This window comes from Sphingopyxis sp. 2PD, assembly GCF_005503695.1.
Classification (GTDB): Bacteria; Pseudomonadota; Alphaproteobacteria; order Sphingomonadales; family Sphingomonadaceae; genus Sphingopyxis.
This window is the reverse complement of record NZ_SCMU01000001.1, coordinates 115,344-226,189: the sequence shown is the minus strand read 5'-3', so window position 1 is coordinate 226,189 and position 110,846 is coordinate 115,344. Positions and strand designations below refer to the sequence as shown.

General features: G+C 64.6%; 116 protein-coding genes. 51 read left to right on the top strand and 65 right to left on the bottom strand.

Translation table 11 applies throughout. The annotated features are described in order from the left end of the window. The first annotated feature begins 199 nt into the window (after positions 1-199). On the top strand, positions 200-1,309 hold the full coding sequence (recF, locus tag FFS18_RS01035; RefSeq protein WP_137869396.1) for a DNA replication/repair protein RecF: 1,110 nt from the start codon (positions 200-202) through the stop codon (positions 1,307-1,309). 166 nt (positions 1,310-1,475) lie between these two features. Next, on the top strand, positions 1,476-1,700 hold the full coding sequence (locus tag FFS18_RS01030) for a hypothetical protein (RefSeq protein ID WP_137869395.1): 225 nt from the start codon (positions 1,476-1,478) through the stop codon (positions 1,698-1,700). Positions 1,701-1,809: 109 nt separating this feature from the next. Here the strand turns inward: FFS18_RS01030 and arsC are convergent, their stop codons facing one another. Genes arsC through FFS18_RS01015 form a run of 3 tightly spaced genes read right to left on the bottom strand, consistent with a single transcriptional unit; the run spans position 1,810 to position 5,096 of the window. Then, complete coding sequence (arsC, locus tag FFS18_RS01025; protein ID WP_137869394.1) at positions 1,810-2,154, bottom strand: arsenate reductase (glutaredoxin); 345 nt, start codon at positions 2,152-2,154, stop codon at positions 1,810-1,812. A 32-nt stretch (positions 2,155-2,186) separates the two neighbouring features. Further along, positions 2,187-2,867: a Fe2+-dependent dioxygenase gene (locus tag FFS18_RS01020; RefSeq protein WP_137869393.1), complete on the bottom strand. Its 681-nt coding sequence runs from the start codon at positions 2,865-2,867 to the stop codon at positions 2,187-2,189. A 51-nt stretch (positions 2,868-2,918) separates the two neighbouring features. Next, positions 2,919-5,096, bottom strand: a complete 2,178-nt coding sequence (locus tag FFS18_RS01015) for a TonB-dependent receptor (RefSeq protein WP_137869392.1) — start codon at positions 5,094-5,096, stop codon at positions 2,919-2,921. Between the two features lie 268 nt (positions 5,097-5,364). On the opposite strand from FFS18_RS01015, the gene FFS18_RS01010 reads away from it, so the two are divergent. Continuing rightward, a complete protein-coding gene (locus FFS18_RS01010; protein WP_137869391.1) occupies positions 5,365-6,096 on the top strand; it encodes a murein L,D-transpeptidase catalytic domain family protein in 732 nt (243 codons plus the stop codon). A 100-nt stretch (positions 6,097-6,196) separates the two neighbouring features. On the opposite strand, the gene FFS18_RS01005 is transcribed toward FFS18_RS01010, so the two are convergent. The 4 genes from FFS18_RS01005 to FFS18_RS00990 form a co-directional block, all read right to left on the bottom strand. Beyond that, positions 6,197-7,555 (bottom strand): L,D-transpeptidase family protein, encoded by a 1,359-nt coding sequence (locus tag FFS18_RS01005; protein ID WP_137869390.1) that lies wholly within the window; start codon positions 7,553-7,555, stop codon positions 6,197-6,199. A 96-nt stretch (positions 7,556-7,651) separates the two neighbouring features. Further along, positions 7,652-7,978: an ATP-dependent Clp protease adapter ClpS gene (gene clpS / locus FFS18_RS01000; RefSeq protein WP_232014914.1), complete on the bottom strand. Its 327-nt coding sequence runs from the start codon at positions 7,976-7,978 to the stop codon at positions 7,652-7,654. 261 nt (positions 7,979-8,239) lie between these two features. Next, positions 8,240-8,995, bottom strand: a complete 756-nt coding sequence (locus FFS18_RS00995) for a phasin family protein (protein WP_137869389.1) — start codon at positions 8,993-8,995, stop codon at positions 8,240-8,242. A gap of 122 nt (positions 8,996-9,117) precedes the next feature. After that, positions 9,118-10,896 (bottom strand): PHA/PHB synthase family protein, encoded by a 1,779-nt coding sequence (locus FFS18_RS00990; RefSeq protein WP_137869388.1) that lies wholly within the window; start codon positions 10,894-10,896, stop codon positions 9,118-9,120. A 111-nt stretch (positions 10,897-11,007) separates the two neighbouring features. Between FFS18_RS00990 and FFS18_RS00985 the strand changes: the two genes are divergently transcribed. Continuing rightward, positions 11,008-12,228: an LL-diaminopimelate aminotransferase gene (locus FFS18_RS00985; RefSeq protein WP_137869387.1), complete on the top strand. Its 1,221-nt coding sequence runs from the start codon at positions 11,008-11,010 to the stop codon at positions 12,226-12,228. Continuing rightward, entirely contained in the window at positions 12,225-12,710 is a 486-nt protein-coding gene (locus tag FFS18_RS00980; protein ID WP_137869386.1) for a DUF2721 domain-containing protein, read from the top strand. The genes FFS18_RS00985 and FFS18_RS00980 overlap by 4 nt, the downstream gene beginning before the upstream one ends. A gap of 121 nt (positions 12,711-12,831) precedes the next feature. Here FFS18_RS00980 and FFS18_RS00975 read toward each other — a convergent pair whose 3' ends face one another. After that, positions 12,832-14,406, bottom strand: coding sequence for an amidase (locus FFS18_RS00975; protein WP_137869385.1), 1,575 nt, complete (start codon positions 14,404-14,406; stop codon positions 12,832-12,834). A 111-nt stretch (positions 14,407-14,517) separates the two neighbouring features. Here FFS18_RS00975 and FFS18_RS00970 point away from each other — a divergent pair, with 111 nt between their 5' ends. Further along, complete coding sequence (locus FFS18_RS00970) at positions 14,518-15,831, top strand: spinster family MFS transporter (protein WP_137869384.1); 1,314 nt, start codon at positions 14,518-14,520, stop codon at positions 15,829-15,831. 83 nt (positions 15,832-15,914) lie between these two features. On the opposite strand, the gene FFS18_RS00965 is transcribed toward FFS18_RS00970, so the two are convergent. After that, the gene (locus FFS18_RS00965; RefSeq protein WP_137869383.1) at positions 15,915-16,505 is read right to left on the bottom strand and encodes an NADPH-dependent FMN reductase; all 591 of its coding nucleotides are present in this window, start codon (positions 16,503-16,505) and stop codon (positions 15,915-15,917) included. A gap of 73 nt (positions 16,506-16,578) precedes the next feature. Here FFS18_RS00965 and FFS18_RS00960 point away from each other — a divergent pair, with 73 nt between their 5' ends. After that, positions 16,579-17,469: a haloalkane dehalogenase gene (locus tag FFS18_RS00960; RefSeq protein ID WP_349304032.1), complete on the top strand. Its 891-nt coding sequence runs from the start codon at positions 16,579-16,581 to the stop codon at positions 17,467-17,469. 3 nt (positions 17,470-17,472) lie between these two features. Here FFS18_RS00960 and FFS18_RS00955 read toward each other — a convergent pair whose 3' ends face one another. Beyond that, positions 17,473-18,762, bottom strand: coding sequence for an adenylosuccinate synthase (locus FFS18_RS00955; RefSeq protein WP_137869381.1), 1,290 nt, complete (start codon positions 18,760-18,762; stop codon positions 17,473-17,475). A gap of 152 nt (positions 18,763-18,914) precedes the next feature. Here FFS18_RS00955 and FFS18_RS00950 point away from each other — a divergent pair, with 152 nt between their 5' ends. Together FFS18_RS00950 and FFS18_RS00945 are read left to right on the top strand one after the other, a co-directional pair. Next, a complete protein-coding gene (locus FFS18_RS00950; RefSeq protein ID WP_137869380.1) occupies positions 18,915-19,847 on the top strand; it encodes an alpha/beta hydrolase in 933 nt (310 codons plus the stop codon). A gap of 105 nt (positions 19,848-19,952) precedes the next feature. Further along, a complete protein-coding gene (locus tag FFS18_RS00945; protein WP_137869379.1) occupies positions 19,953-20,330 on the top strand; it encodes a DOPA 4,5-dioxygenase family protein in 378 nt (125 codons plus the stop codon). 75 nt (positions 20,331-20,405) lie between these two features. Here the strand turns inward: FFS18_RS00945 and FFS18_RS00940 are convergent, their stop codons facing one another. The 3 genes from FFS18_RS00940 to FFS18_RS00930 form a co-directional block, all read right to left on the bottom strand. Continuing rightward, positions 20,406-21,527 (bottom strand): ATP phosphoribosyltransferase regulatory subunit, encoded by a 1,122-nt coding sequence (locus FFS18_RS00940; protein ID WP_137869378.1) that lies wholly within the window; start codon positions 21,525-21,527, stop codon positions 20,406-20,408. A gap of 172 nt (positions 21,528-21,699) precedes the next feature. Beyond that, on the bottom strand, positions 21,700-23,286 hold the full coding sequence (gene serA, locus FFS18_RS00935; protein WP_120215614.1) for a phosphoglycerate dehydrogenase: 1,587 nt from the start codon (positions 23,284-23,286) through the stop codon (positions 21,700-21,702). Between the two features lie 120 nt (positions 23,287-23,406). Beyond that, positions 23,407-24,534, bottom strand: a complete 1,128-nt coding sequence (locus tag FFS18_RS00930) for a phosphoserine transaminase (RefSeq protein ID WP_137869377.1) — start codon at positions 24,532-24,534, stop codon at positions 23,407-23,409. 171 nt (positions 24,535-24,705) lie between these two features. On the opposite strand from FFS18_RS00930, the gene FFS18_RS00925 reads away from it, so the two are divergent. Together FFS18_RS00925 and FFS18_RS00920 are read left to right on the top strand one after the other, a co-directional pair. Then, positions 24,706-25,407 carry an extensin-like domain-containing protein gene (locus FFS18_RS00925; RefSeq protein WP_137869376.1) on the top strand — a complete coding sequence of 234 codons (702 nt, stop codon included), beginning with the start codon at positions 24,706-24,708 and terminating at the stop codon, positions 25,405-25,407. 217 nt (positions 25,408-25,624) lie between these two features. Further along, the gene (locus FFS18_RS00920) at positions 25,625-26,500 is read left to right on the top strand and encodes an LOG family protein (protein WP_137869375.1); all 876 of its coding nucleotides are present in this window, start codon (positions 25,625-25,627) and stop codon (positions 26,498-26,500) included. Positions 26,501-26,685: 185 nt separating this feature from the next. Here the strand turns inward: FFS18_RS00920 and FFS18_RS00915 are convergent, their stop codons facing one another. Both FFS18_RS00915 and FFS18_RS00910 read right to left on the bottom strand, forming a co-directional pair. After that, the gene (locus FFS18_RS00915; RefSeq protein WP_137869374.1) at positions 26,686-27,114 is read right to left on the bottom strand and encodes a c-type cytochrome; all 429 of its coding nucleotides are present in this window, start codon (positions 27,112-27,114) and stop codon (positions 26,686-26,688) included. Further along, positions 27,114-27,764, bottom strand: coding sequence for a c-type cytochrome (locus tag FFS18_RS00910; RefSeq protein WP_137869373.1), 651 nt, complete (start codon positions 27,762-27,764; stop codon positions 27,114-27,116). The genes FFS18_RS00915 and FFS18_RS00910 overlap by 1 nt, the downstream gene beginning before the upstream one ends. 179 nt (positions 27,765-27,943) lie before the next feature. Here FFS18_RS00910 and FFS18_RS00905 point away from each other — a divergent pair, with 179 nt between their 5' ends. Then, the gene (locus FFS18_RS00905; RefSeq protein WP_137869372.1) at positions 27,944-28,837 is read left to right on the top strand and encodes a prephenate dehydratase; all 894 of its coding nucleotides are present in this window, start codon (positions 27,944-27,946) and stop codon (positions 28,835-28,837) included. A 131-nt stretch (positions 28,838-28,968) separates the two neighbouring features. Here FFS18_RS00905 and FFS18_RS00900 read toward each other — a convergent pair whose 3' ends face one another. From FFS18_RS00900 to FFS18_RS00855, 10 genes are all read right to left on the bottom strand, one after another. Then, the gene (locus tag FFS18_RS00900) at positions 28,969-29,643 is read right to left on the bottom strand and encodes a CDP-alcohol phosphatidyltransferase family protein (protein WP_120215620.1); all 675 of its coding nucleotides are present in this window, start codon (positions 29,641-29,643) and stop codon (positions 28,969-28,971) included. A 104-nt stretch (positions 29,644-29,747) separates the two neighbouring features. Continuing rightward, complete coding sequence (locus tag FFS18_RS00895; protein ID WP_137869371.1) at positions 29,748-31,022, bottom strand: hypothetical protein; 1,275 nt, start codon at positions 31,020-31,022, stop codon at positions 29,748-29,750. A 72-nt stretch (positions 31,023-31,094) separates the two neighbouring features. Then, a complete protein-coding gene (locus FFS18_RS00890) occupies positions 31,095-31,580 on the bottom strand; it encodes a hypothetical protein (RefSeq protein ID WP_137869370.1) in 486 nt (161 codons plus the stop codon). Beyond that, positions 31,577-34,390: a DNA polymerase I gene (gene polA / locus FFS18_RS00885; RefSeq protein WP_137869369.1), complete on the bottom strand. Its 2,814-nt coding sequence runs from the start codon at positions 34,388-34,390 to the stop codon at positions 31,577-31,579. Before polA ends, FFS18_RS00890 begins: the two co-directional genes overlap by 4 nt. A 32-nt stretch (positions 34,391-34,422) precedes the next feature. After that, a complete protein-coding gene (locus FFS18_RS00880) occupies positions 34,423-35,436 on the bottom strand; it encodes an alpha/beta hydrolase (protein ID WP_137869368.1) in 1,014 nt (337 codons plus the stop codon). A gap of 21 nt (positions 35,437-35,457) precedes the next feature. Continuing rightward, a complete protein-coding gene (locus tag FFS18_RS00875; RefSeq protein ID WP_137869367.1) occupies positions 35,458-35,919 on the bottom strand; it encodes an AAC(3)-I family aminoglycoside N-acetyltransferase in 462 nt (153 codons plus the stop codon). Beyond that, positions 35,919-36,569 carry a TVP38/TMEM64 family protein gene (locus FFS18_RS00870; protein ID WP_137869366.1) on the bottom strand — a complete coding sequence of 217 codons (651 nt, stop codon included), beginning with the start codon at positions 36,567-36,569 and terminating at the stop codon, positions 35,919-35,921. Before FFS18_RS00870 ends, FFS18_RS00875 begins: the two co-directional genes overlap by 1 nt. A 17-nt stretch (positions 36,570-36,586) precedes the next feature. Further along, on the bottom strand, positions 36,587-37,768 hold the full coding sequence (gene purT, locus FFS18_RS00865) for a formate-dependent phosphoribosylglycinamide formyltransferase (protein WP_137869365.1): 1,182 nt from the start codon (positions 37,766-37,768) through the stop codon (positions 36,587-36,589). Between the two features lie 71 nt (positions 37,769-37,839). Then, positions 37,840-38,322: a GFA family protein gene (locus tag FFS18_RS00860; protein WP_120215627.1), complete on the bottom strand. Its 483-nt coding sequence runs from the start codon at positions 38,320-38,322 to the stop codon at positions 37,840-37,842. A gap of 53 nt (positions 38,323-38,375) precedes the next feature. Next, positions 38,376-39,080: a glutathione S-transferase family protein gene (locus FFS18_RS00855; protein ID WP_137869364.1), complete on the bottom strand. Its 705-nt coding sequence runs from the start codon at positions 39,078-39,080 to the stop codon at positions 38,376-38,378. Positions 39,081-39,184: 104 nt separating this feature from the next. Here FFS18_RS00855 and FFS18_RS00850 point away from each other — a divergent pair, with 104 nt between their 5' ends. Both FFS18_RS00850 and FFS18_RS00845 read left to right on the top strand, forming a co-directional pair. Continuing rightward, entirely contained in the window at positions 39,185-39,532 is a 348-nt protein-coding gene (locus FFS18_RS00850) for a winged helix-turn-helix transcriptional regulator (protein ID WP_137869363.1), read from the top strand. 71 nt (positions 39,533-39,603) lie between these two features. Next, complete coding sequence (locus tag FFS18_RS00845; RefSeq protein WP_137869362.1) at positions 39,604-40,014, top strand: hypothetical protein; 411 nt, start codon at positions 39,604-39,606, stop codon at positions 40,012-40,014. A 12-nt stretch (positions 40,015-40,026) separates the two neighbouring features. Here the strand turns inward: FFS18_RS00845 and guaA are convergent, their stop codons facing one another. Next, positions 40,027-41,628, bottom strand: coding sequence for a glutamine-hydrolyzing GMP synthase (guaA, locus tag FFS18_RS00840; protein WP_137869361.1), 1,602 nt, complete (start codon positions 41,626-41,628; stop codon positions 40,027-40,029). 189 nt (positions 41,629-41,817) lie between these two features. Here guaA and FFS18_RS00835 point away from each other — a divergent pair, with 189 nt between their 5' ends. Further along, entirely contained in the window at positions 41,818-44,214 is a 2,397-nt protein-coding gene (locus FFS18_RS00835; RefSeq protein ID WP_137869360.1) for a TonB-dependent receptor plug domain-containing protein, read from the top strand. Here the strand turns inward: FFS18_RS00835 and FFS18_RS00830 are convergent. The 7 genes from FFS18_RS00830 to FFS18_RS00800 all read right to left on the bottom strand — a co-directional run bounded on the left by FFS18_RS00830 (position 44,211) and on the right by FFS18_RS00800 (position 53,836). After that, positions 44,211-45,263 (bottom strand): glycosyltransferase family 4 protein, encoded by a 1,053-nt coding sequence (locus FFS18_RS00830; protein WP_137869359.1) that lies wholly within the window; start codon positions 45,261-45,263, stop codon positions 44,211-44,213. The genes FFS18_RS00835 and FFS18_RS00830 overlap by 4 nt on opposite strands. After that, positions 45,260-46,141, bottom strand: a complete 882-nt coding sequence (locus FFS18_RS00825) for a UDP-2,3-diacylglucosamine diphosphatase (protein ID WP_137869358.1) — start codon at positions 46,139-46,141, stop codon at positions 45,260-45,262. Before FFS18_RS00825 ends, FFS18_RS00830 begins: the two co-directional genes overlap by 4 nt. A 215-nt stretch (positions 46,142-46,356) precedes the next feature. Beyond that, a complete protein-coding gene (locus tag FFS18_RS00820) occupies positions 46,357-47,790 on the bottom strand; it encodes an aldehyde dehydrogenase family protein (RefSeq protein WP_171005176.1) in 1,434 nt (477 codons plus the stop codon). 111 nt (positions 47,791-47,901) lie between these two features. Beyond that, the gene (locus tag FFS18_RS00815) at positions 47,902-49,548 is read right to left on the bottom strand and encodes an acetolactate synthase large subunit (RefSeq protein WP_137869357.1); all 1,647 of its coding nucleotides are present in this window, start codon (positions 49,546-49,548) and stop codon (positions 47,902-47,904) included. Between the two features lie 374 nt (positions 49,549-49,922). Further along, entirely contained in the window at positions 49,923-51,746 is a 1,824-nt protein-coding gene (gene cobT, locus FFS18_RS00810) for a cobaltochelatase subunit CobT (RefSeq protein WP_137869356.1), read from the bottom strand. Positions 51,747-51,968: 222 nt separating this feature from the next. Next, positions 51,969-52,724 (bottom strand): hypothetical protein, encoded by a 756-nt coding sequence (locus FFS18_RS00805; protein ID WP_171005175.1) that lies wholly within the window; start codon positions 52,722-52,724, stop codon positions 51,969-51,971. A 170-nt stretch (positions 52,725-52,894) separates the two neighbouring features. After that, a complete protein-coding gene (locus FFS18_RS00800; RefSeq protein WP_137869354.1) occupies positions 52,895-53,836 on the bottom strand; it encodes an IS1595 family transposase in 942 nt (313 codons plus the stop codon). Positions 53,837-54,058: 222 nt separating this feature from the next. Between FFS18_RS00800 and FFS18_RS00795 the strand changes: the two genes are divergently transcribed. Together FFS18_RS00795 and FFS18_RS17795 are read left to right on the top strand one after the other, a co-directional pair. Continuing rightward, the gene (locus tag FFS18_RS00795; RefSeq protein ID WP_212743002.1) at positions 54,059-55,255 is read left to right on the top strand and encodes an MFS transporter; all 1,197 of its coding nucleotides are present in this window, start codon (positions 54,059-54,061) and stop codon (positions 55,253-55,255) included. Next, complete coding sequence (locus tag FFS18_RS17795) at positions 55,252-55,383, top strand: hypothetical protein (RefSeq protein WP_283214392.1); 132 nt, start codon at positions 55,252-55,254, stop codon at positions 55,381-55,383. Before FFS18_RS00795 ends, FFS18_RS17795 begins: the two co-directional genes overlap by 4 nt. Here the strand turns inward: FFS18_RS17795 and FFS18_RS00790 are convergent. From FFS18_RS00790 to FFS18_RS00775, 4 genes are all read right to left on the bottom strand, one after another. Next, entirely contained in the window at positions 55,380-56,567 is a 1,188-nt protein-coding gene (locus tag FFS18_RS00790) for an alpha/beta hydrolase (protein ID WP_137869520.1), read from the bottom strand. The genes FFS18_RS17795 and FFS18_RS00790 overlap by 4 nt on opposite strands. 2 nt (positions 56,568-56,569) lie before the next feature. Then, positions 56,570-57,559, bottom strand: a complete 990-nt coding sequence (gene cobS / locus FFS18_RS00785; protein WP_137869352.1) for a cobaltochelatase subunit CobS — start codon at positions 57,557-57,559, stop codon at positions 56,570-56,572. A 98-nt stretch (positions 57,560-57,657) separates the two neighbouring features. After that, entirely contained in the window at positions 57,658-58,095 is a 438-nt protein-coding gene (locus FFS18_RS00780) for an ester cyclase (RefSeq protein ID WP_137869351.1), read from the bottom strand. Between the two features lie 10 nt (positions 58,096-58,105). After that, positions 58,106-58,597, bottom strand: coding sequence for a DnaJ domain-containing protein (locus FFS18_RS00775; protein WP_232014823.1), 492 nt, complete (start codon positions 58,595-58,597; stop codon positions 58,106-58,108). A 177-nt stretch (positions 58,598-58,774) separates the two neighbouring features. Here FFS18_RS00775 and FFS18_RS00770 point away from each other — a divergent pair, with 177 nt between their 5' ends. The 7 genes from FFS18_RS00770 (at position 58,775) to FFS18_RS00740 (ending at position 63,171) form a co-directional block, all read left to right on the top strand. Beyond that, positions 58,775-59,053 carry a BolA family protein gene (locus tag FFS18_RS00770; protein ID WP_249340240.1) on the top strand — a complete coding sequence of 93 codons (279 nt, stop codon included), beginning with the start codon at positions 58,775-58,777 and terminating at the stop codon, positions 59,051-59,053. Between the two features lie 2 nt (positions 59,054-59,055). Continuing rightward, positions 59,056-59,430: a cupin domain-containing protein gene (locus FFS18_RS00765; protein ID WP_249340239.1), complete on the top strand. Its 375-nt coding sequence runs from the start codon at positions 59,056-59,058 to the stop codon at positions 59,428-59,430. Continuing rightward, entirely contained in the window at positions 59,427-59,909 is a 483-nt protein-coding gene (locus FFS18_RS00760; RefSeq protein ID WP_137869348.1) for an Rv1443c family protein, read from the top strand. Before FFS18_RS00765 ends, FFS18_RS00760 begins: the two co-directional genes overlap by 4 nt. Next, positions 59,902-60,798 carry a pirin family protein gene (locus FFS18_RS00755; protein ID WP_137869347.1) on the top strand — a complete coding sequence of 299 codons (897 nt, stop codon included), beginning with the start codon at positions 59,902-59,904 and terminating at the stop codon, positions 60,796-60,798. The genes FFS18_RS00760 and FFS18_RS00755 overlap by 8 nt, the downstream gene beginning before the upstream one ends. 191 nt (positions 60,799-60,989) lie before the next feature. Further along, complete coding sequence (locus tag FFS18_RS00750; RefSeq protein ID WP_137869346.1) at positions 60,990-61,913, top strand: alpha/beta fold hydrolase; 924 nt, start codon at positions 60,990-60,992, stop codon at positions 61,911-61,913. A 226-nt stretch (positions 61,914-62,139) separates the two neighbouring features. After that, on the top strand, positions 62,140-62,922 hold the full coding sequence (locus FFS18_RS00745; RefSeq protein WP_137869345.1) for an AraC family transcriptional regulator: 783 nt from the start codon (positions 62,140-62,142) through the stop codon (positions 62,920-62,922). A gap of 3 nt (positions 62,923-62,925) precedes the next feature. Further along, positions 62,926-63,171, top strand: a complete 246-nt coding sequence (locus FFS18_RS00740) for a hypothetical protein (RefSeq protein WP_137869344.1) — start codon at positions 62,926-62,928, stop codon at positions 63,169-63,171. Here the strand turns inward: FFS18_RS00740 and FFS18_RS00735 are convergent. Next, positions 63,168-63,590: a hypothetical protein gene (locus FFS18_RS00735; protein WP_171005173.1), complete on the bottom strand. Its 423-nt coding sequence runs from the start codon at positions 63,588-63,590 to the stop codon at positions 63,168-63,170. The genes FFS18_RS00740 and FFS18_RS00735 overlap by 4 nt on opposite strands. Positions 63,591-63,597: 7 nt before the next feature. Here FFS18_RS00735 and FFS18_RS00730 point away from each other — a divergent pair, with 7 nt between their 5' ends. Then, complete coding sequence (locus tag FFS18_RS00730; RefSeq protein WP_137869343.1) at positions 63,598-64,755, top strand: serine hydrolase domain-containing protein; 1,158 nt, start codon at positions 63,598-63,600, stop codon at positions 64,753-64,755. Between the two features lie 447 nt (positions 64,756-65,202). Here FFS18_RS00730 and FFS18_RS00725 read toward each other — a convergent pair whose 3' ends face one another. Together FFS18_RS00725 and pdxH are read right to left on the bottom strand one after the other, a co-directional pair. Further along, positions 65,203-66,036 carry a PhzF family phenazine biosynthesis protein gene (locus FFS18_RS00725; RefSeq protein WP_137869342.1) on the bottom strand — a complete coding sequence of 278 codons (834 nt, stop codon included), beginning with the start codon at positions 66,034-66,036 and terminating at the stop codon, positions 65,203-65,205. Next, complete coding sequence (pdxH, locus tag FFS18_RS00720; RefSeq protein WP_249340238.1) at positions 66,033-66,611, bottom strand: pyridoxamine 5'-phosphate oxidase; 579 nt, start codon at positions 66,609-66,611, stop codon at positions 66,033-66,035. The genes FFS18_RS00725 and pdxH overlap by 4 nt, the downstream gene beginning before the upstream one ends. 125 nt (positions 66,612-66,736) lie before the next feature. On the opposite strand from pdxH, the gene FFS18_RS00715 reads away from it, so the two are divergent. The 8 genes from FFS18_RS00715 to FFS18_RS00680 all read left to right on the top strand — a co-directional run bounded on the left by FFS18_RS00715 (position 66,737) and on the right by FFS18_RS00680 (position 75,811). After that, on the top strand, positions 66,737-67,669 hold the full coding sequence (locus tag FFS18_RS00715; protein WP_137869340.1) for a DnaJ C-terminal domain-containing protein: 933 nt from the start codon (positions 66,737-66,739) through the stop codon (positions 67,667-67,669). A 3-nt stretch (positions 67,670-67,672) separates the two neighbouring features. Continuing rightward, positions 67,673-68,749, top strand: a complete 1,077-nt coding sequence (locus tag FFS18_RS00710) for a YihY/virulence factor BrkB family protein (RefSeq protein WP_137869339.1) — start codon at positions 67,673-67,675, stop codon at positions 68,747-68,749. Then, positions 68,746-69,573: an SDR family oxidoreductase gene (locus tag FFS18_RS00705; protein WP_137869338.1), complete on the top strand. Its 828-nt coding sequence runs from the start codon at positions 68,746-68,748 to the stop codon at positions 69,571-69,573. Before FFS18_RS00710 ends, FFS18_RS00705 begins: the two co-directional genes overlap by 4 nt. Then, complete coding sequence (locus FFS18_RS00700) at positions 69,566-70,096, top strand: GNAT family N-acetyltransferase (protein WP_137869337.1); 531 nt, start codon at positions 69,566-69,568, stop codon at positions 70,094-70,096. Before FFS18_RS00705 ends, FFS18_RS00700 begins: the two co-directional genes overlap by 8 nt. A gap of 4 nt (positions 70,097-70,100) precedes the next feature. Continuing rightward, positions 70,101-71,177, top strand: a complete 1,077-nt coding sequence (aroC, locus tag FFS18_RS00695) for a chorismate synthase (RefSeq protein ID WP_137869336.1) — start codon at positions 70,101-70,103, stop codon at positions 71,175-71,177. 10 nt (positions 71,178-71,187) lie between these two features. Then, on the top strand, positions 71,188-72,969 hold the full coding sequence (locus FFS18_RS00690) for an SLC13 family permease (protein WP_137869335.1): 1,782 nt from the start codon (positions 71,188-71,190) through the stop codon (positions 72,967-72,969). Between the two features lie 98 nt (positions 72,970-73,067). Further along, complete coding sequence (locus FFS18_RS00685; RefSeq protein WP_137869334.1) at positions 73,068-74,432, top strand: dicarboxylate/amino acid:cation symporter; 1,365 nt, start codon at positions 73,068-73,070, stop codon at positions 74,430-74,432. 47 nt (positions 74,433-74,479) lie between these two features. Next, on the top strand, positions 74,480-75,811 hold the full coding sequence (locus FFS18_RS00680; RefSeq protein ID WP_137869333.1) for a dicarboxylate/amino acid:cation symporter: 1,332 nt from the start codon (positions 74,480-74,482) through the stop codon (positions 75,809-75,811). Positions 75,812-75,822: 11 nt separating this feature from the next. On the opposite strand, the gene FFS18_RS00675 is transcribed toward FFS18_RS00680, so the two are convergent. Then, positions 75,823-76,689, bottom strand: coding sequence for a hypothetical protein (locus tag FFS18_RS00675; protein ID WP_137869332.1), 867 nt, complete (start codon positions 76,687-76,689; stop codon positions 75,823-75,825). 172 nt (positions 76,690-76,861) lie between these two features. Here FFS18_RS00675 and FFS18_RS00670 point away from each other — a divergent pair, with 172 nt between their 5' ends. Further along, complete coding sequence (locus FFS18_RS00670; protein WP_137869331.1) at positions 76,862-78,253, top strand: cytochrome P450; 1,392 nt, start codon at positions 76,862-76,864, stop codon at positions 78,251-78,253. 37 nt (positions 78,254-78,290) lie between these two features. Beyond that, positions 78,291-79,007 (top strand): extensin-like domain-containing protein, encoded by a 717-nt coding sequence (locus FFS18_RS00665; protein ID WP_249340237.1) that lies wholly within the window; start codon positions 78,291-78,293, stop codon positions 79,005-79,007. Here FFS18_RS00665 and FFS18_RS00660 read toward each other — a convergent pair whose 3' ends face one another. From FFS18_RS00660 to FFS18_RS00610, 11 genes are all read right to left on the bottom strand, one after another. Further along, positions 79,008-79,364 carry a HesB/IscA family protein gene (locus FFS18_RS00660; protein ID WP_120215702.1) on the bottom strand — a complete coding sequence of 119 codons (357 nt, stop codon included), beginning with the start codon at positions 79,362-79,364 and terminating at the stop codon, positions 79,008-79,010. It lies immediately after the preceding gene. After that, entirely contained in the window at positions 79,364-79,834 is a 471-nt protein-coding gene (locus FFS18_RS00655; RefSeq protein ID WP_137869330.1) for an SUF system Fe-S cluster assembly protein, read from the bottom strand. The genes FFS18_RS00660 and FFS18_RS00655 overlap by 1 nt, the downstream gene beginning before the upstream one ends. Next, positions 79,831-81,069, bottom strand: a complete 1,239-nt coding sequence (locus FFS18_RS00650; protein ID WP_502704161.1) for an aminotransferase class V-fold PLP-dependent enzyme — start codon at positions 81,067-81,069, stop codon at positions 79,831-79,833. Before FFS18_RS00650 ends, FFS18_RS00655 begins: the two co-directional genes overlap by 4 nt. Beyond that, positions 81,066-81,797 (bottom strand): SufD family Fe-S cluster assembly protein, encoded by a 732-nt coding sequence (locus FFS18_RS00645; protein WP_137869329.1) that lies wholly within the window; start codon positions 81,795-81,797, stop codon positions 81,066-81,068. The genes FFS18_RS00650 and FFS18_RS00645 overlap by 4 nt, the downstream gene beginning before the upstream one ends. Positions 81,798-81,954: 157 nt before the next feature. After that, a complete protein-coding gene (gene sufC / locus FFS18_RS00640) occupies positions 81,955-82,785 on the bottom strand; it encodes a Fe-S cluster assembly ATPase SufC (RefSeq protein WP_137869328.1) in 831 nt (276 codons plus the stop codon). Positions 82,786-82,889: 104 nt separating this feature from the next. Further along, on the bottom strand, positions 82,890-83,153 hold the full coding sequence (locus FFS18_RS00635; RefSeq protein WP_137869327.1) for a hypothetical protein: 264 nt from the start codon (positions 83,151-83,153) through the stop codon (positions 82,890-82,892). Positions 83,154-83,383: 230 nt separating this feature from the next. After that, on the bottom strand, positions 83,384-83,785 hold the full coding sequence (locus tag FFS18_RS00630; RefSeq protein WP_137869326.1) for a hypothetical protein: 402 nt from the start codon (positions 83,783-83,785) through the stop codon (positions 83,384-83,386). Further along, positions 83,782-85,269: a Fe-S cluster assembly protein SufB gene (gene sufB / locus FFS18_RS00625; RefSeq protein WP_137869325.1), complete on the bottom strand. Its 1,488-nt coding sequence runs from the start codon at positions 85,267-85,269 to the stop codon at positions 83,782-83,784. Before sufB ends, FFS18_RS00630 begins: the two co-directional genes overlap by 4 nt. Positions 85,270-85,271: 2 nt before the next feature. After that, positions 85,272-85,748, bottom strand: a complete 477-nt coding sequence (locus FFS18_RS00620) for an SUF system Fe-S cluster assembly regulator (RefSeq protein WP_137869324.1) — start codon at positions 85,746-85,748, stop codon at positions 85,272-85,274. Between the two features lie 422 nt (positions 85,749-86,170). After that, the gene (locus FFS18_RS00615; protein ID WP_249340236.1) at positions 86,171-87,028 is read right to left on the bottom strand and encodes an AraC family transcriptional regulator; all 858 of its coding nucleotides are present in this window, start codon (positions 87,026-87,028) and stop codon (positions 86,171-86,173) included. Between the two features lie 133 nt (positions 87,029-87,161). Beyond that, on the bottom strand, positions 87,162-88,982 hold the full coding sequence (locus FFS18_RS00610) for a DUF885 domain-containing protein (RefSeq protein ID WP_249340235.1): 1,821 nt from the start codon (positions 88,980-88,982) through the stop codon (positions 87,162-87,164). A gap of 94 nt (positions 88,983-89,076) precedes the next feature. Here FFS18_RS00610 and FFS18_RS00605 point away from each other — a divergent pair, with 94 nt between their 5' ends. The 3 genes from FFS18_RS00605 to FFS18_RS00595 all read left to right on the top strand — a co-directional run bounded on the left by FFS18_RS00605 (position 89,077) and on the right by FFS18_RS00595 (position 93,991). Continuing rightward, on the top strand, positions 89,077-90,147 hold the full coding sequence (locus FFS18_RS00605; protein ID WP_137869321.1) for a quinone-dependent dihydroorotate dehydrogenase: 1,071 nt from the start codon (positions 89,077-89,079) through the stop codon (positions 90,145-90,147). 182 nt (positions 90,148-90,329) lie between these two features. After that, positions 90,330-92,021 (top strand): gamma-glutamyltransferase, encoded by a 1,692-nt coding sequence (ggt, locus tag FFS18_RS00600; protein WP_137869320.1) that lies wholly within the window; start codon positions 90,330-90,332, stop codon positions 92,019-92,021. Between the two features lie 164 nt (positions 92,022-92,185). Continuing rightward, positions 92,186-93,991 carry an AMP-dependent synthetase/ligase gene (locus FFS18_RS00595; protein ID WP_171005172.1) on the top strand — a complete coding sequence of 602 codons (1,806 nt, stop codon included), beginning with the start codon at positions 92,186-92,188 and terminating at the stop codon, positions 93,989-93,991. A gap of 34 nt (positions 93,992-94,025) precedes the next feature. Here FFS18_RS00595 and accC read toward each other — a convergent pair whose 3' ends face one another. From accC to FFS18_RS00570, 5 genes are all read right to left on the bottom strand, one after another. After that, on the bottom strand, positions 94,026-95,387 hold the full coding sequence (gene accC, locus FFS18_RS00590; RefSeq protein ID WP_137869319.1) for an acetyl-CoA carboxylase biotin carboxylase subunit: 1,362 nt from the start codon (positions 95,385-95,387) through the stop codon (positions 94,026-94,028). A 9-nt stretch (positions 95,388-95,396) separates the two neighbouring features. Continuing rightward, positions 95,397-95,885, bottom strand: coding sequence for an acetyl-CoA carboxylase biotin carboxyl carrier protein (accB, locus tag FFS18_RS00585; protein WP_120216759.1), 489 nt, complete (start codon positions 95,883-95,885; stop codon positions 95,397-95,399). Positions 95,886-95,954: 69 nt separating this feature from the next. After that, positions 95,955-96,395, bottom strand: a complete 441-nt coding sequence (locus tag FFS18_RS00580) for a type II 3-dehydroquinate dehydratase (protein ID WP_120216758.1) — start codon at positions 96,393-96,395, stop codon at positions 95,955-95,957. A gap of 35 nt (positions 96,396-96,430) precedes the next feature. Then, a complete protein-coding gene (locus tag FFS18_RS00575; protein ID WP_137869318.1) occupies positions 96,431-96,709 on the bottom strand; it encodes a type II toxin-antitoxin system RelE/ParE family toxin in 279 nt (92 codons plus the stop codon). Then, a complete protein-coding gene (locus FFS18_RS00570) occupies positions 96,706-96,930 on the bottom strand; it encodes a hypothetical protein (protein WP_120216756.1) in 225 nt (74 codons plus the stop codon). Before FFS18_RS00570 ends, FFS18_RS00575 begins: the two co-directional genes overlap by 4 nt. A 71-nt stretch (positions 96,931-97,001) precedes the next feature. Between FFS18_RS00570 and thiS the strand changes: the two genes are divergently transcribed. From thiS to FFS18_RS00555, 3 genes are read left to right on the top strand one after another with little or no spacing between them, the layout of a single operon-like run. After that, on the top strand, positions 97,002-97,208 hold the full coding sequence (gene thiS / locus FFS18_RS17860) for a sulfur carrier protein ThiS (protein WP_120218245.1): 207 nt from the start codon (positions 97,002-97,004) through the stop codon (positions 97,206-97,208). Next, positions 97,205-97,975: a thiazole synthase gene (locus FFS18_RS00560; protein WP_120216755.1), complete on the top strand. Its 771-nt coding sequence runs from the start codon at positions 97,205-97,207 to the stop codon at positions 97,973-97,975. Before thiS ends, FFS18_RS00560 begins: the two co-directional genes overlap by 4 nt. Before the next feature lie 10 nt (positions 97,976-97,985). Further along, positions 97,986-98,837 carry an amidohydrolase family protein gene (locus FFS18_RS00555; RefSeq protein WP_137869316.1) on the top strand — a complete coding sequence of 284 codons (852 nt, stop codon included), beginning with the start codon at positions 97,986-97,988 and terminating at the stop codon, positions 98,835-98,837. Between the two features lie 7 nt (positions 98,838-98,844). Here the strand turns inward: FFS18_RS00555 and FFS18_RS00550 are convergent, their stop codons facing one another. Then, a complete protein-coding gene (locus tag FFS18_RS00550) occupies positions 98,845-99,294 on the bottom strand; it encodes a hypothetical protein (RefSeq protein WP_137869315.1) in 450 nt (149 codons plus the stop codon). Between the two features lie 143 nt (positions 99,295-99,437). Between FFS18_RS00550 and FFS18_RS00545 the strand changes: the two genes are divergently transcribed. After that, complete coding sequence (locus FFS18_RS00545; protein WP_137869314.1) at positions 99,438-99,620, top strand: CsbD family protein; 183 nt, start codon at positions 99,438-99,440, stop codon at positions 99,618-99,620. 152 nt (positions 99,621-99,772) lie between these two features. On the opposite strand, the gene FFS18_RS00540 is transcribed toward FFS18_RS00545, so the two are convergent. The 4 genes from FFS18_RS00540 to FFS18_RS00525 all read right to left on the bottom strand — a co-directional run bounded on the left by FFS18_RS00540 (position 99,773) and on the right by FFS18_RS00525 (position 102,166). Further along, positions 99,773-100,522, bottom strand: coding sequence for a hypothetical protein (locus FFS18_RS00540; RefSeq protein ID WP_120216751.1), 750 nt, complete (start codon positions 100,520-100,522; stop codon positions 99,773-99,775). Positions 100,523-100,608: 86 nt separating this feature from the next. After that, a complete protein-coding gene (locus FFS18_RS00535) occupies positions 100,609-101,049 on the bottom strand; it encodes a DUF1330 domain-containing protein (RefSeq protein ID WP_137869313.1) in 441 nt (146 codons plus the stop codon). Next, a complete protein-coding gene (locus FFS18_RS00530; protein WP_137869312.1) occupies positions 101,046-101,597 on the bottom strand; it encodes a GNAT family N-acetyltransferase in 552 nt (183 codons plus the stop codon). Before FFS18_RS00530 ends, FFS18_RS00535 begins: the two co-directional genes overlap by 4 nt. A gap of 179 nt (positions 101,598-101,776) precedes the next feature. Then, a complete protein-coding gene (locus FFS18_RS00525; RefSeq protein ID WP_120216748.1) occupies positions 101,777-102,166 on the bottom strand; it encodes a glycine zipper 2TM domain-containing protein in 390 nt (129 codons plus the stop codon). Positions 102,167-102,347: 181 nt separating this feature from the next. On the opposite strand from FFS18_RS00525, the gene FFS18_RS00520 reads away from it, so the two are divergent. Both FFS18_RS00520 and rarD read left to right on the top strand, forming a co-directional pair. Then, positions 102,348-102,569, top strand: coding sequence for a hypothetical protein (locus tag FFS18_RS00520; RefSeq protein WP_120216747.1), 222 nt, complete (start codon positions 102,348-102,350; stop codon positions 102,567-102,569). Between the two features lie 29 nt (positions 102,570-102,598). Further along, positions 102,599-103,516 (top strand): EamA family transporter RarD, encoded by a 918-nt coding sequence (gene rarD, locus FFS18_RS00515; protein WP_137869311.1) that lies wholly within the window; start codon positions 102,599-102,601, stop codon positions 103,514-103,516. A 143-nt stretch (positions 103,517-103,659) separates the two neighbouring features. Here the strand turns inward: rarD and pyrC are convergent, their stop codons facing one another. Further along, on the bottom strand, positions 103,660-104,682 hold the full coding sequence (pyrC, locus tag FFS18_RS00510; RefSeq protein WP_137869310.1) for a dihydroorotase: 1,023 nt from the start codon (positions 104,680-104,682) through the stop codon (positions 103,660-103,662). 60 nt (positions 104,683-104,742) lie between these two features. Between pyrC and ygfZ the strand changes: the two genes are divergently transcribed. From ygfZ to FFS18_RS00495, 3 genes are read left to right on the top strand one after another with little or no spacing between them, the layout of a single operon-like run. After that, positions 104,743-105,471, top strand: coding sequence for a CAF17-like 4Fe-4S cluster assembly/insertion protein YgfZ (ygfZ, locus tag FFS18_RS00505; protein ID WP_137869309.1), 729 nt, complete (start codon positions 104,743-104,745; stop codon positions 105,469-105,471). Between the two features lie 31 nt (positions 105,472-105,502). Further along, positions 105,503-106,093, top strand: a complete 591-nt coding sequence (locus FFS18_RS00500) for a hypothetical protein (protein WP_137869308.1) — start codon at positions 105,503-105,505, stop codon at positions 106,091-106,093. Positions 106,094-106,128: 35 nt separating this feature from the next. After that, the gene (locus FFS18_RS00495) at positions 106,129-106,689 is read left to right on the top strand and encodes a retropepsin-like aspartic protease family protein (protein ID WP_137869307.1); all 561 of its coding nucleotides are present in this window, start codon (positions 106,129-106,131) and stop codon (positions 106,687-106,689) included. Positions 106,690-106,698: 9 nt separating this feature from the next. Here FFS18_RS00495 and FFS18_RS00490 read toward each other — a convergent pair whose 3' ends face one another. Beyond that, entirely contained in the window at positions 106,699-107,004 is a 306-nt protein-coding gene (locus FFS18_RS00490; RefSeq protein ID WP_137869306.1) for a YdeI/OmpD-associated family protein, read from the bottom strand. Between the two features lie 84 nt (positions 107,005-107,088). Here FFS18_RS00490 and FFS18_RS00485 point away from each other — a divergent pair, with 84 nt between their 5' ends. Continuing rightward, positions 107,089-107,757 carry an MBL fold metallo-hydrolase gene (locus FFS18_RS00485; RefSeq protein WP_137869305.1) on the top strand — a complete coding sequence of 223 codons (669 nt, stop codon included), beginning with the start codon at positions 107,089-107,091 and terminating at the stop codon, positions 107,755-107,757. A 124-nt stretch (positions 107,758-107,881) separates the two neighbouring features. Here FFS18_RS00485 and FFS18_RS00480 read toward each other — a convergent pair whose 3' ends face one another. Then, on the bottom strand, positions 107,882-108,322 hold the full coding sequence (locus tag FFS18_RS00480; protein WP_137869304.1) for an MAPEG family protein: 441 nt from the start codon (positions 108,320-108,322) through the stop codon (positions 107,882-107,884). Between the two features lie 325 nt (positions 108,323-108,647). Here FFS18_RS00480 and rpmF point away from each other — a divergent pair, with 325 nt between their 5' ends. Genes rpmF through FFS18_RS00465 form a run of 3 tightly spaced genes read left to right on the top strand, consistent with a single transcriptional unit; the run spans position 108,648 to position 110,846 of the window. After that, complete coding sequence (gene rpmF, locus FFS18_RS00475; RefSeq protein ID WP_137752963.1) at positions 108,648-108,827, top strand: 50S ribosomal protein L32; 180 nt, start codon at positions 108,648-108,650, stop codon at positions 108,825-108,827. A 22-nt stretch (positions 108,828-108,849) separates the two neighbouring features. Next, the gene (gene plsX / locus FFS18_RS00470) at positions 108,850-109,884 is read left to right on the top strand and encodes a phosphate acyltransferase PlsX (protein WP_120216738.1); all 1,035 of its coding nucleotides are present in this window, start codon (positions 108,850-108,852) and stop codon (positions 109,882-109,884) included. Then, the gene (locus FFS18_RS00465; RefSeq protein ID WP_137869303.1) at positions 109,881-110,846 is read left to right on the top strand and encodes a beta-ketoacyl-ACP synthase III; all 966 of its coding nucleotides are present in this window, start codon (positions 109,881-109,883) and stop codon (positions 110,844-110,846) included. The genes plsX and FFS18_RS00465 overlap by 4 nt, the downstream gene beginning before the upstream one ends.

The following is a 110,846-nucleotide window of genomic DNA, read 5'->3' as shown; positions in this document are numbered from 1 at the left end:
AATTTACAATGAGATGGCGAAATTTCCCGTTATTGGGAAAAATGTCCGTATGGGTTCCTGATTGGACGATGCGTCGCTGTTTGATGGCGTTTGGGCGCGAGGGCGGGATCCCGGCTTTCCCCGGGAGGACGATAGGGGGTGCGGTGCGGGCGGGTGTGGGCTGGCGCGGTCCGATGAGCTGCGGTAGGCGGCATATAGGATGACGCTGACCCGCCTTTCGCTGACCGATTTTCGCAATCATGCCGCCGCGGAACTCGTCGCCGGGCCGGGGCTGGTTGCGCTGCACGGCGACAATGGCGCGGGCAAGACCAATATATTGGAGGCGATTTCGCTGCTCGCGCCGGGACGCGGGCTACGCCGTGCGGCGCTGGGCGAGATGGTGCGCGACGGCGCGAGCGGCGGCTTTGCGGTTTTTGCCGAAGTGCTCGCCGGTGACGACCTGCCGCCGGTATCGCTGGGCACGGGGATCGAGCCCGCGCATCCGGGACGGCGGATCGTGCGGATCAACAGCAGCGCGGCCGCCGCGGCGTCGCTCGGCGAATGGTTGGGGGTGCTGTGGCTGACTCCGGCAATGGACCGGCTGTTCGTCGAGACGGCGGGCAACCGGCGGCGCTTCCTCGATCGGCTGGTGCTGGCGCTCGACCCACGGCATGCGCAGCATAGCAACCGCTATGAGGCGGCGCTACGCGCGCGCGGCAAGCTGTTGGCTGATCCTGCCAGCGCCGACCCGCAATGGCTTGCGAGCTTGGAGGCACAACTGGCCGAACATGGCGCGGCGCTGGACGCGGCGCGGCAGGCAACGCTGGCGGCGCTGTCTGCCGAACTGGCCGACCAGCCCGATGCGCCCTTTGCCCGCCCGCTGCTGACGTTGGTCGATAGCGACGGGGCGGTGCGTGCCGCCCCGCATGAGGCGGCGGCGTTGCAGGCCTTGTTTGCGGGACGTCGGCGGATCGACGCGGCGGCGGGCCGCGCGACCGCGGGGCCGCACCGCGACGATCTGGTCGCGCTCCACGCCGCGACGGGCCGCGCCGCGGCGCGCTGTTCCACCGGCGAGCAAAAGGCAATGCTGTTGTCGCTGGTCCTGGCGCATAGCGACTGCGTCGCGCGGTCGCGCGGGCAGCGACCCGTGCTGTTGCTGGATGAGGTGGCGGCGCACCTCGACCCGCGGCGCCGCGCGGCGCTCTATGCGCGGCTGGCGGGGCAGGGGGGGCAGGTGTGGCTGACCGGCACCGAGTCGGCACTGTTTGCCGACATGCCCGGACCGGTGATGCGATTCGCCATTAGTGGCGGACGGATCGCCGTGGACTAGTACATCGTGCGCGTGCAATTGCGCCGATCTGGCGGTAATTTCGGGTCGATGTTCTTGATCGCGCATTGCAATATGCATGTAACGCGCTATGAATCCTGATTGTGGAACAATAGCGTAGCGTTAATCGAGGTCGATCCACACAAGCTTTCCATCCAGGGAGTATGAAATGAATCTGTTCAAGAAGGCGGCGGTTAGCCTCGCTGCAACGTCAATGATCGCGGCGCCGGTCGCTGCATCGGCGGCGCAGGGCGTTCGCGCTGCTTCGGCCGTCGAAGGTCAGAGCGAGCTGGAAGGCGAAACCAGCTGGATCGTCATCGCGCTCGCCGCTGTCGGCATTATCGCCGCCATCGTGCTGCTGACCGACGGTGACGACGAACCGACGAGCCCGTAATCGGGTTTGCAATTCGAGTTACAGGAGGGGCCGCGGACATTGTCCGTGGCCCTTTTTGCTGTGCCGATGGCGACTGCCGATCGCGGCGTGCGCGTCGGCACAGGCCGCGTCAGAGAATTTCGCGCACGACGTCCTGCGGGCGGCAAAGTCGGACGCCCTTGTCGGTCCGGACGATAGGGCGCTCGACATAGGCCGGGTTAGCGGCCATCGCGGCGATGATCGCGTCTTCGCTCGCGTCGTTCAGTCCGCGTTCCTCGGCATCGGTGCCGCGCAGGCGCAGCGCATCGCGCGCAGTCAGGCCCGCGGCAGTGAACAGCTCGCGGAGCTGGTCGGCGGCATAGGGCTGTTTCAGATATTCGACGACGGTCAGCTCGATGCCCGGCGTCTCTTGGAGGATCGCCAGCGTCTTGCGCGAGGTACCGCAGGCGGGGTTGTGCCAGATGGTTGCTTTCATCGTCAATCCTTTCAGGAAGGCGTTCGCAACGCCTAAGGTTGCGCCCATTGGCGCAGCAGATTGTGATACGCGCCGGCGAGCGCGATTAACGCCGGATCCTGGTCGCCGACGCGCGGGCGCAGCGACTGGATGCCAAGGTCGATGTCGAACAGGATTGCGCGGCGGGCCGCATCGGCAACCAGGCTCTGGACCCAGAAGAAGCTGGCGAGGCGCGCGCCGCGCGTCACCGGCGTCACGCGGTGCAGCGTCGTGGCCGGGTAGAGCAGCATCGACCCCGCCGCGAGCTTGAAGCGATGCGACGCGCTACCGTCCTCGACCTCCAGCTCGCCGCCATCGTAGCTGGCGGGGTCGGCAAGGAACAAAGTCGCCGACAGGTCGGTGCGGAGCGCGGCGCCACCGGGCGCTTGGCGGATGGCATTGTCGACATGGGTGCCGAAATCATGGCCGCTGGCATAGCGGTTGAACAGCGGCGGAAAGATATGCCGCGGCAACGCCGCCGACTGGAACAACAGGCTGGCGGCGAGACCGCCCTCGACAATCTCTTGCAGCTGCTGCGTCAGCGGGTGGCGTTCGGGCAGCTGTTCATTGCGTTTGACCCCCGCCGACTGATAGCCGGCGGTGGCCCGGCCGTCGGCCCAGGGGGCGTCGGCGAGCAAGGCTTGCGCACGGGCGAGCGCTTCGCCAGTCAGAACATTGTCGATGACCAGATACATGGCGGCGTCATGCCCCGGGGATCGCGGCGCGGCAAGCCCCGGGGGACGGCATCAGAAATCCAGCGCGAGCGTCAACACGCCCGACCGGCCGGGGCCGGGGATCGACTGGCCGCTGCCCAGCGACTGGAAATAATAATTGTCGCCGATGTTATAGACGTTGGCGCGCAGCTTGACGTTGTCGGTCAAGCCATATTCGACAAAGGCATCGACCACCGTGTACGCCGGCGCGGTAATCGTGATGTTGCCGGAGGTCAGGCTGGTCGGAATATCCGAACGGCGCTTGCCATTATATTGGACGCCGCCGCCGATGCGCAGCGCCGGGGTCACCGCGAACGACGTCCACAGCGTCGCGCTGTGCGGCGGTGTGTTGTCGAGCGGCAGGCCGACCTGCACCGGAATGTTCGAATTGCGGACCTCTCCGTCGAGGTGCGTGTAACCGGCAAAGATGTCCCAGCCGGGCAGGATTTCACCCGCCGCCTGCAATTCGATGCCGCGAATCCGCTGACGCCCGTCCAGCACCACCGCGGGGTCACCGGGGTTGACGCCGGGGGTGCGCGCGTTGGTCTTGGTAATTTCGAACAGCGCGGCGCTCAGCAACAGCCCGCCCGGCAGTTCGAGTTTGCCGCCAAGCTCATACGAGCGGCTGCGTTCGGGCTTGACGTTGAAATTGGCCGCGGTGACCGGTGCATTGTTGTTGCCGCCAGCCAACTGGACGACTTCGGCGCGGCCCGACGGTTCGAACGCGGTGCCCCAGCCGAAATAGATGCTGCTGTTCGCGCTCGGCTTGAACACGAGCGCGGCGTTGCCGCTGAACTCGCTGTCGCGCTGCGACAGGTCGGTGGCAAAGCCGGGGGCGGTGAAACCGCTGTCGACAATGCCGCGCACCCGCGTATCGACCCAGTCGTGCCGCAGGCCGCCGACGATGCGGAACCGGTCGCCGATCTCGACCGTGTCGAACAGATACAGGCTTTTGGTATCCATATCGATGCGCGCCGTCGTGCCGTTATAGGCGACGGGCGCCGCAGCGAGGAAGGTGGGGTTGAACAGGTTGAACCGCGGTCCGTCTGCGTCGAGCTGGCGCCGGTTGCTGGTCAATTCGTCGGCATATTCGAATCCGACCACGATATTGTGCCGGAAACTGTCGCCGCCCAGCGTCAGTTCGAGCTGCGTCTGGTTGACGAACAGCTCGTCGCGCTGGTCGCGGAATTTGCGGTTGCCAACCGCCTCCGTCGTCGGCCCCAGCGTCGTCACATTGCCGACAAAGCGCGGCGACGACGCCGACTGGGCATAGTCGGTCTGCGCCCAGCGTAGTTTGTTGCTGATCGCGACCGATTCGTTGAACCGGTGCGACACGATCAGCGAAGCGATATGCGTCTCGACATCGCGATAATCGGTCGAATAACCGTAGTAGTTGCGACGGCGCACCGGCGCGGCGACACCCTCGAATCCCGACCCCGCGAGCGAACGGTTGCGTCCATTGGGAATGCCCATGTCGGGCAGGTCGTCCTGCCGCAGGAAGAAATAACCGATGGTCGCCTGCGTGTCGCCGCCCAGGCCGACGCCGAGCACGGGGTTGACCCCCCAACGCTCGCTCTTCGCCCGGTCGCAACCGGGCTCGTCATTGCGGTGCGCGACGGCATTGATTCGCAGCGCGACGCCATTGGCTTCGTCGAGCACGAAATTGCCGTCGACGGTAGCGCGTAAATATTTGTCGGTGCCCGCCGACAGCTCGGCGCCGTAGCGATTCTCGAGCAGCGGCTGGCGCGAAACGATGTTGAGCGAGCCGCCGATGTTGCCGCGTCCGGCGATCGCCGACGCCGGACCCTTGGTCACTTCGAAACGGTCGGCATTGAACGGATCGCGGAAATAATTGCCCGGATCGCGCAGGCCGTCGACATAGACGTCGTCGCGGCCCGCAAAGCCGCGGATCGAAAAGCTGTCGCCGCCGCCCGGCGGATTGCCTTCGCCCGCTTGGAAACTGATCCCGGTGATATTGCGCAGCGCATCGCGCAGGGTGCGGCGACCCTGTTCGGCGAGCAGCTGGTCGGTCACGACGGTCGCGCTGTTCGGGGTGTCGACGAGGGGCAGCGGGGTGCGCGGGTCGGACAGTCCTTCGGCAACATAGCCGGTGACGACGATATCGTCGCCGCCGGGCGCGTTATCGGCTGTGCCTTCGGCGGCGGCTGCGGGCGCGGCGAGACCGCTGCTGACCGCGGCGATCAGAGCCATGCGAACCGAAACCGACGTCACGATAATTTCCCCTGGGCGAGATGGAATTGGTCGCGCCAGCTAGTGATATTGCAAATGGTTTGCAAGTGCATAGTGCACGGATGACACGGAGCAGCCGATATCGTACGGCTTTAACCCGCCGTTCATGGCAAATATGCCACATCTTCCCGCATGGAGCGGAACCACCTGCTTGCCTTTCCCCGCCGCTTTGCGGCTAAAGGGTCATCGAGGAATCGCCATCAGGCGATCGATGCGGGGCGCGGTTGACGTGAAGAATCTGTTGGATCGACGGACATTGCTTGCCGGAATGGCTGGCGCGGGCGCCGTGGCGACGCTGCCGGCAGGGGCGCAGTTGCCCGACTGGGTGCGGCAACCGGTGGCACCTCCATCGCCGCCGGTCGATTATCTGGCGGTCGCGCGCAAGCAACTGGCGATGCAAAGCCGCCATATTCCCCAGACCGACCGCATCGGCATCGTCGATTTCGGGCTGCCGTCGGCGCGTCCACGCTTCGCGCTGGTCGACATGGTGGCGGGCAAGATCGATATGTTCCCCGTTACCCACGGCCGGGGATCCGACCCGCAGCACGACGGGTGGCTGAAAAGCTTTTCGAACCGCGTGGGCAGTCTGGCAACCTCGCGCGGCGCCTATCGCACCAGCGATTATTACTGGGGTGCCAACGGCTCGTCGATGCGGCTTGCGGGGCTGGAGCCCGACAACAACAACGCCGATGTTCGTGCCATCGTTGTCCATGGCGCCTGGTACGCCGACCCGTCGCTGATCGCGACACAGGGCAAGCTCGGACGCAGCGAAGGCTGCTTCGTATTCGGCGAGGATCTGCTGCCGATGATCCTCTACAAGCTCGGGCCGGGGCGGCTGTTGTTCGCCGACCGGCTGAGCGAAGTGCCGCCAATGCCGGTGCCGTTCCAGCTGCCACCGGTCGCCGACAATATCCGCCGCGCGGGGTCGGTCAACGGGACGTTCCCGACAACGGCGGACTGATGGGCTGACTTCGGTTTCAGGGTGTGGGGCGGACGTACCAAACGCGTCGCCCCCGCCTTCGCGAGGGCGGCGTCCTACTTCGGTCGTAAGCTTACGCCCCTCAGTAAATTCCCGACGTCCCCGGCGTGGTGGCGCGTGCGGTCGTTTCGACCATCGGCACCACCGGCGGTGCAGCGGGGGCGATGATCGTCGCGGTCGGGCGGCCGGGCTTGGCAAAGCTAGCCACCACCGGTGCGTCGCGACCGTAGAGGTCGCCGAGCTTCTTGGTGCCGCCCTTGCCGTCGGGCACGACGGTCCAATAGGCGACATAGACCGGGAAGGGCTTGTCAAAGCCGAAGCGCGTTGTTTCGCCGCTGGCGATCGCCGCGCCAAATTCTTCGGGACTTCGGCCCGCGAACATCACCGCCATCAAGCCGGAGAAATGCAGCGCGCGCTCGGTCCGAATGCACCCATGGCTGAACGCGCGGGCGGCGGCGTTGAACGCGCCCTTTGATGGCGTGTCGTGGAGATAGATCGCGTGATCGTTGAGCATCTCCATCTTCATCACGCCGAGAGCGTTGTTCGGGCCGGGCTTTTGTACCACCGACAGGGTCTTGCCGCTGCCGGTCCAGGTATAGCCCTGCGCGCGCGCGGACGCAGGGTTGCGCGCGATGGTCGCCCCGATGCCTTCGTTGATGATGCTGCGCGGCAGCGTCCAGTTCGGGTTGACGATGATCCCGGTCGCCATCGGATTGAGCTGCGGGGTCGCGGTCGACGGCTTGCCGACGACGGCCTTGTGGGTGGCGATGACCGTCCCGCCATGGACCACGCGGGTCATATATTCAGGGACGTTGCTGACGACATAACGATCGCCCAGCGCGCGCGGCATCCAGCGCCAGCGTTCCATGTTGACACGGATCGCATTGGCGTCGGCGGGTATTTTGGCCTTGGCAAGCGATGCCTTGAGCACGGCAAAGTCAGGGTGGACCGGGTTGAGGCTGGCGAGCGCCTCGGCGATCGTGCCGCCATTCAGCGCATTTCCGAGCAGCGGGAGCAGCGGTTCGGCGTCGGCGTCGCTGTCGACCATGAACCATTGCTTGCGCGCCGCATTGGGGGTGCGTCCGTCGCGCAAATGGGTGGCGAGCAGCAGGAAGGTGTCGGTCGCGATCTTGTCGAGCCGTGCCTGATCGTTCGCCAGGATCGCCGCGGCCAGCGCATCGGGGTTATAGTCCTTGGCGAACAGGCCTTCGGCGCCGATTTTTTCAATCGCGCTCAGCAAGGCGGTGGCGTTTTCCTCCGACCAGCTCGGCAGCGCGACTTGCGCCGCGATCACCGGGGCGTCGTCGGCGACCTTGTCGGGCTGCAGGACGACCGAATCCTCTTTTACCGCGGTCTGGGCAAATGCGGGCGTGGCGAGGAGGCCGAGCGGGAGGAGAAAGATCGCAGCGGGGCGCAGCGAAAAAGGAGAGTTTTTGACCATGGTTAAGGGCCATAGCCAATAATGCCGGGGAGTTAAAGTGAGGTGGCGCACAGCTGGGCGCATAAGCAGCCCCCGGTTTGAGGAGAAGGAGAGGCGTTACGCCTTTTCCAGCGTGCATTGCAGCGGGTGCTGGTTCTGCCGCGCGGCGTCCATCACCTGATTGACCTTGGTCTCGGCGACTTCATAGCTGAACACGCCGCACACGCCGACGCCCTGTTGGTGGACGTGGAGCATCACTTGCGTCGCCTGTTCGATGTCCATGTTAAAAAAGCGCTGGAGCACCATCACGACGAATTCCATCGGCGTGTAATCGTCGTTGAGCAGTAGCACCTTGTACATCGACGGCTTTTTCGCCTTGGCGCGGGTGCGCGTGGCGATGCCGACGCCGGGGCTGCCGGGTGCGCCGTCATCCTTGTCCGCCATCGCGCGGACATGATCTGACGCCGCCATCGCGCGGACCGGCTGGGTGGTCGAAACTGGAAACATCATGGCAGGAATATCGCAAGCCGCAGCCGAAGCGCAAGGGGCGCGCGCGCGGTTTTTAACCTCTTGTTCGCCAGCTCGTCGCCGGCGGCGCCGAAAGCAAGAACCGCCCGCTTCCTTGGGGAAGCGGGCGGCCTTGGGGGTGTCGGCGCAGGCGGGGAGGGAGGGGGGATGCCCGCGCCAACGGAAGGTGAAAGCGGCTTAGGCGGCCTTCATCTTCGAGGTGATGACCGAAACGCGGTTCGAGATCGGCGCAAAGCTGTCGTTGGCCATCTTGACGACCAGTTCGCTGGTCTTCGAGGTCTGGGCAACGGCGGCGTCGAAAGCCTTCTTGCTGTTTTCGGCATAGAGCTTGAAGAATTCGGTCGGCGACTTGACCGAGCTGTAGCCCTTCAGCGCAGCGGTCGTGTCTTCAAAGCTCTTGCGAGCGAAGGTCACGCCTTCCTGGCCCAGAACTTCCATGTTCTTGGCAGCGATCTTGCCGGCTTCGACCAGCGCTTCAATGTTGGCCTTGTTGAATTCGACGGCTTCTTCGGCCAGCTTGCTGGTCTTGCTCATCGCTTCCTTCGCCTTTTCGTTGAAGTCGGCGGTCAGGGCTTCGGTGCGGGTCTTCGCTTCGTCGGCGAACTTCTTCACGGTGTCGTTCATGGTCTTGATTCCTTTGCTGACGGCGGCAACCGGCGTCGGTGCAGCCTTGGGGGCAAGTTTCGGGGCAATTTTCTTCGCGGCTGCCTTCTTGGGGGCAACCTTCTTGGCGGCGGCCTTGGGAGCCGCAGCCTTCTTCACCGTCGGCTTGGCTTTTGCCTTCACCGTCTTGATCTTGGCGGGAGCCGCCACCTTCGCCACTGCGGGGGCAGCGACAACGGCGGGGGCCGCCGGAGCTTCCACCGGCTTGGCGGCGGTTTCCAGCGTCGCGGCTTCGAAAGCCTTCTCGGCACTATCCATCTTGGTAGCCATGGGTAAAACTCCTTTATGTTGCAGTGCACAATATAGGAGTGCTTCGGCGATTTCAAGGATATTTTTGTGCAGCGCACAAAAAACCTGTCACCGCCGCCCATCGGCAGGATAATCGCTAGATATTACCGCTGTTTGACATAGCGGCCGGGCGCGTCCTCGATCGCCTTCCTGGCCCCTTTCCCGGGGATGCGGGCGCCTTTGACAGCGACTTTTTTGTCATCCTGTGCCGCAATCCAGTCGATCCAGTGCGGCCACCAGCTGCCTTTCGTTTCGCTGGCACCGGCGATGAATTTGTCCAGCGTCGCAGCTTTGCTGTCGCCGGTCCAATATTGATATTTGCCCGCGGCGGGCGGATTGACGACCCCCGCGATATGGCCCGACCCGGCAAGCAGGAAGGTCTTGGGCCCCGACAGATGATCCATCAACCGCCACACGCTGGCGAGCGGCGCAATATGATCTTCGCGCCCCGCCTGGATATAGGCCGGGGTCTGGATTTTCCGAAGGTCGATCGGCGTTTCCAGCGCGGCCAGACTGTTCGGGATCACCATGCGATTGTCGCGGTACAGGTCGACCAGATATTGGCGGTGCCAATTCGCGGGCAGGTTGGTGGTGTCGCCGTTCCAGTAAAGGAGGTCGAAGGGCGGATAGTCGTTGCCGAGCAGGTAATTGCTGACGACATAATTCCAGATCAGGTCGCGCCCGCGCAGGCTGTTGAAGGTCGCAGCCATATAGCGGCCATCGAGATACCCCGGCGCCGACAGTTGTTCGAGCAGCGCCAGATAGCTGTCATCGACGAACAGCTTAAGGTCGCCGGCATGCTCGAAATCAACCTGCGCGGTGAAGAAGGTCACTGACTTGACTCGCTCTGCCTCGCCTTTCGCGGCGAGCACCGCCAGCGTCGCGGCGAGCGTCGTTCCGGCGACACAATAGCCGATCGTGTGGACCGCAGGCACGTCCAGCGCCGCGCGCACCGTATCGATCGCATCGATCTGCGCCGCGATATAATCGTCCCACACAATGTCTTTCATCGACGCATCGGCCGACTTCCACGATACCATGAACACCGACAATCCCTGCTCGACCGCCCAGGCGACGAAGCTTTTGGCGGGATTGAGGTCGAGGATATAAAAGCGGTTGATCCACGGCGGGAAGATCAGCAGCGGGACGGCGAAAACCTCTTTGGTCGTCGGCGTATATTGGATCAGCTGGTAAAGGTCGGTTTCGTGGATGACCTTGCCCGGCGTCGTCGCGATATTGACCCCGACCTCGAACGCATCGGGATCGACGTGGCTCAATTGCCCGCGCGACAGGTCGGTGAGCATATGCTTCAAGCCCTTGAGCAGGCTTTCGCCGCGCGTTTCGACCGCGCGCCGGATGACTTCGGGATTGGTCAGCGCCAGATTGGTCGGCGCCATCGCATCGGCGATGCTTTTGGCGGCAAATTCCATCTTGGCGCGCGCCGCGGGGTCGAGCCCGTCGAGCTGGCGCGTCGTCGCGAGCATCTGTTCGGCGAGCAGGCCATAGGTTTGGCGGATCATCGCGAACACCGGGTTCGCCGCCCAGTCGGGATCGGCAAAGCGGCGGTCCTTTGCTGCGGCGGCATCGGGCGCTGCCGGGGTCATCGGGTTGAGCGTCGCGAGCGACGTCCAGAAGGCGACCCCCTGTTCCCACATCCTGGACGATTGCTGTGTCCACGTCTGCGTCGCCGGGTTTTCGAGCCATGTCGCCGGATCGAACATCGAGGCGGCGCTCGTCTTGCCGTCGTTCACTTGCCCCAGCGCATATTCGAGCATCATCTGCTGTGCGCGCCCGATCACGCTGGCCCAATGCTGCATGTCGTCGGGGGTCGGCAGGAAGGGGTTCGGAGCGTCGGTCGTGTCGCTATTGTCTGCGTCGCTCATGTTCGTTCCTGCTGGTCAGTGCGGTTAGAAGCCTATAACAAGCCGCGGTGCGGCTGGCGAGGCGCCGTTCGCGTTATATCCGATAACGAAAAGGAGTTGTTCTAGTTTCCCATGTCCGAAGATGAATTCTATCGCATCAAGCGCCTGCCGCCCTATGTCATCGCCGAAGTCAATGCGATGCGTGCGGCCGCCCGCGCCGCGGGGGAAGACATCATCGACCTAGGGATGGGCAACCCCGATTTGCCGCCGCCCGCGCATGTGATCGAAAAACTGTGCGAAGTCGCGATGAAGCCCGACGCGCACGGCTATTCACAGTCGAAGGGGATTCCGGGGCTGCGCAAGGCGCAGGCCAATTATTATGCGCGCCGCTTCAACGTCGACCTCGATCCCGAAAGCGAGGTCGTGGTGACGATGGGGTCGAAGGAGGGGCTCGCGAGCCTTGCGACCGCGATTACCGGCCCCGGCGACGTCGTGCTGGCGCCTAACCCCAGCTACCCCATTCACACCTTCGGCTTCATCATTGCGGGCGCCACGATCCGCAGCGTGCCGACGACGCCCGACGAGAATTACTGGCGCGCGCTCGACCGCGCGATGGCGTTCACCGTGCCGCGTCCGTCGATCCTGGTCGTCAATTATCCGTCGAACCCGACCGCCGAGGCGGTGGATCTTGCCTTTTATGAGCGGCTGGTTGCGTGGGCCAAGGAGAACAAGGTCTGGGTGCTGTCGGACCTCGCCTATTCCGAACTTTATTACGATGGTAATCCTACGCCCTCGATCCTGCAGGTGCCGGGGGCGAAGGACGTCGCGATCGAGTTCACCTCGATGTCGAAGACCTATTCGATGGCGGGCTGGCGCATGGGTTTTGCGGTGGGCAACAAGCGTCTGATCGCGGCGATGACGCGCGTGAAGTCGTACCTCGACTATGGCGCCTTCACCCCGATCCAGGCCGCGGCCTGCGCGGCGCTCAACGGCCCGCAGGACATCGTCGCGAGGAACCGCGAGCTTTATCAGAAGCGCCGCGACGTGATGGTCGAAAGCTTCGGCCGCGCCGGGTGGGACATCCCGAGCCCAAAGGCGTCGATGTTCGCCTGGGCGCCGCTGCCGCCCGCGCTCAAGGACATGGGCAGCCTCGAATTTTCGAAACAGCTGCTTACCCATGCCAAGGTCGCGGTCGCACCCGGCGTCGGGTACGGCGAGGATGGCGAGGGCTATGTCCGCATCGCGATGGTCGAGAACGAACAGCGTATTCGTCAGGCGGCGCGCAACGTCCGCAAATTCCTGGCCATGCACGGCATCAATACGCCCTCGGTCGCGGCGGGCGGCGAGGGATGAGCATGACCGGCTCGGCGATGATCGCCGAGACGATCCAGCTGTCGGTCACCCCGGTGTTCCTGCTCGTCGCGACGGGCAGCCTGCTCAACGTGCTGACCGGGCGCCTGTCGCGCGTCGTCGACCGCTCGCGCGCGCTGATGGAGCGCTGGGCCGAGACCGAGGGGCAGGAGCATGAGCGGGTGGTCGCCGAACTGCGCGCCGCCGACCGGCGGATGGACGTGATCAACAATGCGATCGCCGCCGCGGTCGCGTGCGGGATTGTCGTGTGCCTGCTCGTGGCGCTGTTGTTCGCGCAGGCGATCGCCGGGTTCAACCTGGGGCTGGCGGCGTCCTGGGCGTTCGCGATCGCGATGCTGTTGTTGCTCGCGTCGCTGGTGCTGTTCCTGATCGAGGTGCGGATGGCGATCCGCAATATCCATGTGCCGATGGAATTGCTCGAGCTGGAGGAAATGGGCTGGAAGCGGCGGCGGGATAAAAGGTGAAGCGATCCTCCCTGTCGCGCAGCGATGGGGAGGTGGCAGCGCGAAGCGCTGACGGAGGAGCCCCTCCACCATTCGCTTCGCGAACGGTCCCCCTCCCCATGGCTTCGCCATAGGGAGGATTTTACGGTGCTACCCCCACCCGATAGGTCGGCGCCACGCGCTTGCGGCTTGCCTGCTCATAAGCATAGCCCGCCGCCAGCACCTCGGCATCGGTCCATTTTCCGCCAATGAACGACACGCCGATTGGCAGCCCCGCGACCGTGCCCATCGGCACCGTCAGGTGCGGATAGCCCGCGACGGCGGGTAGCTGGCTGGCGCTGGGGCCAGTGTAATGATCGCCGTTCACCAGATCGCTCGTCCACGCGGGGCCGTTCGTCACCCCGACGAGCAGGTCGAGCTTGTGCGTCGCGAGCAGCCGGTCGATGCCCTCGGGCCCGGCAAGCCGCGCGGCTTTCGCTTTCGCTTCGAGATAGGCGGGGCTGTCGAGCCCGCCCTTGGTTTCGGCAAGCTCGAACAGCGACTGGTCGAACCATTGCAGCTCGGCAGGGTTCGCCTTGTTGAAGGCGATCAGGTCGGCGAGCGTCTTGGGACCGTCATTGGCCGGAAGACTCGCGAGATAGGTCGCCATGTCCGCCTTGAGCTCGGTCAGCAGTATTTCGAACTCGGCAGCGCCCAATTCTTCCAGCCCTTTGCGGCTGTCGGCGATCTCGACCACCGTCGCGCCGAGTTGTGCCATCTGTTTCAGCGCTGCGTCGAACAGCGTGGCGATGTCGGCGCGGTCGCCGATGCGATCGCGCAGCACGCCGATGCGCTTGCCCTTGAGCGCTGCGACCGAAAGCTCTGCGGCATAGTCGGTCTTGCGCGCGTCGGCCTCGATGGTCGCGGGATCGGCGGGGTCGCAGCCCGCGATGACCGACATCACCAGCGCGGCGTCGCGCACGGTCAGCGCCATCGGGCCGGCGGTGTCCTGGCTATGGCTGATCGGGACGATATGCGTGCGGCTGACCAGCCCGACCGTGGGTTTGAAACCGACGATGCCATTGACGCCGGCGGGGCAGGTGATCGATCCGTCGGTTTCGGTGCCGATCGCGATCGGCGCGAGGCTTGCCGCGGTCGCGGCGCCGCTGCCCGCCGACGATCCGCAGGTGTTGCGATCGAGCGCGTGGGGGTTTTTGGCGAGGCCGCCGACCGCACTCCAGCCGCTGGTAGAATTGTTCGAACGAATATTCGCCCATTCGCTGAGGTTGGTTTTGCCGAGGATGACCGCGCCCGCCTCGCGCAGCCGCGCCACCAGCGGCGCGTCGCGGTTGGTGACATTGTCCTTCAGCGCCAGCGATCCGGCCGTGGTCGCGATCGGCCCCTTTGCCTCGATATTGTCCTTGAGCAGAATCGGGATGCCGTGAAGCGGGCCGCGCACGCGGCCCGCTTGGCGTTCAAGGTCCAGCGTATGCGCTTGGCTCGTCGCGTCGGGAAAGGTCGCGATGACCGCGTTCAGCTGCGGGCCATGGTCGTCGAGGTTGCGGATGCGGTCGAGATAGGTTGCGGTGATGACGTCGCTGTTCACCCGCCGCTCGGTCATTTCCGTCTGCAACGTCGCCGCATCCTTGCCCTCGACCGGCGGCAGCGGCGGCGGCATCGCCATAGCGGGAGTGATCAGGGCGAGGGCGGGGACGGCGAGCAGCGAGATTTTTTTCATGCGCCGCAGGCTGGCAGCCGTAGCGGCAATTGCAAGCGGCGATTTTCGGGGCGCCGCAAGGGCGTTGACACCAGTCCCCCCGGTCTGCTCCCATGGGTGCGGGAGATCAGAATGACCGATAAAGCTGCCTTGTCGCAGGGCGTCACCACACCCGCCGCCGGGGTGTCCGCGCAAACGCGGACGATGCTGTGGATCCTGCTGATCGTCTATATCTTCAATTTCCTCGACCGGCAGATCGTCAACATCCTGGCCGAACCGATCAAGGCCGATCTCGGGCTTTCGGATACCCAACTGGGCTTGCTGGCCGGACCCGCCTTTGCCGTATTCTATGCGCTGCTTGGCATTCCCATCGCCCGTTATGCCGACAAGGACGGCACGAACCGCGTTCGCTTGATCGCGATTTCGCTGGCGATCTGGTCGGCAATGACCGCGGTGTGCGGACTGGCGCAGAATTTTGTCCAATTGCTGCTGGCGCGCGTTGGCGTCGGCGTCGGCGAAGCGGGCTGCACGCCAGCGGCGCATTCGCTGATTTCCGATAGCGTGCCGGTCGAAAAGCGGTCGTCGGCGATCGCCTTTTATGGGCTGGGCGTGCCGATCGGATCGCTGCTCGGCCTGATCATCGGCGGCGTGGTGAACGACATTTATGGCTGGCGGATCGCGTTGATGATGGTCGGCGCGCCCGGCATTCTGCTCGCGCTCGTCGTGCTGTTCGTCATGCGCGAACCGCGCCATAGCCGTTCGGCGGAAGCGGTCGCCACGGCGCGCGCCGTCGTTCCGCTTTCAACCGGTGAGGCGCTGCGCGAGATTTTCAGCTCGCGCGCCTTCATCTATATCCTGATTGCGGCGTCGGTCGTTGCCGTGCTGGGTTACGGCAAGGCGCTCTGGACGATCAGCTTCTTCATTCGCAGTCACGGGCTGTCGACGACCGAAGCGGGGCTGTCGATGGCGGTTGTGCTGGGACTGGCCGGGGCGTTCGGCACCTGGCTCGGCGGCAAGATGGCCGACAAATATGGTCCGCGCGACAAGAAGCACCTGCTTACCTTTCCCGCCTATGGCATGGCGATCGCGGCACCGATCCTGTTCCTCGGCTATTATATGGAGGATTGGCGGATCGCGGTGGCGATGCTGATCATCCCGACCATCCTCAATTCGGCCTATTATGGCCCGGCCTATGGCTGTGTGCAGGGGCTGGTCCAGCCGCGCGCGCGAGCGGTCGCGGCGTCGATCATGCTGTTCGGCCAAAATCTGATCGGGCTTGGGCTTGGGCCGTTCCTGTTCGGGGTGTTGTCCGATGCGCTCCAGCCGCTCGCGGGGCAGGAAAGCGTGCGCTGGGTGCTTTATGGCGCCGCGTGGCTGGGCCTGATCCCGGCGTTCTTTTTCTGGCGGGCGAGCCTGCGGCTGAAGGCGGAACTTAAGTCGGGTTAAAGATAAAGCCGTAGCCCTGGGCCTGTCGAAGGGCGCTTCTCGGTGAAGCGCCCTTCGACAGGCCCAGGGCTAAGGTCATTTCATCAATAGGGCGGATCGACCTTCGCGCGCTGTGCTTTCGCGGCATCGATCCACCAATTGAGATCATCGGCGAAGCGCGGGAAGCTTTTCACAAGCCGTGCGCCATCGTCGCCCGTCGGCGCACCATCGGCATCGAAAGCGCCGCCGATCCGCCCGACGGGCAGGATCGACGAGGTGACCGCCATGCCCATCTCCCCGAGCGTATCGCGCCACCCCATCATCGCGCGCACCCCCGACCATGGCCCCGCCGAGTAACAGGCGATGGCGGCGGGCCGCCAGAACCATTCTTCGAGGAAATGGTCGGTGAGGTTTTTAAGTCCCGGCTGCGGCCCCCAATTATATTCGCCGGTGACGAAGACGAAGCCGTCGGCAGCGCGAATCTTGGCCGCGAGTTCGGCCATTGCAGGCGGCGCCTCGCCCTTCGGATATTCCTTGTACATGCGGTCGAGCATCGGCAGGCCCACGGCCTTGGCGTCGATCAGTTCGGCGCTGTCGCCGCGCGCGACGATCGCGTCGACCAGCCAATGCGCGAGCTTGATGCCCTGCCGGTCGCGGCGGTAGCTGCCGTAGAAAATGAGGATATGTCGAGTCATCGCGCGAGCGTGGCACGGCTTGCGCCGCAACGGAAGTCCCCTAAGCTGATCGCGGCCAAGAGTGGGGGGGAAGATGATGCGCGTTTATCGCACGCCGGACGATCGTTTCGTGGATTTGCCGGACTGGCCCTATGCGCCAAATTACATCGAGATCGTGGGCGGCCTGCGCGTTCATTATGTCGACGAAGGGCCACGCGACGCGCAGCCGGTGCTGATGCTCCACGGCGAGCCGACCTGGGCCTATCTCTATCGCCACATGATCGGCCCCGCGGTCGATGCCGGGTTTCGCGTCGTCGCGCCCGACCTGATCGGCTTCGGTCGCTCGGACAAGCCGCTCGATCGTTCGGCGTACAGTTATGCGGCGCAGGTTGCGTGGATGCGGCAGTGGATCGAGGCGCTTGATCTGAAGGACATCATCCTCGCGTGCCAGGATTGGGGTTCGCTGATCGGCCTGCGCCTCGTCGCCGAAATGCCCGAACGCTTTGCGGGCGTGGCGCTGTCGAACGGCGGGCTTCCCGAAGGCCAGCGCGCGCCGCGCGCTTTCGCGATCTGGCGCGCCTTTTCGCGCTACAGTCCGGTGTTCCCGATCGGGAAGATCGTCAAAGCGGGCGCCAAACGCGAATTGAGCGCGGCGGAAATCGCCGCCTATGACGCGCCATTCCCCACCCGCGCTTCAAAGGTGGCCGCGCGGGTCTATCCGTCCTTCGTGCCCCTCGGCGACAATATTGCGGTCCCCGACCAGAAGCGCGCCTGGGCTGCGCTAGAAGCGTTCGACAAGCCGTTCCTGTGCTGCTTTTCCGACGGTGATCCCATCACGCGCGGCGGCGATGCCCTGTTCACGTCGCGCGTTCCCGGCGCGGCGCGCGTCACGCATCGCACGCTGCACGGCGGCCACTTCATTCAGGAGGACGACCCGGCGGGCTTCGTCGCGGCGATCCGGGACGTCGCTGCGGCTGGGCGCTGATCGTCAGTCGCTGAACGGGTCGCGGATCAGGATTGTGTCTTCGCGTTCGGGACTGGTCGATACCAGCGCGATCGGGGTTTCGATCAGTTCCTGCACGCGCTGGATATATTTGATCGCCTGCGCGGGGAGGTCAGCATAGCTGCGCGCGCCCGCGGTCGATTCGTGCCAGCCGTCCATTTCCTCGTAAATCGGCTCGACCTCAGCCTGATCGGCGGCGTGGGCGGGGAAATAGTCGAGGATCTTGCCGCGCAGGCGGTATCCCGTGCAGATGCGGATCGTATCGAAGCCGTCGAGCACGTCGAGCTTGGTCAGCGCGATGCCGGTCACGCCCGACACCGCGCAGCTCTGACGCACCAGCACCGCGTCGAACCAGCCGCAGCGGCGCTTGCGCCCGGTGACGGTGCCGAATTCATGCCCGCGCTCGCCCAGCTTCTGGCCGATCGCGTCCTCGAGCTCGGTTGGGAAGGGGCCGCTGCCGACGCGCGTCGTGTACGCCTTGGCGATGCCGAGGACGAAGCCGACCGCCGAAGGGCCGAGGCCCGAGCCGCTCGCGGCGGTCCCGCTGACGGTGTTCGAGCTGGTGACGAAGGGGTAGGTGCCGTGGTCGATGTCGAGCAGCACGCCCTGCGCGCCCTCGAACAGGATGCGCGCGCCGGCCTTGCGCACTTTCTTCAGCCGCTTCCACACCGGCTGTGCATATTCGAGCACATAGTCGGCGATTTCCTTGAGGTCGGCGATCAGCCGCTCGCGATCGATCGGCGGTTCGCCGAACCCGGCGCGCAACGCATCGTGGTGCGCGGTGAGGCGGTCGAGCTGCGGTTCCAGCTTGTCGAGGTGCGCGAGGTCGCAGACGCGAATCGCGCGGCGGCCAACCTTGTCCTCATACGCCGGGCCGATGCCGCGCCCGGTGGTGCCGATCTTGCCCGCGCCCGCGGCGGTTTCGCGCAGCGCATCAAGGTCGCGATGGAAGGGCAGGATCAGCGCACAATTGTCGGCGATTGCGAAATTCTCCGCGTTGATCTCGACGCCCTGACCGCGCAGCTTGGTAATCTCGTCGCGCAGCGCCCACGGATCGAGCACAACGCCATTGCCGATGATCGACAGCGTGCCGGTGACGATGCCAGAGGGAAGCAGCGACAGCTTGTACACCTGCTCACCGACGACGAGCGTATGACCGGCGTTATGGCCGCCCTGAAAACGCACCACGGCATCGGCGCGGCTGGCGAGCCAGTCGACGATCTTGCCCTTGCCCTCGTCGCCCCACTGCGACCCGATGACGGTAACATTTGCCATGATGCTGTCCTGCTGAACCGGACCCGAAAACGACCAGCGCGGGTCCGGCGCGGCCTTAGCGGATTTGGCCGCAGAGGCAAGCACGCTGGGATGAATTTGCGACATTTGCGCTGGACAATGGACCGGTGCCGGGGGGCGATGGAGGTGCGGATATGAGCAAGCGATACGGGATCGGCGCGGCAATGATCGCCGCTTTGGTGGCGAGCAGCATGCCCGCCAGCGATGCGCGCGAAAAGCTGCGCGAGCGGCTGCGCGAACGGATGGCCGAACGGATGGGTGCCGAACAGGGACCGAAGGCGCCGGGCAGCGAGACGATCAGCTATGGCAGCGATCCGTTGCAGGCGCTCGACATCTGGCGCGCCAAAAATGCCACGGGGCCGGCGCCGCTGATCGTCTATGTCCATGGCGGCGGGTGGAAACGCGGCAGCAAGGACAATGCCACAGGGCGGTTCAAACCCGTGCATTATCCGGAGCAGGGCTATGCCTTTGCCTCGATCAACTACCGCCTTGTCCCCGCCGCGACGGTCGAGCAGCAGGCGGCCGATGTGGCCAGTGCGGTCAGGACGTTGATCGACCGTGCTGCCGCGCTGGGCATCGACCGGCGGCGCATCGTGCTGATGGGGCATAGCGCGGGCGCGCATCTGGTCGCGCTGGTCGGGACCGACGAGCGCTATCTGAAGGGCGCGGGCCTGTCCTTTGCCGACATTGCAGGAGTGATCCCGAACGACGGCGCGGCCTATGACGTTCCGGCGCAGATGAAGGACGGTCCGCCCATCATGCAGGCGACTTACAAGCAGGCGTTCGGGACCGACCCGGCGCGGCAAAAGGCCTTGTCGCCGACGGCGCACGCGGCGGCGCCCAATGCGCGCGAATTCTTGCTGCTCTATGTCCAGCGCCCCGACGGGGTGCGGCAGGCGAAGGCGTTGGGTGACGCGCTGACCGCGGGGGGCAGCCGGGTTGAGCATGGCAGCTTTCCGGGCGAGGGGCTGAAGGGCCATGCCGAAATCAACCGCAGCCTGGGCGATCCTGCCTATCCGGCGACCGCCACCGTCGATGCATGGTTGAAGCGGGTATTTGCCAAATAGCCACCGTCATTGCGAGCGTAGCGAAGCAATCCAGAGCAGGATAAAGACGCTCTGGATTGCTTCGCTACGCTCGCAATGACGGCTGAAGAGTGAGGATATGCAGCTATGACGAACCCCGACGCGCCCTATCATGCGCATATCTATTACGACCCCGCCGAACGGCCAGTCGCCGCGGCGCTTCGCGACGATTTCGGCAGCGATCCGGCGATCCTGTTCGTCGGCGCGATGACCGATGGCGCCGCGGGGCCGCATCCGATCGCGCAATATGAAGTGCATTTCCTGGCGCGCTCGCGCGATGACGTCGTGGCGGCGATCGAAGCGACGCGGCTGCGCGCGCTGATTCATCCGCTGACCGATGACGATCTGGCCGACCATACGACGCTGGCGCACTGGATCGGCGAGCCGGTCGAACTCGACGTGACCGTGCTCGATCCGCCGGGGGTCAATCAGGGGGTGCCGCGGTTCGGGATTTCGGATTTTTGACGGCTCACCGTAGCCCTGAGCCTGTCGAAGGGCGCTTCTCGGATAGGCGCCCTTCGACACGCTCAGGGCTACGGTTCAGACTTGAACCGCGACCGGCCCATCGGCACCGAGTCGCCATCCGCAGCCCAGCGCCTTTGCATCATCCGCGTCGCACAGGGCTGCCACCGTCTGCCAGTCATCAGCGCGCAGGCTGGCGGCCAGCGCCGGGTCATGGCCGAGCGGCAGGAAGATGCGGCGCTCGGCGTCGTCTTCGGCGCCCAGCCCCGCGTCGATCAGCGGATCGGGATAGAGCGAGAAACCGACCGCTGATTCCTCCTGATCCTCGCCGACGGGGATAGCATAGCCGCCGCCGCGACCGACCGCGTCGCCCTGGCCAGGGACGAAGATTTGAAAACCGAACCAGCTTTGATAGGCGAAGCCATGACGCTCGGTCGGGTCAAGCGTCAGCGTCACGCGGTCGCGGATCGGCGCGGCGATGGCTTCGAGCGCGTCGATGCGCGCGGCGAGGACGCCCGCGGTGTCGAAGACGCGCAGGTCAGCGATCGCCTGATCGAAGGGACCGGTTGCGCGGAGCAGCGGCAGATAGGCGGCAGCGCCGATCCGCGTCAGCGCGCCGGCGTCCTTGGCGTCGAGTTCGTCGCGCAGCTGCTGGCTATCGGTATCGACGGGGAGCGGGCCGTTCGCGAGCAGGTCGACGACGTCGGGCAGGGTGAAGTCGATCGTGACGGGGCCGATGCCCGCCGCTTCGAGCGCGTCGATGGCGACCGTCACGATCTCGCGCGCCGCCGCGACGCTGTCGCTGCCGATCAGTTCGGCGCCGACCTGCAGCATTTCGCGCGCGGGGCGCAGCTGGCTGGCGCGCAGTTTGACGACCTGTCCTGCGTAGCAGAGGCGCAGCGGTCGCGGTGCCTTGGCGAGCAATGACGTCGCGATGCGGCCGACTTGCCGGGTGATGTCGGGGCGCAGCGCGAGCGTCCGCTGCGACACAGGATCGGTGAAGCGGAGCAGGTCGCGCGACGAGCGATCGTCATCACCGCCCAGCGTTTCGCGGAATTCGGCCAGCGGCGGTGCCACGCGGCCATAGCCATGCGCGCGCATCGCGTCGACGAGCGCGCGGGTGACGCGCGACGCGGCCTCCGCCTGTTGGGGTAGGCGGTCGCGGAGGCCTTCGGGCAGCAGGGCGGGGGTGCGAGGCATGGTGGCTCTCCTACGCGGTGCGTGCCGCAAGTGAAAGCCCCTCCCCTTCAGGGGAGGGGTTGGGGTGGGGGCCAGGGGCCTTGCGTAAGGCCGCTGGCCCCCACCCGCTGCAACTAGGCAGCACGCTGCCAAGTTTCGCTTCCCTCCCCTGAAGGGGAGGGCGTTTGGTTGGTCAGAACTTCAGCCCCTTCACCGTCTTCACGCCCGGAAGTTGGCAAAGTTGCCACAGCAAAGGTTCGGGCATCGGCGAGTCGAGGCTGAGCAGCAGCACCGCTTCGCCGCCGGCGGCCCGGCGGCCGAGGTGGAAGGTGCCGATGTTGAGCCCCGCTTCGCCGAGCGCCGTCCCGATACGGCCGATGAAGCCCGGTGCATCTTCGTTGACGATGTAGAGCATATGGCCGTCGAGATCGGCCTCGACCTTGATGCCGAACATCTCGACGAGGCGTGGGTCGCCGTTGCTGAAGAGCGTGCCCGCGACCGAGCGGTCGCCGGACTCGGTGGCGACGGTCACACGCACGAGCGTGTGATAGTCGCCGTCGCGGTCATGCCGCACTTCGCGAACATCGAGCCCGCGTTCGCGCGCGAGGTGCGGGGCGTTGACCATGTTCACGCTGTCCGAATAGCGGCGCATCAGCCCGGTCAGAACAGCGGCGGTGATCGGCTTGAGGTTGAGCTCAGCGGCGGCGCCCTCGACCTCGACCGAGATCGTCGTGAGATTGTCGTGCGCGAGCTGGCCGACGAGGCTGCCGAGCTTTTCGGCGAGGCTCATATAGGGGCGCAGCTTCGGGGCTTCCTCGGCCGACAGGCTCGGGACGTTGAGCGCGTTGGTGATGCCGCCGGTGAGGAGATAGTCCGACAGCTGCTCGGCCACCTGGATGGCGACATTGACCTGTGCCTCGTCGGTCGAGGCGCCGAGGTGCGGGGTGCAGATGAAGTTCGGGGCGCCGAACAGCGGATGGTCGGCGGCCGGCGGCTCGGTCTGGAACACGTCGAGCGCAGCGCCCGCGACATGACCCGATTCGAGCGCCTCCTTCAGCGCCGCCTCGTCGATCAGCCCGCCGCGCGCGCAATTGATGATGCGAACACCCTTCTTGGCCTTGGCGATATTCTCCTTCGACAGGATATTGCGCGTCTGGTCGGTGAGCGGCGTGTGCAGCGTGATAAAATCGGCCTTGGCGAGCAGGGTGTCGAGGTCGGCCTTTTCGACGCCGAGTTCGATCGCGCGCTCAGGCGTCAGGAACGGGTCGAAGGCGACGACCTTCATGCGGAGGCCGATCGCGCGCTCCGCGACGATGCTGCCGATGTTGCCGCAGCCGATCAGGCCGAGCGTCTTCGACGTCAGCTCGACACCCATGAAGTCGTTCTTCGGCCATTTGCCCGCCTGCGTTCCCGCGTTGGCTTCGGGGATCTGGCGCGCAAGCGCGAACATCATCGCGATGGCATGTTCGGCGGTGGTGATGCTGTTGCCGAAGGGCGTGTTCATCACGATGACGCCCTTTTTCGACGCTTCGGGAATGTCGACATTGTCGACGCCGATGCCGGCGCGGCCGACGACTTTCAGGTTCGTCGCGGCCGCGAGGACGTCGGCGGTGACCTTGGTCGCCGAGCGGATCGCGAGGCCGTCATAGGCGTCGATCATCGCGATCAGCTCGTCCTTGGTCTTGCCGGTGATGACGTCGACGTCGATGCCGCGTTCCTTGAAGATCGCGGCGGCCTTGGGGTCCATTTTGTCGCTGATGAGGACTTTGGGTGCGGTCATTGGTATAGCTTTCAAAAACTCCGTTCGTCCTGAGCTTGTCGAAGGACAGTTCTTCTGGTGGACGTCGGAAGAAAATAGCGGCCCTTCGACAAGCTCAGGGCGAACGGAAGAAGGGAAGCGTCAGGCCGAAAGGCTCGCGTAGGCCCAGTCGAGCCACGGGCCGAGCGCCTCTATATCGGCGGTGTCGACGGTCGCGCCGCACCAGATGCGAAGCCCCGGAGGCGCGTCGCGATAGCCCGCGATGTCGTAGGCTGCGCCTTCCTTTTCGAGCAGCGCGGCGAATTTCTTGATGAAATCCGCATCGGCCCCGGCGACCGACAGGCAGACCGAAGTCTTCGAGCGGCTGGCGGGATCGGCGGCGAGGTGGCTCAGCCATTCGCGGTCGGCGACGATCTTGTCGAGCGCCGCCGCATTGGCATCGCTGCGCGCCTTGAGGCCGTCGAGGCCGCCCAGCGACTTCGCCCATTCGAGTGCAAAGATCGCGTCTTCGACGGCGAGCATCGATGGGGTGTTGATCGTTTCGCCCTTGAACACGCCCTCGGCGAGCGCGCCCTTCGACACGAGGCGGAACACCTTCGGCAGCGGCCAGGCGGGGGTGTAATTCTCGAGCCGTTCGACCGCGCGCGGGCCGAGGATCAGCACGCCATGGCCGCCTTCGCCGCCGAGCACTTTCTGCCAGCTGAAGGTCGCGACGTCGATCTTGTCCCACGGCATATCGTACGCGAACACGGCCGAGGTCGAGTCGGCGAAGGACAGCCCTTCGCGATCGGCCGGAATCCAGTCGCCGTCGGGGACGCGCACGCCGCTGGTCGTGCCGTTCCAGGTGAAGAGCACGTCGTTCGACCAGTCGACTTGGCCGAGGTCGGGAAGCTGGCCGTAATCGGCGCGGACGACGGTCGGATCGAGCTTGAGCTGCTTGGCGGCATCGGTGACCCAGCCCTCGCCGAAGCTCTCCCATGCGAGCGTCGTGACGGGGCGGGCGCCGAGCATCGTCCACATCGCCATCTCGAACGCGCCGGTGTCGGAGCCCGGGACGATGCCGATGCGGTGCGTATCGGGCAGCTGCAGCATCTCACGCATCAGGTCGATGCAATATTGCAGGCGCGTCTTGCCGATCTTGGCGCGGTGCGAGCGGCCCAGCGATTCGGTAGCGATTTTGGAGGCGTCCCAGGCCGGCGGCTTCGCGCAGGGACCGGAAGAAAAATAGGGGCGCGTCGGGCGCACCTGTGGCGTCGTCACTTCACTCATTTAGTCTCTCCTTGCAGAGAGCTCGCGCGGCGTTGGGACCGCGTGGCCCGGCGCCGCGTTTAGGGTTCGCCACGCAACTGTCAAACAAATTGCGCGGGCCGCGCGAAATTTCCGGTGAGCCGAAGCAAAACTAAAGAGCTTGTTAACCATCTTGTCGGTATTTTGACGGTCATGCGGATTCCGATCGTCTTGCAGCCCCGAACGCTGATCGCCGTCACCGCGGCGCTGGCATTGTCCGCCTGTTTCGGCAGCCCCGAGGTGATGAAGCGCGGCGATCCGAAACGCTCCACCGCGAGCGCGCCGAAGCGGCCGCAGATTGCGCCGACGCCGTCGTTCACAAGCGCCGAAGCGCAGCAATGCGCGTTTGATCTGAAGCAGGCGGGGGTGCGCTTTACGCCGCTACCCAATCAGGATCATGGCGGCGGATGCAGCTCAATCGATTCGGTGAAGCTTCTCGACATCGGGACCCCGACGACCAATCTTGGCGCGATGACCTGTCCGCTGGCGAAAAATTTCGCCGCGTGGGCGCAGCATGCGGTGAAGCCTGCGGCGCGGAAATATTTCGGGCAGGAGGTGGTGAAGATCGAGACCTTTGGCACCTATAGCTGCCGCAACATCTATGGCGGGCGCTCGGGCCGTTTGTCGCAGCATGCCTATTCGAACGCGATCGATGTGTCGGGCTTTGTGCTGGCCGACGGACGGCGGATCATGCTGGACGGCGGGTGGAAGGGCGACAAGGCGTCGCAGGACTTTCTGCGCGCGCTGCACAAATCGGGCTGTCGCCGCTTTGGCACGGTGCTGGGGCCGGATTATAACGCCGCGCACTATAATCATTTCCATTTCGACATGAGCGGCAACGGTTATTGCCGTTGACCTTTGATCCTCCCTGTCGCGCAGCGATGGGGAGGTGGCAGCGCGAAGCGCTGACGGAGGGGCGTTGGCACCACCGTTGCGGCCCCTCCACCATTCGCTTCGCGAACGGTCCCGCTGGCGCTGCGCGCCGTCTGCGACTCCCCCATGGCTTCGCCACGGGAAGGATCGGGATGGGTTCGTCTTGGCAAAGTCACGCCGAACGGCTAGCCGCTGTTCAATGGCAGAAGATAAACAACCCCATCGTTCGCGTTTCCACAAAGCCAAGGATGACGCGCAGTTCGCCAAGCAGGCGACCACCACCCCGCAGACCGCGAGCGCTGCGTATAAGCTGGCGTTTCAGGACACCGACTTTCTGCTACGCGAAGACTTGCGCCCGGTGCGGTTCCAGCTCGAACTGCTCAAGCCCGAACTGCTGCTCGACGAGGCAAAGATCGAATCGATGCTGGTCATCTATGGCTCGGCGCGCATTCCCGAGCCTGCGGAAGCCGACGCGCTCGAAGCGGCGGCGACCGACGATGTCCAGCGCAACATTGCGCGGCGACTGAAAGCCAAGGCGAAATATTACGAAGAAGCGCGCAAGCTGGCCCGCCTCGCAAGTCAGGTGCCGCCGGATAAAAATGGCTGTCGTCACTTCGTCGTGTGCTCGGGCGGCGGGCCGTCGATCATGGAAGCGGCGAATCGCGGTGCCGACGACGTCGGCAAGGAATCGGTCGGGCTCAATATCGTGCTGCCGCACGAACAGGCACCGAACCGCTATGTCACCCCGTCGCTGAGTTTCCAGTTCCACTATTTCGCGCTGCGCAAGATGCACTTCCTGCTCCGCGCCCGCGCGGTGTGCGTGTTTCCGGGTGGTTTCGGCACCTTTGACGAGATGTTTGAGCTGCTGACTTTGATCCAGACCGGCAAGATCAAGCCGATCCCGATCGTGCTGTTCGGCAAGAAATTCTGGGAACGCGTCGTCAATTTCGAGGCGCTGGTCGAGGAGGGCGTGGTGAGCGCGCGCGACCTGGGGCTGTTCAGATTTGTCGAGACCGCCGACGAGGCGTGGCAAATCGTCCAGGATTTTTACGCGAATATCGAGGAGCAGGGGTGACTATTTCCCTCCCCCTTGATGGGGGAGGCAGCGAGACTTGCCAGCTTGCTGGCTTAGTCGCAGCGGTGGGGGTGCGCTCTCGACCCTTAGATGACGGTCCAAGGACGCGCGATCACCCCCATCCAACTTCGCCTAGCCGCGTCGCGGCAAGGCTGCGTATCCTTCCCCCATCAAGGGGGAAGGGGCTATTTCTGCGCTTCCAGATACAGGATCAGCGCCTTGCGATCCGCAGCGTCGATCACCCCGGCAAACGCCATGCGGGTGCCCGGAACCGCCTTCATCGGCGCTTCGAGATAGGCATCGAGCGCGGCTTCGTCCCAGACGCCGCCCTTCGCCTTCATCGCGCTGGAATAGGAAAAGTCGGGCTTCGCCGCGACCGCTGCGCCGACGACGCCGTGCAAATTGGGGCCGATCCCGTTGCGGCCGCCCTTGTCCACGGTATGACACGCCACGCAGCGTTTGAAGACCTGCTCGCCCATCGCCGCGGTTGGCGCGACGGCAACCGCAGGGGGAGCTGCAGCTTCGTCCGCGGCGACATCGGCGGGGGGATTGTCGGCCTTGCCGCAGCCGGCCAGCGCCAAAGCGCCCGCCAGCAGCACGGGCGCGAACCGCATTATTTCTTGGCTTCGGCCGGAGCGGGGGTTGCCGCGGCGGCATCAGCCGCGGGAGCGGCAGCGGCGCCTTCGGCCGCCGGGGCAGCCGCTTCGCCTTCGGCCGGGACAGCGCCTTCGGCGGGTGCGGCGGCTTCGGGGGCGGGCAGCGGCAGGTTCGAACCCTGGCTGTTCATGTAAACGATCAGGTTGGCGCGATCTTCGGCGCTGCTGAGGCCCGCGAACGACATCTTGGTTCCCGGCGCATATTTGCGCGGGCTGGCGAGCCAGGCGTCCATGCCTTCGAAATCCCAGTTGCCCGGAACCGACTTCAGCGCGTCAGAATAGGCGAAGCCTGCGACGTGGCCGTGCGGCTTGCCGAGGGCGCCCCACAGATTCGGACCGATGCCGTTGGCGCCGCCCGAGGCAATTGTGTGGCACGCGGCGCATTTCGCGAACACCGCTTCGCCCTTCACCGGATCGGCGGCGGCGAGCAGGTTAGCGATCGGCACGGCCGCGGCGCCACCGGCGCCCGCTTCGGCATCCTCGATCGGGAAACCGGGCTTTTCCGGGTTGTGACCGGCGAACAACATGCTCGACCCGATGGTCAGGCCCAGCGCGCAAATGCCGGCGAACAGCACCCAGCCAGCGATAGTGTTGTTGCGATTGTCCATGCTCTTTGAGCCCCGTTTGCTGGCGCCCGCTTGCCGGACGCATATCTGATTTGGACGCTCCCTTACTGGCGCGGCGACGGCGGCGCAAGGGGAGGAATCGGGGTTCGCGACCAGATGCGCCGGTTGCGTGCATGCGGCTTGGCGGCTATGCGCCGCGGCTCCACTCTGGGAAGGCAGTCATGGGCAGTTATTCGGCTTCCGCGCAGCATCTGGTCGACAAAATGCGGGCGGTCGCGCTGGCCGATCCCGCACGCGGGCTGGCGTTTCAGGGCGCGCCGGGGGCCAACAGCGATCTGGCCGCGCGCGAATATGACCCGAACGCGTTGCCGCTGCCCTGCTACGCCTTTCAGGATGCGATCGACGCGGTGCGCGACGGCAGGGTCGATCGCGCGATCATCCCGATTGAAAACAGCCTGCATGGGCGCGTTGCCGACATTCATTTCCTGCTCCCCGAATCCGGACTGTCGATCGTCGGCGAGCATTTCCTGCCGATCCGCTATGGTCTGATGAGCCGCGATCTGGGCCCGGTGACGCGCGCGATGAGCCATGAACAGGCGCTGGGCCAGTGCCGCCACTGGCTGCGCGCCAACAATATCGCGCCGGTTGCGCATAGCGACACCGCGGGCGCCGCGGCGTGGGTCGCCGACAGCGACGAGGTCGGGCTGGCCGCGCTGGCACCGCCGCACGCTGCGGAACTGTACGGGTTGACGCTGCACGGCACCGGGATGGAGGATGCCGACCATAATATGACGCGCTTCGTCGTGCTGGCGCGCGAACCGCTCGCCGATTTTGCGGCGATCGAGGGGCCGGTGATGACCACCTTCATGTTCGAGGTGAAGAATATCCCGGCGGCGCTGTACAAAGCGCTCGGCGGCTTTGCGACCAACGGGGTCAACATGACCAAACTGGAAAGCTATCAGACCGGCGGCAGCTTTGCCGCGACGCAATTTTACGCCGACATCGTTGGGGCGCCGGGGGACGAACGTGTCGATCGTGCGCTCGAGGAACTGGATTTCCAGACCAAGTCGCTGCGCCTGCTCGGTACGTACGCGCAGGCGCGCCTGCGGCCCTAAAATTTGCGAAAGTCGTTGCCGCTTGGAATGAACCGTAGCCCTGAGCCTGTCGAAGGGCGCTTCACCGAGAAGCGCCCTTCGACAGGCTCAGGGCTACGGTGATTGGAGATTTCAGCACCACGCCACAAGCATTATCCGCCGCGGCGGCGGAGCATCCGGGCGGTCGCCGACGTCTGCACGATGAATAGCGTTACCAGGATGCTCGACACGACCAGCGCGAACAGGTCGAACGCCGAGAAGTTGGTGCCGCCGATGTCGGCGCCGCCAACCACCGGCATCAGCGCGGTCATCGCCATCAGCATCAAGCGCAATTCGGTCGGTCCGCCCGCCATATAGGACAGGCGAAACTCGCCGACGACCTTGGCGGCGATGAAGGTATGGATCGACAGCAGGAAATAACCGATCACCGCCATCAGCGCGACGTCGAAACGCATATAGGGGCTCATCCCGATCGCGCTGACCATCAGCAGGGTTGCGAGCGCGTCGACACTATGGTCGACAAAATAGCCATAGTTCGGCCGTTCGATCTGGCGCCAGCGCGCCAGGCTGCCGTCGAGCGAATCGCCGAACCAGTTGACGACATAGCCCGCGAGGCACAGACCCAGCCATTCGTCGTCGATCCAGCTGAGCATATAGCCCGCGGCGACCATGACGGCGCCGAAGAAGCCCAAAACGGTGAGCTTGTCGGGGGTCACCCACTGCGGCAGGCGGGGGCATATCCAGTTGAGCAGGCGTCGTTCGCCGCGCGCGAGGATATTCTGCTGAATACGGACCGGCGCCTGCGCGACGGGCTGGAACTTGCTCATGGAAATCCTTTGAAGCTGGCTGTCATGCAATCGCCAGCCAAATGTCATGGGATCGTCATAGAGCGAAAGTTGCGGGTCGGAAAGGGGTGGGGCGACGCGCCAGCTTACCGGGGCGCCGGTTTGCCGACGGCCTCGAAATGTGTCGCCGCTTCCGCGCCGCGCGTCGTGACAAGATAGTCGAAGCCGAGCAACAGGAAGCGCGAGAAGGCGGGGAGGTCGCGCAATTTCTTGCCCTGCAAATTGTGGCGCAGCGGCGCGGTCGGGATCAGGACGTGACCGTCGGCGGGAATGGTGTCGTGCGCTATTCCGGCCGCATCGAGGATCGGAGCGATCGCCTCGTCGCGATAGGCAGTAACGTCGGTGAAGCGTTCGGGCGACGGCTTCACCTGTCGAACCATGCCCGCAGTCGGGACATAGGCGATATGCAGCGACGTGCGTCCATTGGCCGCGGCCATACCCGGGAGCAGCGATCCGATGTCGTAGATCGAGGTCGGCGTCGTCCCGCGCCCCATATGATAGGCGCCCATCTTGAACAGCACCCGCGGTGCCGGCACCGCAGCTTTGCGGTAGGCGGTGAGGAAATAATCCTGCATCAGAGCCTGTCGTTCTTCATTATTCTGAAGATATTGGCCGCTGTTGTTCAGGCCATAGATGCGCGCACTTTCGGCGAGCGCGTCGATGATCGCCGCCGCTTCGGCATCGCCCGCGAATGCCTTTCGCAGCGCGGCGAAGTCGGCCGGTGCGGCGGTCGACATCATGATGGCGCCGAAGTTTCCGGTGCTGAGCGCGGCGCGGTCCTGTTCCAGCCACGCCGCGAGGCGGGCGCGTACAGCCTCGTCCTTCGTTCGCGCCGCGAGCGTTTCGAGCAGGATCGATGGCGCGCCGATAAATTCCTGATCGATCCCCCACAACCGCCCGGATCGCGCAAAGGGCGCGGCGAGCGCGGCGTCTTCGCGGTTGGAGAGGAACGGCATCGCCCACGGCCGTCCGGCAAAGGCATCGGCCAGCGAATCCACGCCGCCGGTTTCGATCCGGGCGCCGATCCACGCGGCGCTGTGCGGTCCGACCTCGACCGCATGATAAAGCGGCCCGGCGTTCTGCGTTTCGGCGATTGCCGCGGCGTCATGCGCGAGCGCCTCGGCCAGTTTCGGGGCGCCCGCAAGGCCATGGTCTTCACCCAACGCGACGAACTGCGCAGCCGTGAGCGCGTCGCGCAAGCGATCGCCGCCGGGTCCCGAAAGACCGTTAGGGGAAAACCCCACCGGCAGGATTTCGACCTTTTCGCCGACCGGCGGCGGTGCGGTGGTTTGAGCTCCAGCCGGGGTGGCGAGCGCCATGAACGCAAGGGCGATGAAACCGTTCAGCTTCCAGCTTGGCATGATGCACGCTCCTTCTCTATCACTGTATTATATTAACAGTACAGTTGAGCGCAAGGCGTTGTTTGGCGATCGTCAGTCCTGCCAGGGACCGATTTCGCCGACGTCGCCGATCGACCGAAAGCGCACGGCATCGTCAACCCATGCCACTTCCCACATCGGCGCGGGGCGCAGCCATTCGCCGATCACGAACAGCGGCACGCGGTGCGCGGTGACGAACGCCAGATCGCTCGCGCTGGGGCCGGGGACGGGGGTATCGTAACGCTGGCGCAGCCGCACGACCGCGACGACGTTCGGCGGCGGTGCGGGCAGCGACTGGCGCGCCGGAAAGCCGGTGCTGATCGCGATCACCGGAAACCCCTTGTCGTCGCGCGCGATGAGCAGCACCTTGTCGGCGCTGGCGATCGGGCCGCCGACCGGACGCCCGGCAACCTTGCGAGCGGAAATTGCGACGAATTCGCGCACGTCGGTGTCGGCGATTGGCGCGACCGCCGCGGTGGTCGGCGGCGCAGGCGCAGGGTCGGCGGCGAGCGCCGCGGCAAACAGCAGCCATGCGATCAATGCGCTTCGCCCCAGCTCTTGCCGACACCGATTTCGACGTCGAGCGGCACCGACAGCGTCAGCGCCGGTTCGGCGGCGCCCATCATCACCGTTCGGATGACCGCACCCGCGGCCTCCGCCTTGTCCGCGGGCGCTTCGAATACCAGTTCGTCATGGACCTGGAGCAGCATCTTGACGTCGGACAGCCCCGCGTCGGCGAGGGCCGCGGGCATGCGGGCCATCGCGCGCTTGATGAGGTCGGCGCTGGTTCCCTGGATTGGCGCGTTGATCGCGGCGCGTTCGCTGCCCGCGCGCTCGTTCTGGCTCGCCGCCTTGATGCGCGGGAACCAGGTTTTGCGCCCGAACAATGTCTCGGTGTACCCCGTCGCCCGCGCACTTTCGAGCGTGTCGGTGATATAGTCCGAAATCCCGGGAAAGCGTTCGAAATAGCGTGCGATCAGCGCCTGCGCTTCGTCGGGCGTGATCTCGAGCCGCCCCGCCAGTCCCCACCGCGAAATGCCGTAGAGGATCGAGAAGTTGACCGTCTTGGCCTTGCCGCGGGTGTCACGGTTACTTTCGCCGAACAATTCGATCGCGGTCGCGGCGTGGATGTCCTGGCCCTGTGCAAAGGCTTCCTTCAGTTCGGGGACGTCGGCCATATGAGCGGCGAGGCGCAGCTCGATCTGGCTATAGTCGGCGGCGATCAGGACGTGGCCGGGCGCGGCGATGAAGGCGTCGCGGATCTGCCGCCCGGTGTCGGTGCGGATCGGGATGTTCTGCAAATTCGGGTCGGTCGACGAGAGGCGCCCGGTCTGCGCGCCGACGAGGCTGTAGCTGGTGTGGACGCGTCCGGTTGTCGCATTGATCTGTTGTTGCAGCGCGTCGGTATAGGTCGATTTCAGTTTGGACAGCTGGCGCCATTCGAGGATTTTGCGCGCGATCGGCACCCCGTCGCGTTCGAGCCGTTCAAGCTCGTTCTGGTCGGTCGACCAGTCGCCCGACTTGCCTTTGCGCCCGCCTTTCAAGCCGAGCTTGTCGAACAGGATTTCGCCGAGCTGCTTGGGGCTGCCGATCGCAAAGGGCTGGCCCGCGAGTTCATGGATCTCGCCCTCGATCCGCAGCATTTCGGTGGCGAACTCGCCCGACAGCTTCGCCAGATAGTCGCGGTCGACCATGATCCCGGCGCGTTCCATGCCCTCGATCACTGCCGCCAACGGGCGATCGACCATTTCATAAACGCGCGTGCCGCCCTCGATCGGCAGCCGCAGCTTGAGCAGCTTCCACAGGCGCAGCGCCACATCGGCATCCTCGGCGGCATATTCGGTCGCGCGGTCGAGCTGCACCTCGGCAAAGCTGATCTGCGATTTGCCGGTGCCGCATATATCCTTGAATGACAGGCAGGCATGGTCGAGGTGGAGCTTGGCAAGTTCGTCGAGCCCATGCTGATGCTTGCCCGCGTCGAGCGCGAAGCTCATCACCAGCGTGTCGTCATAGGGCGCGATGGTGACGCCGTGCTGCGCGAGCACGCCGATGTCATATTTAAGGTTATGCCCGACTTTCAGCACCGCATCGTCAGCGAACAGGTCGCCGAGCCGCGCGAGTGCGTCACCCATCGCGATCTGCTTGGGCTTTTCGGCGAACATGTCGGTGCCGCCGTGGCCGAGCGGGATGTAGCAGGCGTTGCCCGGCGCGGTCGCGAGGCTGACGCCGACCAGCCGTCCGGTCACGCTGTCGAGACTGGCGGTTTCGGTATCGACCGCGACGACATGCGCGGCGCGCGCAGCGGCGATCCAGCGGTCGAGCGCGTCGAGCGTCGTCACCGTTTCATAGGCTGAGCGGTCGATGGGCGGCATCGCGGGCAGGGTCGGCGTCGACGCCGTGCCGTTCGCAGCAGGCGCAGGCACGGCGGCAGCGCGCGGCAGGGTCGGCGGGCCGCCCGGCGTCGCGCCAAGGTCAAGCTTGGCCGACAGCGAGCGGAAACCATGCTCGTCGAGAAACGCCTTGAGCGGTAGCGGCGGAATGGCGCCGAGCTTGAGGTCGTCCAGCGCATCGGGCAGCGGGCAGTCGCGCTTCAGATCGACCAGCACGCGCGACAATTCGGCCATCGCGCGATGTTCGATCAGATTGTCGCGCAGCTTGCTGGCCTTCATCGTCTCGGCGCCGTCGAGCGCCGCGGTGAGGCTGCCATATTCCTGGATCAGCTTGGTCGCGGTCTTCGGCCCGACGCCCCGCACCCCGGGGACGTTGTCGACGCTGTCGCCCATCAGCGCGAGCACATCGCCGACCAGGTCGGGGGTGACGCCAAACTTCTCGTTCACCGCGTCGAGGCCAAGGCGGACATTCTTCATCGTGTCGAGCATGTCGACGTGCGGCCCGTCAGCAGGCTCGCGGATAAGCTGCATCAGATCCTTGTCCGACGAAACGATGGTGACGTCCCAGCCTTCGCGCACCGCGGCTTCGGCATAGGAGGCGATCAGATCGTCGGCCTCGAAACCCTCCATCTCGATACACGGCAGCGAAAAGGCGCGCGTCGCGTCGCGGATCAGGGGGAATTGCGGGCGCAGATCCTCGGGCGGTTCGGGGCGGTTGGCCTTATACTGGTCGTAAATTTCGTTGCGGAACGACTGGCTGGAGTGGTCGAGAATGACCGCAAGGTGCGTCGGCCCGTCGGCGTCATGCAGGTCCTTGGCCAGTTTCCACAGCATCGTCGTATAGCCATAGACCGCGCCGACCGGCACTCCGTGCGGGTTGGTCAGTGGCGGCAGGCGGTGATAGGCGCGGAAGATGTAGCTGGAGCCATCGACCAGATAGAGATGATTCTTCTCGGACATGGCGGCGGTGTAGCAGCGGCGGGCAGGGCGGCCTAGGGCAAGGTTCCCGCTTTCTTCTCCGTCACGCGGCGAGCAAAGGCCACGGTGCGATCGAGTGCTTGCTTGCCCGCGGCGCTGTCGAGATCGAACTGATATTCATGGCCGAGCGCCGGGACATGATCCTTTGCGAAGAACAAGGTTTCGACCGGCGCGCCCACCCTTTTCAGGCTGTTTGCCAGCCGTTCGGACTGGCCGAGCAGGGGATCGCCATTGCCTGCCGTGATGAAGGCTTGCGGAAAATCGCGCGTTATATGATCGGGCAGCGCCATGAGGCGGAATTGCGGATCGTCCATCGCGTCGCGCTTGCCGCCATAGGCCCAGACGACGGCGCGCAGGAACGGGCCGAGCGTACCGTCGAGGTTCAGCATCGTGACATCGTGCGCCCCGCAAAAGAGGATGGCGCCCTTGATCCGGTCGGGTCCGACCGACGGCGCGATGCCGACCGCCTTTGCATAGGCGGGGTTGGTCGCAATTGTGGCCACTTGCGCCGCAATCTGCGCCCCCGCGCTATCGCCGCCGATCAGGATCCGGTCAGGGTCGATCCCGTAACGGCCTGCGTTGGCGACCAGATGGCCGAGCGCCTTGTTGGTTTGCCGGATCGGAGTCGGATAACGCGCTTCGGGGGCGATCGTATAATCGACGCTGATCGTGACGAAGCCCTGCGCGGCAAGGATCTTCAGATATTCTGCGACGATATGGCGGTTGCCCGATACGAAACCGCCGCCATGCACCCAGACGATGGCGGGGCGTGCATCCGATGCAGCCTTGGGCCGAAAAATGTCGAGCAGTGCGTCGGGATCGGCGGGATCGTAGCGTACCGAGGGGATCGTCTCGACATTGGGCGGCACCTTGGGAAGCAGTTTTGCGCTCGCCGCGTCGGAGCCCGAATCGAACAGCGCGCGGATCGCCCAGATTGCCGGCTGCGGTGTGATGTAGCTGACGGTCAGCCACAGCGCGGCTACGACCGCGACGATGGCCAGTATGATACGAGTGAACCAGCGCAGCATGGCGCGTCCCCTTCGTCGGGTTCAGTCTTTCGTTCGCGGCAAGGGCGGCAGGTCGAAATGCATCACATCCTCGCGCACGCCGAGCTTGGTATATAACGCAACCGCAGGATCGTCGCCATAGTCGGCCTGAACGAACACCGCCCAGGCGCCGGTTTCGGCGGCGATATGCTGGAGTTCGGCGATCAGCGCAGTGGCGATGCCGCGGCGACGGTGCGCCGCATCGACCGCGAGATCGTAGAGATAGATTTCGCTCCGCGCCGCTTCGAGCTTCGGGAGGTCATAAGCGGTGAGGCCGCCGACAATCTGGCCGTCGAGCTCGGCGACCAGCAGGATGAGGCTGTCTCTGCCGAGCTGGCGCGCCAGCCATGCGTCATCGGGCTGATCGATCCGATAGGTGACGGGGTCGTCGAACGCAGCGGCATAGACGGCATTGAGCGCGCGCATCGCGGCGACGTCGGCGGGTCCCAGGCGTCGGATGATCATCATCGTCTCCATCGTTCGATCGCCTGCCAGCCGAGCCATGCGGCAAGCGGCACGCCAATCGCTCCCAGCATCAGCAATTCGGTCGATGTCCGCTCGACCGCCGCGGCGCCGATCGCGGCATAGACGACGCCGACCCCCAGATTGCCGAGCGCCACGGCGAACAGAAAGTGCCCAAATGCCATTCCGGCAATCCCTGCGGCGATCGGGGTCATCTCGCACAGAATGGGGACCGGGCGCGATACGATCAGCGCCACCGGGCCCGCGCGTTCGGCGATCCGGTGCGCGCGCTCCAGATCATCGGCGCCGAGCAGCCGCGCGGCAAGCGGACGCGCGCCCCAGCGACCGAGCGCATAGCCCGCAGTGCTGCCGCCCATCAGCCCCAGCCAGATGACGAAGGTGCCAAGGGCAAAGCCAAAAGCGGCGCCCGCCAGTGTGTTGGTCACCCCGTTCGGTACCGGCAGGAAAACGTCGAGCGTCAGCGCGGCGACGATCAGCGCGGCGGCGGCAAAGGGGCGTTGGTCGGCCGCCGCCAGTACCCGGTCGCTGATCGCGACAAATTCCTCGCGAAAGATCAGCGGCACGCCGACGACGATCGCCAGCAGGCCGATGATCATCAGCCAGCGTCGCAGCAGGGAAGGGCGTTCAGCCATGCCCCCCGTCTAACGCGTCAATCGCGATAGTCGATGGTCAGCCGCGCCGCCGCCGCGACCGCCGCGGCGCGCGCGTCGTCGGTCGTGCCGCCGGCGACGCGCGCGAGCGTGACGCCCATCCGGCGGTAGGGGCGGGTCACCGCCTTGCCGAAAATGCGCAAGTCGAGCGCGGTCGCGGGGTCGGGCGGGATGAGTGCGTCGGCCAGCCCGCTGATCGCGAAATCGCTGGCGTCGCGGTCGGCGAGCAGTACCGCGCTGGCGCTGGCGTCGGGCACGTTGATCGCCGGGATCGGCAGGCCGAGGATCGCGCGGGCGTGGAGGTCGAATTCGGACAGCGACTGCGAGATCAGCGTGACCATGCCGGTGTCGTGCGGCCGCGGGCTGAGTTCCGAGAAGATGACCGTGTCGCCCTTGACGAAAAACTCGACCCCGAAAATGCCGTGGCCGCCGAGGGCATCTACGACCTTGGTCGCCATATCCTGTGCGCTGGCCAGTGCGGCCTTGGACATCGCCGCAGGCTGCCAGCTTTCGCGGTAATCGCCGCGTTCCTGGCGGTGGCCGATCGGCGGGCAAAAGGTCACACCGTCCTTGTGGCGGACGGTGAGCAGGGTGATCTCATAATCGAAGTCGATGAACGCCTCGGCAATTACCCGTAGCCGGTCGCCGCGCATCCCGGCGGCGGCATAGTCCCACGCTGCGTCGATGTCGGCTTCGCTTTTGACCGTGCTTTGGCCCTTGCCCGACGACGACATCACCGGTTTGACGACCAGCGGAAAGCCGATGCGCACCGCGGCCGCATGCAACTGCTCGCGGGTTTCGGCATATTCGAAGGTCGAGGTGGTGAGCGCGAGTTCGCTGGCGGCCAGATCGCGGATCGCGTCGCGGTTCATCGTCAGCTGCGCGGCGCGGGCCGACGGAACGACATGATAACCGTCGGCTTCGACCTCGGCGAGGATTTCGGTGCGGATCGCCTCGACCTCGGGGACGATATGGTCGGGCCGATGCTTTTCGATCGCGCCGCGTAATGCATCGCCGTCGAGCATCGAAAACACTTCAAAGGCGTCGGCGACCTGCATGGCGGGCGCGCCGTCATAGCTGTCGCACGCGATGACGCGGCAGCCGAGGCGTTTCGCGGAAATGACGAATTCGCGGCCCAGCTCGCCCGAACCGAGCAGCAGGATGGTGGCGGTGGGGGTCATGGCAGGCTCCGCTACAGGAATTTCGTCCTGCCTCTAATCGCAGTCGCCAGGATTCGCCAGCGCGCCGGTCGTCATTCCGGCCAGCGCGCCGTGTCGTGGTCGGGATGCTGGTGGTTGCTTGTCCTGATGGCATCGACGTAGGCGGCCATGGTTTCCTCGGTGGTACCCTCGGCGTTGATCGGCAGCTGTTCGAACAGCGGCAGCTGGCCCTCGACCCCGAACTGGACGCGCGGCGGGAATTGCGCCGGGTTGTCGAACGAGCCGGTGGTCAGGTTGATATGCTTGCTGTCGTGATAGTCATAGGTCAGCGGGGTGCCGCAGTCGCTGCAGAAGCCGCGCGAAGCCTTATCCGAACTGGCGAAGGTCGCGGGTTCGCCGCGCGTCCAGCGGATCGCGTCGCGCGGGACGCCGATCAGCGCGATGAAGAAATTGCCCGCTGCCTTCTGGCACATCCGGCAATGACAAATGTGCGAGGTGTCGAGCACTGCGGTGACATGATAGCGCACCGCGCCGCACTGGCAGCCGCCCGAGGCCTGGGTTTCGATCCGGTCCATGCCGCGATGCTATCAAGGGCGGCGCAGCCTCGCAACTGCGCCGCCATCGATCATCAGGTGCCGAAGCGGTCGATCACCTCGGCCAGCGGGATATGGCCGCGGAACGCACCGCTTCCCGTCACGCCGTCGCCGCTTTCCAGCGCGGTGGCAAAGATGACCGCGGTATCGGCCTCCAGCCGCGTGCGCAGGGCGGCGAGCTTTGGCCAGCGCCCCGGATCGGCGACCTCGTGAAACTCCAACCAGCGCGCAATGCCGATGAACAGCGCGTCGGCCAGCGTCGGCCGGTCGCCAACGAAATAGGGGTCGTCGCCGACCATCGCTTCCAGCTTGTCATGGCGTTCGATCACGGCTTCCTTGCCATATTCGCGCAGCGCTGCCTGCAACGCCGGGCGCGGCGGGTCCATTTCGAGCGCGACCCACAGCGGGCTGAAGGCGCCGGTGAAGCCGGTGTTGATGAACGCCATGATCTGCCGCATCCGGTCGGATTGCGCCGACAGCGGATCGGGGCTGATCCGGCGATCATCGTCGCGCGCCGCCAGCCATTCCGCGATCGCCATGGTTTCGGTCAGCGCACGGCCTTGATCGGTGATCAGCGCGGGCGTTTCGTGCCGCGCGTTGATGCGGGCATAGGACGGCTCGCGCATTTCGCCGAGCATGTCGACGCGGCACAGGCGATAGGGTTTGCCCAGCCATTCGAGGGCCGCAACAAGGCCCATGGAACTTCCCAGCGGGAAGCCATAAATAAGGATCGGTTCCATTATATTGCTCCGTCTTCGTGAGGGGGAGCTGCGCAGCAATTTGCGATATAGGGCGTTCGTTTCGTGCGTAAATTACGCACCTTTTTGTAACCATGAGGGTCGTGATGAAGAATTTGGTCTCGCGCTGTCCGATCGAGGAAGTGATGCAGCTGTTGAGCGGCCGCTGGCCAACGCTGCTTATCTATTATCTCAGCGACGGAACGAAGCGATTCAGCGATCTCCAGCGCGACAATCCGACGATTTCGCACAAGATGCTGACGATGGAACTGCGCAACCTGGAAGATGCCGGGATCGTCCGGCGCACCGAGTTCGAGGGCTATCCGCGCCGCGTCGAATATGACCTGACGGCGGACGGCGAAAGGCTGGTGCCGCTGATCGATGCGCTGGGCGACTGGTGGGACGGGGTCAACGCCGCGGCGGAAGCGCCGGCGGCCAAGGTTACGATGATATAGTGTAACAAAATGGTCTGGCCGCGGGTTGGAGCTGCGTATAGCGGCTGCGAGAGAAAGAGGGGGGATCTTGAATGCTGGACAACCTGCCGGAGCAGTTGCTGCGCCATCGCCGCGCGGTGGGCATCGTCGCCATCCTGATCGCGGTGTTGACGTGGACTATCGATTTGACCGGCGTAGTCTATGAATGCCCCTATTGCCGCAGCCAGCGGACGGTGATCGGCCTGCTCGGTCTTTTGTTGATGCTGCCTAATCCGGCGCATTGGTTGGTGCGTTATTTGTCGGCAGTGTTCGCGGTGTTCGGACTGTCGGTAGCGGCGACCCAGCATTTTCGCGGCTGGGCACGCATCATGGGCGGCGAGTTCGAATGGGGCGAGCAATGGTATGTCAACGCGTGGATGCTGTCGGGCTTCGCCTTGTTCATCACCGTCGGCCTGCTGCTGCTGATCTGGAGCTGGCGACCTACAGCGCCAGTCGCTGCCTGACGCGTCTGCCCGTCACTCCCACTCGATCGTCCCCGGCGGTTTCGACGTATAGTCGTACACCACGCGGTTGATGCCCTGCACCTCGTTGATGATGCGCGTCGCGCAGCGGCTGAGGAAGGCGGCGTCGAAGGGGTAGATGTCAGCGGTCATGCCGTCGGTCGAGGTGACGGCGCGCAGCGCGCAGACATGGTCGTAGGTGCGACCGTCGCCCATGACGCCGACGGTCTTGACCGGCAGCAGCACCGCAAATGCCTGCCAGATTGCGTCGTAGAGGCCCGCACTCCGGATTTCGTCGAGATAGACGGCGTCGGCCTTGCGCAGGATGTCGCAGCGTTCCTTGCTGACTTCGCCGGGGATACGGATCGCGAGGCCGGGGCCGGGGAAGGGGTGGCGGCCGACGAAGATGTCGGGAAGGCCAAGTTCCTTGCCGAGCAGGCGCACCTCGTCCTTGAACAGCTCGCGCAAGGGCTCGACGAGCTTCATGTTCATGCGCTCGGGCAGGCCGCCGACATTGTGGTGGCTCTTGATCGTGACGCTGGGTCCGCCGGTGAACGAAACCGATTCGATGACGTCGGGGTACAGTGTGCCCTGCGCCAGGAAATCGGCGCCGCCGATCTTCTTCGCTTCTTCCTCGAACACGTTGATGAATTCGGCGCCAATGAATTTGCGCTTCTTTTCGGGATCGGTGACGCCCGCGAGGCCCGCCATGAAGCGCTCCTCGGCATCCACGACGACCAGCGGGATATTGTAATGGTCGCGGAACAGCCGCTCGACCTGTTCGCGCTCGTTCATGCGCAGCAGGCCGTGGTCGACGAAAACGCAGGTGAGCTGCTCGCCGACCGCTTCGTGGATCAGCACCGCCGCGACCGCGCTGTCGACGCCGCCCGACAGGCCGCACAGCACGCGCTGGTCGCCGACCTGCGCTCGGATTTCGGCGATCTTGGTGGCGCGGAATTCGGCCATCGTCCAGTCGCCGCTGCAACCGCAGACGTGGCGGACGAAATTGGCGATCAGCTTGGCGCCGTCGGGGGTGTGGACGACCTCGGGGTGGAATTGCGTCCCGTAATAGCGACGCTCGTCATCGGCGATCAGCGCAAAGGGGGCGCCGTCGCTGACCGCGACGATGCGGAAGCCAGGGGCAAACTCGGTGACCTTGTCGCCGTGGCTCATCCACACCTGATGCCGTTCGCCGACCTCCCACAAGCCGTCGAACAGCACGCAGGGTTCGGTGACGGTCAGGAAGGCGCGGCCAAATTCGCCGTCGCGCTCGCCATCGATGCCGCCGGGTTCGACGCGGCCGCCGAGCTGCTGGCTCATCACCTGTTGCCCGTAACAGATGCCGAGGATGGGGAGGCCACTGTCGAACACCGATTGCGGTGCACGCGGGCTGCCGTCAGCGGGGACCGAGGCGGGCGAGCCGGAAAGGATGATCCCTTTCGGCTGCATGCGTTCGAGCGCGGCCTCGGCCAAAGTGAAGGGGACAATCTCGCTATAGACCCCCGCTTCACGGACGCGGCGGGCGATGAGCTGGGTCACCTGGCTGCCAAAATCGATGATCAGGATTGATTCACCATGATCGGACTTCGGCGCGGCGGATGTGTCTGGAGTCGGCATGGCTGGCCGATAAGGGCAGCGCGCCATGCTGTCCAGCGGTCGATATGGCCCGTTGGTGGAACGCGGATGGCCTCGACACATTGTTGCGACAATTGCGACATAAATGAACCGGCCACAAAGATGCGCGTCAGCAAGGGTTCAGTCCGGTCGCGCCAAAAGAAGCAAGAAAAAACAGAAGGCTCTCCCCCCATGAAGCATGCCCATCTCTCCCTTTCCGCGCGCGCGCTGTTGCTCACCGCCAGCGCCGCGCTCGCCTGGCCCGCCATGGCCGAAACCGATGCGATGCCTGCCAGCGCCGCGGTGACGGCGATCGCTGACCAGCCATCGGCGCCGGTCGTCAGCGCGTCGAGCGACCCCGAAGATGAATATGAAGAGATCGACGGCGACGAAATCGTCGTGACCGCGCCGCGCCTTGCCGGGCAGCTGGAAACCGACATCAAGGCCGAGGCCGAGCTCGATGAGGCGGCGATTGCCAGTTACGGCGTATCGAACGTGTCGGAGCTGCTCGAGGCGCTGGCGCCGCAGACGCGCTCGGGCCGTGGGCGCGGCGGCGGGCGACCGATCATCCTGATCAACGGACGCCGGATCGGCGGCTTTGGCGAAGTGCGCAACCTGCCCCCTGAGGCGATCGCCAAGGTCGAGATTTTCCCCGAAGAGGTCGCGCTGCAATATGGCTATTCGGCCGACGAGCGCGTTGTCAACATGGTGCTCAAGCCCAATTTCCGGCAGATCGCGGTCGAGGCCGAAGGCGGCGTTCCGACGCAGGGCGGGCGGTTCCAGAGCGAAGTCGAGGGCAGTTTCCTGGCGATCGGCGAAAATGGCCGGGTCAATGTCAACGCGGGCTGGGAGCAGTCGACGATGCTCACCGAAAGCGAGCGCGGACTTGGCCCCGCAACGCGCAGCTTGTTGCCCGAAAGCGATACCTATCTGATCGATGCGACGATCCAGCGCAGCCTGAACAAGGTCACCGATGCGTCGATCAACCTGCGGCTTGACCAGACCGACAGCCTCTCCTTCCTCGGCCCCGTTGTCGCGGGCGGCGACGTGCCGCTCGAACGCGACAGCCGCAGCCGCAATCTGACGACGACCGCCAGTGTCAACGGCATGCTCGGCGATTGGCGCTGGTCGTTGTCGGGCAATTATGGCGACGCCGATCAGCGCACCTTCACCGACCGGGTGACCGGCGCGCGCGACCGCTTCGACAGCAGCCAGCAAAGCTTTGGCGGCAGTGCTAACCTGTCGGGGACGGTGACCGACGGCTGGGCGGGTCCGATCCGCTTGTCGATGACCGGCAGCTATTCGGGACTGCGCTTTGACAGCCAGTCCGAACGCTCGGGTTTGATCACGACGACCAGCTTGGGGCGCGATACGCCCAGCGTGTTCGGCTCGCTGACGCTGCCGCTGCTCGATCCCGAATATGAGGTGGGCAACATCGGCCGGATGTCGCTGACGCTGAGCGGTCAGGTCGCCAATCCCAGCGATTTCGAGGCGCTCAAAAGCTGGGGGGCTAGCCTCAACTGGGGCGTGACCGACAATCTGTCGCTGATCGCCAGCTTCAACAATGACGAGGCGGCACCCGGCATCCAGCAGCTCGGCGCGGCTCCGCTGGTGACGCCCGGGGTCACCTATTATGATTTTGCGACCGGGCAGACGGTGGAGATCACCACGACGACCGGGGGCAATCCCTTCCTGCTTGCCGAACAGCGCCGCGACCTGAAGCTTGGGCTGAACTGGGAAGTGCCGATGGTCGAAGGGCTTCGGCTGTCGGTCAATTACAACCGCAACAAGAGCAACGACACCGCGAACAGCCTGCCGCTGCTGACGCCCGAGATCGAGGCGGCGTTCCCGAGCCGCGTGACGCGCGACGCCAATGGCGTATTGATCGCGCTCGACCAGCGGCCGGTGAACTTCGACCAGGTCGAAAATTCGCAGATTCGCTGGGGCTTGAACTTCGGCAAAAGCTTTGGCCAACCCGAGCAGGCTGGACGCCCCGGTGGCGGCCCGGGCACAGGTGCGGCAGGCCCGCGCGGCGCTGGTGGTCCGCGGATGGGTGGGCGCGGCGGGCGCGGCGGCGGTGGGCCCGGCGCGATGTTTGGCGGCGGTCCGCAGGGTGGTCGCTGGTCGGTGTCGCTATATCACACCTATAAGCTGACCGACACGATCCTGATCCGCCCGGGGGTTCCCGAACTCGATTTGCTCGACGGTTCGGCGACCGGCAGCGGCGGCGGCAGCAACCGCCACCTGCTCGAACTCGACGGCGGGCTGTTCTACAAGGGGCTCGGCTTTCGTCTGAGTGGCAAATATGACAGCGGCAGCACGGTGACCGGCGGCACCGCGGGCGACCTCAACTTCGGCGATCTTGCGACGTTCAACCTGCGCTTTTTCGCCGACCTCAATCAGGTGCCGAAGCTGACCGAGAAGCTGCCGTTCCTGAAGGGATCGCGCCTGCGCCTGTCGATCGACAATCTGTTCGATGCGCAGCGCAAGATCACCGATGCGAACGGGGTGGTGCCGCTCAATTATCAGCCCGGCTATATCGACCCCCTGGGCCGCTACATCGAGCTGGAGTGGCGCAAGACGTTCTAGGCGGGCGCCCGCGCGGCACCGAAGGTGAATTCGGACGCCGCAACGCCGGGTACGAAGGTCAACGCCTGTACGAACTGGGCGGTGCAGCTTGTCCAGCTGTAGCGCGTACCCAGCGCGGCGGCGTCGGCGCGGTCACAGGTCAGTGCGGTATCGATCGCGCGGCCCAAGTCCTCGTCTAGGGCGCCCGCGCCATCGCGGATGATGTCGCCGGGGCCGGGAACGGGAAAGGCGGCAACGGGCGTGCCGCAGCTCAGCGCTTCGATCACCACCAGCCCGAAGGTGTCGGTGCGGCTGGGAAAGACGAACACGTCGGCACCGGCATAGGCCGCCGCGAGCGCTTCGCCGCCGAGTTTGCCGAGGAACAGCGCGCCGGGGTGCTGCGCCTGAAGCGCCGCGAGCGCAGGCCCATCGCCGACGATCACTTTCGTGCCCGGACGATCAATGTCGAGGAATGCGCCAATATTCTTTTCGACCGCGACGCGGCCGACATAAAGCTGGATCGGGCGCGGGAGGCCGGCATAAGCGGGGTGCGCGGCGCGGTCGGGGCGAAACAGGTCGTGGTCGACGCCGCGTTCCCACATCATCGTCTGGCCCAGCCCCTGGTCGGCGAGCTCACGCGCCAGGCTGCGCGTGGCGACCATGATGTGGCGCGCGGGGCGATGGAACCAGCGGATGAATCGCCAGACGAATGCGGGGGAGAGGGGCAGCCGCGCCGCGACATATTCGGGAAAGCGCGTATGATAGGCGGTGGTGAAGGGAAAGCCGTGCTTCAGGCACCAACGCCGCGCCGCCAGTCCCAATGGCCCTTCGGTCGAGATATGGATCGCCTGCGGGGCAAAGGCGCGGATATGTCGGCCGACCTTGCGCCACCCCGCCAGCGCGAGGCGGATTTCGGGGTAGGAGGGGCAGGGGATCGACCGGAACAGGTCGGGCGAGACGACCGCGACCTCATGCCCCGCCTTGCGCAGTTCGGCGATCGTCGCCTGAAGGGTCCGCACGACGCCGTTGACCTGCGGCTCCCATGCGTCGCTGACAATCAGGATCCTCATGCGGCGCGCGCCGGTGCGGGCAGTTCGAGCGTCGCGGGAGCGCTGCGCTTCGCGACTTCCTCGGCCCAGCGCAATATCTCCATTCGCCCGTCATGATGCTCGACCAGCGCGGTGCAGCCTTCGACCCAGTCGCCGTCGTTATAATATTCGGTGCCCTCGATCTCGCGCATCTCGGCGCTGTGGATATGCCCGCACACCACCCCGTCGACCCCGCGCGAGCGGGCGGCGTGGGCGACGACTTCCTCGTAGCGACCGATGAACTGGACCGCGTTCTTGACCTTGTGCTTGGCGACCATCGATAGCGACCAATAGGGCAGGCCGAACTTGCTGCGCACCGCATTGACGACGACGTTGCACTTCATCAGCGCGGTGTAGGCAGCGTCGCCGACGAAGGCGAGCCAACGGTGCGCGAGCATCACCGCGTCGAACTCGTCGCCATGGACGACCAGCAGTTTGCGCCCGTCCGCGGTTTCGTGGATCGCTTCGCGGCGGATTTCGACCCCGCCAAAATCGAAACCGTCGAACGGCTTGACCATCTCGTCATGGTTGCCGGGGACATAGACGACGCGCGTGCCGCGCTTGGCGCGTTTCAGCACACGCCAGACGACGTCATTATGCTCGGGCGGCCAGAAATGCCGCTTTTTGAGCCGCCAGCCGTCGATGATGTCACCGACCAGATACAGGGTTTCGCAATCGACATGGTCGAAGAAGTCGATCAGCATCGCGGCGTTGCAACCGCGCGTGCCGAGGTGGATGTCGCTGACCCAGACGCTGCGATAGTTGCGGCGCTCGCCGATCACGCGTTCGGGAATATGCGGATCGGTGGTGAAGGGATCGGCAAAACGCGCGGGGATCGGCAGGGTCGAGATCGAGGCCATGTCATGCTCCGTGGCAGCCTTAGCTGCTCACGGGCTAGACAGGAGTTTTGTTACATTGTGCGATTCAAACCCGCGTCGGTTCGGCGACGGTTTGGCGGCGTTTTTGTGACGTTAGTCGGTTAACGTCGCCCCCGCGCAGGCGGGGGCCGCTAGCCGCCTATTCCTGCAGGGCCGCGTAAACCGACAGCGGCCCCTGCCTGCGCGGGGGCGACGAATTACGTCCGCCGGATCACCAAATTCCTGATCTCGCTCATATCCTCGATCGCAAAGCGCACGCCTTCGCGACCCAGCCCCGAATCCTTCACCCCGCCATAGGGCATATTGTCGACGCGGTAGCTCGACACGTCGTTGACGACGATACCGCCGACGTCGAGATGATCCCACGCCTCCAGCACCTTCTGGATGTCGCTGGTGAACAGCCCCGCCTGAAGGCCGAACTTGCTGTCATTGACCTCGGCCAGCGCTTCGTCCCATTGGGCGAATTTCGACAGCACGACGACAGGGCCGAAGGCTTCCTCGACGACGACATCCGCATCGCGCGGCACATTCTCCAGCAGCGCCGCCTCCAGCATATTGCCCGCGCACCCGCCGCCCGCGAGCAGCGTCGCGCCCCCGGCGACCGCATCGTCGATCCAGCCCTTAAGCCGCTGCGCTTCCTTGACCGAAATCATCGGCCCGATGAAGGTATCGCGCAGCTTCGGATCGCCCGATTTCAACGTCTTGACCTTCGCGGTGAGCATGTCGCGGAACTTGTCGTAAATGTCGGCGTGGATGATCACGCGCTGGACATGGATGCAGCTTTGTCCCGACTGGTAATAGCCGCCGAAGATGATCCGCGCGAGCGCATGGTCGAGGTCGGCGTCCTTGTCGACGACCACCGCGGCATTGCCGCCGAGTTCGAGTACGACCTTTTTCTTGCCCGCCTTCGCCTTCAAATCCCAGCCCACGCCGGGCGAACCGGTGAACGACAGAAGTTTCAACCGCTCGTCGGTGGTGAACAGGTCGGCGCCGGCGCGGCTCGCGGGCAGGATGCTGAACGCGCCCTCGGGCAAGATGTCGCATTCGGCGAGCACCTCGCCCATGATGATCGCGCCGAGCGGGGTCAGCGACGCGGGTTTCATCACGAACGGACAGCCGATCGCGATCGCCGGGGCGATCTTGTGCGCGGCAAGGTTGAGCGGGAAGTTGAAGGGCGAGATGAAGCTACACGGGCCGATCGGAACGCGTTTCCACATCCCCATATAGCCCTTGGCGCGCGCCGAAATGTCGAGCGGCTGGACTTCGCCATAGTTGCGCGTCGCTTCCTCGGCGGCGATGCGGAAGGTGTCGATCAGGCGCGTGACTTCGCCCTCGCTGTCGGCGATCGGCTTGCCCGCCTCGACACACAGCGCAAAAGCGAGCTCGTCGAACCGTTCCTGAAAGCGCTGAACGCAATGGCTGAGGACGTCGCGCTTCTCATAGCTCGCGAGCCGCGCCATCGGTTCGGCCGCGCGGACGGCGCCGGCGATCGCCTGGTCGATGACATCGGGGGTGGCGAGCGCGGTGCGGAATGCGACCTCACCGGTGAATTTGTCGATCACCTCGAGGTCAGTGTTCGGCTGCACCGCCTTGTTGTTGAGATAGAGCGGATAGACGTCTTTCAACTTCATCTTACAAATCTCCGTTCCCCGGCGAAAGCCGGGGTCCAGGGCTGGAACGCGCAACGGTGGCGCACGGGCGCTCTGGACCCCGGCTTTCGCCGGGGAGCAGCGAGCAAGGAATTACAACTCCTTCGACAATTTCTTGATGTCGATGTTCAAAATCTGGTCGTTCTCCGAATAATCGACCGGGCAATCGATCAGGTGCACCCCCGGCGTATCGCGCGTGTGCGCCAGCAGTTCCTTGAGATGCGCGGCGCTCGTCACGCGGTGGCCGTGCGCGCCATAGCTTTCGGCATATTTGACGAAATCGGGGTTGCCATAGGTCAGCCCCCAATCCTTGAACCCCATATTCGCCTGTTTCCAGCGGATCATGCCATAGCTGTTGTCGTTCAGGACCAGCACGGTGAGGTTCAGGCCGAGCCGCACCGCGGTCTCCATCTCCTGACTGTTCATCATGAAGCCGCCGTCACCGCAGATCGCCATGACCTTGCGGTCGGGATAGACCATCGCCGACATCATTGCCGACGGCAGCCCCGCGCCCATCGTCGCGAGCGCATTGTCGAGCAGCACGGTGTTCGGGCGATAGGCGGTATAGCCGCGCGCGAACCAGATTTTATAAACGCCATTGTCGAGGCAGATGATGCCGTCATCGGGCATCGCGTCGCGGATCGACTGGACCAGATGCGGGGGAAAGATCGGGAAACGCTCGTCCTTCGCCAGCGGCGCGGTATGGTCGACCTCGCCCTGACGATAGGCCAGCATATGGTCGAATTTCCAGCTGCCGCTGGGGACGATATCCTCCTTCATCTGCCAAACGGCGTTGGCGATGTCGCCGATCACCTCGATATGTGGGAAATAGACCGGATCGACCTCGGCGGTCTTGCTCGAGATATGGATCACGGTCGGGCCATCTTCCTTCATGAAGAAGGGCGGCTTTTCGATGACGTCATGGCCGAGGTTAACGATGCAGTCCGACGCCTCGACCGCGCGGTGGACGAAGTCGCCCGCCGACAGCGCGGCGCAGCCAAGGAACTTCGGGTGCCGCTCGTCGATCACGCCCTTGCCGAGCTGCGTCGTCAGGAACGGGATGCCGGTCTTTTCGATGAATTGCAGCAGCATGCGGCTGGTCATCGTGCGATTGGCGCCAGCGCCGATGACCAGAACGGGCGATTTCGCGGCCTCCAGCGCCTTCACCGCTTCGCGGATCGATTTCGTATCGGCGTTGGGACGGCGCGAATGGCTGCGCTTCAGCGGGCGCGAATCGGTGTGTTCGTCGGCAATATCCTCGGGCAATTCGATATGCACCGCGCCGGGCTTTTCTTCCTCGGCCAGGCGAAACGCCTCGCGCACGCGGCTCGGGATATTGTCCGACGACGCCATCTGATGGGTGAATTTGGTGATCGGCGACATCATCGAACAGACGTCGAGGATCTGGAAGCGGCCCTGTTTCGATTTCTTGATCGGCTTTTGCCCGGTGATCATCATCATCGGCATGCCGCCCAATTGCGCATAGGCGGCAGCGGTCACGAAGTTGGTGGCGCCGGGGCCAAGTGTGGCAAGGCAGACGCCGGTCTTGCCGGTGTGACGGCCATAGGTTGCCGCCATAAAGCCCGCGCCCTGTTCGTGTCGGGTCAGGATCAGCTTGATCTTGGTCGACCGCGACAGGCTGTCGAGAAAGTCGAGGTTTTCCTCGCCCGGAACGCCGAAGATATATTCGACGCCTTCTTCCTCCAGGCATTCGATGAACAGGTCGGATGCTTTTTTCATGTGACAGTCGCCCCCTCAGCCGCGCACCGCCATCGGTGCAGCCCCAAGCCATGCTGGCGACCCACAGCATGATTATTCGGTGCAGCGGCGCTCGTCGTCAGGCCGCGAGTCCCTGCTGCTCCGGGGCCAGTTTGTAACGAGGGGGGAGGGGGTTGTCACCCTAGCGTTGGAAGGACCGCGGAGACAATTCCCTCCCACTCGATGGGGGAGGCAGCGAGACTTACGAACTTGTTCGTTAGTCGCAGCGGTGGGGGTGCCGTCTGGGCATGCGATGACGGCTCCATTGACGCGCCCTCACCCCCATCCAACTTCGCCTAATCGCTTCGCGATAAGGCTGCGTATCCTTCCCCCATCAAGGGGGAAGGGCAGCGCAGTCAATCCACGTCGAACAGCCCGGCCAGCTGCTCGACCATCGTGCCGCCCAATTGTTCCGCATCCATGATCGTCACCGCGCGGCTGTAATAGCGGGTGACATCGTGGCCGATACCGATCGCGCACAGTTCGACGGGTGAGCGGTTTTCGATCCAGTCGATCACCTGGCGCAGATGCTGGTCCAGATAGGCGCCGTGGTTCACCGACAGCGTGCTGTCGTCGACCGGCGCGCCGTCGCTGATCACCATCAGGATGCGGCGTTCCTCGGGGCGCCCGATGATGCGCTGGTGCGCCCACATCAGCGCTTCGCCGTCGATATTTTCTTTGAGCAACCCCTCGCGCATCATCAGCCCCAGCGATTTGCGCGCGCGGCGATAGGGTTCGTCGGCGGGCTTGTAGATGATGTGGCGGAGGTCGTTGAGGCGACCCGGATGCGCCGGGCGGCCCGCGGCCAGCCAGTCCTCGCGGCTCTGTCCGCCCTTCCACGTCCGCGTCGTGAAGCCCAGGATTTCGGTCTTCACGCCGCAGCGTTCGAGTGTGCGCGCCAGGATGTCGGCGCTGATCGCGGCGATGCTGATCGGCCGCCCGCGCATCGATCCCGAATTGTCGATCAGCAGCGTGACCACCGTATCGCGGAAGTCGGTGTCGCGTTCGATCTTGTAGCTCAGCGACTGGCCGGGCGAGACGATGACACGCGCCAGCCGCGCGGCGTCGAGCTGGCCCTCTTCCTGGTCGAAATCCCACGCGCGGTTCTGCTGCGCCATCAGGCGCCTCTGCAACCGATTGGCGAGCTTGGTCACCGCGCCCTGCAGATGCTGCATCTGGGTATCGAGATAGGCGCGCAGCCGCGTCAATTCGTCGGCATCGCACAATTCGGTCGCGAGGATGATCTCGTCATGCTTGTCGGTGAAACGCAGGTAATTGAAATCGGGAATGTCGCTCGGCAGGCGATTGGGGCGCACGGGCAACATGCCCTCATCGCCTTCGCCGCCCATTTCGGGTTCGCCGTCGGCTTCCATTTCCTGTGCATCGGGATCGCTGTCGCCGTCGTCGGCCTGATCGCCGGCCATTTCGGCGCGGGCGTCGACCTGGCTTTCCCCGGCGCCGCCGTCTTCGCTTTCCTGCTCGTCCTGGCTTTCCTCGGCTTCACTCTCATCCTCTTCGCCGCCATCCTCGCTGCCCTGTTCCAGCGGGTCGTCGCTGTGGATGAGATCGAGGTGGCGCAGCGCGAGCTTGGCGGTTTCAGCAAATGCCGCCTGATCGTCGAGCAGCATCGACAGCGCGGTCAGATCGCCGCCGGCTTCCTTGTTGATCCATTCGCGTACCAGCGACAGGCCGGTTTCGGTCCCCTGCGGTGCGGCGTCGCCGGTCAGCGCCTCGCGCAGCATCAGTTCGAGCGCGCTCGACATTGGGACATCGTCGCGGCCCTGCGCGCGCGAAATCGGGTCGCTGCGCATCCGCATCGCGAGGCTCGCCGACAGGTTGGCGCGCATCCCGTCCATGTGGCGCGCGCCCAGCGCCTCGATCCGCGCCCGTTCCATCGCATCGAACGCCGCGGCGGCGAGCGGTTCGGCGGGGCGCGCGGCGGCGTGCAATTTCTCGCTGTGATGCTTCATCCGCAGCGCATAGCCATCGGCAAACCCGCGCGCTTCGGCGACCTGATCCGCCGGGAGCGTGCGCGACGGCGTCGGCACCTTGATCGCCTTGCCGATCTGCGCCGGGGCATCGGCGGTAAAGCCGACCTCAACCTCGGCGTCGCGGGTAACGGCGCGCGCAACGCTCGACAGCGCGGCTTTGAAATCTTCGAGGGGCGATTGGGCGGTCATTGAGTCGGCTCTAACCAGCTTTGGCTGTCGAAGGAAATCCCTTTCATCGTCACCCCGGACTTGATCGGCAGTTATGTACTTGACGTACCGGGGTTACAATGGATACGAATGACGAAACAGGCCGGCGCATTACCGAAGATGAATTGGAGGGCGCGCTATACAGCGCGCTTGATACCTCTGAAGAGGGCGGTCATGTCCAGAAAACAGAGAAAGGGCTCGTCATCATAGACGGCTACTTTGATCTGAAGAAGGTTGCGCGCGCGCTTCAGTCAGTCTTTTCATGAGAATTTCGCGCGTGGCTCGTTGGGCGGGCGCGAACATGTTCATTCGCTCAGTGCATACGGAATGCAAAGTAGCGACAGTGGCATCGGAAAGATTGTAACTTACTTGCTTTCCTTCAAAGACCGCGCTGTAGGTTGATTCCACGAGAAGGTCTCGACCTACAATTTTTCCGTCACCACTCTTTATCATGAAATTTGGAAGTCCATAGATTTCGCCTCTTGTGGCGTGTCTATTTACCTTATCAGGGTTGTCGAATATCTCGGCGCCGTGCGCAGCCACATCGCGAACGTCTGCAAAATTTGGGAAAGTGTCGTGAAAGAGACGGGCAGCACGTTTTCGCGCTTCCAGATCCAACATGGCTTCGAGCGTAGGGCACTTCTTTAGCATCGCGTCGATCGCCTGTTCCAGCCGATGAAACTCGTAAATTTTGATTGCTCCGGCCTTGGCGGCCATCATCTTCCAGTCCCGCAACATATCGTTATGTTTGTGCCGCTTTCCACGATCTTCCTCGCTCTCGCCAGCCCCTGGATGCGCAATTCGTTGCCCGGTGGAGAACTGGAAAAGGGCAACGGCTGACGAGACGTGTTCGACAATGCTTGGCAATTCGAATAGATTGGATTGGATAGCCCAAGCCACTTCCCGCTCCGACTCTGGCAGGGCTGGAAGTGAGATATTCGGAAGGTCAAATGTCAACACAGCCTAAATCCCAACAAGACGATCGAGGCGATGCCCGCCGCGACGAACTACTGCGACGCGCGCTGGCGACTCCCCCGATCAGCAACGAGAATATCATGAAGCGATCGAAGGAATCTCACCCAAAATAGCGCTTACGCTTGATCCCGATCTGGCGGGGCGCTACGTGGATTTCAGGAAGCGAGCGGACTAGGTTGCCGGTAAATTAGGCGCTTGCCCTTCGCGCCCATGATCGCAAGCTGTGCGCGCTCCGTGTCGGTAACGCCTAGCGAGGCGCGGTTGCTGTAGCGGAAGTCAAACTCGGCCAAATAGCGGTGCAGATGGCCGCGGCTGACATGGAAATAGCAGCCGTTGATCCCGCGCTTGAGGATCGAGAAGTAGCCCTCAACGGTGTTTGTGTGGATGGTGCCGCGCACGTATTCCTCTGCGCTGTGGTTGACGATTTCATGCCGGAAATCGCGGCCCATGTGGCGATACTGGCCCGCGTCATCGGTGCAAAGCAGTGAGGCGCGATCAACCTGCGAAACGATCATCGGGCGAAGGTTCGCAGCCGTGACGCTCGCCACATGGAACGACCGAACGGAACCGTCCCGCTCGACCAGCGAGAAGACCGTTTCCTTGCCCCAGCTTCCGCCAAGCCGCTTCGTGGCGCGCTTGGACTTATGCCGGTTCTTTTCCTTACCGCCGATGAAGGTTTCGTCGGCTTCAACGGTCTGGCCTTCGCCGCCAAGCGGGCCGGTGATTTCTGTCTTGAGCGCTTCTCGGATGCGGTGCGTCATGAACCAAGCCGATTTGTAGGTGATGCCGAGGGTGCGGTGAAGCTGGTGCGCCGAAAAGCCCTTCTTGCTGCTGGCGAACAGCGCGAACGCCATGAGCCACTTGTTCAGCGGGATTTTGCTGTCTTCCATGACGGTGCCAATCGTAACGGTGAACGGCTTTTCGCACTCTTTGCACTTGTGAACGCCGGGGCGCGTGGACTTGCCAGCCAGCTTCGTGATGCGATCCGCGGCGCAATTGCCGCAATGCGGGCACACAGGGCCGTTCGGCCAGTGCAGGCTTTCCAGATGCTCGCGGGCCTTGTTCGCGTCGCTGTAAACCGGATCGGTGATATTCATGCTGGTTGCCTCTTGTTGCAACCCGTATGCGCCTATCCGTTTAGTACGTCAAGTATATAGTTGCCGACTTGATCCGGGGTCCATCGCTTCATCGGCGTAATGGACCCCGGATCAAGTCGGGGGTGACGAAGGTTGCGTGGGTGAGGGCGTAGCTTTGCTCGCTTGACCCGGCACGGTAAGGGTTGCATTCGGCAACCTATGGCTTCTCCCACGACTTCTCTCATGCGCCGTCCCTGGATCGTCATCCTCTGCGCCGCCTTCATCGTCACGCTGGCGATGGGGGTGCGCCAGTCGTTCGGGCTGTTCCTGCCGCAGATGAGCGCCGATATCGGGATCAGCCGCTCCGATTTCGGGTTGGCGATGGCGCTCCAGAACCTGCTGTTCGGGCTGGTCCAGCCCTTCGTCGGCGCACTGGCCGACAAACATGGCGCGGGGCGCGTCGTGCTGGCGGGGGCGCTGCTCTATGCGTTAGGGCTGATCGGCGCGGCGTTCGCGACCGACGCGATCGGGCTGCACATCAGTTTCGGTATCTTCATCGGCATGGCGCAGTCGGCGACGACCTTTGTCGTGGTGCTGGGTGCGGTCGGGCGCGTCGTCAGCCCGGAAAAGCGCAGCAGTGCGTTCGGTATCGTTACCGCGGGCGGCTCGCTCGGCCAGTTCCTCGTCGTGCCGCTGGCGTCGATCCTGCTCCGCGATATCGGTTATCTCGAGACGCTGTGGATCATGGCGGGGCTGGTCGCGCTCTGCGGACTGCTCGCGATCGGGGTCGCGGGGCGGACCGATGGCGGGCCGGGCGTCGCTGCCGAGGTCGAGCAGACCGCGCGCGAGGCGCTGCGCGAAGCGTCGGTTCACCGCGGTTTCTGGCTGCTCAACGCCGGATTTTTCGTCTGCGGTTTCCACATCGCGTTCATCGCGACGCATCTGCCCGCCTATCTCGACGACAAGGGGCTGGGGATTGAAATCGGGGCGCAGGTGCTGGCGCTGGTCGGGCTGTTCAACATCCTTGGTTCTTACATCTTCGGCCGCGCGGGCGACGTGCTGCGGCAGAAATATGTCCTGTCGGCGCTCTACACCGCGCGCTCGGCGGTGATCGCCTTGTTCCTTTTCATGCCGCTCAGCCATGCAAGCGCGCTGGTGTTTGCCGGGGCGATGGGCTTTCTGTGGCTGGGCACCGTGCCGCTGACCAGCGGCATCGTCGGGCGTATCTTCGGCATCCGCTATCTCTCGATGCTCTATGGCATCGTGTTCCTGAGCCACCAGGTCGGCAGCTTTTTCGGCGCGTGGATGGCGGGGCTGATCTTCGACGCCACCGGCAGTTACGACATCGCCTGGGGTTTCGCTATCGCGCTCGGACTGTTTGCCGGACTGGTCCATCTGCCGATCGCGGACGCCCCGGTCAGGCGGCTGCAACCGGTATGAAATGGGCGCGGCAGGACGCAGCAGCGCTCGCGCTGTTCGCGGTGATTGCGGCGGGTGGGTTGTGGCTGTGGCGTGGCGAAGGCCCAGCCGTCTGGCTCGCCGACTTTGCCATCATGTGCGGCTTTTAGAAGCTGGCAGCCACCGGCACGCGATTGCAGATCGCTTCGTCATCGGGCTTCGGTTCCGCCGGATCGGGGATCAGCCGGAACACATGCGCCAGATGGGTGGCCACCCGGTCGGGTCGCGCGCGCTTGTCGGCTACCACGTCCACGAAGTCGCGGCACGCGACCGCGCTGCGCAGGAAATTGCTATGCCCAGTGGTGGTGCGCGACACATCGGTGGTGTCGACCACGGTCAGGCCTGCAACCGATTTCGGATAGCAGCGCACCGGCAGTCCCTTGGCTTTCAGATCGGCAGCTTCAAAGGGGTTGAAGCAATAGGGCGACCCCAGCCGCGGATAGCCGTGCAGCGCGCGTGACGCGGCGAGTGCCTTGTCGGCGTGCGAGACGTAAACGGTGATCCGCCGGTTGTTGGCGACACGACGCGGGGCCAGCACCTCTTCCTCGATATCGCGTTCGAATGTTTCGCGATCGATGTCGGGCGATGCCAGGATGACGTTCGAGATGTTGCTGCTGTCGGCGCTGCTCGACGTGCGGTCGACAAAGGCGATGGCCGGGATCACCAGCCGCGCGCCCAGCGAGTGCGACACGACGACGATTTCCTTGACCCACGGCCGCTCGGCGAGCGTTTTCAGGAAGTCGCGGAAATTGCGGACGTCGTGATACATGTTGGTTTCGTCGACCGCATAGCTCAGCACTTCGCCCTGCGATGGCCAGCTATATTCGATCACCGGCCCGTCGAAACCGGTCATCCGTGCGATCTGCGCGGCGTCCTTCGACGTCGTCTCGAACGTCTCGCGATAACCATGGACATAGAGCAATACGCGGCCCTGCCGCCGGTCGGTCTCGGCCTGCAACGCGGTCCACCAGTCGGCCGATGCCTGGAATGCCATCGGGGTACGCAGCTTCTTCTTGCCGCCGACCTCGATCTCGCGCGGCACCGCAAAGCGGCCATAGCGGATCTTGTCGCCGCGATGACGGAGCAGGCGGATGTCGCCGGTGCGGCAGTCGGGCAGGCGGCTGGTCGCGAAGAACAGCGGCAAGGCGGCCCCATCGACCGTAGCGCCTGGCTGGGCGGTGCAGCGCGGATCGGCGACATAGTCGGCGTGGCGCACGGGGCCATAATCGACCGCGGCGATGCCGCACCCTGACAGCGCGAGCGCGGTCGTGGCCACCATCAGGCGGCGAAACATCGTCACTTGCCGATCACGCTCTCGGGCAGGTCTTCGCCGAACACGCGCTGGTAATATTCGGCGACGATCATCCGCTCCGCCTCGTCGCATTTGTTGAGGAAGCTCAAGCGGAACGCGAAGCCGAGGTTGTTGAAGATCGCGGCGTTCTGCGCCCAGCTGATCACCGTGCGCGGGCTCATGACGGTCGAAATGTCGCCATTGATAAAGCCCTGGCGCGTCAAATCGGCGACCTTGACCATATTGGCGACGGTCGTGTCGTCGGTGTTCGGTACCTTGGCCAGGATGATCGCGCTTTCGGTCGCGGCGGGCAGATAGTTCAGGGTGACGACGATATTCCAGCGGTCCATCTGGCCCTGGTTGATCTGCTGCGTGCCATGATACAGCCCGCTCGTGTCGCCGAGCCCGACGGTGTTGGCGGTCGAGAACAGGCGGAAGTGCGGGTTCGGGCGGATGACGCGGTTCTGGTCGAGCAGGGTCAGCTTGCCTTCGGTCTCCAGCACGCGCTGGATCACGAACATAACGTCGGGGCGCCCCGCATCATATTCGTCGAACACCAACGCGGTCGGGGTTTGGAGCGCCCAGGGGAGCAGGCCTTCGCGAAACTCGGTGACCTGCTGGCCGTCGCGTAGGACGATCGCGTCGCGACCGACGAGGTCGATGCGGCTGATGTGCGCGTCGAGGTTGACGCGGATGCACGGCCATTTCAGCCGCGCGGCGACCTGTTCGATATGCGTCGATTTGCCGGTGCCGTGATAGCCCTGCACCATCACACGGCGGTTGAACTTGAAGCCGGCCAGGATCGCGAGCGTGGTATCGCCGTCGAAGACATAGGCGGGGTCAAGGTCGGGGACACGCTCGTCGGCCTCGCTGAAGGCGGGGACCATCATGTCGATGTCGACCCCGAACATCTCGCGCGCGCTGACCTCGACATCGGGCGCCGCGAGGAGCGTCGAACCGTGGTGATCGGGGAGGCTGTTCGGAATATCGGTCATGTCAAAAGGTCCAGCGAAGGCGGTCGGGAGAGAGTCGCCGGTCGCGCGGCGCTTCGGCTAGCGCGGTATAGGCGTCGGTTTCAGCTTGCAACGCCTTTTCAGAGGAGGCCGAGCGCCTTCATTACCGCGGACTGGTCGTAATAGGGGCGTTCGCAGATAATCTTGTCGCTTTCCGGGGCAAATTCAAAGCTCGCCGCCATGCGGATGCGGAAGGCCTTTCCGGTCGGCGCAATGGTGCGCGGGCCAAGCTTCAGCGGGCCAAGATGCGTGCCGGTCAGCCAGAATTCGACGAGCACGGTACGCGTCGCGGCGTCCGCGGCGATCGCGATGACTTCGTTCGCCTGATCGGGAAAAGGCTCGCGCGACGCGGCGAAATAGGAGCGGACCGCGGCTTCGCCGTCAAACACCGTGCCGGGGCCGAGCAGTTCGTAGCGCGGATGATCGAAGGTCGCGATGACGCCGTCCCAATCGTGGGTGATCTCGAGCGCCATATGGCGGCGCACCACGTCGATCCGTGCTTGGTCCAGCTCGCTCATCGCGCGTCTCCTATGCGAATGCCTTGGTCTTCCTCAGCAACTGATATGCCGCAACCACCTCGCCGAGTCTCGTCTCGAAACTACGATCGCCGCCATTTCGGTCGGGATGATATTTGCGCACCAACTCGCTGTAGCGGCGGCGGAGCGCGGCGCGGTCGGCGTCGGCGGCGAGGCCGAGCAATTGCATCGCGGCCCGTTCGTCGCGCGAAAGGCCGGGGTTGGCGGCCTCGCGCCGCGCTTCGTCCATTCGCTGGCGAAATCGCGCGCCGAGCGCGTCGATGGGATCCTTGAAATCGGCCCAGCGCGGCGGTAGGTCGGCGCTGCCTGCGGCGCGGAAGGCACGGCTTTCGGTTTCCCAGCCCGCGGTCGGCGACTGCGCGGCCATGATCTGGTCGGCGCTCATGCCTTCGAAGAAATTATAGCCCGCGTTGAATTCGCGGACATGGTCGAGGCACAACCAGCGATATTGCGGCGGCCCGTCGGGCGAGCGGGTCCAGGCCATCGGGGCGCGAAATTCGCCCGCCTCGCGGCATCCGGGCACGGCGCACGGTGCCTCGCGGGGGACGCGGCCATGGAAGCGGTTGGTGCGGGGAGGCGTGGACAAAATGCGCTTTCGAGGTCGGGGGCAAGGAGATGGGGGGTCTTATAATTTGGCGACGGACCGCTTATGGTCAACCCCATGAGCAGCAATGGCCCCGTGCAACAAGAGATGGAAAGGCTGCTCCGCGCGGCTTTTCCCGATGCCAATTTCATCGTCAGCAACGACAGCGCGAAGCATCATGGTCACAGCGGCGACGACGGATCGGGCGAATCGCATTTCAGCCTGACCATCGAGTGGGCGGGGTTCGCAGACATGAACCGCGTCGCGCGCCAGCGTGCGGTGAACAAGGCGCTTGGCGATTTGCCGGGGCAGCGCGTTCACGCACTGGCGATCAAGGCGACGGTGCCGGGGGAATGACGATGGTCGCCAAGGTTAACCTGGCCGAAGCCTTTGCAAAAATTCCCGAAGCGTGGAGCCCGCATGTGGCGGGCGACATCAACAATTTCCAGATCAAGCTGGTCAAGCTGGAGGGCAAGTTCGACTGGCATCATCATGATATCGAGGATGAATTGTTCCTGGTCGTCGCGGGCCGGATGAAGATGGGCCTGCGCAGCGGCGATGTGATCGTCGAACCCGGCGAGTTCATCATCGTGCCGCGCGGCGTCGACCATTGTCCCGAGGCGCTGGACGGCGAATGCCATGTCGTGTTGCTCGAACCGGGATCGACCCTGAACACTGGCAATGTCGAGACCGAAAAGACGCGGCGAACGCTGGCAAGACTGGACGCGCGATGACGGCCGCCCCTGTCGAGCTTCGCTACCGCTCGCGGTTGCGTACGCCCGCCGCCGATGTCTGGGCGGCGGCGATGTCGCTGGCAGGGGTCAACGCCGAGGCGATGCCGATCTTCCGGATGACGGCCCCGCCGGGAATTCGCGGGATGGTCGATGCCGAATTTGTTCCGGGGCAAATGCTGTTTCGCAGCCGCGTGCTGGCGTTCGGGCTGATTCCATATGACTGGACCGAACTGACGCTGGTCGAATTCGAACCGGGCAGGCGTTTCGTCGAGCGGTCGCGGATGGGGTCGATGCACTGCTGGCAGCACATCCGGACCGTCGATCCCGTGGATGGCGGTTGCGTGGTCACCGACGAACTGCGCTTCGAACCGAAATGGCCGCGGCCGATCGCCCGGCTGATGATCGACATCGCCTTTCGCAATCGTCATCGTCAGTTGAAGCGCCGGTTTGGCAAATATGGAGATGCCCCAAATGCCTGACGCCGACTTGCAGATCATCACCCCCTCGACCCACGACCTTGGCGCATTTGAGGTGCGGCGAACGCTGCCGAGCAAGGCGCGCACGATGGTTGGCCCTTTCATCTTCGTCGACCAATTCGGCCCGGCGCATTTCGACATCGGCGCGGGCATGGACGTGCGGCCGCATCCGCACATCAATCTGGCGACGGTCACCTATTTGTTCGAGGGGGCGATCGACCATCGCGACAGCTTGGGCACGCTGGCCACGATCCGCCCCGGTGCGTGCAACCTGATGACCGCGGGCAGCGGCATTGTCCATTCGGAGCGTACCCCGGTGGCCGAACGGGAAGCCGGATCGGCCATTTCGGGGATGCAGACCTGGCTCGCCTTGCCCGACGGTCAGGAAGAGATCGAACCGGCATTCGAACATGTCGCAAAGGGCGACCTGCCGCTGATCGAGGATAGCGGCGTTTCGGCGCGGGTGATCATGGGCAGCCTGTGGGGCGCCACCTCGCCGATCACCCAGCATGCCGCGACGATCTACGCAGACATATTGATGAATGCCGGGGCGAGCATTCCGATCGAGGCCGAGGCCGACGAACGCGCGGTGCTGGTGGCGCTCGGGGATGCCAGTCTCGATGGCGACCGGCTCGATCGCCACAGCCTTTACATATTGAAGCCGGGGCAGGCGATGGCGCTGCGTGCCGACAGCGACGCGCGGGTGATGCTGCTCGGCGGCGAAGCCTTCGCGACGCCGCGCCATGTATGGTGGAATTTCGTCAGTTCGTCGCGCGACCGCATCAACCAGGCCAAGCACGACTGGAAGGATGGCAAATTCCCGCTGGTCCCGGGGGACAGCGAGGAGTTTATCCCGATCCCCGAGGTGCCGAAGACGGTGAGCTATCCGTAGGGGCCGGATTGCGGCCCAAAGCAAGCCGTCGCCCCCGCCTGCGCGGGGGCAACGGTTACCGCCAACGTCCGCTCCCCACCCCAACGCCGACGTTATCCAGCCTTTCAACCCGCCCCGCCATTTGCTGCAGCTTGCCAGCCAAGCGGTTCCTCGCCATCAGGTTTCGAAACGAAACCAAGGGAGCGATGGCGATGATCGGCGATTTTGAGCAGCAGCGCGTGAAACTTTCGACCGGCGTCGAACTCGATGTCGTCGATATTGGCCCGCGCGATGCCCCGGTGCTGATCTTCCTCCACGGCTTTCCCGAATCGCACCGGACATGGCGTTACCAGCTGCCGCATTTCGCCGATCGCTTTCGCTGCATCGCGCCCGACCAGCGAGGCTATCGCGGTTCGTCGAAGCCGCAGGATGTCGACTCCTATACGCCCGACAAGCTGATCGCAGACGTCTTCGCGCTCGCGGATGCGCTGGGCGTCGGTGAATTTACCGTCGTCGGCCATGACTGGGGCGGGGCGATCGCGTGGGGGGTAGCCTTGGGTGGCCAGCCGGACGGGCTGCATCCGGCGTGGTCGGGCCGCGTCACCCGCGCCGTCATCGCCAACGCCCCGCATCCCGCGATCTTTCAACGCCTGCTGCAGACGAACGAACAGCAGCGCGCGGCGAGCCAGTATATCAGCATCTTTCGCGATCCGGCGAGCGATGCGATTATCGAGGCGCATGGTATCGCGGGCATCCTTGCCCACGCCTTCGCGGGCCGGGTGCCGAGCGGCGGGATCCAGCCGCCCGACGAGATCGCGCGATTGCTGAAGGATTGGGAAGATCGCGATACCTGCCGCGCGATGATCAACTGGTATCGCGGTTCACCCGCCATCGTTCCGGCCATGGACGCGCCTTATGCCGAGCCGCCTGCGGTGCCGTTCCCCAGGCTCACCATACCGACGCTCGTCATCTGGGCGCTCGACGATGTGGCACTGCCGCCATGCAACCTCGACGGGATGGCCGACCTGGTTCCCGCCGTCGAGATCGTACACGTCGCCGATTGCGGCCATTTCGTTCCGTGGGAAGCGCCCGATGCAGTCAATGCGGCGATGGATGCGTTTCTGACCAACGGCTGATTTGGGCCACGGTGACGCCCCCAAAAAAGGTGGCGGGCGGCATATTTGCCGCCCGCCTTGGGGGGGGGTCTCGTCAGGCGCGCCAAAGGGCACGCGAAAGGGGCGATGCAACAGCATTTTTTCCCCAATTTCCGCCGTTTCGGAAGAATTTGGAGCTTCGATTTAACCATAGATTTGGCGTAAATGGCAGGCTTTCACATTCTCCCCAACTTGCCATACTTGTGTCATGGAAGTGGGAGGACTCAGGGTCGCCTCGATCGTTGATCGTATCGAAGGTCCGTTGAGCTGGACGGTCGAACGCGACGTCCATCTCCTCTACTTATACGAAGCTGGAAGCTATCATTGGCTGGAAACCTGGCTGGACGATCAGCGGACCTCGCTGGGCGACCCCTTGCCCGGCGAGATGTGGCTGGCGCCCGCCGGACGCCGCTATCATGGCGAAGCAAAGGGCGGCGGGGTCCGCTATATCGAGGTGGAAATACCCGCGGCACGGCTGGTCGTCGCGCCGGACGCACGCGCGCTTGCCGGGCATTATGACATGGCCTTGGCCGCGCTGGTGCGCGCGCTGGCCGCAGGCGACGCCGCCGCGGCCGATCCGCTGGTCACCATCCTTGCCAAAACGATGGAAGCCATGGTGAGGCGCCGCGATTCGTCCGCGGTCACCCAGCGCATCAACGACTTGATGGCCTATATCCAGACCCAGCTCGAATTGTCGCTGACGGTTGAGGAAATGGCGGCCGAGGTGGGGATGTCGGTCAACAGCCTGATCGTCCATTTCGCGCGCGCGACCGGCTATACCCCGGCGCAATATATGCTGCGCCAGCGGCTGCGTCGCGCCTGCTGGTTCCTGATGAACCGTCCGCTGTCGGTCGCCGAGATCGCCTTTGCGACCGGCTTTTCCAGCCACGCGCACCTGTGCGCGATCTTTCGCCGCAAGCTGGGCATGTCGCCGGGCGAGTGGCGGCGGCGCCATGTCTCGGCTATTTTGCCGCCAGTCTGGGAGGACTGACCGATGTCGCACACCGCTATCATGCTGCTTGCCGGACTGGCGCTGCTGATCGTGCTCCGCCTGACGATCCGCGACGCGGCGCGGGCGACGCGGATGTTCCTGGTCCTGTGGCTGGTTATCTCGATCGGCAACCTGCTCGTAGGGGTGATGTACGCCGGTTACGGCTGGGCCGAGGAAGCAGGGATATGGCTGCTGGTGTTCGGCGCTCCGGCGGCGGTTGCGCTCGCGGCGCGGCGGATCGCGCCTTAGTTTTCGGGTCGCAGCAAACAGCCGCTGGCGCCCGCGTAACGCGCGCTACGCGACGCGAGCAGCGGCACGCTGCCGGTCACGGTCTTGGTCGCCGGGTCTTCGCTCAGAGACACCATCTCCATCCCCGGCTCGAAATCGCTCTGGCAGCTCTCCAAGCTGCGCCCCTGGACATAACGGCACGAACAGCCGACCCGCGCGGCATAGGCCGACCCCAGTTCGGCCTGCGCCTTCAACGACGGGAATTTCCAGATCGCAAAGCCGGTCAGCAGCACCGCAAGGACCAGCAGCCACGGCAGGCAGCCGCCCCAGCGGCTCGGCCTTTTGCCGCCGCGCGGTTGGGTTGCGGATTGTGTCTCGGGCGGCGGTGCCGCGGTCGGCGTCTCGCCCGTTGAAGGACCGGTCGGGTTGGTGCTAGTCACTCATCCCATGATCACGAAAAAACGGCTGCTGGCAAGTGCCGCTCTCGCGATGCTCGGCGCCTTGTCGCTGGTACAGGCGGCGGGGCAGGGCAACATGGCGCCCGCATCGCCCGCGCCGAAATTCGGCACCTCGCTCGATGAAGTGGCGGCAACCGACACGCTGCAACCGCTGCCGGTGCTCCCCGCGGCGATCAAGGCGCGCGCCGATGCGCTGTTCGTCAATGCCGACGACGTCGGTGAGACGCGCGGGCTGATCGTGCTGCGCGACGGCGAGCTGATCTATGAACGCTATGCCGCGGGTTTCGGCCCCGAGACCAAGCTGATCAGCTGGTCGATGGCAAAAAGCATCACCGCGGTGCTCATCGGCTTTCTGGTCGCGGACGGGCAGTTGGCGCTCGACGGTCCGGCGCCGGTCGCGGCGTGGCAGCGCAGCGGCGATCCGCGTGGTGCGATTACGCTGAAGCACCTGCTCCATATGTCGGCGGGGCTCGAGCATGTCGAAAACGGCGATCCGATCTGGCAGGGCGATACCGTCAATATGCTGTTCGGCGGCGGCGCAACCGACATGGCGGGATTCGCCGAAGCGAAGCCCGCGGCGGCGCAGCCGGGTGAGATTTTCAACTACAGTTCGGCGACCAGCGTCATCCTGTCGGACATTTTGGCCGACACGCTGACCCCGTCGCAAAGTCCGGCGGCGCGGCGCGACGCGATGCGCGAATTCATCGCGGGCCGCCTCGTCGAACCGCTCGGCATGACCAGCCTGACGCCCGAGTTCGACGCGAACGGCACGATGATCGGCGGGTCGATCATGCACGCGACGGCGCGCGATTATGCGAAGTTTGGCGAATTCCTGCGCAATCATGGTGTGGTGAACGGCCAGCGGCTGCTGCCCGAAAGCTGGATGAATTTCATGCTGAGCCCGTCGCCCAATGATCGCGGCTATGGCGGCCATATCTGGCTCAACCGGGCGCGCCCGGCGGGAGCGCAGCCGGCGTTGTGGCCCGACCGCGGCCCGAACGACCTGTTCGCGTGCATCGGCCATCAGGGGCAATATATCATCGTGTCGCCGTCGCAGCGGGTGACGATCGTCCGGCTCGGGGTGACAAAGGGCGACCAGTTTCCGGCGCTGCGGCGCCATCTCGCGGATCTGACGGCGGCGCTTTGAGCGGTGCAGGGGCGCGCCGTTCGCTCAAAGTTCAGTAAAGTTCAGCTTTATGCGCTGCCGATTTGCACCTTGGGAGGCGCCCGACGCGCGCGGTGCGCCCGATCGTGTGCAAGCCGGGGAGCGACGGCTTGATCCACCGCATCAACGAGCCGGGAAGAAGGCTGGCACAGCCGGATAATGTAGGAAAGCGCCTTTTTTTGCGGCGGATGGCGGCTTGGAGGTGGGGAGCGGTCACAAGCTCCTCTCCCCTTGTGGGAGAGGATAGCGCAGCTTGCTCCGTCAGGAGCTAGCGAAGCTTGGTGAGGGGGCGGACGCCAGCACGCGCAAACCCCCTCTCAACTGCGGCTAGGCAGCAAAGCTGCCAAGCCTTCGTATCTCTCCCACAAGGGGAGAGAAGAAATGACGTACGTCCGCAATCGGTCGAATGCCGACACGCCGCTTTTTTTTTTACAGCAGGAAATCGCCCACCAGCGTCGTGACGCAGCGGCCGGTCAGTTCGACCATGTCGCCGTCGAGGCGGCAGCCCACGTGGCCGCCGCGTGCGCTGGCCTGATAGGCGGCAAAACGGTCGCGGCCCAGGCGCGCGGCCCAATAGGGGGTGAGGACGCTGTGCGCTGAGCCGGTGACCGGATCTTCGTCGATCCCGGCACCGGGGGCGAAGGCGCGGCTGACGACGTCGGCGCCCGACGGGTCGCCGTCGCCGGGCGCGGTTGCGATATAGAGGATGTCGCCGCCTTCCTTCAGCGCGCGGAAGTCGGGGGCCAGCGCACGGACGCTCGCCGCATCGCGATAGGCGATGATCGCATAGCCGCCAGGGTGCCACTGCGTTTCGACCGGATCGCCGCCCAGTGCGCGGACAATGTCGGGCATCGCCTTTGGCGCCGGGGGGTAAGCGGGCAGCGCCATGCGGTAGCCTTCGTCGTCGTCCCCGTCGCCAGCGACGCGAGATACCTGCAAGATGCCCGCCTTGCGGGTACGAAAGCGCATTTCCTGTCGCCATGGCGCCGCCGACAGCAGCACATGGCCGCTGGCAAGCGTCGCATGGCCACACAAGGCGACCTCGACCGTCGGGGTGAACCAGCGCAGCTCATAATCGGCCTCGCCGCTCTCGTCGGGAACGAGGAAGGCGGTTTCGGCAAGATTGTTTTCGGCGGCGATCGCCTGCAGCACGCCGTCGCCCAGCCACTCCTCGAGCGGCATCACGGCGGCAGGATTGCCGGTAAAGGGTCGGCTGGCAAAGGCATCGACCTGGCTGATCGGCAGGCGCCGCGCCGCGCTCATGGATAGAGCATCCCGGTCGACCAGCCGTTGCCGGTACGGGTGTAAACGGTCCGCTCGTGCAGCCGGTGCGCGCGATCCTGCCAGAATTCGATCGCGGCAGGGGTCACCCGCCACCCCGACCAGCGCGGCGGGCGCGGTACATCCCGTCCTTCGAAGCGCGCCTGCACGTCGGCAAAGCGCGCCTCGAACGTGGCGCGATCAGCCAGCGGGCGCGACTGGTCGCTCGCCCAGGCGCCGAGCTGGCTGTCGCGGCTGCGCGTCGCGAAATAGGCATCGGCGGTGGCGTGATCGACCGGCGTCACCGGACCTTCGATCCGAATCTGACGCCGCAGCGATTTCCAGTGAAAGAGCAGGGCGACATGTGGATTGGCGGCCAATTCGCCGCCCTTGCGGCTATCGAGATTGGTATAAAAGATAAACCCATCCGGCCCATGACCTTTGAGCAGCACCATCCGCAGCGACGGGTGCCCGTCGGCGGTCGTCGTCGCGAGCGCCATCGCATTGGCGTCATTGGGCTCGCTCGCTCGCGCTTCGGCGAACCATGTGTCGAACAGGTCAAAGGGATCGTCGGCCATGCGCGCTGTCATAAGGCGGTGCGTGATATCGCGAAAGCCGGAACTTGATCGCTTTGCGACACATTCCCACATCGACGCTCAATCGGGCCTTCCCGGCCAATCACTTATCGGGCTACAGGAACAAAATGGCAGATCCCTATTCCACCCTGGGCGTCGCAAAGGGCGCGAGCGAAGCTGAGGTCAAATCGGCCTATCGCAAGCTCGCCAAGGAATTGCACCCCGACAAGAACAAGGACAATCCGAAGGCTTCGGAGCGATTTTCCGAGGTCACGCGGGCGTATGACATATTGTCCGACAAGACCAAGCGCGCGCAGTTCGACCGCGGCGAGATCGATGGCGACGGCAATCCCGCGATGCCGTTCGGCTATGGCGGCGGCGGCGGTTTCCGCGGCGACCCGCGCGGCGGGCAGGGCGGATTCGGCGGCTTCGGCAATGAGGGCGCCGATTTTGGCGACATATTCGAAGGGCTGTTCGGGCGCGGCGGGGGCGCGGCTGGCGGCGGCTTCGGCGGCTTTAGCGGGCGCAGCGCGCCACAGCAAAAGGGCGCCAATGTCGCCTATCGCCTGTCGGTGTCGTTCGTCGACGCCGCGACGCAGGCGCCGCAGCGCATCACGCTGGCCGACGGCGGTACGATCGACCTGAAACTGCCCGCCGGGGTCGAAACCGGCACCCAGATGCGCCTTGCCGGCAAGGGGCAGGCGGGGCCGGGCGGCACCGGTGACGGCATCGTCACGATCACGGTCAAAGACCATCCGTTTTTCGTCCGCGAGGGCGCCAATATCCGGCTCGACCTGCCGGTGACGCTGAACGAGGCGGTCAAGGGCGCCAAGGTCAAAGTGCCGACGGTCGACGGCCCCGTCATGCTGTCGATCCCGGCGGGGTCGACGTCGGGCAAGGTCATGCGGTTGAAGGGCAAGGGGTTCGGCCAGAAGGGCGGCGACCGCGGCGATCAGCTGGTGCGGTTGATGGTCGATCTGCCCGCCGATCCCGCCCCGCTGTCGGCCTTGCTGGGCGACTGGACCGATCCGCGCGCCGTGCGGGCCGATCTGGGTGTGTGATGCGTGACTGAGGCGACCGACCAGACGGCGGCGGATGCCCTCGCCAAACAGGTCGCCGAAGAGGTCGGCAAGGAATTTCTGGCCGAGGGTCATTCGCCGCATTCGCCCGAAGCGCGCGCCGAGCGTGAGAAGCGGATCAAGCTGCGCGCGCGCGCCCAAGGGATCATCGATCGCGGCCGCGAACGGCTGGGGCCGGGGACGCGGGTGTTTCATATCGTCCGCCGCGTCGTCGTCGGCACCTATACCGACGGCTTCATCCACGCCGGCAATCTTGCCTATCTGGCGCTGATCGCGCTCTTTCCCTTCTTCATCCTGCTCGCCGCCGCCTTTTCGCTGATCGGTGGCAGCGTCGGGGGCGAAGCGGCAATCGAGGCGGTATTCTCGACGATGCCGCCATCGGTCGCCAAGGCGCTGGCGGGGCCGATCCGCGAAGTGATGAGCGCGCGCACCGGCATTTTCCTGTGGCTTGGCGCGCTCGTTGCGCTGTGGACCGTGGGCAGCCTGATCGAAACCGTGCGCGACATATTGCGCCGCGCCTATGGCACCCATTTCAGCAAGGGCTTTTTCCATTATCGCCTGCTGTCGATCGGCATCATCACCGGCGCCGTGGTGCTGATGCTGCTGTCGTTCAGCATGCAGGTGCTGATCGTCGGGGTCGAACAATTCGTCACCCGCGTGCTGCCCGAGCAATATCAGTCGGTCGGCGTCGTCGCGATCTCGCGCACGGTGTCCGGGCTTGGCCTGTTCCTTGCGATCTACATGCTGTTCTACAGCCTGACGCCATCGAAATACCGCACGCGGCAGTTTCCGAAATGGCCGGGGGCGCTGTTCACGACGCTGTGGTGGATCGGCGTGACGCTCGCGCTGCCGCCCCTGCTCGCCAGCCTGCTCAGCTATGACGCGACCTATGGCAGCCTTGCAGGGGTGATGGTCGCACTGTTCTTTTTCTATCTCGTCGGATTGGGTATGGTGATGGGCGCCGAACTCAACGCTGCGCTCGTCGAGGTTGAGGATTTGGGCCATGACGCTATTGGGCGCGTCGACGATGTGATTATTGAAAAGGCCGGAGACACAAAATGACGGGTCTGATGACGGGCAAGCGCGGGTTGATCATGGGGCTTGCGAACGACAAGTCGCTCGCCTGGGGCATTGCCAAGGCGCTGCACGCGCAGGGCGCCGAGCTGGCGATTTCGTATCAGGGCGAGGTGATGCTCAAGCGGGTGAAGCCGCTTGCCGACGAGCTCGGCTGCGATTTCCTGATCGATTGCGACGTGTCAGACATGGACAATCTCGACGCCGCCTTTGGTACGCTGTCGGCGTGCTGGCCGACGATCGACTTCGTCGTCCACGCGATCGGCTATACCAACAAGGAAGCGCTGCGTGGGGCTTATGCCGATGTGACGCTCGACGATTTCCTGATGACGATGAACATCAGCGTGTACAGCTTTACCGCGGTGGCGAAGCGCGCGGCGGCGATGATGACGCCGTTCGACCCCGAGACGGGCAAGGGCGGCGGCTCGCTGCTGACCTTGAGCTATTATGGCGCCGAAAAGGTGATCCCGCATTATAATGTCATGGGCGTGGCCAAATCGGCGCTCGAGACCAGCGTCAAATATCTCGCCAATGATTATGGTCCGCAGGGGGTGCGCGTGAATGCGATTTCGGCGGGTCCGATAAAGACGCTCGCCGCGTCGGGGATCGGCGATTTCCGTCTGATCCTGAAGTGGAACGAGCATAATGCTCCGCTGCGCCGCAACGTCACGATCGACGATGTCGGCGGTTCGGCGCTGTATCTGCTCAGCGATCTGGCGTCGGGGGTCACCGGCGAAACGCACCATGTCGACGCGGGGTATCACACCGTTGGCATGAAACAGGAAGACGCGCCGGACATCGCGCTTGTCTGAAGCCTTCGGCATCCGCGCCGCCGCGGCGGCGGATGCCGACGCCATCGATGCCGTTATCCGCGCCGCCTTTGCCGGGACCGAATTCGGTCATCAGGGCGAGGCAGAGCTGGTGCGGATGATCGACGCCGACGGTGACGCCATGGTGTCGCTCGTCGCCGAGCAGGGCGACGAAATCGTCGGGCATCTGCTGTTCAGCCGCATGGATGTCGAGGCCGACAGCACCGCGATGGCGGGCGCCGGGCTCGCGCCGGTGTCGGTCGCGCCCGACTGCCAAGGGCAGGGCATCGGCGAGGCGCTGATCCGCGCCGGGATCAAATTGCTCGGCGCGCAGGGCTGTGCGATCAGCTTCGTGCTGGGGCATGAGGGCTATTATCCGCGCTTCGGCTATTCGCCCGACCTTGCGGCGCGCTTTAAGTCGCCCTTTGCCGGGCCGCATTTCATGGCGATGATGCTGGACTCGGCGGCGCCTTGGCCGCTAGGCGGTCGGGCGGACTATGCGCCCGCATTCGGCCGGATGGGATAGAGGCATGAGTTTCAACAGCTTCGGACGCGTTCTTCGCTTCACCACTTGGGGGGAGAGCCATGGCCCCGCGCTCGGCGCGGTCGTTGACGGCTGCCCGCCACGGCTGTCGCTGTCCGAAGCCGACATCCAGCCTTTCCTGGACAAGCGTCGTCCGGGCCAGTCGCGCCACACGACGCAGCGGCAGGAGCCCGATCAGGTCCGCATCCTGTCGGGGGTGTTCGAGGGCAAGACGACGGGGACGCCTATCAGCCTGATGATCGAGAATGTCGACCAAAGGTCGAAGGATTATGGCGAGATCGCGCAGGCCTATCGCCCCGGCCATGCCGATTATGCCTATGACGCCAAATATGGCATCCGCGATTATCGCGGCGGCGGCCGGTCGAGCGCGCGCGAGACCGCGGCGCGGGTTGCGGCGGGCGGCGTCGCGCGGCTGGTGATTCCGGAGGTACAGATCCATGCCTGGGTCGCCGAAATCGGCGGCGATGCGATTGATCCCGCGAACTTTGACCTCGAAGAGATTGATCGCAATCCCTTTTTCTGTCCTGATCCCGCTGCGGCGCAGCGCTGGGAAGGGCTGATGGATGCCGCGCGGAAAGCGGGCAGCTCGCTCGGCGCGGTCATTGAATGTGCGGCGAGCGGCGTTCCCGCAGGCTGGGGCGCGCCGGTCTATGCGAAGCTCGACAGCGATCTCGCCGCGGCGATGATGGGGATCAACGCGGTCAAGGGCGTGGAGATCGGCGCGGGGTTCCATGCGGCGCGGCTCCGCGGCGAAGAAAATGCCGACCCGATGCGCCCCGCCACCGACGGCAGCAACCGCCCGGACTTCCTGTCGAACAACGCTGGCGGCATCGCGGGGGGCATTTCGACCGGCCAGCCGGTCGTCGTCCGCGTGGCGTTCAAGCCGACCAGCTCGATCCTGACCCCGGTGCCGACAATCAACAAGGCGGGCGAGGCCGCCGACATCGTCACCAAGGGCCGCCATGACCCCTGCGTCGGCATTCGCGGCGCGCCGGTGGTCGAGGCGATGATGGCGCTGGTGCTGGCCGATCACAAATTGCTCCACCGCGCGCAATGCGGTTGACGCGACGGTAATGGAAGCGATCCGGGCTTTTATCGAAGCGCATCAGGCGGTCATTTCGCTGGTCATTCTGGCCGGCATCTTTGTGGGCTTCATGCTGGAACGCCTGCCCGCCACGGTCATCGCGGTCGTTGGCGCGTGCGTCTATCTGGCGCTGGGCATTCTCGATTCCGACGCGATGTATTCGGTATTTTCGAACTCGGCGCCGATCGTCATCGGCGCGATGTTCGTGCTGTCGGGGGCGCTGATCCGGACCGGGGTCATCCAGCGCGTCGCCGATGCGATCATGAAGCGCGCCGACAAACATCCGCGGCTCGCCATTGTCGAAGTGCTCGTCGGCGCGCTTGTCGCCTCGGCATTCCTCAACAATACCCCGGTCGTCGTCGTGCTGGTCCCTATCATGTTGAAGCTGGCGGAAGTGACAGGGGTCAGCGCCAAAAAACTGCTGATGCCGTTGTCGATCGCGGCAGTGCTTGGCGGCACTCTGACGTTGATCGGGACATCGACGAACCTCGTCGTCGACGGCATCGTGCGCGATGCGGGAATGGAGCGGTTCGGCATCTTCGAGATTACCCCCATCGGCTTGGTGACCGCGGCATCGGGCATGATCGGGCTGGCGCTGATGTGGTGGCTGTTGCCGTCGGACAAGCCGGTCCACGGCCCGGCGGGAACCCATGACGCGCACCAATATCTGACCGAACTGGTGCTGGAAGACGATGATGACCTGGTCGGAATGACGATCGAGGCGTTCCGCGACCTGCCGCGTTCGGGGCGCATCGTCGGGATTCGCCGCGCGTCGGCGGTTGTTCATGGCACCGACCTCGAGAATTGGATTCTGGCGCCCGGCGACCGTCTGATCCTGCGGGTCGATGGCGCTACGCTGATGACATGGCGCGAACAGGGGCGATTTCGGCTCGGGATCGGGAGCGGCGACCCGGCGGAGGGCGATATGGTCGTCGAAACCATGGTTGCATCAAACCATCCCGCGATCGGCCAGCGGCTGATCGACATCCCCTTTCTGCAAAAGATCCGCGCGCGGATCATCGGACTCGACCGCCCGGCGCACCAGCCCGGCCCCGATCTGGCCAGCGTCCGCATCCGCCCTGCGGACCGGCTGTTGGTTGCGGGGGGGCCGGACGAGGTCGAAGCCCTGCGCGATAACCCGCACCTGATCGGCGCCGACCTCGCAAAAGTGCGCGCCTTTCGCCGTGGCAAGGCGTGGATCGCGATCGTGTGCATGCTCGGCGTCGTGACGCTCGCGGCGCTGGATGTGCTGACGATCGGCGTCGCGGCGATCATCGCGATCGGCGTGATCCTGATCACCCGCTGCATCGACAGCGAAGAGGCGTGGGGGACGATCGACGGCGACGTGCTGATCCTGATTTTTGCAATGCTTGCCGTCGGGCTCGCGCTGGAAAACAGCGGCGCGGTGGCGATGATGGTCGGGTGGGTCGAACCCTCGCTGGCCGATGCGCCGCCGTGGGTGCTCGTCTTTGGCATCTATTTCTTTGCGCTGATCCTGTCCGAACTGCTCAGCAACAATGCGGTGGCGGCGTTGATGACGCCGGTCACCCTGGCGATCGCGTCCGAACTGGGTGTCGATCCGCGGCCGCTGGTGATCGCGCTGATGATCGGCGCCTCGGCCTGTTTCGCGACCCCGATCGGCTATCAGACCAATACGATTGTCTATGCCGCGGGCGACTATCGCTTTATCGATTTCGTCAAGATCGGCGTACCGCTCAACATCATCACCGGGGTGTCGACCTGTTTCGCCATTGTCTTTTTCATGACATGACGCGCCCTTGACGCTACGCGCTCTGGCGGCTCAAAGGGTGCGAATAACGGGTCCGCAACGGCGCGCCATTCATTAAGAAAATCGAGGGGGACGGCCGCATGGACCGCAAGCTGACTTGGTATATATTGGCGGGCATGGCGCTCGGCGTGATCGCGGGATATGCGGTTCACGTCGGCTTGCCCGCGGACCATCCGTGGTTCGAATATCTGACTAAGACGTTCAAGCTGTTATCCGACATCTTCCTCAACCTGATCAAACTGCTCGTTGCGCCGCTGGTGCTGTCGACGATCGTCGTCGGCATCGCGAACATGGGTGACAGCAGTGCCCTCGGCCGCATCGGGACGCGCGCGATCATCTGGTTCATCACCGCCAGCTTCATCTCGATCGCGCTCGGCCTGCTCATGGTCAACCTGTTCCAGCCCGGCATCGGCGCGCCGATCCCCGACGCGGCGGAAGCGGCCAAGATGGTGGGTGAGGTGAAGAAACTCGACGCCTGGGAATTCACCCTGTCGATCTTTCCCAAAAACGCGCTGGAGGCGTTGGCGGCGAACAACATCCTCCAGATTCTGGTCTTTTCGATCTTTGCCGGCGTCGCCTTGTCTGCGATCGGCGAAAAGGGCTCTGCTTTGGTGCGCGGCGCTGACGCGCTGGCCGAAATGATGTTGCAGATCACCGGCTATGTGATGCGCTTTGCGCCGTTCGCGGTGTTCGGCGCGATCGCCAATGTCGTCGCCAAAAGCGGACTCGGCATCCTTGCGACCTATTTTGAACTGCTGGTCGAATTCTATATCTCGCTGTTCTTGCTGTGGATCATCCTGCTGACGATCGGCTGGGGGTTCCTGCGCCAGCGCATCTGGATGCTGATCCGCTATATACGCGAGCCTTTGCTGATCGCTTTTTCGACTGCCTCGTCGGAAGCGGCGCTGCCCAAGATGTTCGAACAGCTCGACCGCTTCGGGGTGCCGCGGCGGATTTCGGGGTTCATGCTGCCCTTGGGCTACAGCTTCAACCTCGACGGTTCGATGATGTATATGAGCTTTGCGACGATCTTTATCGCGCAGGCCTATGGCATCGACCTGTCGATCAGCACCCAGGTGCTGATCCTGCTGACTCTGATGATCAGTTCCAAGGGCATCGCCGCGGTGCCGCGCGCCAGCCTGGTCGTGATCACCGGGACGCTGGCGCAGTTCGGTCTGCCGGTCGAAGGCGTGGCGATTATCCTGGCGATCGACCAGTTCCTCGACATGGGCCGCACCGCGACCAATGTCGTCGGCAACGCGGTGGCAACCAGCGTCATCACCAAGTGGGAAGGCATGCTCGAAGTGCCCGAACCGGCCGACGCCGAACGACCGCATGCCCCGGCGCATACACCGCACCATGGAACCCGCGGGCTCGATCTTCGTGATGACATAGGGGGAAGCGAGGGAACCGGCGCGAACAAGCCAGCGGTCGACAAGGCGTAACCCGCAGCTTCGCGCCGTCCCCATGGGGGCGAGCAAGGAGCTGAGCCATGGCCGAGGCCGCCGCGATTGACGAAGCAGACCGGGACGCTTTGCGTGCACGGCGGCTGCGATGGCGCATGCTGCTGGGCTTTCTCGCCGGGCTGATTATCGGGCTGGCGGTCCATTATGGCGCGCCCGACGCCGCCTGGGTTGCGGCGGTGACCACCTATGTCACCGGGCCGCTCGGCCAGATATTCCTGCGCCTGCTGTTCATGCTCGTCATTCCGCTGCTCGTATCGGCGCTGATCGTCGGCGTCGCCGACATGGGTGAGATGCGCGCGCTAAAATCGATCGGCACGCGCACGCTGATCTACACCGTTGTGGTTGCGGCGATTTCGGTCGTGGTCAGCCTGATCGTCGTCAACCTGCTCCAGCCGGGGGCGGGGGTCGATCCGTCGCTGGCGCGCAGCCTGATCGCCGAGGGGGCCGAGGGCGCGAAGGCGATCGCCGATCGCGCCGGGGAAGCGAAGACCGGGATGGACGCTGTGGTTGCGATCGTCCCCGACAATTTCGTCGCCGCGATGGGCGCCAATGACGTCCTTGCCGTGATGTTCTTTGCCCTATTCTTTGGCATCGGGCTGATGCTGGTGCAAACACCCCAGACGGCAGCGCTGAAATCGGTCGTCGAGGGGGTGTTCGCGGTTGCGATGAAACTGATCGGGCTCGTGATCCAGCTCGCGCCGATCGCGATTTTCTGTTTCATGTTCAACCTGGCGTCGCAGTTCGGATGGGATCTGATCATCCGCCTGTCGGCCTTTGTCGGGGTGGTGCTGTTCGCGCTCGCGCTTCAGATGTTCATCGTGTTCCCGATCATTTTGAAGACGCTGGCCAAAAAGTCGCCGATCGCCTTTTTTCGCGAGACGCAGGAGGCCTTTGTCATGGCCTTTGCCACCGCGTCGTCGAACGCCACGCTGCCGACCGCGCTGCGCGTCGCGCACGACCGGCTGCACCTGCCCGACAAGGTGGCGCGTTTTGTCCTGACGATTGGCGCAACCGCGAACCAGAACGGCACCGCGATGTTCGAGGGGGTGACGGTGATCTTCCTCGCACAATTTTTCGGCATCGAGCTGACGCTGACGCAGCAGATTTTCGTGATGCTGATCTGCATATTGGGCGGCATCGGCACGGCCGGCGTGCCCGCCGGGTCGCTGCCGGTGATCGCGTTGATCCTGGCCTCGGTCGGCATCCCGCCCGAAGGCATCGGGCTGATCCTGGGGGTCGATCGCTTCCTCGACATGTGCCGCACGACGCTGAATGTCATCGGCGATCTGGTCGCCGCCACCGTAGTGTCGGCAGGGGTGAACGACGATGAGGCGGTGGCGCAAGACGCCACCGCCTGATGGCTTGAATCCTATTCCGGACGAACGGCGTTTTCGGCGTCGACCCGGCTGACCGTGGCCGGCGGGTTGGCGCGCGGCGCTTGCGCAGCGGCCGGCGGCTGGCGGAATGTCGGCGCCGGACGCTCCGACCGCGGGGGGCGATCGGGCATCGCGGATGACGATGGCCCGCGACGTGGCGGCGAAACCGCTTCGCCGGGCGCGCGTACCGGCCTGTTGCGGACGGGGCGGGGCTGTCCCGTGTTGCCGTCGACTTGCGGAACGGGGCGCGGGCGAGCGGTCCCCCAATCGGGGCGGCCGGGGCGTGCGGGAGTGGTCGTCACGGGCGGCGTGCCGGTTGCACCGTCGCCGCGCCCGCGACCCGGCCGCGTGCCGCGCGGGCCGTCACCGTCGCGATCGCCGCGATTCCAGCCGCCGGGACGGTCCGGTCGACCATCGCCCGGCCGCCCATCGCCGTCACCGCGGTTCCAGCCGCCGGGGCGTCCCGGCTGGCCGTGACCGCGGCTGCCATGATGTTTCCACCACGCGCGGCGGCCGCCCCAATAGTTCAGATAATGGTCGCGCAGCGGATAGCGGTTGCGGTAATTGTCGAACATCCACATCCCATAGCCGGGATAATAATAATCGTCGTACCAGCCGCCGCCGAAGCCAATGTTGACGAAGCCGCTGCCATAATCCGACGCGTCGTAACAATCATAGCCATAGCCGTCGTCATAGGCATAGCCGTCATAATCATAATAGGCGCTGCCATAGCGCGCCGCGCAATCGCCGCCCGACGCATAGCTCGCGCCATAGACGTCGCCATAATAGCAACCGCCGAGCGTCGTCGTGGCGAGGGCGCCGAGCGCGAGGGAGAGGGGGCGTTTGTAGGTCAGGGGCATCGAGCCAATCCTTTGTCGGGTCCGGGCGGACCAGTCATGTTGGTGGCGAAGCTGCATGAGTCGAGTTGAATTTGCGGTGAATAGTGGCGCAGCCGACAAATCGCGTTACTTGCATCGATGTCAGTAGTGCGATACGCTTGGCGAGAATGCAGCACCGCAGAGGATGGACCCGATGAACGCGCCGACCAAGATCACATGGCCCGAAGCCCGATTTGGCCCCGAAACGCAGCATTGGCTGCCGCGCAACCCCGATCGGGCGCTCGATCATATTCCCGGCGAGGATGGTTATCCGGTGATCGGGAACACCCTGGAACAGCTCAGCGACTATCGCAGTTTTACCAAGCGGATGGTCGCCAAATATGGCCGCGTCTATCGCAACAACAGCTTCGGCGGGCGCAGCGTCGCGCTGCATGGACCCGAAGCGAACGAGCTGGTCATGTTCGACCGCGAAAAGATCTTTTCGTCCGAACAGGGCTGGGGACCGGTGCTCAACCTGCTGTTCCCGCGCGGGCTGATGCTGATGGATTTCGAAAAGCATCGGGCCGACCGCAAGATATTGTCGGTTGCGTTCAAGCCCGAGCCGATGCGTCATTATGCCGAATCGCTGAACGAAGGGATCAAGGATCGCGTCGCGTCATGGAGCGGCCAGACGTTCCAATTTTATGCGGCGATCAAGAAACTGACGCTCGACCTGGCCGCGACCAGCTTCCTCGGCATTCCCTTTGGCCCCGAGGCCGACAAGGTGAACAAGGCCTTTGTCGACATGGTGCAGGCGTCGATCGGCGTCGTTCGGGTGCCGATGCCGTTCACGGCGATGGGGCGCGGCGCCAAGGGCCGCGCCTATCTGGTCGAATATTTCGGGCGCATGGTGCCGGAGCGGCGCGAAGGGACGGGCGAGGATATTTTCAGCCAGATCTGCCGCGCCCGCGACGACAATGGCGACTATATGAGCGCTGAGGCGATCGTCGATCATATGAATTTCCTGATGATGGCGGCGCACGACACGATCACCAGTTCGATCACGTCGATGGTGTGGATGCTCGCCAAGCACCCCGAATGGCAGGACAGGCTGCGCGAGGAAATGCTGGCGGTGTCGCCCGCGGGCGAGGGCGTCGGCCACAACAGCCTGGGCGAGCTGGAAATGACCGAATGGGCGTTCAAGGAGGCGCTGCGCCTCGTCCCCCCGGTACCGAGTTTCCCGCGGCGCGCGCTCAAGGATTTCGAATATGGCGGGTATCGCATCCCCGCCGGGACATCGGTCGGGGTCAGCCCCGCCTATACGCATATGATGGAGGAGCATTGGCCCGAGCCCGACAAGTTCGACCCGATGCGCTTTTCGCCCGAGATCGCGCGCGAGCGGCACAAATATGCGTGGGTGCCGTTCGGCGGCGGCGCGCATATGTGCCTGGGGCTGCACTTTGCGTACATGCAGGCGAAGATCTTTTTCCATCATGTCATCACGACGCACCGCATCGTGGTCGAGCCGGGCTATGAGCCGAAATGGCAGGTGCTCCCGATCCCGCGTCCGAAGGATGGTCTGAAGGTGACATTCGTACCGCTCTGAGCTTGCACAGTTCGGCGTCGCACCCCATTGAAATGGGGTGAAAAGCGCGCGTCCCTATCTGATCTGGTTCGGCATCGCTGTCGTGCTCGCGCTCGGCGCGATCCGCGGCATGCAATGGGTGCGCGATCATCCCGAACATATGCCAACCGCGCGCTTCGAGGTCGCGCATCCGCAGGGATGGGCGACGCAGCGCAAGCTGGTCGGGCTCGCGCGCGACGACACGGCCTGCTTTGCGGCGCTCGACCGCGCGGGCGCCGGATATGAACGGCGTCCGGTGATCGGCACCGGCACCTGCCGCGCCAGCCAGCGCCTGGTCCTCACCGGCAATCGCTTTGTTCCGACGATGCGCCCGGCGAATGCCGCGCCCGGCTGCGCGGTGACCGTCGCGATGGCGCTATGGAATCGCGACGTCGTCCAGCCGCTGGCGCAAAAGCACTTCGGGCAAAAGGTCGTCGCGCTCGAAAATCTCGGCAGCTACAACTGCCGGAGCATCCGCGGTGGGCAGACACCGAGCCAGCACTCGACCGCCAACGCGATCGATATTTCGGCGTTTGTGCTGGCCGACGGGACGCGCATCTCGCTGATCAACGACTGGAACGATGCCGACGTCCGCCGCGACTTCCTGCACGCGGTGCGCGACGGATCGTGCGACCTGTTCACAACGGTGCTGTCACCCGATTACAACGCTGCCCATGCCGACCATTTCCATTTCGACATGGCGGTGCGGACGGCGGGGTGGTCGGTTTGCCGCTGATCAGACTGTGAAGCTTTCGCCGCAACCGCAGGCGCCCTTGGCGTTCGGATTCTCGAACACAAAACCCGCGGCGAAATCATCCTCGACCCAGTCCATGACGCTGCCGATCAGATAGAGCACCGACGCGCCGTCGATGTAGAACACCCCGCCGGGGGTTTCGATCTTCTCGTCGAACCGCTCTTCGCTCGTCACATAATCGACCGAGTAAGCGAGACCCGAGCAGCCGCGGCGCGGGGTCGACAGCTTGACGCCGATCGCGTTTGCGGGCGCGGCGGCCATCAACGCTGCGACGCGGGCTTCGGCGTTGGGGGTCAGCGTGACTGCGGCGGGGCGGGTGCGGGTTTTCGTTTCGCTCATTACAACATTCCCAACTCAAGCCGCGCTTCGTCGCTCATGTTCGCGGGCGACCAGGGCGGATCCCAGACCAGATTGACTTCGGCGTCGCCCACGCCCGGCACCGCGCCGACGCGCAATTCGACTTCGGCAGGCATCGATTCCGCGACGGGGCAATGCGGGGTGGTCAGCGTCATGGTGACGACCGCATGGCCCTCGTCGATCTCGACATTATAGATCAGGCCAAGGTCGTAGATGTTCACCGGGATTTCGGGATCGTAAATGTCCTTAAGCGCGTTGACCACGGCCTCGTACAGGTCGCCGCCGACGCCGTGCGGATCGACCGCCGCGGGCTTGGCAGCGAGGAAACCCTCAAGATAGTCACGCTTGCGTTCGAGCTTTTGGGGAGCGGTTTCGACATCCTCGACGCGCGCCTTCGGCGGCGCCTCGACGCTGGTCACTTCCTCTACCTTGATCATCCGGTCCTCACTCATCCGAAAATCCTCTCGACGCGTGACAGGCCATCGATCAGCGCCGCCACATCGTCGTCATTGCTGTACACGCCAAAACTCGCGCGCGCGGTCGCTGCGACGCCCAGATGCTCCATCAGCGGCTGTGCGCAATGGTGCCCGGCGCGGATCGCGACCCCGCTTTCGTCCAAGATAGTGCCGATATCGTGCGGATGAACCCCCGCCATCGAGAAACTTACGATTCCAGCACTGTTTTCAGGGCCATAGAGGGTGATGCTGTTCTTGCGCGCAAGTTGTTCGCGCAAGCTGGTCACCAATGCCACCTCATGCGCATGGATCGCATCGACGCCCAGCGCCGCGACATAATCAACCGCTGCGGCCAGCCCGATCGCCTCGATAATCGCAGGCGTTCCAGCCTCGAACCGTGTGGGGGCGGGGGCATAGGTGGTCTTTTCAAACGTCACACGGTCGATCATCGATCCGCCCCCCTGCCAGGGCGGGAGCGTATCGAGTTTGTCGCTCCACAGCACGCCGATCCCGGTGGGGCCGTAGAGCTTGTGGCCCGAAAAGACGTAATAGTCGCAGCCAAGCGCGGCGACATCGACGGGCAGGCGCGGCACCGCCTGACAGCCGTCGATCAGCAGTTCGGCGCCGACGTGGTGCGCGATATCGGCGGCACGCGCGACGTCGAGCGGGCTGCCGAGCACGTTCGAGACATGCGCGAAGGCGACCATATTATGCTCGGGTGTGAGCAGCTTCTCGGCGGCAGCGAGGTCAATACAGCCATCGGCGGTCAGCGGGCAGACGTCGACCTGCCAGCCCGCGAGCTGCCAAGGCACGATATTGCTGTGATGCTCGAGCACCGACAGCAGCACGCGGCCCTTTTTCGGATGCGAATAGGCGACAAGGTTGATCGCCTCGGTCGCGCCGCGCACGAACGCGATCTGCCCTTCCTTTGCGCCGATAAATGCCGCAATCCGCCGCCGCGCCGCCTCATAGGCGAGCGTCATGTCGGCCGAGCGCGCATAGACCCCGCGATGCACCGTCGCATAGTCGCGGCCCATCGCGTTCACGGTCGCGTCGATCACCGCCTGCGGCTTCTGCGCGGTCGCGGCGGTGTCGAGATAATGCCAGCCGGGGGTGAGGCCCGGAAACTGATCCCTGATTCCGTTCGTGTCGAGCGAGGTCGAGACACGCTGGCGCCGGGTTTCACGTCCCTCGACTTCGCTCGGGACGAACGGGGGAGAGAGATTGCTCACACCAATTCCCCCAGCTTGGCGAGCGCCAGCGCCTGCAACCGCGCCTCATCCTCGGCGCCGTCGAAGACGCCCGCGACGAAGGCCTGCAGCAGGATTTTCTTCGCCTCGGCGGGCGGCAGGCCGCGCGACTGGAGATAATAGAGGCTCATCGCGTCGAGCTCGCCGATCGCGCAGCCGTGCGCGCATTTCACATCGTCGGCGAAGATTTCGAGTTCGGGCTTGGCGTTGGCGGTCGCGCTGCGACCCAGCAGCATCGCCTTCACATCCTGCTCGCTGTCGGTCTGCTGCGCATCGCGCGCGACGGCGACCTTGCCGAGATAGGTTCCGGTCGCGGTGCCGCCGAGCACCGACCGCACGATTTGCCGCGACTTCGCGCCGGGTTCGGCGTGGGTGACGGTGGTGACGATCTCGAGATTTTGATCGCCGCCGCCGATCTGCACCGCGCCGAGCGTGAAGTCGGCACCTTCGTGGAGCGTCACCGCGAGCTCGATGCGGCCATAGGCACCGCCGATGTTGAGGATGTGCAGCGCGGCGGTTGCGCCCTTGCCGATGCTCATCTCGATCTGATGGATCGCGCCTGCATCCTGCACGATCGCGCGGCGAAATTCGCCGCCCGCGGGCACGACGATGCTCTCGGGCGCGGGCAGCGGCCATGCGGCAGTCACCGCGTCGATGTCGGAGTAGCGCCATGCTTCGTCGCGGCGTGAAGGGTGGGTGGTGGCCGTCATCCGATCCTACCTGTGCCCATAGGGCATGGGGAGGGGGACCGCCGCGAAGCGGTGGTGGAGGGGCAGCGACGTCGCGCCATGCCCCCTCCGTCAGCGGCTTCGCCGCTGCCACCTCCCCATCGCTGTGCGACAGGGAGGATAAAGACGGGCAGCGTCATCACGCCGCGATCTCCGCATAGCCTTCGCGTTCGAGTTCGAGTGCGAGCTCGGGTCCGCCCGACTTGACGATTCGCCCGGCGGCGAGGACGTGGACGAAATCCGGCTGCACATAGTCGAGCAGGCGCTGATAGTGGGTGATCAGCAGCACCGCCTTGTCGGGGCGGCGCATGATCGTATTGATCCCGTCGCCGACGACGCGCAGCGCGTCGATGTCCAGCCCCGAGTCCGTCTCGTCGAGGATCGCGAGCTTGGGATCGAGGATACCCATCTGCACCATCTCGTTGCGCTTTTTCTCGCCGCCCGAAAAGCCGACGTTCACCGGGCGCTTGAGCATGTCCATGTCGAGCTTCAAAAGCCCTGCCTTTTCGCGCGCGAGCTTCAGGAAATCGCCGCCCGACAAAGGTTCTTGCCCACGCGCCTTGCGCTGGGCGTTGAGGCTTTCGCGGAGGAACTGGACGTTCGAGACGCCGGGGATTTCGACCGGATATTGGAAGCCCAAGAACAGGCCCGCCGCGGCGCGCTCGTGCGGATCGAGCGCGAGGAGGTCAAGCGTCTCGGTCGTTCCCGTTCCCCGACGAAAATCGGGGCCCAGTTCGAGAGCGCCATCTGAACCCCGGCTTTCGCCGGGGATCACGTTAGGCGCGAACATCACCGACCCCTCGGTGACCTCATAGCCGGGGCGGCCGCCGAGGACGTAGGACAGCGTCGACTTGCCCGCGCCATTGGGGCCCATGATCGCATGGATCTCGCCCGCGTTGATGGCGAGCGACAGGCCTTTCAGGATCGGCTTGTCGGCGACGGTGGCGTGGAGATTTTCAATTTTGAGCATGTGAGGCTTTCAGGCAGAGCGAAGCGCGGCGCGCGCCGAGAGGGCGCACCGAATTGAGGACTGGATGTGGGGCAGGCCCGCGTGGGGCAGCGAGCGGGCCGCGCCTATTCGGCGGCGAAGATTTCCGCCAGTTCCGAATTGGCGACTTCTTCGACGCTGATCACACTGGTGTTCTGCAGATGCTGCAAGCGCCGGATGAGCATGGTCACCGCGTGATGCGGAACGGTGATCACCTCGTCGCGATCGCGTTCCGATTTTTTCTGTTGCCGAATGATCACGCCCTGATGCGTCGGATAGGCGGTCACCGCCTGCACAGGATGGACGACCAGATCGGCGTCCGACCAGTTGAATTCCAAACCGCGTGCCATGGCTGTTTCTCCGGATCGAATCGGACAGAGGGCGAGCATATGACAAAGGCGTGACGTCCCATGTCCCCGGATGCGGACTGGTGATAATTATAGTTAATTCGGGCCGGTTAATGCCGGAGTTGAGGTGGTTTTCACCCCATATTGTCTCAATTCGGGGCATAAACGGGAGCGCCGCGGACATCGCTGTTCCCGTCGATCTGGCTTGGCGCCTGGGCGAGCCGTTAAAATCGTCAATTTTGCGCATCTTGCGCTTTCATCCGGGCCAGAACGCGCCGCTCGGCGGTGCCGATGATCGCATCGGCGGCCTTTTCCGCCGTCTCGCGGCTGGCAAAGGGAATCTGCTCGCCGATGCCATCGGCCAGGATATTCGTCGCGACCTCACGCGCCCCGGCGACCGATGCCACCTCGGCGAAGCTGACCGGCCAGCGGCCGAACTCGGCCTTGTAGGTGGCCGCGGCGTTCAACAGGTCCTGCTCGTAGGAGGTGACCGCGCCGCGGACCTCCGGCGGCAATTTCTCCACGAGCGTCGCGGTGTCGAGCAGGCCACTCTCGCCTGCTGTGCCGGCGTCGCCGCACGCGGCGAGCAGGGCAAGGCCCAGGCAGGCGGGAATGACGAAGCCGCGGCGCATCATCCGACGCTCCCTTCAAGGCTGATCCCCAGCAATTTCTGCGCCTCGACTGCAAATTCCATCGGCAGTTGCTGCAGCACTTCCTTGGCGAAGCCGTTGACGATCAGCGCCACCGCCTCTTCCTGACCCAGCCCGCGCTGCATCGCGTAGAAGAGCTGGTCATCGCTGATCTTGCTCGTCGTCGCTTCATGCTCGACGGTCGCCGTGGGATTGCGGACTTCGATGTAGGGGACGGTGTGCGCGCCGCACGTGCTGCCGAGCAGCAGGCTGTCGCACTGGGTGAAGTTGCGCACGCCCTCGGCATTCGGCGCGACGCGCACGATGCCGCGATAGGTGTTGTTCGACTTGCCCGCGCTGATCCCCTTGCTGACGATGGTCGAGCGCGTGCGCTTGCCGTTGTGGATCATCTTGGTGCCGGTGTCGGCCTGCTGATAATTGTTGGTGACCGCGACCGAATAGAATTCGCCGACGCTGTCGTCGCCGTTGAGCACGCAGCTTGGATATTTCCAGGTGATCGCGCTTCCCGTTTCGACCTGCGTCCACGACACCTTGCTGCGCTTGCCCTGGCACAGCGCGCGCTTGGTCACGAAATTATAGATGCCGCCGAGACCCTCGGCATTGCCCGGATACCAGTTCTGGACGGTCGAATATTTGATCTCGGCATCGTCCAGCGCGACCAGTTCGACCACCGCGGCATGAAGCTGGTTCTCGTCGCGCATCGGCGCGGTGCAGCCTTCGAGGTAGCTGACGTACGCGCCCTTGTCGGCGACGATCAGGGTCCGCTCGAACTGCCCCGTATTCTCGGCATTAATGCGGAAATAGGTGCTGAGCTCCATCGGGCAGCGCACGCCTTCGGGAACGTAAACGAACGTCCCGTCGGAGAAGACCGCGCAATTCAATGTCGCGAAATAATTGTCATGCATCGGCACGACCCTGCCGAGCCACTTCTTCACCAGCTCGGGATATTCGCGGATCGCTTCGGAGATGGAGAGGAAGATCACGCCCGCGCGCTTCAGCTCCTCGCGGAAGGTCGTCGCGACGCTGACGCTGTCGAACACCGCGTCGACCGCGACCTTGCGCGCGCCCTCGACCCCCGCGAGCACCTTCTGCTCCTCGATCGGGATGCCGAGCTTCTTATAGACTTCGAGGATTTCGGGATCGACCTCGTCGAGCGACGACAGCTTCGGCTTCGGCTTGGGGGCCGCGTAATAATAGGCGTCCTGGTAATCGATCGGCGGCACGTTGAGCTTCGCCCAGTCGGGGGTCTCCATCGTCTGCCAGTGGCGGAACGCCTTCAGCCGCCAGTCGAGCATCCATTCGGGCTCGTTCTTCTTGGCCGAGATGAAGCGGACCGTATCCTCGGTCAGCCCCTTGGGCGCGAAGTCGGTCTCGATGGCTGAGGACCAGCCATGTTCGTAGTCGGCGACTTTGGCGGCGGCGTCGTGCGCAGCCTGGTCCTTGATGCGGGTTTCGGTGTTGTCGGTCATATCTATCTCGTCGCCCCCGCGAAGGCGGGGGCCGCTGTCGTTGGTGCACTGGGTCCAGCGGCCCCCGCCTTCGCGGGGGCGACGGACAAGGTGGCCAAGCTGATCTCCGCCAGCGCGCCGCGCACGGCGCCGTTCACGACACCCCAGTGCGGCTGCACCTTGCAGCTGCCCTCCAGCGTACAATCGTGGCGGCCTTCGACAACGCAGCTGGTCAGCGCGATCGGGCCTTCGACCGCTTCGATGATGTCGGCGACGCTGATTGCCGCTGCCGGCCGCGCCAGCCGCACCCCGCCGCCGCTGCCGCGCGAGGCCACGAGCAGGCCAGCGCGCGCGAGCTGGCTCACCAGTTTCTGTGCGGTCGGTCCCGGAATCCCCGTCTGCTCGGCAAGCATGCCGGCGTGAAGCGGCACCGACCCACATTGGCGGGCGGCGGCGCTCATCAGCACCACGGCATAATCGGCAAGGTTGGACAGGCGCATCGTTTCTCCGCTCGCAAATTGCGAACGATTCTTAACTGGAGTAAATTACTCCACTTATATAGGCGCGCCGTTTGGACGGTGCAAGCAAGCGCGTTTGTCGGCGGGTATAGAAATATTGCGCCAAAAAAAAAGGCACCCACCTGGCCGGAGCCAAATGAGTGCCGAGATGAAGGTCTCAGTCCTCGTCAGAGGATGAGCTCTTCTGGGTCGCAGCACCCGATTATGCTCGCGCGGCGATTCGCGATTGTACGGAAACGCCAAAAACGGCCTAGGTCAGATTTTCGTGGTTAATAGGGTCGAGCGACCGCGAACGCCGCCGCCGAACCTTCACCGTAGCCCTGAGCTCATCGAAGGGCGCCTGTCCGAGAAACGCCCTTCGACAAGCTCAGGGCTGCAGTGACGATCACACCGCAAAATCCGCCCTACGTCTCCGACACCAGCGGACTGACCTTGCCGGCAAGCTGCTTGCGGCCCTTGGTCGTCGCCTCGGTGTAGGAAGTCGGCTTGCTGAGCTGACCCGGCGTCGCGCCGGCGAAGCGCTTGATCTCGCGGATCAGATGCGACTGGTCGTAAAAGGCATCGCCGAGCTGTGCGGCATCGAGCCCTTCGCCGCGCGCGAGCGCCGATGCGGCGCGCACGGCGCGATATTTGCGCGCCAGCATTCGCGGCGACAGGCCGTAATAATGTTTGGTCATCCGCTCGACCGAGCGGATCGACATGCCGGTGGCATCGACCAGATCGGCGACCTGCGGCGAGGGCGTCGCGGTGAGCCACTCGTCGACGGTGCGGATGAACCACAAAGGCGGCGCTTCGCCGCGGGTCAGCACTTCGCGCGCAAAATTATTGCCGATCACCAGCTTGGCCTCGACGTCCGCCGCCTGTTCCAGCGTTGTCGCCACGTCTTCGATCCACGGCCCGAACCGGTCAGTGGCATCAAGCGCGCGGTCGGTCAGCTTTTCCGCATCGTCGCCCATCAGCGCCGCCCATCCCGCGGGCAGCAGGCCGAACCCGAACAATTGCGCCGGGCAATTGCTGATCGCGCGCACCCGTCCGCTCGTCGGGCCGATGATGATCGCGCGCGTCACGTTGGCGCGGTGGCCGTCGGCAAAGAAATATTCGCCGTCGGCATTGGTGACGAAACGGAACTGCGGCCGGTCGGCGCGTTCATATTCGTCGAATTTCGGCATATTGAGCCGCGCGAAATAAAAGCTCGACACCAGGTCCGCCAGATCGGGATCGGGCGGGAAATAGTGCAATTCGAACGGCGCGCTGCCGTCCACGCCTGCGCGTGAGGATGAAGCTTCTGACATGACGAACCCAGACCGTGGCCACCTTTCCCCAGGCGGCCTTGTTATCTGAAACAGATCATTTGCGTTTCATCCCTGCGCGTCAAGCGCGAACTTTGTTCGATTATTAGCTTTTTTGGCTTGCGATCCATGCATCGACGCGCCGTTCGAGGATGTCGAGCGGGACCGGTCCCGATTCGAGGACGACGTCGTGAAAGGCGCGATAGTCGAATTTGGCGCCCATCGCCGCCTGGGCCCGCGCGCGCAATTCCATGATTTTGAGCTTGCCGATTGTGTAGGCGGTGGCCTGCCCCGGATAGACGATATAGCGCTCGATCGCCTTTTCGATGTCGCCGTCGGGATTGGGGGTGTTGTCTTTGAGGTATTTGATCGCCTGCTCGCGGCTCCAGCGCTTGTCGTGGATGCCGGTGTCGACGACGAGGCGGCAAGCGCGCCACAACTCCATGCCGAGCCGCCCGAAATCGCTGTAGGGATCGGTGTAAAAGCCCATGTCCTTGGCGAGCTCCTCCGAATAGAGTCCCCAGCCTTCGGTATAAGCGGTGAAACCGCCAAAGCGGCGGAAGGGCGGCAGGCCGGTGAGTTCGGTCTGCACCGCGCGCTGGAGATGATGGCCGGGAACCCCCTCATGATAGGCGAGTGCTTCCAGCTCGGTCTTGGGCATGTCGCGCAGGTCGTAGAGGTTTACATAATAGGTGCCGGGGCGCGACCCGTCTGGCGAAGGCGACTGGTAGAAGGCCTTGCCCGCCGATTTCTCGCGGAACGCCTCGACCGCCTTTACCTGCAACGCGGCCTTGGGCAGCGTGTTGAAAAAGGCCGGGAGCCGCGCTTCCATCGCCTTGGTGCGGGCGTCAACTTCGGCGAGATAGGCCTCGCGCGTCGTGTGATAATATTGCGGGCTGGTGCGCAGATGCTCGAAGAATTGCTGCAGCGTGCCCTTGAAGCCGACCTTGGCCATGATCGCCCGCATCTCGCCGTGGATGCGCGCGACTTCGGCGAGGCCGAGGTCGTGGATCTCGGTCGCGGTCATGTCGGTCGTCGTGTAATTGGCGAGCAGCGCCTCATAATAGGCTTTGCCGTCGGGTAGGCGCCACACCCCGTCCTGCGTGGGCGCGCTCGCCTGCTGGCGCTTCATTTCGGCGAGCAGGCGCCCATAGGCGGGGCCAGCGCTCTCTGCCCATGCGGCCTTCGCCGCGGCGGTCAGTCGCGCCTTTTCGGCGGCATCGATGTCGAGCTTGGCGACTTTTGCGGCGAGATCCTCGACGACGGCGTTGTTCGGTCCTTGCAGGTTGCCGATATCCGAAATCAGATAGGCATAGACCCATTTGGGCGGTTGGACGCCCTTGGCAGCGCGCTTCACCGATTCCGCATTCAGCGCGTCGAGCACCGGGCCCAGCCCGCGGATGCGCGCAACATAGGCTTCGGCCTCGGCAACATTGGCGACGCGGTGGATGTTGATCAGAAAGGCGGGGAGCTGGCTTTGCGGGCCGTTCATCTGGTCAAAGACATAGCCGCGATCGCGGAACGGGAACAGTCGCTCGGCGCGCCCCGCCTGCGCGTTAAACAGCTCGAATGACAGCGCCTCGTCGGTCGACATACTGGCCGGATCAAAGCTGCCGCGCATCGCTTCGGCGGTCGCTTGCTGCAATTTGTGGTTCGCGATCGCCGCCTCGTCGCTGACGTCGTTCCAGCGGCCATAATCGGCGTCGCGGATGCCGCGATACGCCTTGCCCTGCGGGCTCAGCGACAGCTGGGCGGCGTCATAATTGTCGAAAAATTGCGCGAGGTTCGCTCCTGCGGGTACCGCATCCGGCGCGGGCGTCGCTGCCGCGGTGGCGGGCGCGTCCTGCACCGCGGCGGGCGCGCAGCCCGCGACGGCGAGCAGCGCGATGGCGGTGGACAGGCGAGCGATGATCCGAAGCTGCGACACGATTTTCTCCCGGTTTTTCCGATGGCTTTTTGACGATGGCGAATTGGTTGCAGCGGGGCTTGCCATAGCCGCGCGGGGCGCGCAATGGCGGGCCATGTCGCTCTTTGCCTCCGCCGCCGATGCCGCTTATGCGCTGGTCCGCCCGATCGTTCATGCCACCGATGGCGAGGCGGCGCATAATCTGACCCTCAATGCGCTTCAGCCGCTGCCGCGCGCGCGCACCGCATTGTCGAGCCCGGTGCTGGCGACCGAACTTGCGGGGCTCCATTTCCCCAATCCGGTCGGCCTCGCGCCCGGTTTCGACAAGGACGCACGGGTCGCGCATGCAATGCCGCATTTCGGTTTCGGCTTTGTCGAGGTCGGCACGCTGACGCCGCTACCGCAGGACGGCAACCCGCGCCCGCGGCTGTTCCGGCTGGTCGAGGATCGCGCGGTGATCAACCGCATGGGGTTCAACAATGGCGGGCAGGAGAGGGCGGCTGAACGCATCGCGTGCCTCCGCCGCCACGGCCTGCCGGTGCCGCTGGGCATCAACATCGGCGCCAACAAGGACAGCGCCGACCGCATCGGCGATTATGCGCGGGGCACCGCGGCGATGGCGCCGCTCGCCGATTATCTTACCGTCAACATCAGCTCGCCGAACACCCCGGGGCTGCGCGCCTTGCAAGACAAGGGGGCGCTTGAAGCCCTGCTCGACGGCGTCGCCGCAGCGCAGCCGGTGGGCGCGACCAAGCCGGTGTTCCTGAAAGTCGCACCCGACCTGGAGCCTGCCGACATCGACGACATCGTCGCGGTTGCGATCGACAAGGGGCTCGCTGCGGTGATCGTCTCGAACACCACCATCACCCGCCCAGAGCTGGCATCGCGCCACGCCGCGGAGGCGGGCGGCCTGTCGGGGGCGCCGCTAGCCGATCTGGCGCTCCAGCGCGTTCGCGATTTCCGCGTGGCTGGCGGGGGCAGGGTGCCGCTGGTGGCGGCTGGCGGCATCGCCTCGGCAGAGCAAGCGTGGGAGCGCATTCGTGCGGGCGCCAGCCTGGTGCAGATTTACTCGGCGATGGTTTACGAAGGACCGGGGCTCGCCGCGCGGATTGCGCAAGGGCTCGAAAAGCTGGCGGTGCGTGACGGGTTCGCGCGGGTGAGCGACGCGGTGGGGGTAGGCGAATAAATCCTCCCTGCCGCGAAGCGGTGGGGAGGGGGACCGCTCGCGCAGCGAGGGGTGGAGGGGCTTTGCAACGTTGCGTCATGGCCCCTCCGTCAGCGCTTCGCGCTGCCACCTCCCCATCGCTGCGCGACAGGGAGGATCGGTTGGGCTTGCACTCCCTCCGACCGCGCGCCAATGTCGCGCCCATGCTGAAAAGATTCCTCCCGCTCGCCGCCCTGCTTTCCATCACCGTCAGTTCGCCCGTGCTCGCACAGGGGGTCACCTCGTCCGCCGACTCGCGCGCGACCGAGGCGGGGCGGCAGATTCTCCATCAGGGCGGCACGGCCGCCGACGCGGCGGTCGCGATGGTCGCGGTGCTCACCCTGGTCGAACCGCAGTCGAGCGGGATCGGTGGCGGCGGTCTGATGCTGCATCACGATGCCAGGGACGGCAGCATATCGACGATCGACGGTCGCGAAATGGCGCCCGCCTCGGCGAAACCCGACCGCTTCCTCGGCCCCGATGGCAAGCCGCGCAGCTATTCGGATGCGATTCCCGGCGGGCTGTCGGTGGGCGTGCCCGGCAATATGCGCCTGATGGAAATGGCGCACAAGAAATGGGGCAAGCTGGAATGGGCGGCGCTGTTCCAGCCCGCGATCAAGCTGGCCGAAGAGGGTTTCGAAGTCACTCCGGTGCTGCACAACTGGATGACGCGCTTTGAGTCGCTGTGGAAAGATTTTCCCGAGGCGCGCGCGATCTATTATGTCGACGGCAAGCCTGCGCCGGTCGGCACCCGGATCCGCAACCCCGCTTATGCCGCGCTGCTGCGCGACGTCGCGGCGCGCGGTCCCGATGCCTTTTACACCGGCGCCAACGCCAAAGCGATCAGCGACGCGGTTGCCAATGCCCAGCGCAACAAGGCAACGCTGACGGTCAAGGATGTTGCTGCCTACAAGGCCAAGGAGCGCCCCGCGGTCTGCACGACCTATCGCATTTACAAGGTGTGCGGCATGGGTCCGCCCTCGTCGGGCGCGACCACCGTTTTCGGTATCCTCGGGATGATCGAAGGCTGGGACATGAAGGCGATGGGCAAGGACAATCCGATGAGCTGGCACCTGCTCGCCGAGGCGATGCAGCTGTCGTACGCCGATCGCGGAGCCTATCTGGGCGATGCCGATTTTGTCGACGTGCCCGTGGCGGGACTGCTCGACAAGAAATATCTCGCCGAGCGTCGCCAGCTGATCTCGCCCTTTGCCGCCGCCGGACGCTATGAGCCCGGCACGCCGCCGGGCGCAAAGCCCCGCGCCGAAGCGCCGCCGATCCCCGAGCAGGGCACCACCCATTTTGCCGTCGCGGACAAGGCGGGCAATGTCGTGTCGATGACCTCGACGATCGAGAGTATTTTCGGCAGCCACCTGATCGCCAATGGCTATTTCCTCAACAACGAACTCACCGATTTCGACCTCGCCCCGACGATGAACGGCGTGCCGACCGCCAACCGGGTGCAGGCGGGCAAGCGCCCGCTGTCGTCGATGTCGCCGACGATCGTTTACGGCCCCGACGGCAAGGTGGTGTTGGCAGTCGGTTCGGCGGGCGGCAAGCGGATCATCATGCATGTGACGAAGGTGCTGGTCGGCGTGCTCGACTGGGGGCTCGATGCCAAGACCGCGATGGAACTGCCCAATCTCTATTTCGGCGAGCGCGGCGTGCTGATCGAAAATACCGACGCGGGCGAGGCGATGGCGGCGAAGATGAAGCCCTTCGGCTACAGCTTTACGCCCACGGACCTGGGTTCGAAGCTGAACGCGGTCGAGCGCGTTGGCGATGGCTGGCGCGGCGCCGCCGACCCGCGCGGGCCGGGTACATCTTCGGTGGATGGTGCACCGCCGCAGGGGTGAATTGGCTGATCTTGCGATCTCGTCATTGCGAGGGCCGCGGGCCCGTGGCAATCCAGAGCGGCGCAAGACCATATTGGATTGCTTTCCCCAGCATGCGCCGCGGTCGCAATGACGTGTATTTGAAACGATAAGAACAGAAAACAATCTCCCTGGAGAGAGGTAGAATGAAGCTGGACAATCCCCATCTCGACCATTTTCCGAGCCTGGTCGCGATGTTCTTCGACCGCGCCGCGCGCGGCGGCGAAGATCCGTTCCTGTGGCGCAAGGCGGACCGCGTCTGGCATCCGCTGAGCTGGCGGCAGGTCGCCAACCAGGTGGCGGCGCTGGCGCACAACCTGCGCGAAATGGGGCTGAAGGACGGCGACCGCGTCGTGCTGGTCAGCGAGAACCGCCCGGAATGGTGCATTGCCGATCTCGGCATCATGGCCGCCGGTTGCATCACCGTGCCGACCTACACGACCAATACCGAACGCGACCACCAGCACATCCTCGACAACAGCGGTGCCACCGCAGTGATCGTGTCGACCGCGAAACTGGCGCGCACGTTGATGCCCGCGGTCACGCGCTCCGACGCGCATATCGTCATCACCATGGAAAGCCTGCGCGTCGGGCAGCAGGGCGATGTCGCGATCCACGACTGGGAGCCGCTGGTGACCGGTGGCGACGCCTGGCTGGACGGAGCCAAGGCGCGCGCCGCCGCGATGACGCGCGAGGATACTGCGTGCCTGATCTACACCAGCGGCACGGGCGGCGCGCCACGCGGGGTGATGCAGCATCATGGCGCGATCCTGCACAATGCCGCGGGCGCGGCCGAGGTGCTGGTCAATGATTTCGGGATCGGCGACGAAGAGGTGTTTCTGTCGTTCCTGCCATTGAGTCACGCCTATGAACATTCGGGCGGGCAGTTCCTGCCGATCATGGTCGGCGCGCAAATCTATTATAGCGAGGGGCTCGAAAAGCTTGTCTCGAATATCGAGGAGACGCGCCCGACGATCATGGTCGTCGTGCCGCGTTTGTTCGAGGTGATCCGCGCGCGGATGATCAAATCGGTCGAAAAGCAGGGCAAGCTGGCGAACTGGATGCTGAACCAGGCGCTGCGCGTCGGCGAGAAGGATTATGAGCGCCGCATGGGGCTGCTCGACCGCCCGGTCGACCTGCTGCTCGACAAATTGTTCCGGCCCAAGATCGGCCAGCGCTTCGGCGGACGCATGAAAGCATTGGTTTCGGGCGGCGCGCCGCTCAATCCCGAAATCGGCGTGTTTTTTCACTCGATCGGGCTGACCTTGCTCCAGGGCTATGGCCAGACCGAGGCGGGGCCGGTGATCAGCTGCAACCGCCCGAGCGCGGGGATCAAGATGGACACCGTCGGCCCGCCGCTGATGAACACTGAGGTCAAGATCGCCGATGATGGCGAGATATTGGTGCGCGGCGAACTGGTGATGAAAGGCTATTGGCGCAATGACGCCGAGACCGCGCGGGTCGTGGTTGATGGCTGGCTCCACACCGGCGACATCGGCCATATCGACGACAAGGGCCGCATCGTCATCACCGATCGCAAGAAGGATCTGATCGTCAACGACAAGGGCGACAATGTCTCGCCCCAGCGCGTCGAAGGGATGTTAACCCTCCAGCCCGAGATTTTGCAGGCGATGGTCTATGGCGACAAACGCCCGCACCTTGTCGGCTTGCTGGTACCCGATCCCGAATGGATGGCCGAATGGGCGGAGGCCGAAGGGCTACCGAAAGACCTGTGCCGTCTGCGCGAGCATGAAAAATTCCGCGCCGCGCTGCGCGCCGCCGTGGACCGCGTCAACGGCCAGCTGTCGGTGATCGAAAAGGTGCGCAAATTCGACTTCGCCGACGAGCCGTTCACGATTGAAAATGAACAGATGACCCCGTCGATGAAGATCCGCCGCCACGTGCTGCGCGAGGTGTACGCCGACAAGATCGCGGCACTGTACAAAGGTTGAGCATCCTCCCCGGACGGGGAGGATGCCATAGCGTTCAGGCTCCGCCTGCCTCGTCCTGCTGCGCGAGCCACTCTTCGAGCCACTTGATCGTATAGTCGCCGTGGATGACGTCGGGATCGGCAAGCAGCGCCTGGTGCAGCGGGATGTTCGTCTTGACGCCGCCGATTACCATTTCCTCGAGCGCGCGGCGCATCCGCATCATGCAGCTTTCGCGGCTGCGGCCATAGACGATCAGCTTGCCGATCATGCTGTCATAATAGGGCGGGATCGAATAGCCGGCGTAAAGCCCGCTATCGACGCGGACGTGCATGCCGCCCGCGGCGTGATAGTTGGTGACCTTGCCGGGCGAGGGCAGGAAGGTGCGCGGGTCTTCGGCATTGATTCGGCATTCCATCGCGTGACCGCGGAATTCGAGATCCTCCTGTTTGACCGACAGCCCCGCGCCGCCCGCGATGCGGATCTGTTCGCGGACGAGATCGAAGCCGGTGATCATCTCGGTCACCGGATGCTCGACCTGGATGCGCGTGTTCATCTCGATGAAGAAGAATTCGCCATTTTCCCACAGGAACTCGATCGTGCCCGCACCGCGATAGCCCATCTTGGCCATCGCATCGGCGCAAATGCCGCCCATGCGCGCGCGTTCCTCGGCGGAGATGATCGGCGAGGGGGCTTCCTCGAGCACTTTCTGGTGGCGGCGCTGGAGCGAGCAGTCGCGCTCGCCAAGATGGATGGCATTGCCGTTGCCGTCGCCGAACACCTGGAATTCGATGTGGCGCGGGTTGCCGAGATATTTTTCCATGTAAACGGTCGGGTCGCCGAACGCGGCCGCCGCTTCGGATGAGGCCTGCCCCATCAGGCTTTCGAGGCTGTCCTCGTCGGGAACGACCTTCATGCCGCGCCCGCCGCCGCCCGAGGCGGCCTTGATCAGCACCGGATAGCCAATTTCTTTCGCGAGGCGTTTCGTCTCGTCGCCATAGGTGACCGCGCCGGGCGAGCCCGGGACGACGGGCAGGCCGAGCGCGACGGCGGTGCGCTTCGCCTCGACCTTGTCGCCCATCGTGCGGATATGCTCGGGCTTTGGCCCGACGAAGACCATGTCATGCGCTTCGATGATTTCGGCGAAGCGCTCGTTTTCCGAGAGGAATCCATAGCCCGGATGGATCGCGTCGGCGCCGGTGATCTCGGCGGCCGAGATGATCGCCGGGATGTTGAGATAGCTGTCCTTCGCGGCGGGTGGGCCGATGCACACGGCCTCGTCGGCGAGGCGGACGTGCATCGCGTCGGTGTCGGCGGTCGAATGGACCGCGACCGTCTTGATGCCCATTTCGTGGCATGCTCGGTGGATGCGCAGCGCGATCTCGCCGCGGTTGGCGATCAGCAGTTTCTCGATGGCCATGGGCTGACTTTATCCGATGGTGAACAGCGGCTGGTCGAACTCGACCGGCTGGCTGTTCTCGACATGCACGGCCTTCAGCGTCCCCGCGGCGGTCGCGGTGATCGGGTTCATCACCTTCATGGCCTCGATGATCAGGATCGTGTCGCCGGGCTTTACCGCCGAACCGACGGCCGCGAAATTGGGCGCGCCGGGTTCGGGCGCCAGATAGACGGTGCCGACCATCGGCGACTTCACCGCGTCGGCGAAGCTGTCGACGGCGGGCGCGGCGGCTGCCGGAGCCGCGGCGGGTGTGGCCGGGGCAGCGGCGGCGGGCGCCGCGACCGGTGCGGGCGCATAGGCGACAGGTGCGGCGGCAGCAGTCAGCGTGCGCGCGACGCGGACCTTGCGATCGCCGTCCTCGACCTCGATTTCCGAAAGCTGCGTGTCGTCGAGCAGTTCGGCGAGCGCGCGTACGAAAGCCGGATCGATGTTGATGCCATTGTCTTTATGGTCACCCATGAGAATTTTTCCTGTTGTTGCGGCGCCGTCATTTGGGCGCCTGACCCCGTTTTTTGATGCGCCCTATTGTCAGAGACGGGCCGCGGCGTCCAGCGCCAGCGTATAGCTGTTTGCGCCGTGTCCGGCAAAATGCGCGACGGCGGCCATGCCGACATAGCTGATGTGCCGAAACGCTTCGCGCTGCATCGGGTCCGACAGATGGACCTCGATCACCGGCACCTTGATCGACTTGATCGCATCGTGGAGCGCGATCGAGGTGTGCGTATAGCCGCCCGCGTTCAGCAGCACCGCCTTGGCGCCAGCGACATAGGCTTCATGCAGCCAGTCGATCAGAACGCCTTCGTGATTGGTCTGGCGGCATTCGACGCGCAATCCCAGCTCAGCCGCTTGCGCTTCGAGCCGCGCGTGAATGTCGTTGAGCGTATCATGGCCGTAAATCTCTGGCTCACGCGTGCCGAGCAGGTTGAGGTTGGGGCCGGAGAGGACAAAGACGGTCGGCTTGTCGGTCAAGATATTGGCCTTTCAGGCAGGGTCGCGGTGTGTCGTCATATCTCGCGGTCTTGATAGCGAAAGATGCCCAGGATCACGACCTGTTGTTCCTTCACCGCATAAGCGATTTTGAAATGAAATTTTATCGTGACGATCCGCCGGAACGCCCGATCGGGGACTTGCATGCCGGAAAGCGGATAATGTGCGAGTTGATCGATCGAGCGATAGATGTCCGCGAGGATGTTGGAGGTCGTTTCCGGCGCGACCTCGTCATAATAAGCGATGATCGATCGCAGATCGCTTTCCGCTTCTTTGCGGAACAGGATGGCCTTCATGCCGAGAAGGGTTGACCGAACAGCTTTGCGATCTCTGCCTCGCTCGAAAATTCCGGGGCGGGGTTTGCGACGCGCCGGTCGATTTCGGCGAGTTCCCGCGGGGAAAGGTCGAACTGCTCCGACAGCGATTCCATCAATGCGGATAGCGACGCCTCCACGGCTTCCAACTGATCGGCAGGAAGCGCTTGGGCGAAAGACATGAATTTTTCGAGCGACGTCATGCGCGCTTTATATGGCAAAAAACGTGTCGCGGATATGGTGTTTTCCAGCGAAGCCGGTAAGCGAACGGGCCATGGCTATCAAGATCATGCTCAACGGCGAACAACGGCAGGTGCGCGAAGGCAGCGTCGCCGATCTCGTCGCTTCGCTGGGCCTCGACGTCAAAAAGGTTGCGGTCGAGCGCAATCGCGTAATCGTGCCGCGCTCGACGCTGGCTGAGGTGGCGCTCGCCGAGGGCGACGCGCTGGAAATTGTGCATTTTGTGGGAGGCGGTTGTTGACCGACACTTGGAGCGTTGCCGGACGGACATTCACGTCGCGGCTGATTGTCGGAACCGGCAAATATAAGGATTTCGAGCAGAATGCGGCGGCAGTCGCGGCGTCGGGGGCAGAGATCGTCACCGTCGCGGTGCGCCGCGTCAATGTGTCGGATCCGGCCGCGCCGATGCTGACCGACTATATTGATCCCAAGAAGATCACCTACCTGCCCAACACAGCAGGCTGCTTCAACGCTGACGATGCGATCCGCACCTTGCGGCTGGCGCGCGAGGCGGGCGGCTGGGATCTGGTGAAGCTGGAAGTGCTCGGCGAGGCGAAGACGCTCTATCCCAATATGCGCGAGACGCTGGAGGCGACCGAGGTGCTCGCGAAAGAGGGCTTCCTGCCGATGGTCTATTGCGTCGACGATCCGATCGCCGCGAAACAGCTCGAGGATGCGGGCGCGGTCGCGGTGATGCCGCTGGGCGCGCCGATCGGGTCGGGGCTGGGCATCCAGAACCGCGTCACGATCCGCCTGATCGTCGAGGGCGCGTCGGTGCCGGTGCTCGTCGATGCGGGCGTCGGCACGGCAAGCGATGCCGCGGTGGCGATGGAGCTTGGCTGCGACGGCGTGCTGATGAACACCGCGATCGCCGAGGCGAAGGACCCGATCCGCATGGCGCGCGCGATGCGCCAAGCGGTCGAGGCGGGGCGCGACGCCTATCTGGCGGGGCGGATGGGCCTGCGCAAATATGCCGATCCGTCGAGCCCGCTGGCAGGGCTTATCTGAGGAGCATCACATGAAAATCCTGACCCTGCTAGCTGCCGTGCTGTTGGCCCCGCAGGCGGCAATCGCGCAGCCGGTGTTCGACAGCCACGTCCATCTGTGGAACGGAGAGGCCTCGATCGCCGAATATGAGGCACAGGTGAAAGTCGCCGGACTGACGATCACCGGCTTCGGCGGCATGTGGTTCGGCGGGCCGGAGAACCAGGCGCTCACGGGCAATCCGGCCAGCATCCGGGCGCATAATGACGCGTTGCTGGCGCTCGCGAAAAAGCATCCGACGATGGTGCCGATCGCGACCGTCCATCCCTATGACGCGGCGGCGGCGCTCGATGAGCTGCAGCGCGTGGCGGGATTGGGCGTCAAGATGCTCAAGATCCATCCGCACACCCAGCGCTTCGACCCCGCCGACCCCCGGGTGCTGGCGCTGGTTCGGCGCGCCGGCGAACTGGGCGTCGTCGTGGTGATGGACAATGCCAATATCGTGCCGGGCGGCGACAGCGAAAAGCTGTTCAATCTGGCGCTGTCCGCGCCGAAGACCAAATTTGTCTTTGCCCATCTGGGCGGGCTGAATTTCCGTTTCTGGAACATATTGAAAATGGCTCGCACCGCCGAGGGGCTGTTCGGCGACAATATCTATTTCGACATTTCGGCGACGGTGACGCTCGTCGCCGACGCGCCGATCGAGGACGAGTTTATCTGGACGATGCGCAATGTCGGGATCGACCATGTCCTCATCGGATCGGACTATCCGCAGTTTTCGCTCAAACAGACGCTCGACGCGCTCGACAAGCTCGACATCACGCCCGCCGAAAAGGCGAAAATCCGCCACGAAAATGCGCGGGCACTGTTGGGCCTGAAGCCGTAAGGCGAAATCATAAGGGGGCAGGCGAGCGATAGAGCATCGCGATGCGCTCGATCTGACCGTCGATGCCCAGCACCACCTCGACATCCCACAGCAATTTGCCGGGGCCGTCGGGAAGGACGATGATCCGATAGGGCTGCCACAGCTTGTTGTCGGTCGTCTTGCGCTCGACGCTGAACGTCTTGGCGAGTGGAAGGCGGAGGAAGGCGTCGCGCGGCGCGGTGCGCGTCATCGGATAGGATGCGGGCGCGCCGGACAGCAGCTCGAAATACGCCTTTTCGCCATTCTTGAGCCTGGCCTGCGCGTCGGCGATCTTTGCGATCAGCGCCGCAGCCTCTTCGGCGGTTAAGCCGCGCGTTTGGGGCTGCGCCGGGACGTCGGCCGGTGTCGGCTGTGCAAGGGCAGCGGGAGCGAGCAGAAGGGCGGTCGCCGCGAGCAGGAAGCAGCGTGGATTTGTCATGCCGCTATTCAATCCACTTTGGGCCGCAGGTCAAACATCCTTTTTTCTGAACGCTTTGCCGGGTGCGCGGAACATTGGCGACGGTGGCCCGTTGGTGGGGCAAGAGGCAGCGTCGCCTCGGCCATCAGCTAAGGAGAAATTCCATGGGTGAACTCACCGAAAAAGCCAAAGGTCTTGCCAACGAAGCCGTCGGCAACACCAAGCAGGCGATCGGCAAGGCGACCGACAACGAGCGGCTGCGCGCCGAAGGCGCTGCGCAGGAGCGCAAGGGCGAAGCCCAGAATCTGAAGGGCAAGGTCCAGGGCGCGCTGGGCGACAAGGTCTGACGATCCGCGGTCATGCTAAAGGAAAAGGCTCCGGGAGACCGGAGCCTTTTTTGTTGGGTGGTTGATTGGTCGCCTTCCACCGTAGCCCTGAGCCTGTCGAAGGGCACTTATCGCCGATAAGCGCTCTTCGACAGGCTCAGGGCTACGGCCTTTTAGCGCCCGCCCGACGCGACCAGATCGACGTCGGTCATGCCGCCGTCGCGGCGTGCCATGATGACATAGGCGAGGTCGCCCTTGGTGCCGCCCAGCATATGCTCATTGCCGTTGACGCGATGGTCGCTGGTGTAACCGGCGCGGATCGCCATCGTGTGATAATAATCGAACACGCCCTGGATCGACGCCGCGGTCTGGAAATTGACGACGCGGATGTTGCACTTGCCGCCCGCGATGCCAGCGGCTTCCCGCAGCGTCGCGCGCGGATAGACTTTGAACGCGGCGGGCAGGCGATCCGCCCAGGCATTGCCGTAGGTCAGCTTGGCGTCGCAGCCGCCCTTTGACTGGTCGCGCGCGAGCGCGCCGATGGTCACCGGGCGGTCCTTCGCCTCGCAGCCGTCGCAGCCGGCTTCGAGCGGCAAGGCTTTCGGGGCTGCCAGCAACTTGCCGGCCTTGAGCGCAGCGGCGGCTTCGGCGACGGTCGCGGCCTTGCCGCCCGCAACGCCGGGAACGCCGCCATCGACCGGCCGGTTACCCGGACCGACGGCATTCTGGTTCGCCTGACCCGCGAGCTTGGGATCGACCATGATCTTGTCTTCGAGCGCGCCCTTCACCGCCGGATCGGCGTTGGTCAGCCCGTCGTCGAGCGGGGCGAGTTCGGACTTGGCTTCGGGGTTGTCCCGGCAACCGGCAAGCGGTGCCGCCGCCATCAGCAGGCCGGTGACCAGCCATTTTCCGCGCAAGATCATCGCTAACACTCCCTTAATCTTTGACCCGGATTGCCCGATCCTGGTTAAAAAGGCGCAAAGAAAATGCGTTAACGGGTAACGCTTTGTTAGCCGAAAACTGTCTCGGACAGGGACGCTTTCGGGTCGCAGCGGATGAGCCGCGAGGTTGCGACGGCCGCCTGACGGTGGATGACGGCCTGTCGATAGACCGTATCGGTGACCATTTCCATGAAGGCGGCGCTGGTCGGATATTCGGCGATGAACATCGCATCCCAATGTTCGGCATCGGGTCCGATGACCATCGCCTGCATCGTCCCGCGCCACACGATCCGGCCGCCGACGCGCTGGAATATCGGTCCGCTGTCGGCGCCATAATGGGCATAGGCGTCGGCGCCGCTCAGCCCTTTGTCGGCCAGCCCATGGTCGGCGGGGTAGGTCGCGGTGGCCTTGAAGCGAACGAGGTTGAGCATGTGGATCACGCGATCGCGCGGCAGCGCCTTGAACGCATCGAACTGCGCGCGTTCGGGGTCGATGTGCTGGTCGGTCATGGCAGGAACTCCTTGCGCTTGATCCGCCAGGCATCGGCGCTTTGCGTCCAGGCGTCCACCGGTGCATCCTCGAACGGCGCGGGCAGTCGGGTCGGGCCGCTGTTGGTCGCGCCCAGCCGTGCAGCGAGCGCCTGCGACCGCGTGTTGGCGGGGTCGATGCTGTGCATCAGTTCGGGCCATTTCAGAAATTCGACGGCAAAATCGCACGCGGCGACCGATCCTTCGAATGCGTAGCCTTTGCCGGCAAATTTGGCGCGCACGCCATAACCGATCTCGGGCGCGGGCCAGCCGTCGGGCTCCCATGGCCCCAGCCGTCCGACCCATTCGCCGCTGGCGCGTTCGATCACCGAAAACATCGAGAAACCGCGAATATGCCATGCGCCGGCGAGCGTGCACCACTGGCGCCAGGCCGCGGCGCGGGGGCAGGTGCCACCGATGAATTTCATGGTTTCGGGCTCGGCGCACATTTCGGCGAACGCGTCGAAATCCTCGGCGGCGGGCGGTCGCAGGATGAGGCGCTCGGTAACGAGCAGCGGGCCGTTGAGCATGGTAGATCCTCTCCCGTTGATCAGGGAGAGTGCTTGTGGGCCAAGTCGCTCGGCGGGACAAGCGCCGGCTGAAGGCCAGACACGATGTTGAGGGCGCCGACGACCAGGTCGACGCCCTCTCCATCACGTGTGCGGGCGGAGGGGTCTCGGACCCACACCCGTAACGGGGTCTCTATCGCTTAGCGGCAGCGATATTTGTCGCGGTCGATCTCGCGGCCGATCAGCGCGCCGCCCGCGGCGCCAATCACCGTACCGAGCAGCTTGTCGCCGCGACCGGCGATTTCATTACCGGCGAGGCCGCCGACGGCGCCACCGATCAACAGGCCCGTGGTGCCATTGTCGCGCTTGCAGCGATAACGACCATCGTCACCGCGCCAGACGCGGGTGTTCGCATGGACGCGCTGGTCATGGTAATGACGCTTTTTACGCTTGTGAAAGCTGCTCGACTGATCGAGTTCATGAAAGCCTGGCGCCTTTGCGGGGGCCGTCATCCCGGCATAGGCCGGAGCGGTCAGGGCAACGCTGGCAGCGGCGATGGCGCCCATCAGGCCTTTGTTGAAGTTACGCATCTTATAATCCTTTCCTGGCGTCGCGCCTTGTGCCGCTGGACGGCTTTGGGCGCTTCGAGGAGAAAACGACCCACGCCCTAATCGCGTTGCATGAACGCGGGGCAACAAGATGAAGTGAGCGCTATCATCGACGAACCGAAAGGGACTTGCTGGTTGCGCGGCGGCATGCGACAGTCCCGAAATGCTCAATATTGCCTCGCTCGTCATCGGCGCCATCGCTCTGGTTCTGGCTGTTTTCGCCTTCATTCCGCTGTTGGGGTGGGCAAATTGGGTCATCGTTCCTTTTGCCGTTGTCGGGCTCGCGCTCGGCGCCATGTCTAGCAGCACCAGCGGTCGCAATCTGAACATCGTCGTGATCGTCATCGGCGTAGTCCGCCTGATGCTGGGCGGCGGCATAATCTGAATTTCGGCCGAAAGGCAGGTTTTTTGTCCATGGTTCAGCCGACCGTCCCCGCGGCGCGCGAGCAGCGCGGTCTGCCCTATGCGCTGGGCGCCTATGCGATCTGGGGCTTTGTTCCGCTGTTCTTCAAGCTGCTGGAGGCGGTGCCGCCGGTCGAGGTGCTGGCGCAGCGGATCATCTGGTCCTTGCCGCTGTGTTTCGTGATCATGGCGTTTCGTCGCCAGATCGGCGAATATCTGGCGGCGCTGAAAGATTGGCGTGTGCTGCGCCTGCTGCTCGCGAGTTCGCTGCTGATCGCGCTCAACTGGCTCGTTTACATCCATGCGGTGTTTACCGACCATGTGCTCGCGGCCAGCCTTGGCTATTATCTCAACCCGCTGGTCAATGTGCTGCTCGGCATGATCTTCCTGGGTGAGCGATTGTCGCGGCTACAGGCGGTTGCCGTGGTGATCGCGGCGATAGGCGTTGCGATCTTGCTCGCCGGGGCACTCGACACGCTGTGGATCAGCCTGACGCTGGCGCTGAGCTTCGGAACCTATGGGCTGATCCGCAAGGTGGTGCCGGTGGGTTCGCTCCCGGGGCTGGCGATCGAGACGACCTTGTTGCTGCCCGTGTCGCTGGCGGCGGCGGTTTATTATCTCTGGATCGGCGACGGGCTTGGCTTTGGGGCGAGCGCCAAGATCAGCTGGCTGCTCGCGGCGGCGGGCGTCGTCACCGCGATACCCCTGCTGTTGTTCGCGACCGCGGCGCGGCGGATGAGTTATGCGGCGCTAGGGTTCGTCCAATATCTGGCGCCGAGCATCGCCTTTTTGCTTGGGCTGTTCGTGTTCGATGAACCGCTGAAGCCCGCGCAGCTGTTTTGCTTTCTGCTGATCTGGCTCAGTATCGCGGTGTTCAGTTTTGATATGTGGCGCAAGATGCGCGCGGAACGGATGGTGACGGTGGCCTGAGTTTGATCCTCCCTGTGGCGAAGCCATGGGGAGGGGGACCGTTCGCGAAGCGAATGGTGGAGGGGCCGCCACGGTAGCGCCAAAGCCCCTCCGTCAGCGCTTCGCGCTGCCACCTGCCCATGGCTTCGCCACAGGGAGGATCGTTAGACCAGTCGCCACCCCAGCGTCTCACCGGCGTGGAAGGGCACCACTTCGCCGATCCGGTCGGGAACGACGACCGCGGCGCGCTCCAAGGTCACCGTGCCTTCATTGAGCGGCAGGCCGTAAAAGCGTGGCCCATGTTCGCTGGCGAACCCCTCGAACCTGTCGAGCGCGCCATCCTCGTCGAAGGCCGCGATATAGCTTTCGAGCGCATAGGGCGCATTGAAGATCCCCGCGCAGCCGCACGACGCTTCCTTGGTATGCACCGCGTGCGGCGCGCTGTCGGTGCCGAGGAAGAATTTGGGCGAGCCCGAGGTCGCGGCGGCGCGCACCGCGAGGCGGTGATGCTCGCGCTTGGCGACGGGCAGGCAATAGGCGTGCGGGCGGATGCCGCCGACCAGCATCGCGTTGCGGTTGATGTGGAGGTGCTGCGGGGTGATCGTTGCCGCGACGTTGGCGGGGGCGCCCGCGACGAACTGCGCCGCCTCGGCCGTCGTGATATGTTCGAAGACGATCTTGAGGTCGGGGAGGGCGCGGACGAGTGGTTCCAGTGTGCGCTCGATGAACACCGCCTCGCGGTCGAAGATATCGACGTCATGGTCGGTGACTTCGCCGTGGATCAGGAGCGGCATGCCGATCGCCTGCATTCGCTCGAGCACGCCCATGATGTTGGCGACGTCGGTGACGCCATGCGCGCTGCCGGTGGTGGCGTGCGCGGGGTAGAGCTTGGCGGCGGTAAACACGCCTTCAGCGTGGCCGCGCGCAATTTCGTCGGCGTCGGTGGCGTCGGTCAGATAGGCGACGATCAGCGGGGTAAAGTCGAGATCGGCGGGGACCGCGGCGTTGATCCGGTCGCGATAGGCGCGGCCTTCCTCGGCAGTGGTCACCGGCGGCGACAGATTGGGCATGACGATCGCGCGGGCGAACTGGCGCGCGGTGTAGCGCGCGACATGGGTCAGCATCGCGCCGTCGCGCAGGTGAACGTGCCAGTCGTCGGGGCGGCGGATGGTCAGGCGGTCGGTCATACGGCTCTCGCGGGTAAAATGGGCGCTTGGTTTTGGCTGCGGCGTCCCTAGATTATCGCCATGGCCAATACCACCCTCATCAACCGTGCCCTGATCCGTCTGTCAGGGGACGATGTCCGCGGATTCCTGCAGGGTTTGGTCACCAACGACACGTCGGGCGATTTGCCGGTCTGGGCGGCGCTGCTGTCGGCGCAGGGCAAGGCGCTGTTTGATTTCCTGATCTGGGGGCATGGTGACGACATCTTGATCGATTGCGAGCGCGATGCGGCGGGCGATCTGGCGAAGCGGCTGACGCTCTATCGCCTGCGCCGTGCGATCATGATCGAGCACGAACCCAACCTCTGCGTCCATTGGTCCGTCGAGGGCGATGCCGGCGTCGTCGATCCACGGCTGCCCGAGCTGGGCCGGCGCTGGCTGGCGCCCGCCGATGGCGATGCGGGCGCGGACGAGGCATGGCGCGCGCACCGGCTGGCGCTGGGCGTCACCGAAGGGCGCGCCGAGCTGGGCGACGGGACGAGGCTGTGGCTCGAATGCAACGCCGCCGAATTGAACGGCGTCAGTTTCTCCAAGGGCTGCTACGTCGGACAGGAGAATACCGCGCGGATGAACTGGCGCCAAAAGATCAACCGGCGGCTGGTGGTGGTGCCGATCGCCGAAGCCGATGAAAAACGGCAGGTGATCGGCTATCCCGATCTCGGCTGGTCGGTCGAGCATCGCCGGATCGAGAGCATCGACCCCGCCGTAGCCTCGCCCTGGATGCGCGGTGCACTGGTGCCGTCGGGCGCCTGACAGCCGGAACGATCTCTGCTATGGTGCGCTCATGCGCGCTTTCCTGATCTCGTCGGCGCTGGTCGCCGCTTTCGCTACGCCGACATTTGCAACCGAGACCGGCGCGCCTGCGCCATTGTTGACGGCCCAATATGACGCGCCTGTACCGCTGGCGCGTCTCGTTCCGCTGGCCGCCGATTCCGCGTGGACGGCGCGCTTCGCGGCGGCGGCCGACGAGCTGGCGGTGGCGCTGCGTTCGGGCGACGAGGCGCGCTGGGCGCCGCTGCTGGGCGGCAAATGGCTGGCCGCAACCGATCGGGCGCGGGTGGCGGCGCTGCTCGGCGACGCGGGAAGTCCTTTTCGGGATGCCCTGTTTGCAACGACCGGCCCGGCGCGCGTGATTCTGGGCTGGAGCGCGCCGTCGTCGTTGAACGCCGATGAACGCGCGGCGATCGAGGCGGGCCAAGAGGCCGAAGCGCTGGTCTGCTGGTCGACAGCGCGCGATGGCGCGGCGGTCTGGCCGAAAACCACGGCAGAGGCCGACAATCGGACGGGCCGCCCCTATGCTTGCGCGCGGATCGCGTATAGCATTCGCGGCGAAAAGCCGACGTGGCGCGCCTTCATCGAACAGCAGCTCGCTTAACCATTCTCCAACCCAAATTTGCGACAAGCCGCGCCATGTTCGGGCGCTTCCTTGGTTTGACCGCGGTCATCGCAGCGGTTTCGATCGGCATCGCCGGGGTCGCCATCCGCGCGCCCGGCAGCGATGCCCGCGCGGCTGCCGATGCCGATGCCGATGACAACAGCAACTGGACGACCCAGCGCAGCCGCAGCGGCGGCTGGGATTCGTCGACCAGCAAGCCGCGTTCGTCGGGGGGCGAAGTCCGGCTCGGCCGATCGGGCGATTCGCATTTTTACGCCGACACCAATATCGACGGCACCAATATCCGGATGATGGTCGACAGCGGCGCTTCGATCATCGCGCTCACCCGCCGCGATGCCGAAGCAATCGGGATCGATGTCGATCGGCTGCCGATCGGCGGCATGGCGCGCACCGCGGGCGGCGAGGTTCCGATGCGCACCGTGATGCTCGACAGCGTCGAGGTCGACGGACTGGAAGTGCGGCAGGTGCAGGCAGCGGTGATCGACACCGACATGGGCGTGTCGCTGCTCGGCCAAAGCTATCTGTCGCAGCTCGATGCGGTGAATGTCGAAGGCGACACGATGACGCTGCGCTGAGGCGCCGCGCTATTTTGCCTTCTTGTCGATCAAAACCGCCTGTTGCCATCGGCTTGGCGCTTTGTCGGTGCGGTGGATGCACCCGGCCCAGCAGCATGGCCGCTTCTTGCCCTCGTGCAACTCCTCGATCGTCCGCTCGATCCGGCGTGTCCGCGTCTTGGCCTGTTTGGCGTCGTCGACCCAGCAGATAAACTCGTTGCGGCCGAGCGGGGTCAGGCTTTGCCACAGCGCCAGCGCCGCGGCATCCGACGTCAGGGCCGCCTGCATATCGTTGCCCGCGACATGCACGGTGCCGTGAAGAAAGGCGTCGGTCATGGCCCGGAAGAATAGGAGGCCTCGCTCGGCGGGTCAAATCGGCGGTGGCTTGCCATTTGCACCGCTTTTCCCCACATCACCGGCATGAACGCTCCCCAACCTCCGATGCGCGCGGCGATCGTGCCGGTCACCGCTTTCCAGCAGAACTGCACCCTGCTTTGGTGCACCGAAACCAACAAGGCGGCCTTTGTCGATCCGGGCGGCGACCTGCCCAAGCTGAAGGACGCGGTGCGGCAGACGGGGGTCGAGGTCGAGAAGATCCTCGTGACCCACGGCCATATGGATCATTGCGGCCAGGCCGGGATGCTGGCGAAGGAACTGGGCGTGCCGATCGAGGGGCCGCACGAGGATGACCGCTTCTGGATCGCGCAATTCGCCGAGGATGGCGCGCGGTTCGGCATGATCGGCGAAACCTTCGAACCCGATCGCTGGCTGGTCGATGGTGACACGGTGACGGTTGGCAATCTGACGATCGACGTTATCCACTGCCCAGGCCATACGCCGGGCCATGTCGTGTTCCATCATGCGCCGTCGAAGCTGGCGATCGTCGGCGACGTGATTTTTCAGGGATCGATCGGGCGCACCGACTTTCCGCGCGGCAATCACCAGCAATTGCTCGATTCGATCACGCAAAAGCTGTGGCCGCTCGGCGGCGACACGACCTTCCTGCCGGGGCATGGCGCGCACAGCAATTTTGCGCATGAGCGGCGGACCAACCCGTTTGTCGGCGATATGGTGTTGGGGACGGCCTAATTCTCCCCTCCCGCTTGCGGGAGAGGCTGGGGTTGGGCAGCGACCTCGCTATGCCCACCCCGCTGCGACTAGCGAGCAAGCTCGCAAGTCTCGCTGCCCCTCCCGCGAGCGGGAAGGGAGAGGTTTACTTCGGCGCCACCACCATCGTTTCCTCAATCTCGGTCGTCGTGATGCTGGTCGGCGTCATATATACGATCCACAGCGCGCCGAGCGCCAAGCCTAGCTGGGTCAGCATGGTGATGATTGTGCCAACCATGCGGCCCCACATCATGCCGTCCATGCCGATCGCGTGCAGGATACGCCCGACGAGGTACAGCGCGCCGACGCCCCACAGCCACATCGACGAGCCGAGGCCGAGTTCGACGAGCGCGAGCAGGATCAGCACAAAGGCGGTGTTTTCGACAAAATTGCTGTGCGCGCGCATGCGGCGGGTCACCATTTCGCTGCCGCCGTCGCCGATGAAGACCTTCTCCTTGGTCCGCACGCGGCCGACGCGGATCGACAGCCACAGGTTGAGCAGCGCCGCGCCTGCGGCAATCGTCAGGCTGATTGGCAAGATTATCATATGCGTCCCCCCATTCGTCCGCAGCTGTTGTCGCCGGACGCTGACCGAGTGTGTGGCATCGCACCAACGGATCGGCAAGAGCGTCACATTCGTCCGTCGATTGTCATGCGCGGGGGTTGCCTTTGCGGGCAAAAACGCTATAGCCCCGCCCGATCCGGCACCCGACACCTTCTGGCGTTGAGGCACCCTTCGGCGGACGATTTCCCTGTCACTATCGGACCGGGACAAAGTATCGCACGGCGGGCGGGCCAGTCATTTCCGGCAACGGCGATGACAAATCCGGGTAGCCGATTCGTGACACACTATTGAGAATGCAGGAAATATCATGGCCGTTCCCAAGCGAAAAACCTCGCCCTCGAAGCGCGGCATGCGTCGCAGCCACGACAGCCTGAAGGTCGAAGCCTTTCAGGAATGCCCGAACTGCGGCGAGCTGAAGCGCCCGCACAACCTGTGCAATGCCTGTGGCCACTACAACGGCCGCGAAGTGCTGTCGGTCGGCGCCTGACCCCTAGCCGGAGCGCGAATACATGGCACTGACACCGCGAATCGCGATTGATGCGATGGGCGGTGACGTCGGCGTGCGCATGATGCTCGCCGGCGCTGCGATGGCGCGCCACAAGCACGACGGCCTGCGCTTCATTCTCGTCGGCGACGAGGTGCAGATCAAGGCGGCGCTCGACAACCACCCGAATCTGCGCGCGGCGTCGGACATCATCCACACCGATGGCGTGGTGACGGGCGAGGACAAGCCGAGCCAGGCGATCCGCAAGGCGAAAAGCACCTCGATGGGGCTCGCGATCGACGCGGTGAAGCGCGGCGATGCCGGCGGCGCCGTGTCGGCGGGCAACACCGGCGCGCTGATGGCGATGGCCAAGCTCGCGCTGCGCACGATGCCGGGGATCGACCGGCCCGCGCTCGCGGCGCTGCTGCCGACGCTCGGCGCCAACGACGTGGTCATGCTCGACCTTGGCGCCAATACCGAATGCGACGCCACCAACCTCACGCAATTTGCGGTGATGGGCGCGGCCTATGCGCGCACGGCGATGGGGCTGGAACGCCCGCGCGTCGCGCTGCTCAACATCGGCACCGAAGAATTGAAGGGCACCGACGAGATCCGCGATGCCGCGGCGTTGCTGCGCGCCGCCAAAGGGCTGCCGATGGAGTTTACGGGCTTTATCGAGGGCGACAAATTGTCGCGCGGCGATGTCGATGTCATCGTCCACGACGGTTTTTCGGGCAATATCGCGCTGAAGACGATCGAGGGGACGGCGCGCTTCGTCACTGATCTCTTGCGCCGCGCCTTTACCAGCTCGACGCGCTCGAAGATTGGTTTCCTGATCTCGCGCCCGGCGACCGAGCTGCTGCGCCATCATCTCGACCCCAACAACCATAATGGCGCGGTGTTCCTGGGCCTCAACGGCGTCGTGCTCAAAAGCCATGGCAGCGCGGACGCGAAAGGGGTCGCAAATTGCGTTCACCTGTGCGCCGAGCTGATCGAAAAGGACATTACGCGGCAGGTGACCGAGGATCTGGCGAATTTCCGCAGCGGCGACGCGGCGTGACCGTGCGTGCGATCCTGGCCGGAACCGGTTCGGCGCTGCCGCGCACCCGGGTGTCGAACGCCGAACTTGCGGCGCGGGTCGACACCAGCGACGAATGGATCGTCGAGCGCACCGGCATCCGTTTCCGCCACATCGCCGAACCTGACGAGACGACCGCGACGCTGGGCGCCGACGCCGCCAGACAGGCATTGGCCGCCGCCGGGCTGGAGCCGTCCGACATCGGGCTGATCATCGTCGCCACCGCGACCCCCGACAACACCTTCCCGGCCAGCGCGACCAAGGTCCAGGCGCTGCTCGGTGCGCCCGATTGCATCGCCTTTGACGTGGCCGCGGTCTGTTCGGGCTTCCTCTATGCGGTATCGGTCGCCGACTCGATGCTGCGCACCGGCGCGGCAAAGCACGCGTTGGTGATTGGCAGCGAAACCTTCAGCCGCATCCTCGACTGGGAAGATCGCACGACCTGCGTGCTGTTCGGCGACGGAGCGGGCGCAGTGGTGCTGTCGGCAGAGGATGTCGAGGATGGCCGCGGCATTCTCGCAACCCGGCTGCACGCTGAGGGCAAATATTGCGACATGCTCTATGTCGATGGCGGGCCGTCGACCACCGGCACGGTCGGCCACGTCCGCATGCAGGGCCGCGAAGTGTTTCGCCATGCCGTGACCAACCTGGCGTCGGTGCTGGGCGAAGTGATGACCGACGTCGGGCTGTCGCCCGACCAGATCGACTGGATTGTCCCGCATCAAGCGAACAAGCGGATCATCGATGCGACCGCCAAAAAGCTGGGCCTGCCCCCCGAGCGCGTCGTGCTGACGGTCGACCAGCATGCCAACACCTCGGCAGCGTCGGTGCCGCTGGCACTCGACCTCGCGGTACGCGACGGACGGATTAAGCGCGGCGACCTGGTCGTGCTCGAAGCGATGGGCGGCGGCTTTACCTGGGGCGCGGCGGTCCTGCGCGTCTGA

Coding starts and splice junctions, on each gene's coding strand:
- recF (WP_137869396.1), top strand. CDS start 200: ATGACGCTGACCCGCCTTTCGCTGACCGATTTTCGCAATCATGCCGCC.
- FFS18_RS01030 (WP_137869395.1), top strand. CDS start 1,476: ATGAATCTGTTCAAGAAGGCGGCGGTTAGCCTCGCTGCAACGTCAATG.
- arsC (WP_137869394.1), bottom strand. CDS start 2,154: ATGAAAGCAACCATCTGGCACAACCCCGCCTGCGGTACCTCGCGCAAG.
- FFS18_RS01020 (WP_137869393.1), bottom strand. CDS start 2,867: ATGTATCTGGTCATCGACAATGTTCTGACTGGCGAAGCGCTCGCCCGT.
- FFS18_RS01015 (WP_137869392.1), bottom strand. CDS start 5,096: ATGGCTCTGATCGCCGCGGTCAGCAGCGGTCTCGCCGCGCCCGCAGCC.
- FFS18_RS01005 (WP_137869390.1), bottom strand. CDS start 7,555: ATGGTCAAAAACTCTCCTTTTTCGCTGCGCCCCGCTGCGATCTTTCTC.
- clpS (WP_232014914.1), bottom strand. CDS start 7,978: ATGGCGGACAAGGATGACGGCGCACCCGGCAGCCCCGGCGTCGGCATC.
- FFS18_RS00995 (WP_137869389.1), bottom strand. CDS start 8,995: ATGGCTACCAAGATGGATAGTGCCGAGAAGGCTTTCGAAGCCGCGACG.
- FFS18_RS00990 (WP_137869388.1), bottom strand. CDS start 10,896: ATGAGCGACGCAGACAATAGCGACACGACCGACGCTCCGAACCCCTTC.
- FFS18_RS00985 (WP_137869387.1), top strand. CDS start 11,008: ATGTCCGAAGATGAATTCTATCGCATCAAGCGCCTGCCGCCCTATGTC.
- FFS18_RS00980 (WP_137869386.1), top strand. CDS start 12,225: ATGAGCATGACCGGCTCGGCGATGATCGCCGAGACGATCCAGCTGTCG.
- FFS18_RS00975 (WP_137869385.1), bottom strand. CDS start 14,406: ATGAAAAAAATCTCGCTGCTCGCCGTCCCCGCCCTCGCCCTGATCACT.
- FFS18_RS00970 (WP_137869384.1), top strand. CDS start 14,518: ATGACCGATAAAGCTGCCTTGTCGCAGGGCGTCACCACACCCGCCGCC.
- FFS18_RS00965 (WP_137869383.1), bottom strand. CDS start 16,505: ATGACTCGACATATCCTCATTTTCTACGGCAGCTACCGCCGCGACCGG.
- FFS18_RS00960 (WP_349304032.1), top strand. CDS start 16,579: ATGATGCGCGTTTATCGCACGCCGGACGATCGTTTCGTGGATTTGCCG.
- FFS18_RS00955 (WP_137869381.1), bottom strand. CDS start 18,762: ATGGCAAATGTTACCGTCATCGGGTCGCAGTGGGGCGACGAGGGCAAG.
- FFS18_RS00950 (WP_137869380.1), top strand. CDS start 18,915: ATGAGCAAGCGATACGGGATCGGCGCGGCAATGATCGCCGCTTTGGTG.
- FFS18_RS00945 (WP_137869379.1), top strand. CDS start 19,953: ATGACGAACCCCGACGCGCCCTATCATGCGCATATCTATTACGACCCC.
- FFS18_RS00940 (WP_137869378.1), bottom strand. CDS start 21,527: ATGCCTCGCACCCCCGCCCTGCTGCCCGAAGGCCTCCGCGACCGCCTA.
- serA (WP_120215614.1), bottom strand. CDS start 23,286: ATGACCGCACCCAAAGTCCTCATCAGCGACAAAATGGACCCCAAGGCC.
- FFS18_RS00930 (WP_137869377.1), bottom strand. CDS start 24,534: ATGAGTGAAGTGACGACGCCACAGGTGCGCCCGACGCGCCCCTATTTT.
- FFS18_RS00925 (WP_137869376.1), top strand. CDS start 24,706: ATGCGGATTCCGATCGTCTTGCAGCCCCGAACGCTGATCGCCGTCACC.
- FFS18_RS00920 (WP_137869375.1), top strand. CDS start 25,625: ATGGCAGAAGATAAACAACCCCATCGTTCGCGTTTCCACAAAGCCAAG.
- FFS18_RS00915 (WP_137869374.1), bottom strand. CDS start 27,114: ATGCGGTTCGCGCCCGTGCTGCTGGCGGGCGCTTTGGCGCTGGCCGGC.
- FFS18_RS00910 (WP_137869373.1), bottom strand. CDS start 27,764: ATGGACAATCGCAACAACACTATCGCTGGCTGGGTGCTGTTCGCCGGC.
- FFS18_RS00905 (WP_137869372.1), top strand. CDS start 27,944: ATGGGCAGTTATTCGGCTTCCGCGCAGCATCTGGTCGACAAAATGCGG.
- FFS18_RS00900 (WP_120215620.1), bottom strand. CDS start 29,643: ATGAGCAAGTTCCAGCCCGTCGCGCAGGCGCCGGTCCGTATTCAGCAG.
- FFS18_RS00895 (WP_137869371.1), bottom strand. CDS start 31,022: ATGCCAAGCTGGAAGCTGAACGGTTTCATCGCCCTTGCGTTCATGGCG.
- polA (WP_137869369.1), bottom strand. CDS start 34,390: ATGTCCGAGAAGAATCATCTCTATCTGGTCGATGGCTCCAGCTACATC.
- FFS18_RS00880 (WP_137869368.1), bottom strand. CDS start 35,436: ATGCTGCGCTGGTTCACTCGTATCATACTGGCCATCGTCGCGGTCGTA.
- FFS18_RS00875 (WP_137869367.1), bottom strand. CDS start 35,919: ATGATCATCCGACGCCTGGGACCCGCCGACGTCGCCGCGATGCGCGCG.
- FFS18_RS00870 (WP_137869366.1), bottom strand. CDS start 36,569: ATGGCTGAACGCCCTTCCCTGCTGCGACGCTGGCTGATGATCATCGGC.
- purT (WP_137869365.1), bottom strand. CDS start 37,768: ATGACCCCCACCGCCACCATCCTGCTGCTCGGTTCGGGCGAGCTGGGC.
- FFS18_RS00860 (WP_120215627.1), bottom strand. CDS start 38,322: ATGGACCGGATCGAAACCCAGGCCTCGGGCGGCTGCCAGTGCGGCGCG.
- FFS18_RS00855 (WP_137869364.1), bottom strand. CDS start 39,080: ATGGAACCGATCCTTATTTATGGCTTCCCGCTGGGAAGTTCCATGGGC.
- FFS18_RS00850 (WP_137869363.1), top strand. CDS start 39,185: ATGAAGAATTTGGTCTCGCGCTGTCCGATCGAGGAAGTGATGCAGCTG.
- FFS18_RS00845 (WP_137869362.1), top strand. CDS start 39,604: ATGCTGGACAACCTGCCGGAGCAGTTGCTGCGCCATCGCCGCGCGGTG.
- guaA (WP_137869361.1), bottom strand. CDS start 41,628: ATGCCGACTCCAGACACATCCGCCGCGCCGAAGTCCGATCATGGTGAA.
- FFS18_RS00835 (WP_137869360.1), top strand. CDS start 41,818: ATGAAGCATGCCCATCTCTCCCTTTCCGCGCGCGCGCTGTTGCTCACC.
- FFS18_RS00830 (WP_137869359.1), bottom strand. CDS start 45,263: ATGAGGATCCTGATTGTCAGCGACGCATGGGAGCCGCAGGTCAACGGC.
- FFS18_RS00825 (WP_137869358.1), bottom strand. CDS start 46,141: ATGGCCTCGATCTCGACCCTGCCGATCCCCGCGCGTTTTGCCGATCCC.
- FFS18_RS00820 (WP_171005176.1), bottom strand. CDS start 47,790: ATGAAGTTGAAAGACGTCTATCCGCTCTATCTCAACAACAAGGCGGTG.
- FFS18_RS00815 (WP_137869357.1), bottom strand. CDS start 49,548: ATGAAAAAAGCATCCGACCTGTTCATCGAATGCCTGGAGGAAGAAGGC.
- cobT (WP_137869356.1), bottom strand. CDS start 51,746: ATGACCGCCCAATCGCCCCTCGAAGATTTCAAAGCCGCGCTGTCGAGC.
- FFS18_RS00800 (WP_137869354.1), bottom strand. CDS start 53,836: ATGAATATCACCGATCCGGTTTACAGCGACGCGAACAAGGCCCGCGAG.
- FFS18_RS00795 (WP_212743002.1), top strand. CDS start 54,059: ATGCGCCGTCCCTGGATCGTCATCCTCTGCGCCGCCTTCATCGTCACG.
- FFS18_RS17795 (WP_283214392.1), top strand. CDS start 55,252: ATGAAATGGGCGCGGCAGGACGCAGCAGCGCTCGCGCTGTTCGCGGTG.
- FFS18_RS00790 (WP_137869520.1), bottom strand. CDS start 56,567: ATGTTTCGCCGCCTGATGGTGGCCACGACCGCGCTCGCGCTGTCAGGG.
- cobS (WP_137869352.1), bottom strand. CDS start 57,559: ATGACCGATATTCCGAACAGCCTCCCCGATCACCACGGTTCGACGCTC.
- FFS18_RS00780 (WP_137869351.1), bottom strand. CDS start 58,095: ATGAGCGAGCTGGACCAAGCACGGATCGACGTGGTGCGCCGCCATATG.
- FFS18_RS00775 (WP_232014823.1), bottom strand. CDS start 58,597: ATGGCCTGGACCCGCTCGCCCGACGGGCCGCCGCAATATCGCTGGTTG.
- FFS18_RS00770 (WP_249340240.1), top strand. CDS start 58,775: ATGAGCAGCAATGGCCCCGTGCAACAAGAGATGGAAAGGCTGCTCCGC.
- FFS18_RS00765 (WP_249340239.1), top strand. CDS start 59,056: ATGGTCGCCAAGGTTAACCTGGCCGAAGCCTTTGCAAAAATTCCCGAA.
- FFS18_RS00760 (WP_137869348.1), top strand. CDS start 59,427: ATGACGGCCGCCCCTGTCGAGCTTCGCTACCGCTCGCGGTTGCGTACG.
- FFS18_RS00755 (WP_137869347.1), top strand. CDS start 59,902: ATGCCTGACGCCGACTTGCAGATCATCACCCCCTCGACCCACGACCTT.
- FFS18_RS00750 (WP_137869346.1), top strand. CDS start 60,990: ATGATCGGCGATTTTGAGCAGCAGCGCGTGAAACTTTCGACCGGCGTC.
- FFS18_RS00745 (WP_137869345.1), top strand. CDS start 62,140: ATGGAAGTGGGAGGACTCAGGGTCGCCTCGATCGTTGATCGTATCGAA.
- FFS18_RS00740 (WP_137869344.1), top strand. CDS start 62,926: ATGTCGCACACCGCTATCATGCTGCTTGCCGGACTGGCGCTGCTGATC.
- FFS18_RS00730 (WP_137869343.1), top strand. CDS start 63,598: ATGATCACGAAAAAACGGCTGCTGGCAAGTGCCGCTCTCGCGATGCTC.
- FFS18_RS00725 (WP_137869342.1), bottom strand. CDS start 66,036: ATGAGCGCGGCGCGGCGCCTGCCGATCAGCCAGGTCGATGCCTTTGCC.
- pdxH (WP_249340238.1), bottom strand. CDS start 66,611: ATGGCCGACGATCCCTTTGACCTGTTCGACACATGGTTCGCCGAAGCG.
- FFS18_RS00715 (WP_137869340.1), top strand. CDS start 66,737: ATGGCAGATCCCTATTCCACCCTGGGCGTCGCAAAGGGCGCGAGCGAA.
- FFS18_RS00705 (WP_137869338.1), top strand. CDS start 68,746: ATGACGGGTCTGATGACGGGCAAGCGCGGGTTGATCATGGGGCTTGCG.
- aroC (WP_137869336.1), top strand. CDS start 70,101: ATGAGTTTCAACAGCTTCGGACGCGTTCTTCGCTTCACCACTTGGGGG.
- FFS18_RS00690 (WP_137869335.1), top strand. CDS start 71,188: ATGGAAGCGATCCGGGCTTTTATCGAAGCGCATCAGGCGGTCATTTCG.
- FFS18_RS00685 (WP_137869334.1), top strand. CDS start 73,068: ATGGACCGCAAGCTGACTTGGTATATATTGGCGGGCATGGCGCTCGGC.
- FFS18_RS00680 (WP_137869333.1), top strand. CDS start 74,480: ATGGCCGAGGCCGCCGCGATTGACGAAGCAGACCGGGACGCTTTGCGT.
- FFS18_RS00675 (WP_137869332.1), bottom strand. CDS start 76,689: ATGCCCCTGACCTACAAACGCCCCCTCTCCCTCGCGCTCGGCGCCCTC.
- FFS18_RS00670 (WP_137869331.1), top strand. CDS start 76,862: ATGAACGCGCCGACCAAGATCACATGGCCCGAAGCCCGATTTGGCCCC.
- FFS18_RS00660 (WP_120215702.1), bottom strand. CDS start 79,364: ATGAGCGAAACGAAAACCCGCACCCGCCCCGCCGCAGTCACGCTGACC.
- FFS18_RS00655 (WP_137869330.1), bottom strand. CDS start 79,834: ATGAGTGAGGACCGGATGATCAAGGTAGAGGAAGTGACCAGCGTCGAG.
- FFS18_RS00645 (WP_137869329.1), bottom strand. CDS start 81,797: ATGACGGCCACCACCCACCCTTCACGCCGCGACGAAGCATGGCGCTAC.
- sufC (WP_137869328.1), bottom strand. CDS start 82,785: ATGCTCAAAATTGAAAATCTCCACGCCACCGTCGCCGACAAGCCGATC.
- FFS18_RS00635 (WP_137869327.1), bottom strand. CDS start 83,153: ATGGCACGCGGTTTGGAATTCAACTGGTCGGACGCCGATCTGGTCGTC.
- FFS18_RS00630 (WP_137869326.1), bottom strand. CDS start 83,785: ATGATGCGCCGCGGCTTCGTCATTCCCGCCTGCCTGGGCCTTGCCCTG.
- sufB (WP_137869325.1), bottom strand. CDS start 85,269: ATGACCGACAACACCGAAACCCGCATCAAGGACCAGGCTGCGCACGAC.
- FFS18_RS00620 (WP_137869324.1), bottom strand. CDS start 85,748: ATGCGCCTGTCCAACCTTGCCGATTATGCCGTGGTGCTGATGAGCGCC.
- FFS18_RS00605 (WP_137869321.1), top strand. CDS start 89,077: ATGTCGCTCTTTGCCTCCGCCGCCGATGCCGCTTATGCGCTGGTCCGC.
- ggt (WP_137869320.1), top strand. CDS start 90,330: ATGCTGAAAAGATTCCTCCCGCTCGCCGCCCTGCTTTCCATCACCGTC.
- FFS18_RS00595 (WP_171005172.1), top strand. CDS start 92,186: ATGAAGCTGGACAATCCCCATCTCGACCATTTTCCGAGCCTGGTCGCG.
- accC (WP_137869319.1), bottom strand. CDS start 95,387: ATGGCCATCGAGAAACTGCTGATCGCCAACCGCGGCGAGATCGCGCTG.
- accB (WP_120216759.1), bottom strand. CDS start 95,885: ATGGGTGACCATAAAGACAATGGCATCAACATCGATCCGGCTTTCGTA.
- FFS18_RS00575 (WP_137869318.1), bottom strand. CDS start 96,709: ATGAAGGCCATCCTGTTCCGCAAAGAAGCGGAAAGCGATCTGCGATCG.
- FFS18_RS00570 (WP_120216756.1), bottom strand. CDS start 96,930: ATGACGTCGCTCGAAAAATTCATGTCTTTCGCCCAAGCGCTTCCTGCC.
- thiS (WP_120218245.1), top strand. CDS start 97,002: ATGGCTATCAAGATCATGCTCAACGGCGAACAACGGCAGGTGCGCGAA.
- FFS18_RS00555 (WP_137869316.1), top strand. CDS start 97,986: ATGAAAATCCTGACCCTGCTAGCTGCCGTGCTGTTGGCCCCGCAGGCG.
- FFS18_RS00550 (WP_137869315.1), bottom strand. CDS start 99,294: ATGACAAATCCACGCTGCTTCCTGCTCGCGGCGACCGCCCTTCTGCTC.
- FFS18_RS00545 (WP_137869314.1), top strand. CDS start 99,438: ATGGGTGAACTCACCGAAAAAGCCAAAGGTCTTGCCAACGAAGCCGTC.
- FFS18_RS00540 (WP_120216751.1), bottom strand. CDS start 100,522: ATGATCTTGCGCGGAAAATGGCTGGTCACCGGCCTGCTGATGGCGGCG.
- FFS18_RS00535 (WP_137869313.1), bottom strand. CDS start 101,049: ATGACCGACCAGCACATCGACCCCGAACGCGCGCAGTTCGATGCGTTC.
- FFS18_RS00530 (WP_137869312.1), bottom strand. CDS start 101,597: ATGCTCAACGGCCCGCTGCTCGTTACCGAGCGCCTCATCCTGCGACCG.
- FFS18_RS00525 (WP_120216748.1), bottom strand. CDS start 102,166: ATGCGTAACTTCAACAAAGGCCTGATGGGCGCCATCGCCGCTGCCAGC.
- FFS18_RS00520 (WP_120216747.1), top strand. CDS start 102,348: ATGCTCAATATTGCCTCGCTCGTCATCGGCGCCATCGCTCTGGTTCTG.
- rarD (WP_137869311.1), top strand. CDS start 102,599: ATGGTTCAGCCGACCGTCCCCGCGGCGCGCGAGCAGCGCGGTCTGCCC.
- pyrC (WP_137869310.1), bottom strand. CDS start 104,682: ATGACCGACCGCCTGACCATCCGCCGCCCCGACGACTGGCACGTTCAC.
- ygfZ (WP_137869309.1), top strand. CDS start 104,743: ATGGCCAATACCACCCTCATCAACCGTGCCCTGATCCGTCTGTCAGGG.
- FFS18_RS00500 (WP_137869308.1), top strand. CDS start 105,503: ATGCGCGCTTTCCTGATCTCGTCGGCGCTGGTCGCCGCTTTCGCTACG.
- FFS18_RS00495 (WP_137869307.1), top strand. CDS start 106,129: ATGTTCGGGCGCTTCCTTGGTTTGACCGCGGTCATCGCAGCGGTTTCG.
- FFS18_RS00490 (WP_137869306.1), bottom strand. CDS start 107,004: ATGACCGACGCCTTTCTTCACGGCACCGTGCATGTCGCGGGCAACGAT.
- FFS18_RS00485 (WP_137869305.1), top strand. CDS start 107,089: ATGAACGCTCCCCAACCTCCGATGCGCGCGGCGATCGTGCCGGTCACC.
- FFS18_RS00480 (WP_137869304.1), bottom strand. CDS start 108,322: ATGATAATCTTGCCAATCAGCCTGACGATTGCCGCAGGCGCGGCGCTG.
- rpmF (WP_137752963.1), top strand. CDS start 108,648: ATGGCCGTTCCCAAGCGAAAAACCTCGCCCTCGAAGCGCGGCATGCGT.
- plsX (WP_120216738.1), top strand. CDS start 108,850: ATGGCACTGACACCGCGAATCGCGATTGATGCGATGGGCGGTGACGTC.